Here is a 112,823-nt window from a genome sequence, read left to right as displayed (position 1 = left end):
GGACGTGCCGCAAGCCAGGCAGGCTTTATGATCGTGGCCGACGTCAGCGGTCGTTACCGGCAGACACGACGACCCCGGCCTGCTGCCGGGGTCGAGATACGTTCTTCGGCACGTTCAGGAAGTCATCAACGTCGGCCGAGCAGAATCCCCAGGAAAACGCCGACACCACCGGCGATCGCCAAGGCGCTGATCGGGTTCTTCACCGTGGCTTCACGCACGTCGTCAAGCTTCTCGCCGTAGTTGGCCTGCAATTTGCCGGCGGCCTGCCTGGCCTTGCCCTCGCGGCGGAGATTGTCATCTTCGGTCAAACCACCGATCGTTTCCTGAGCATGGCCCTTGAGTTCCTCGGTGCGTCCTTTCACTTGATCTTCGTACATCTCGATCTCCTTGATTGCCGTTGCCGCAGCGGAATCATTCCGCTGACACCTGAGCATAGTTGGCTTAAAGGATCTCGACAAAACCCATGAGTTCCGAAAACCGCCAGACTTCGGCGCAGGAGCGGTTTACGCTACGCACCGATCACTCCCGGAGCCTGTTCAGCATGCCACTACTCTCGCTTGGTCGTCTGCTTCTGCTATCGGCGCTATGGGGCGCCAGTTTCCTGTTCATGCGCATCGCTACCCCGGCCCTGGGGGCCTTCCCCACGGCGTTCTTCCGCGTGCTGCTCGGTGCGGCGGGACTGGTGGCGATCCTGGCGCTACTGCGCGTGCGTTGGCGCTTCGACGGCAAGCTCGGAGCAGTGCTAGCGATTGGCATGATCAACTCCGGTATCCCGTTCGGCATGTTCTGCATCGCCGCGCAGTACCTGCCTGCCGGCTATTCCGCGATGCTCAACGCCTCGACGCCGCTGATGGGGGTGATCCTCGGCGCCACATTGTTTCACGAGCCGTTGACGAGAGATCGGCTGGTCGGCGTCGCGGCGGGCATGCTGGGTGTCGGCGTCCTGGTGAGCGCGGGGCCCGTCCGGATCGATGGTGGCCTGCTCATTGGCGCCGCCGCCTGCCTGACTGCCGCGGTCTGCTACGGGCTGGGCGGGTTCATCGTCAAGCGCTGGGTGGCCGATCGCGGCGGCCTGGACTCTCGCCTGATCGCCATGGGCTCGCAGGTCGGCGCGACGCTGCTGCTGGCGCCCTTCATGATCGGGCAACTGGCGCTGACACACCAGGCCACTGCCTGGAACGACAGCGGCGTCTGGTGGGCAATGCTGGCGCTGGGTCTCGCCTGCACCTCATTGGCCTACCTTCTCTATTTCCGGCTCGTCGAAGATCTCGGACCGGTCAAGCCGCTCACGGTCACCATGCTGGTACCCGCGTTTGGCGTGCTCTGGGGCGCGCTCTTCCTGGGCGAGCAGGTGACCTGGGCGCATGCCATCGGCGGCTCGCTGATCGGCGTTGCGCTCTGGCTGATCCTGTTCCGACGTCGGCGCGATGCCGTGGTACCCCGCCAGACCGGCGATTGAGCCCGACACGCTCGCCACCGGATTTTCGAACTATACTGAAAATCGCATTCTGCTAAAAAAGGAATAAGCGATGCGTAATTCAGGATTGATAGGTGCGGGATTGTTGGGCTTGACGCTGGCCCTGGCGGGGTGCGCCAGCACGCCGCCCTCGCCTTACGAGAAGGCGGCCGGTGAGTATGAAGGCGTTCTACCTTGCGCCGACTGTTCGGGCATCCAGGTCGACCTGGAGATGATGAACATGGATGACACCGGTGGGGCCTATGTACTGAACAGCCTCTATCAGGGGCGCAGTGACGAGCCCATGACGACCCAGGGCAACTTCCTGGTCCTGAAGGACGCCGGACCGCAACAGATGCCGACGATCTACGAGCTCAAGGGTGCCGGCGGCAACACGATCTATTACCTGCGGCCGCTCGATAACGGCGATCTGGAAGTCCTCGATACGCACATGCAGTCGATCCAGTCGGGTGCCGACATGACGTTGAAACGCCAGTAACGGTGCACGGTCGATAATGGCGCGCCGGGCGATACCCGGCGCGCCCGGAAGTCGGCTCAGCGCTTCAGTGAGCGGTGCACGTAAAGGTCGTAGCGGCTCGTCTTCCCCTCCACCACATGCTTCGGTGCGGGGCCATCGATCGGCGGAGCCTTCCGCGGGCGCTTGACCACCACTCGATGTGTGGCGACCTCCAGCGCCGCCTCCAGCAGGCGCGGGGCGTCGTCATCGCTACCTGCCAGGTCCCGGAACAGTCGCATCTCCTTTTTGACCAACGCCGACTTCTCCCGGTGGGGGAACATCGGATCGAGATGCACCACCTGGGGCTCCTGCGGCCAGTCGCCGACAGCCGCCGCCAGTTCGGCCGCGCTATCGGCGTGGCGCAACGACAGTCGCCCGGCGATCTCCGCCACCTCATCGTCCGCCAGCGCTTGCGACAGGGCGGCCTCCAGCAGCGCATGGATCGCCGCCACCCGCTCGATCATCAATACCTCGGCTCCCAGCGACGCCAGCACGAAGGCGTCCCGGCCCAGGCCGGCCGTGGCATCGACCACCCGCGGCGTCACGCCCTGGCCGAATCCGCAGGCGCGCGCCACCAGTTGTCCCCGCCCGCCGCCGTAGCGTCGCCGATGCGCCGCCGCGCCGGAGACGAAATCGGCCCGGACCGGAAGACCGTAACGCTTGGTGTCACCGGCGATCTCGAGCCCTTGCCCGGCGCGCTGCAGAACCAGACCCTCGGCAGGTGCCGAGGCGGCCCAGGGCAGGCCGTAGCGCGCGGCCAGATCGATCAGCGCCTCCCCGACCACGATCAGCGGCGGGGCCGCCTTGCTCATGTCGCCCATACGAACAGGGCGATACCCAGCAGCAGTCGGTAGATCACGAAAGGCATCATGCCGATCTTGTCCAGCGCGACCAGGAACAGCCTGATACAGAGCCAGGCCGCCACGAAAGAGAACGCCACTCCCAGAAAGATCTCGTGCCACTGCGTCGTAGTGCCCGCCTGGACCAGCTCCACGCCTTTCAACGAGCCCGCCGCCAGAATCAGCGGGATCGACAACAGGAACGAGAAACGCGCCGCCGCCTGACGGGTGAAACCGAGCATCAGGGCCGCCGTCATGGTGATTCCCGAGCGAGAGGTGCCGGGAATCAAGGCAATGGCCTGGGCGAGACCGATCAACAGCGCCGTCTTGAGTGACATCGTTTCGATCGGGCGTATCCGGGAGCCCCGCTTGTCGGCGATACCCAGCAATACGCCGAAAACGATCGTCGTCGTCGCGATCACCAGCACGGAGCGCCCCGCGCTCTCGACCCAATCCTCGATCAACAGCCCGAAGATGACCGCCGGAATGGTACCGACGATGATCGCCCACCCGAGGCGGCTCTCCGGCGTCTGCCCCCGCTCGCCGAACTGAGTGAACCAGGCGTGGAGAATACGCCAGACTTCATGTCGAAACGCGAACAGCACGGCGCCCAGAGAGCCGATATGGACTGCCACGTCGAAGGCCAGCCCCTGATCGGACCAGCCGAAGAGCTGGGAGGGCAAAATCAGATGTGCGGAGGAGGAGATGGGCAGGAATTCCGTCAAACCCTGGATGATGGCGAGTGCGGCCAGTTGCAAAACATCCATTTTCTTTCGATATCCTTGTTCGAGGAGGTCGCCATCGTGGACCTCGATCTTTCACGCCTTACGCCACGCCACCTCATCACGCAGATAGACGGGAATTACCTCGTGAGGCGCGCTGCCGCGCGCGCCACGCTCCCATGATGTGGCGGCCAGACGCACGAGATCCTCCGCCGCCGGTAGTTCGTCGGGGAGGGTTTGCGGCAATGCAACCTGTACATCGACAGGTATATTAGACAAAAGTTGCCAACCGCTGCCTATCCCCAGCCACTCGATATCGCGATCCGTGTCGGGCAGACGCAGTCTCGAAGGCGGCATGACGCGTGGCTCGAGGGTCACGGTCAAGACGCCGTCGTGGCAGTGATAGGCCGCGACGTAGATCTCGTCCATGCGGGCGTCGAGGGCGGCGATGACGTGTCGTGCGTGCCATTTGCGGTGAGCCGCGAGCGCCAGGGCTTCTAGGGTGGAAACCCCGATTAGCGGCAGGTCGGCGCCGTAGGCAAGCCCCTGGGCGATGCCGGCAGCGATTCGCAGGCCGGTGAACGAACCCGGGCCATGGCCATAGACGACCGCGTCGAGCTGGGCCAGGGTCACGCCGGCTTCCGCCAGCACCTCGTCGATCATCGGCAGCAGCAGCCGGGTGTGTTCACGGGGGGCAATCTCGAAACGCTGAACGATCTGGTGATTCCATATCAGCGCGCAGGAGCAGGCAGTAGAGGAGGCGTCCAGCGCCAGCAACGTCGGCATCGGTTTCCCGGGGAATGGCAGCATCAAGAAGGTGGCGAGTATAGCGCCATCGCGATGTCAAAACGATGGCTCCGCCAGGAGGCGGAGCCATTCGGAATGATCAGTGGGTCGTCGGCGGGTCAGCCCTTCAGCGCGGCGAGGACCTGCTCTCGGATCTCGTCGACGCTGCCAACGCCGGCGATACGGTGATACTCCGGCGCGGCTTCGGCATCCTCGGCCGCCCACTCGCGGTAGTAACCGACCAGCGGCTCGGTCTGATCGTGGTAGACCGAGAGACGGTGGCGCACGGTCTTCTCGCTGTCGTCGTCACGCTGGATCAGCGGCTCGCCGGTGACGTCGTCCTTGCCTTCCTCCCGGGGCGGCTTGTAGTCGACATGATAGACACGTCCGGAGTCCGGGTGGACGCGACGCCCCGAGAGCCGGTTGACGATCTCTTCGTCGTCGACGGCGATCTCCACCACGTGGTCCAGCTTGATGCCGGCGTCCTTCATCGCATCCGCCTGCGGGAGCGTGCGCGGGAAGCCGTCGAACAGGAAGCCGTTGGCGCAGTCGGGCTGGGAGATGCGTTCCTTGACCAGTGCGATGATCAGATCATCCGATACCAGAGCACCGCTGTTCATGGTCTCCTTGACCTTGACCCCCAGCTCACTTCCCTCCTTGACCGCGGCACGCAGCATGTCGCCGGTGGAAATCTGCGGGATATGGAAATGCTCGCAGATGAACTGGGCTTGGGTACCCTTGCCAGCGCCGGGGGCGCCCAAGAGGATCAAACGCATTGATAACTGCTCCTTCGTGAATCGCATCGGTTGTCGGACCGGTCAACGGCGTTGAGAACTCAACGCAGACGACACCGTCAATGGCTCATGACGATACCTGCCGATCGGGTAGCGCACAAGACTCGCCTGGACCGACGCACCGCTACCGAGCACGCCAGCAAGACCTGATCACCAGTCGATAAACGCCAACGGCCCCCGAAGGAGCCGTTGGTGTGGATCGAGCGAACCGCCGCATCAGACCAGCATGCGCCGGATATCGGTCAGCACCTGTGCCAGGAAAGCGGTGAAACGCGCCGCGTCGGCACCGTTGACCGCGCGGTGGTCGTAAGAAAGCGACAGCGGCAGCATCAAGCGCGGCTCGAACTCGCTGCCGTTCCAGACCGGCTTCATCGACGACTTGGAGACGCCGAGAATGGCCACCTCCGGCGTGTTGACGATGGGCGTGAAGGCCGTGCCACCGATCGAGCCGAGGCTCGAGATGGTGAAGCTGGCACCGCTCATCTCCTCTCGGGACAGCTTCTTGTTCTGCGCCTTCTTGGCCAGCTCGACCGACTCCTTGGCCAGATCGATCAGCGACTTCTTGTCGGCATCGCGGATCACCGGCACCATCAGCCCGTCCGGGGTATCGACCGCCACCCCGATGTGCACGTAGTGCTTGACGATCAGCTTGTCGCCATCCGGGTGCAGGCTCGAGTTGAACTGCGGGAACTTGCGCAGCGCATAGGCACACGCCTTGATCATGAACGGCAGCGGCGTCAGCTTGGCGCCCTGGGACTCCGCCTCCGCCTTCATCGACTTGCGGAAGGCCTCGAGCTCGGTGATGTCCGCTTCGTCGAACTGGGTGACGTGAGGCACGTTGAGCCAGCTGCGGTGCAGGTTGTTGGCACCCGCCTTCATCAGACGGCTCATCGGCTTCTCTTCGATCTCGCCGAACTGACTGAAGTCGATCGCCGGTACCTGCGGAATGCCCGCGCCACCGGAAGCGGCCGCAGGTGCCGAAGCACCACCGCTCTTGCGCGCTTTCATCACTTGCTTGACGAAACCGTCGACGTCGTACTTCAGGATCCGCCCCTTGGGACCGGAGCCCTTGACTTCACCGAGGTCGACACCCAACTCGCGAGCCAGCTTGCGGACCGCCGGACCGGCATGCACATGGGCACCGGCGGTCTTGTCATCGCCATGCTTCTCGCGCGCCTCCGGGCTCGGCTCGCCGCTGGGCTGCCGCTGTGCCCGCGAGCCAGCCGACGCCTTGGCATCGTCCTTCTTGGCATCGCTCTTGGGCGTCTTCGCCCCGGACTTGCTCGCGTCACCATCGGACTTGGCCGTCTTCTTCTTGCCACCGGACTGGCCGGCGACTTCGACGTAGCCGATCAGGTCGCCCTCGGAGACGCTGTCGCCCTCCTTGACCGCCAGTTCGACCACCTTGCCCTTGACCGGGCTGGGCACGTCCATGGAGGCCTTGTCGGACTCCAGCGTGATCAAGGTGTCTTCCTTGTCGATCTCGTCGCCTTCGCTGATGGCGACTTCGATGATCTCGACGCCTTCGCTGCCGCCGATATCCGGCACGCGAATCTCCTGACGACCGCCCGTGCTGTCGTCGGCGTCTTCGTCGTCACCCTCTTCGTCGGCGCTGTCTTCTTCGGTATCGGCGCTGTCGTCGGCGCCCGGCGCTTCGGCATCGTCCGCTGCCGGGGCATCGTCTTCCTCGTCGTCACCCTCGCCAGCGATCTCCATGGTGCCGATCAGATCGCCTTCGGAGACGCTATCGCCCTCCTTGATCGAGAGCGACACGATCTTGCCACTGTAGGGACTGGGCACGTCCATGGAGGCCTTGTCGGACTCGAGCGTGATCAGGGTGTCTTCCTCGCTGATCTCGTCGCCCTCGCTGACGGCCACCTCGATGATCTCGACGCCATCGCCACCGCCAATGTCCGGCACCTTCACTTCGACGGTGCGCTTGCCCCCGCCGGAGGATTTCTTCTTAGGCGCTGCCTTCTCGGGCTCTTCCTTCTTCTGCGACTCGGCGTCATCCTGCGGGGCCGCGTCGTCGGAGGCGTCGTCATCGGATGAGGCTTCCGGCTCATCCTCGCCTTCGCCCTCGGCTTCCAGCTCCAGGATGTCGTCGCCCTCGGAGACGGTGTCGCCTTCCTTGACCAGAATCTTGACCACCTTGCCGCCTTTCGGCGCGGGGACATCCATGCTGGCCTTGTCCGACTCCAGCGTGATCATGGTGTCTTCGGCGGAGATGACATCGCCGACGCTCACCGCAATCTCGATGATTTCGACATCGTCGCTGCCGCCGATGTCGGGAACTTTGATGATTTCGCTACTCAAGGTCGCGCTCCTTTAATCATCTGCCGACCCGCCCCGCGGGCAAGGTCGGCTAATTCAGGCATTCTGGCCGTCGCTTTCAGCCGGCGACGGCACCCTGACGTGGTCCGTCGACTCAAGACACCAGCGGGCTGGGCTTGGCGGGGTCGATGCCGTACTTCTTCATGGCATCGTTGACGACCTTGGCCTCGATTTCGCCCCGTTTGACCAATGCACGCAGGGCCTGAATCGTCACGTAGTAGCGGTCTACCTCGAAGAAGCGGCGCAGCGCTTCGCGGGTGTCGGAACGCCCGAAGCCATCGGTACCGAGCACGTGGAAGTCGTTGGGCACCCAGGCGCGGATCTGATCGGCATACAGCTTCATGTAGTCCGTCGATGCAATGACCGGACCCTCGGCCCCCTCGAGCTGCTGGACGACCCAAGGCTTCTCGCGCTTCTCATCGTAGTCGAGGAACTGCTGACGATCGTATTCGAGCGCTTCGCGACGCAGCTCGTTGAAGCTGGTCACGCTCCAGACATCGGCGATCACACCATGCTCTTCCGCCAGCATTTCGGCAGCCGCCTCGACCTCGCGGAGGATGGTGCCACTGCCCATGAGCTGGACCCGCGGCTGTTTCTTCTTGCCGGCCGCCTTGCCTTCGTGCAGGCGGTACATGCCGCGAACGATGCCCTCCTCGCTGCCTTCCGGCATTTCCGGATGCGAGTAGTTCTCGTTCATCACCGTCAGATAGTAGAAGCAGTTTTCCTTGTCCTGGAACATCCGCTTCAAGCCATCCTGCACGATGACGGCCAGTTCATGCCCGTAGGTCGGGTCGTAGGCCCGGCAGGTCGGCACGGTCGACATCAGGATATGGCTGTGGCCATCTTGGTGCTGCAGGCCTTCGCCATTGATGGTGGTACGACCGGCGGTGCCGCCGACCATGAAGCCACGCGCCTGGAGATCGCCGGCCGCCCAGACCAGGTCGCCGATTCGCTGATAACCGAACATCGAATAGTAGATGTAGAACGGGATCAGCGGCAGATGGTGGTTGGCGTAGGAGGTCGCGGCCGCGATCCACGCCGACATCGAACCCGCCTCGGTGATGCCCTCCTCGAGGATCTGGCCTTTCTTGTCCTCGCGGTAGTACATGATCTGGCCGGCATCCATCGGCTCGTACTTCTGGCCTTCCGCGGCGTAGATACCGAGCTGCCGGAACATACCTTCCATCCCGAAGGTACGCGCTTCATCCGGGATGATCGGCACGATACGGGAGCCCAGCTGCTTGTGCTTGACCAGGCCGTTGAGGACGCGCACGAAGGACATGGTGGTGGAGACTTCGCGGTCGCCGGAGCCCTTCATCTGGGTCGCGAACATCTTGTCGTCGAGACCGGGGATCTCCATCGCCACGAAGTCGGCCTTGCGCGCCGGCAGGAAGCCACCCAGCCGCTCGCGCTGGAGATGCATGTACTTCATCTCCGGGCTGTCGTCCTCGGGCTTGTAGTACGGAATATCGCCGCTCTCGATCTGCTTGTCGGAGACCGGGATGCCGAAGCGGTCACGGAACGCCTTGAGGGCGTCGACGTCCATCGACTTGATCTGATGGGCTTCCATGTCGGCTTCGCCGTGGCCGCCACCCATGCCGTAGCCCTTGACGGTGTGCGCCAGGATCACGGTGGGACGCCCATTGGCGTTGTTGACCGCCTCGTGGTACGCCGCGTAGACCTTCTGCGGATCGTGGCCACCGCGGTTGAGACGGAAGACCTCCTCGTCGGAGTACTCCTTGACCATCTCGGCAGTCTCTTCGTACTTGCCGAAGAACTCCTTGCGCGTGTAGGCCCCGCCCTGCGCCTTGTAGTTCTGATACTCGCCGTCGACCGCCTCGTCCATGCGCTTCTGGAGCACGCCCTTGGTGTCTTTCTCGAACAGCGGGTCCCACAGGCCGCCCCAGACCACCTTGATGACGTTCCAGCCGGCGCCGCGGAACACGCCTTCGAGCTCGTCGATCACGCGCGAGTTACCGCGTACCGGGCCGTCGAGACGCTGCAGGTTGCAGTTGATGACGAAGATCAGGTTGTCGAGCTTCTCGCGGCTGGCCAGGTGCAGCGCGCCGAGGGATTCCGGCTCGTCGCACTCGCCGTCGCCGAGGAACGCCCAGACCTTGCGGTCCTTCATGTCCTCCAGTTCACGTGAGTGCAGGTACTTCATCACGTGGGCCTGGTAGATCGACTGGATCGGCCCCAGCCCCATCGAGACGGTCGGGAACTGCCAGTAGTCCGGCATCAGGTAAGGGTGCGGATAGGATGGTAGCGCGTCGCCGTCCACTTCCTGGCGGAAGTTGTCCATCTGCTCCTGGGTCAGGCGGCCCTCGAGAAACGAGCGCGCATAGATGCCCGGCGTCACGTGCCCCTGGATATAGAGCAGGTCGCCCTTGTGGTCACCGTTGTCGGCCCGGAAGAAATGGTTGAAACCCACTTCGTAGAGCGTGGCACTGGACTGATAGCTGGCGATATGACCACCCAGGCCCTTGTGCTTCTTGTTCGCCCGCAGAACCTGCACCATGGCATTCCAGCGAATCGCCGAGCGGATCTTGCGCTCGATGAACATGTCGCCGGGCATCTTGGCTTCACGATGGACGGGAATGGTGTTGCGGTGCGGCGTGGTCCCGGAAAACGGCGGTGAAGAGCCGTCACGACGCAGACGGTCCGCCAACCGGGTCAGGATGTACCGAGCGCGCTCTTCGCCCTCATGCTCGACAACCGAGGCCAGGGAATCCAACCACTCCGTGGTCTCGACCGGATCGAGATCTTCTCGTGTCTCCAGACTCATAGACAACTCTCCGAATGGGAAAAGGTTTGCCATTCGCCCGGCCATGGCGGGTAGCCGCAGCGGGGCTTGGGAATATGCGCTCTTCGGTGCGGGCGCGGCTCTTTTGGGGCCGCTTTCCGAGATTTTTTGGCTGTAACTGAATTACAGCGGGCGTGCGTGACGCGGGAAATCAGGCGAAGAAGATACCGCAAACGCCCTCATCTGCCAATTCGCAGACGCTTCGACCCTCCTGATGGCAATGCCCAAATGCCGTCACATCAGTCGCTTAACATCCATTTGTGACAACCTATCGGGAACCTCGGTCGGTATAGTCGAATGACAGGCTCGCCAGCGAGCACACGCCACCCTTGAGCGTAGCACTCAAACCGTCTCCGTCAGGCAGCGGCGCAAATAAGCCCAATCGAACGCCGGGCCCGGATCGGTCTTGCGCAGCGGCGCGATGTGCCCATGCCCGGTGATCCGTTCGATGGAGATTGACGGATAGTCTCTTGCCAGCGCCTGCACCACCTCGGCCAGCACGCGATACTGGGCCTCCCGGTAAGGCACCTCATCGGCGCCTTCGAGCTCGATACCGATGGTGAAATCGTTGAGCCCTTCGCGCAGACGCCCACCGTCGTGCCACCGGGACTTGCCGGCATGCCAGGCGCGGCGATCGAAGGGGACGAACTGCACACACTCGCCGTCGCGCCGGACCAGCAGATGCGCCGACACCCGCAACGCGGCGATCGCGCCGAAAGCGGGGTGAGCGTCGGGGTCCAGTGTATTGGTGAACAGCCGCTCGATGGCATCGCCGCCGAACATCCCCGGCGGGAGGCTGATGCCGTGCAGGACCACTGCGGACACCTCCCCCTGCGGCCGCGCGTTGGCGTTGGGTGACGCCACTCGCCTGGCCGTGTCGAGCCAGTGATCGTCGATCCTCATCCTGCAAGCTCCTTCGAGATCATGTCGCTTGTCCGGCCAGGCCCAGCCGCTCGTCTCTGGGGCTGATGCCGAAATGGTGGCGATAGGCGGTCGAGAAATGCGCCCCCGACGAAAAGCCGTGAGCCAGCGCGATCTCACCCACCGCCTGATCGCTCTCGCGCAGCAGCTTGCGCGCCCGCTGGAGACGCAGGTTGAGATAGTAGCGGCTGGGCACGGCCTGGAGATGCTTCTTGAACAGTCGCTCCAGCTGTCGCCGGGATATCCCCAGATGGGCCGAAAGCTCATGGGTGGTCAACGGCTCTTCGATGTTGGCCTCCATCAGTGCCACGGCGTCCACCAGGCTCTGCGGCGCATGGCCAAGCCGTGAGCGCAGCGACGTCTGCTGCGGCTCGTCGGCCATGCGAATCCGCTCGCAGACGAAGTGTTCGGAGATTCGCTGCGCCAGCGTCGCGCCCTGCTGCTGGCCGATCAGCGTCATCAGCATGTCCATTGCCGCCGTCCCCCCGCCACAGGAAAGGCGGTCGCGGTCGATCTCGAACAACTGGTGAGAAACGTGAATTTTCGGAAACGTTCGCGTGAACGCGTCGGCACTGGCGTAGGGAATCGAGGCCCGATAACCATCCATCACGCCCGCCCTGGCGAGCCAGTGGGTTCCGCCGGCGATGCCGCCCAGCATCACGCCACGGCTGGCCAGACGATGCAGCCAGTGAATCAGCGTCTCGCCACTCTCCTCCACGGCCCCCGCACCATCCGGCGCGGGGGCGCAGACGAACAGCATATCGAGGTGACGCGCATCACTCCCGGCGACGCTCTCCGGCGAGAACGAGAGCTGGGCCACGCTCTTTACCGCTCGGCCATCGATGCCGAAGGTCGTGGCGGCGTAGAGCCGTCGCCCCGAGAGCATGTTCGCGACGATCAACGGCTCGATCGCGCAAGCCTGGGCCAGTAGCGAGAAGCCGGGCAACATCACGAACCCCACTCGGCGCGGGGTGTCGCTGACGTTCATGATCGAAGGTTCATGCGGTAGCGCGTCGGAATCAGACTTGAACGACGTCGAATTCGACCTTCGGGTCGACATCGGCCTCGTAATCCACGTCGTCGCGTTCGAAGCCGAAAAGCTTGAGGAACTCGTGCTTGTAGCCGGCGTAGTCGGTCAGCGCAAACAGGTTGTCGCTGGTCACCTGCGGCCAGAGATCCTTGCACGCCTGCTGGATGTCGTCGCGCAGTTCCCAGTCATCCAGGCGCAGGCGCCCGGCCTCATCCAACTCGGGCTCGCCGTCGGCGTAAAGACGCTCGCCGAACAGCCGATTGAGCTGATCGATGGTGCCCTCGTGGACGCCCTGCTCCTTCATGACCTTGTAGACCATGGAGATATAGAGCGGCATCACCGGGATCGCGGCACTGGCCTGGGTGACCACGGACTTGAGCACGGCCACGTTGGCCCCGCCACCGCTGGCCTTGAGGCGCGAGTCGATCTCGCCGGCGGCGCGATCCAGGTCCTCTTTGGCCTTGCCGAGGGCACCGTGCCAGTAGATCGGCCAGGTGATGTCGGTACCGATGTAGCTGAACGCCACCGACTTGGCACCCGGCGCCAGCACGCCCGCCTTGTCCAGCGCATCCATCCACAACTCCCAATCCTGGCCGCCCATCACCTCGATGGTATCGGCCACTTCCTGCTCGGTGGCCGGCTCGACGGAAGCCTGGATGATCGCATCCTTGTTGGTATCGATGGCCGTCGCGGTGTAGGTCTCGCCGATCGGTTTGAGGCTGGAGCGCTTGAGCTCTCCGCTATCCGGCCGCTTGCGCACCGGCGAGGCCAGCGAATAGATCACCAGGTCGATCTGCCCCATGTCCTCGCGGATCAGTTCGATCGCCTTGTCGCGTACCTCGTGGGAGAACGCATCGCCGTTGATCGACTTGCTGTATAGCCCCTCGGCCTTGGCGAACTTGTCGAAGGCGGCCGAGTTGTACCATCCAGCCGTGCCTGGCTTGCTCTCGGTCGCCGGTTTCTCGAAGAACACGCCCAGCGTGTCGGCGCCGTAGCCGAAAGCCGCGGTGATGCGGGCCGCCAGCCCATAACCGCTGGAGGCACCGATGACGAGCACGTTGCGCGGCCCCGCCTGGTCGCCGCTCAGGTTGGCGCGGGTGGTCTCGATCTGTTCGAGTACGTTGCGCTCACAGCCGAGCGGATGCGTCGTGGTACAGATGAAACCGCGAACCTTGGGCTTGATGATCACGTCTAACCTCGTCTTCTACAGCGGAACGAAAGCCCCGGCGAAGCATGCCGGGAGGTGGCATTGAGCGAATGCTTGTCGGGCGCATTCTAGCAGGGTGGCGAAAGCAGGGGCGAACTCGCATGAGCCGTCCCCCTACGGTTCCTGCCGATCCCGGGCACCGCATCCGCTCCCGGCCTTCTTCGGCGCCGGGCTTGTCTCTCTCGCCAGTCTATTCGAAGATGACTCGCCCGCGAGTCGAACCCACCCAGAGCGTAGAGAAAGCCCCATGGCCCACGAACAAGAGATCGAGGAGCTGGTCATCCGGCGTGGCGCACTCTGGCTGGCGCTCTCTCCACTATGGCTCGAGCGGGAGCCCAGGGAATCGGACTTCGCTCGCATGATTCGCGAGATCGATGCCAGCCACCTGACGCTACAGCAGCTGGAGTGGGTCTATCGGCTGGAGATGTCGCCGGTCATGGCTCGCTACCAGCTCTCGATGGCCGGCGAATGGCGGGCCTTCGACGAGACCGAACTGCTGACGCGACTGGTCCGCCACAATCGCAAGCTGCGAGGATGGCGCAAGGCGACCTGGTCACTGTTCTCGGGCCTGACGACGATGATGAGCCGACCGCGCTTCAACGAACTGGGCGTGCGGGTCATGGTCGCGCGTGGCGAGAGACCGCCGGGCTAGAGAACGGGCTCACGCCGAGAACGGCGTTTCCAGCGCCTCCTCGATGGCGCCGCGCAGCGAGCGAGGCACGGCACGCGGCCCGAAGCGTCGTATCACTTGCCCGTCCCGCCCCACCAGGAACTTGGTGAAATTCCATTTGACCGGCGTACTGCCGAGCACCCCGGGCGCCTGACGGCGCAGATGGATGAACAGCGGGTGCGCTTCACGCCCATTGACCTTGACCTTCTCCATCAGCGGGAACGTCACCGCGTAGCGCCGTTCGCAGAAAGCGCCGAATCCAGCCGACGACTCCGGCGACTGGCGTCCGAACTGGTTACAGGGAAATGCGAGCACCGTGAACCCCTGATCCCGGTACTCCTGATAGAGCTTCTCCAACCCCTCCATTTGCGGCGTGAAGCCGCAGCGGCTGGCGACGTTGACGATCAACAATACCTGGCCACGCAGCGCACGCAGGTTGAAGGATTCGCCGGACGGGGTCCGGCAGTCTTGCGTATATAACGACATGGATGAATCGATCCGAGAACACCAAGTTCAAGTCGGCGGAACCGCGTCACGCCTCGAGGACGCATCGCTCCCGCTCCGCAGAGTGCCACGCCGGACGCCCGTTCACCAGTGATCGAGCTCGATGGCCCTCGCCAGCGCCATGCGCGTGTCCGGCGTCGCCTTGTCCAGCGACAACGCCTCCGAGATCGGCAGCCAGCGCACGGCGGCCACTTCCTCCGGCTGCAATCGCAGCGGTCCATCGTAATCGACCCAGTAGAGACTGCCGTACAACTTCAAGCTGGCTTCCTGGAACACGAACTCACCGCCGGCCATCAACTCGACACCGCGAATGCCAAGCTCCTCGAACAGCTCCCGCCGTGCAGCTGGCATGGGGGCCTCGCCCGCGCTCACGACACCACCGGCGGCCAGATCGAACCAGCCCGGGTGAGTCTCCTTGATCGGCGTACGTTCCTGCACGCAGATCTCGCCGCGGGTGTTGCGCACGACGATGTAAGTTGCCCTGTGCCAGCAGCCCAGGCGCCGCATCATGGCCCGCGAAGCACTGCCACACGGCCGATTGCGGGGATCGACGAGCTGAACCTGCTCGTCGGCGATGACGATGTCGCTCATGGGATATCTGCCAGTCGAGAAACGGAAAAGCAGCGTATCACGTGACCGACCGGGCACGGCTTACCGGTAGCGCGCATTGCCCTGCCCCATGCCGCAATGGTCGAATGCAAAACACAGCGACGAACGCCCGGTCTATGCTCGAATCAGCCACCTTGGAGGAAGCTGATGGCCGACTACGCACCTCGCCAAGACCTGACCACGCACTGCGTCGAGAATCAGCCTACCGCGGGCCCACGTCGCGATCCGTGGAAAGACGACCGCCCCCTGCGGGAGACGCTATCTCACTTCGCACCGGCCTGGGTCGGCGAGCGCCTGACTCCCCTGGGGCAAAAACTCGGGACCGCCGAGGTGGAGCGTTGGGGTGAACAGGCCAACCGCTATCCTCCTACGCTCCATGCCTTCGACCGTTATGGCCGCCGCCTGGACGAGGTCGAATATCATCCCGCCTACCACGCCCTGATGGCACTCGCTATCGATGACGGCTGGCACGCCGTCGCCTGGGAGCAGGAACATGACGGTGGGCATCAAGCCCACGTCGCCGCGCTCTATCTGCTGACGCAGGCCGAACCGGGCTTCTGCTGCCCGATCACCATGACCCACGCCGCCATGCCGGTATTGCGCCAGTTGCAAGGTGGCGAGGCATGGCGAGAAAGGCTCATGGGCCGAGCGTATGACGCCGCCGCCATCCCGGCCGAGCACAAGCGCACCAACACCTTCGGCATGGCGATGACCGAAAAGCAGGGAGGCAGCGATGTGCGCCGTAACAGCACTCGGGCGTCGCCGGTGGCCTCGCCCGGTACCGGCGAGTGGTATCGGCTCGACGGCCACAAGTGGTTCTGCAGCGCGCCGATGTCGGACGCTTTCCTCACCCTGGCTCAGACCGATGACGGCCTGTCCTGCTTTCTGGCACCGCGCTTCACACCGGATGCCCGAAGAAACGCCATCGAGATCCAGCGGCTCAAGGACAAGTGCGGCAATCGTGCCAATGCTTCGGCGGAGATCGAATATGCCGGTGCCTGGGCGCAACTCGTCGGCGAGCCTGGCCGGGGCATACCGGCGATCCTGGAAATGGTGCAGCAGACACGGCTCGATGCCGCTACCGCCCCGGCGGGCATGATGCGTCAGGCCGTGAGTGAAGCCTGGCGCCACGTGAAGGGGCGTCGCGCCTTCGACCGGCGCCTGGCCGATCAACCGCTGATGCAGCGCGTCGTCGCTGATCTCGAGATCGAGACCGAGGCCAGCCTGATGCTGGCGATGCGAGGCGCACGCGCCATAGACCGATCCCGGAGCGACGAGCATGAAGCCGCGCTGGCGAGACTGCTCCCGGCACTGGCCAAGTTCTGGCACAACAAGCGTGGCCCCGCGTTCATGGCCGAGGCGATGGAGTGTCTCGGCGGCATCGGTTATGTCGAGGAGACACCGCTGGCAAGGCTCTATCGTGAGGCCCCGGTCAACTCGATCTGGGAAGGCTCCGGCAATGTGATCTGTCTGGACGTGCTGCGTATCCTGGATCGCCACCCGACCAGCATCGAAGCGTTGCGGCAGGAGCTGAGCCTGGCCCGAGGCCACCATGCGGCTTTCGACGCCGCCATCGACTCGCTCGACGAGCGGCTGACGGCAGGCCCCGAACAACTGCAGGCCGAGGCGCGCTGGCTAGCCCAGGCCATGGCCCAGACGCTGCAGGCCGCGATGCTGATTCGACATGCGCCCCAGGCCATCGCCGACACGTTCTGTGCCACCAGGCTGGCGAATGCATCGCCGATCTTCGGCGTTCTCCCCGCCGAGGCCCCCGTGGCGACGATTCTCGAGCGCCTGGAGGCATGAACGGTCGCCGAAGGCGGCGATGCTCAACCCAGCGCCACGCGAGCTGCCAGACCGAGCAGGACGAGCCCCGTCAGCCGATGAATCCAAGCCGCGTGCCGCTGCAACCATGGCAGCACGCGGGAGTGGGAGAGCAGCAGTGCCACCAGCACGTACCAACCGCCATCCACCAGGGTCGCGGTCGCGACGATCAACCAACGCCCCGCCACGCTCAGGTCGGCGCTGACGAACTGACTCAACAACGCGACGAAGAACACGATCAACTTAGGATTGCCCAGCGCCACCAACAGGCCATCGCGCATGGCGCGTCGCCAATCGCTGCTTTGATGGCTCATGCCGAAGCCATCGCGGCCGCCGGCCCGCAGCGCCTGGACGCCCATCCACGCCAGATAGCAAGCCCCGCCCCAGGTCACTAGCCTATAGAGCCAGGGCTGGTGAACGATAACCGCCGCCAGCCCCAGTACCGTCACCCCCGCATAGAGACCGACACCCGCCGCATGGGTGATCCCGGCGATCACACCGCAGCTGCGCCCGCCGCCCAGCGTATTCTGCATCACCATGGCCAGGCTGGGACCGGGGGACATGGCGCCGAGGGCGCAGATCGCCAGCAGAGATAACCAGAGTTGCAACGACACGTCTTCTTCCCATTTCCACCAGTGAGATCCGCTCGCCGACTATACCGGACGTTCCGGACGAGGACCGCCCGCCATGTGGCTATTTCGGGACTCCGGATAATTCCACCGGCGCTGGCACTTCACAACGGCTACGCTGTCATACGCACTCAGGCCCATCCATCAGGGAGGTGAAACATGAGCCTATTCAAGCGTGAAGACCGGCAGGCCCGAACGGACCGCATCCGAGACGATCTGCACGATATTGGTGAGCAGGGTCAGGCGTTGGGGCACGACCTGCGAGATGACGCGCAGGACGCGATCGAGGAAGCGCGAATGAAAAGCGAGGAGCAGTACGCTCGCATGGCAGCCGAAGCACGCCGCAGCAACCGCCGCTTCAAGCGCTCCGCCAACCAATCGCTGGACGATTGCGACCGCTATGTACGCGAGCATCCATGGTCGAGCATCGGCGTTGCCACACTGGCGGGCGCTATGCTCGGATTGCTGATCAGCCGGCGTTAAATCACGGGGACGCCTCGCTCGGCGGGGCGTTTCCTGAGCGTTTCCAACCAAACCATAGTTTCAATCTTTAACCGTCATTGAACTTTATAATCGAAGCTGTGGAAAATTGAGAACGATAGTCGTTTAATCGCACGATACCTGAACTCAGGAGACCGAGATGAACGCTGACAAGTGGCAAACGATCGATGTCGAGAACATCGACAAATCCGCTAGGTCGCTACACGCCTGCTCACTGGATCCCTCCATCCGCTGCCTGGCCGAGTTGCGTGCTTCGCAGATCAACGGCTGCCTCAGCTGCACCCATTTCCGTCGCGAACAAGCCGAAGCCCTGGGCATCTCACCCAGCAAGCTCAAGGCATTGACGGCCTGGGCTGAATCCGATGAGTTCGACGAGCGTGAGAAAGCGGCGCTGGCTTGGTGTGAGTCCTTCACCCACTTCCGCCCTGCCAACCCGACGACTCGCAAGCTGGCACTGAACGCGTTTTCCCCTCGGGAGCTGGCGGACCTGACCATGGCGATCGAGATGACCAGCGCTTTGAGCCGCGCCTCGCGCCGCGCCGCGGTCTAGTTGATCTCGAGACACCTGGCTCCATCTCGGCTCGCTCTCTTCGTCGATGAGAGCGGCTTTTTTTCGCCTTGCGGTTAGCTGGCGGCGCTTGTCCACAGCTCCTCTCTCGGACCACCGGACCGCTTGGCAGCCTGCGAGCCAAGTCACCGGCGGACAGACGCCCTGCGTTCAAATCGTGGGCACGACGTGATCCTGCAGACAGCCAGCGACGCCACCCTCGCTGGCCAATGCCGGCATATCGAGCATATGTACCCAGCCACGAGCCAGCCTGAGCAACCCTTCCTGACGAAACGCCGTCAATGTGCGACTGACGTGCACCGGGGATAGCCCCAGCGCATCCGCGAGATGCTGCTGGGATAGCGGCAAACGAAAGTGCTCTCGTGCGCTTTCATCGTTGCGCCGCAGCCGGCAGCCTATCTCGAGCAACAGATACGCCACCCGCTGGCGAGCACTGCGGCGGGAAAGATGGACCAACCTCTGGCTCAGCACCGCCTGCTGATATGAGCAGACCGCAAAGCATGCCGAAGTGAGGCGAGTGGATTCACGAAACAGCTTGAGAAGCTGCCGGTTGGCTACCGATAGAATCTCGCCATCTTCGAGCATGGCCACGCTGGAGAGTCGTTGCTTGAACGGGAATTCATATAGCCCGATGACGTCGCCGGGCAGATATATCTCCAGAATATGACGGGTGCCACCCTTCAGATGGCGAAACGAGTAAGCCCATCCATCCTGCAAGGTACAGAAATCTCGCGCATTGTCGCCTTCGTGCCAGAGCACTTGTCCCTTGACGACGCGCGTAGAGGACCCTTCCAGAGCATCGAGCTGGCGCCGATCATTTTCCGAGAGTTTCCCATAGTGACTAAAATGTCGGGCAATACAGCCTTCCTGCTGACCCATGCCTTCGCCTTCTTGAATTTTTCAAGCATGACAGCATGTTAGACAGGCAAGTTACATAACATCGGTTAGATAGCCGAGGTAAAACGCGCGCAAGCAAGCCTCTCGACGAACCGCTCCCGCGAGCCCATGGCCAGCCGTACCGACAGATGACAACGATTACTCTCCCGTCGACAACGAAGCGCCTGCCACGAGTCACCCAAGGCTCGACATCGGCTGCCCCGTGAGTCGCTGCCCCCGAGATACCGAAATCCGGCTTGAACGCCAGGGAATAAATATTAGAATTTTATTAACTACAGTATGCGCGCGGAGGGGGCGAGATGTTCAGGCGCTATATCGTAAAGATCAAGCAGGCCGGTACGCTACATCAGCACTTCATAGTCACCGATACCCATCACGGCAACCAGACCGTCGGCGTGCACCACCATGAGGCCAAGGCAACAGAACACATGGAGTTCCTCAACAGCCTGGAAAGCAGCGGCCCCGGCATCTGGAACCTTCTCGAGCGAGAAGCGGAGTCGAGCTAGCGGCCGATCCGGCACCAGCCCCCGGGCACCGCGATCATCCAGCTCGGTTCAGGGCGCCGATCAGGTAGAGATCGTGCAGGTAGCTGTCGAGCCGGGAGATACCATGGGTTATGACGATCACGAGGTAGATAAGCAGCATCAGTATCCAATCACTGTTCGCCCAGGCCAACGAATCGAGGGATACGCGATAAACGACGGTATAGAGACTCAGCCCGCCCAGGAACATGACCACAAGGCAGTTGACCAGCACCAGGCTCAGCAATAAAGGACGACTATCCTTGCGCGGAAGATCGGTCTTCCACGCCAGGAGATGGCGCACGCGGGGCTGGCCGTTGAAAAGAATACGCCGGCGACGGCGTAGCAGCGCGCCCAGGTACCGAGACGCGTTGGGCAGCTTCGCCGCGGAGAGGATTAGATGCGGGTTGAGGTAAGCACCGAAAAAACGGCTCGCAGTGTCCAGCAATCGTTGGGATTCGCCAGTGGCCGCATATCGCTCGGCCTGAAGCGAAAGCTGGCCAAGCGGCGTTTCACGGCTCGCTTGACGTTCATCGTCTTCAAAGTTCTGAGCGTAATAAATGTCGTAGACCTGATAGACGGAAACGGCAACGCCCAGGAAAATCAAAAAGAACGTCAATACGCTCAGCATGCTCTTCACTCCGTGTTTCGCGATCTCGCATCATAGCAACCTCGTGATCAGCCAGGCTACGCAGATGGAGTGCGTCATTTAGCCACCGGCTAAAGTCGTAGCAAGCGAGGAGCCGTGGTCACTTGGAATCCAACGTCATTTTCAGCGCCGTCGAACGTTGCCCAGACAATCAGTGGCTTGCGGGTATTCACAGGGCCGGTATACATAGCACCTGTACTCTATACATGGGACCTGTACACATAGGACGGGAAAAGCCCACCCCGCCATAGCGCACGCATACAGGAGCAGAAGCCGCCCAGGGTCATGCAGGGCACCAAGTGGCCGACGCTCTGTCTTCGCCCCGGCCCGTCGACATGCCCCGGCGTTGGGATGACGCTCTATCTTCGACTAGCCTCGGCATCGCCCGATTGACACGCTCTCGGTTACCCCATACTTTCATCTGCGGGATGCCATAAAAAATAGCAAATCAGATAACTGGTACAGGCAGTCATCTGCCGGACAGTTACCCATCCAGCGACCATGAACCTTAGAGGGACTCCTACCGCATCCCGCTTCAGACCTTGAAGCAGCCCGACCCGCGATGCCAACGACGCTCACGCTTCCATCCGGCATTCGCGGGTTTTTTACGACCTCGCCCCCTTCGACGAAAGCAGCGATTGCGAGAGCCTTTGTAACCGAGGTGCCCTCAGAACGTCTTTTTGTGTCCCACGGACTCAAAAAATAACGTTTGATTGCATTTCTTGCTTACTCATGCTGACGCAAAACAGCGACAATGACTCCACGCACCGCGGCAGCGAGAATGCAGGATGCTCTCGCGACGGCAATAGAGTTCATGGTCGCTATCAGAGCGATCTCTCCTGGCCCATGGGCTCACATTTTCCGTGATGCCTTTTGGGTCATTTTTTGCCCAAGACTCTTGCCCGCCCCTCCTTATTACACGGCAAATCCAACCGTATCATCTACCGATGGCTGTAATATCCGCAGGTGCAATGAGTCGCATGGTCGACATCGCTCTCCTGACCATCGTATACCTCCAGTCGGAGAAATGTCATGGATCGGCGATCTCCCGCACGATTTTCAGAGAAAGCGTCTTCTTCGACTATTACCCAAATCGTGACTTTTACTATACACATAGCCCCCGACGCTGATACACGCACCAGGATTTCCGGTTCCAGCTGCTTCCTTGCAACCGCTTCAACCCGGTATGTCAAACGATCATCACCGATGGATTCTCATGGCCGGGTTTCTTTTGTTGCAACATCATGCCTTGCTCAAAAAATTCATTCATCTAAACCAATCTATTGATCAAAGGTTATTTCTCTTTTCTCAAAAGTAGAATTACTATCAACGGGCGCATCGCTACTCCAGTCAGTTGGCACGCTCTTCCGAGTTACGATCCGTCAAGGCCATCAATAGGCTTGTGCCGAAATATAGCGACCATGAACGACGCTATGTCGATAACGACGTTCTGACTCGATCAGTAGACGCATTACCGCCCGCACCGGCGCACGGCTCAGCCGAGCCCTATGTCCAGTGCGGGTTTTCTGTAATCCTGGCGCTACATATTTACAAGCTTTTTTCGCGATCTATCGCATGAAATCGATTTCACTTATTTGCGCGACCAAAGTATTGCCAAAAACTGCGTTAACCCTGATTCATAGCGTTTTTTTATTTGCCTGGGCGACGCAAAACGGCGACAATCTTGGAACTGGATCGAAGTTAACTTTATTAGTCGACTCTATCTTCATCGCGTTCATGGTCGCCTTCCACGGGAAGCGATCTTTTCCGGCCCGCAAGTCAGTCATCTCCCCTGGTGACGCTTATCGGGCCGTTTTTTTGTCCCCACTTCCGCCCAAATATGCTGCCCTTGGCCCGTAGCGCTTTCGCCTGCCCGTCATTCCCGCCCCTACAGACTATCCGGACGTCACGTGTCTTTTTCTCCCCCAGCGATCACGCATTCACTCCTGAATGCGCACCTCTCCGAGGCTATATAGGAAGCAGGAATTCAGTTACCAAGGGATAGCGAACTCACGTTCCACGCCACATCATCGCCAGCCACTTCATGATGAATGGCGGTGACGAGTTAACGCTGCAAAAGATCCAAGGAGACCAGACATTTACGATGACAATGCGCTACGCCCACCTGTCACCGATCATCTGACAGACGCCATCAAATACGCGCCAAAGGTCGGTGGACAAAGTGTGGGTACTGGCAAGAACACGTGAGAGGTGATGCTAGGAAAAATGACGTCAAGTCATTGAAAAGCATGGTGCCGGCGGTCGGACTCGAACCGACACACTGTTTCCAGCGGCGGATTTTGAATCCGCTGCGTCTACCAATTCCGCCACGCCGGCAGCGGAGACGCATTATACGGACGCCCGGCCTGGCGTCAATCATCACGCTGACTTAATCGGCCGCGTGCTTTATGATGGCGCCCTTTCAGATGCCACCCGTCCATCCAGACTCTACCGATACGCGACCTACGCCATGCAGCGCGCCGATTTCCATTTTGATCTGCCCGACGAGTTGATCGCTCGTTACCCTTCCGAACAGCGCACCGACTGTCGGCTGCTATGCGTCGACGGTGAGTCCGGCGCGCTGGAGCACGCAAGATTTCCCGACTTGTTGGCTCAGCTCGAGCCCGGCGACGTGGTGGTTTTCAACGACACCCGGGTGATCCCGGCACGGTTGTTCGGCCAGAAAGCCAGTGGCGGCAAGGTGGAGATGCTGCTGGAGCGACCGCTGGATACCCATCTCGGACTGGCGCATCTGCGCTCCAGCAAGTCGCCCAAACCGGGTACCGAGCTGATCTTCGAAGGTGACATCCATGCGGTGGTAGAGGGTCGCCAGGACGCCCTGTTCGAACTGCGTTTCCTGGGTGAGACACCCCTGATCGATCTACTCGAGCAGCACGGCCACATGCCGCTGCCACCCTACATCACCCGTGAAGACGAGCTGGCCGACCGAGAGCGCTATCAGACCGTCTACGCCCGCCGCGAGGGCGCTGTTGCCGCCCCCACTGCCGGCCTGCACTTCGACGAGGCGATGATGGAGGCGCTACGCGCCAAGGGCGTCGAGACGGCTTTCGTCACCCTTCACGTCGGCGCCGGCACCTTCCAGCCGGTGCGCGTCGACGATATCCGCCAGCACCATATGCATAGCGAATGGCTGGAGGTCGACGACTCTGTCTGCGAGCAAATCAATCGCGCCCATGCCATGGGCAACAAGGTCGTCGCCATCGGCACCACCAGCGTGCGCTGCCTGGAAACTGCCAGCCAGGGCGGCAATGGCAAGCTGACGCCTTACCGCGGTGAAACCGATATCTTCATCTATCCCGGCTATCGCTGGCGCTGCGTGGATGCCCTGGTCACCAACTTCCACCTGCCGGAGTCGACGCTGCTGATGCTGGTCTCCTCCTTCGCCGGCTACGACGCCGTCATGCACGCCTATCAGGAAGCCGTCGTCGAGCAGTACCGCTTCTTCAGCTATGGCGATGCGATGTACCTGACCCGTCGACCCGACTGATCAGGACACGCTTTGCACGCACCCCGGTCACGAACATTGCGCACGGCTTCGGGTGTGCCCCGGTAACAGCACCGGAGCGGCTTCGGGCGCGCTGGAACAGACAAATGCTCTGCACGCGGCTTCGGGCGCGTTGGAACAGACGAATGCTCTGCGCGCGGCTTCGGGCGCGTTGGAACAGACAAATGCTTTGCGCGCGGCTTCGGGCGCGTTGAAAAGAAGAGAGACACCATGCGAGACGAGTCCTTCATGAAATTCGAGCGACTGGCGCAGGAAGGTCGCGCCCGCCGGGGTCGTTTGACCTTCCCACGCGGCACGGTGGAGACCCCAGCCTTCATGCCGGTGGGCACCTACGGCACGGTCAAGGGGATGACGCCCAAGGATGTCGAGGCGATCGGCGCCGAGATCATTCTCGGCAATACCTTCCACCTCTGGCTGCGTCCCGGCACCGAAGTGATCGAAGGTCATGGTGACCTGCACGACTTTTCGCAATGGCACAAGCCGATCCTGACCGACTCCGGGGGCTTTCAGGTTTTCTCGCTCGGCGCGATGCGCAAGATCACCGAGCAGGGCGTGCACTTCCGCTCGCCGGTGGACGGCGCCAAGGTATTCATGGGCCCGGAGGAGTCGATGGCGGTCCAGCGTTCGCTGGGCTCCGACATCGTGATGATCTTCGACGAGTGCACCCCCTACCCCGCCACCGAGCAGGAGGCGCAGAAGTCGATGGAGCTCTCGCTACGCTGGGCCAAGCGCTCGCGCGAGGCCCATGGCGACTCACCGTCAGCGCTGTTCGGCATCGTCCAGGGCGGCATGTACCCCGACCTGCGCAAGCGCTCGCTCGAGGGTCTGCTGGAGATCGGCTTCGATGGGCTGGCGATCGGCGGCCTGTCGGTGGGCGAACCCAAGGAAGAGATGATCGGCGTGCTGGATTACCTGCCGACCTGGATGCCGGAGGACAAGCCCCGCTACCTGATGGGCGTGGGCAAGCCCGAGGATCTGGTCGAAGGCGTGCGCCGCGGGATCGACATGTTCGACTGCGTGATGCCGACCCGCAACGCCCGCAACGGGCATCTCTTTACTGCCGATGGAACCGTCAAGATTCGTAACGCCAGCCATCGCCACGACACCAATCCGCTGGAAGCGGACTGTGACTGCTATACCTGCCAGCACTTCTCGCGCGGCTATCTGCATCACCTCGATCGCTGCGGGGAAATGCTCGGATCGATGCTCAATACGATTCATAATCTGCGCTACTACCAGCGCCTGATGGCGGGTTTGCGCGGGGCTATCGAAGCGGGTACATTGGCCGACTTCGTAGCACAATTCTACCGGCGACGCGGACTGCCCGAGCCGCCCAGGGTCGATTGACGCGATCCGGACCGGCACATCGACGATCTGCCGTTCGTCAGTCTCACCCAAGTAACCGTTTCATTACACGACCTTTTCCTCACTCAACCTTCGGAGAAACATCCATGCTGGACTTTTTCATCCCTGCGGCTCACGCCCAGGATGCGGGCGGCCCTGCCGGCGGTGGTATTGCCCAGATCATCATGCTGGTCGGCTTCGTGTTGATCTTCTACTTCCTGCTGTGGCGTCCGCAGTCCAAGCGCGCGAAGGAGCACAAGAAGCTGGTCAACAACCTGTCCAAAGGTGACGAGATCGTGATCGGTGGCGGGCTGCTCGGCCGCATCACCAACGTGACCGACGATTTCATCAGCATGGAAATCGCCGAGGGCACGGTCGTCAGCGTTCAGAAGAGCGCGGTAGCCTCCGTTCTTCCCAAAGGCACGTTGAAGTCGCTGTAACTCTCCTGGCTGCCGGCTTTCCCGTCGGCAGCCGTCTCTTCCCGCGACACTCTTCGCACGACGGTCATCGCCTCGATCGTCATTGATTGAAAGGACAGGGCTTCCATGCTCAATCGTTACCCCCTGTGGAAGTATCTGCTGATACTCATCGTCTGTGTGGTTGGCGTCATCTACGCGTTACCCAATCTTTACCCACAGGATCCCGCCGTCCAGATCAGTACCACCAACGGTTCTCTGGGCAGTCAGCAGCTCGACCGTGTTACCCAGGCGCTGTCCGACGACGATATCCAGGTCAAGTCGGCAGCGATGACAGGCAATAACACCGCCCTGATTCGGCTAAATGATGCCGAACAGCAGCTTCCCGCCCGTGACGTGGTCGACAACCTACTCGACAACGATTACACCGTGGCACTCAACCTGGCAGACTCCACGCCATCCTGGCTGACCAGCCTTTCGGCGACACCGATGAAGCTCGGTCTCGACCTTCGCGGCGGGGTGCATTTCCTGCTCGAGGTCGACATGGAGGCGGCCGTCGAGCAGCGCCTGGAAGCGACGGCCAGCGCGATTCGCGCCGATCTCCGCGATCAGCGCATCCGTTACCGCTCCACCGACGTCGACGACAACGCCCTGCATCTGGAATTCGCCAATACCGAAGATCGTGACGCCGCGCGCGCCCAGATCAGCCAGACATTCAATGAATTCCAGTTCGAGAACCGTGACGAGGGGCGCCGCGCATTCCTCGACATGACGCTGACCGAGCAGGCGATCAAGGATATTCAGGATTACGCGGTCCAGCAGAACCTGACCACGATCCGCAATCGTGTCAACGAACTCGGCGTCTCCGAGCCGCTGGTGCAGCGCCAGGGTCCAAGCCGCATCGTGGTCGAACTGCCGGGCGTGCAGGACACCGCCGAGGCGAAACGCATCGTGGGTGCCACGGCGAATCTGGAGTTCCGGCTCGAGGCTCGGCCGGATGCTCCGGATTCCGAGACGGAGACCTTCCCGTTCCGCAACGATCCGCAGCGCACCGCCACCCTGTCGCGCGACGTGATCATCACCGGCGACCGAGTCTCCAGCGCCAGCCAGGGCTTCGACCAGAACGGCCGCCCGCAGGTCAACATCAACCTGGATGGCACCGGCGGCTCGCTGATGAACCAGGCCACCCGCACCAACATCGGCCGCAACATGGCGGTGCTGTACATCGACCACAGCACGGAGACTCGCACGGTCACCCGGGATGGAAAGCAGGTCGAGGAGCGTATCCCGACGACCAGCCGCAGCATCATCAGCCTGGCAACCGTGCAGAGCGCGCTGAGCAACCGCTTCCGCATCACCGGCCTCGACTCTCCCACCGAGGCCAGCGAGCTGGCATTGCTGCTACGCTCGGGCTCCCTCGCCGCGCCGATCTACTTCGTGCAGGAGCGCACCATCGGTCCCAGCCTGGGCGCGCAGAACATCCAGCGCGGCATCTTCTCGGTGATCGTCGGCGGGCTGCTCGTCGTCGCCTTCATGCTGATTCGCTACAAGGCGTTCGGCGTGATTGCCAATGCCGCGCTGGCGGTCAACCTGGTGCTGCTGATCGCGGCCATGTCGCTGCTCGGCGCGACCCTGACGCTGCCCGGCATCGCCGGTATCGTGCTGACGCTGGGCATGGCGGTGGATGCCAACGTCCTGATCTATGAACGCATACGCGAGGAGCTCAGGCGCAAGACGCCCGCACAGCAGGCGATTCATGCAGGCTACGGTCGCGCCTTCACCTCGATCGTCGACGCCAACCTCACCACCCTGCTGGTGGCGGTGGTGCTGTTCTCGATCGGCACCGGCCCGATCAAGGGCTTCGCAGTCACGCTGTCGCTAGGGATTCTCACGTCGATGTTCACCGGCATCCTGGTATCGCGTGCCCTCGTCAATCTCTCCATCGGCGGCAAGCCGGTGAAGAAACTCTGGATCTAGGAGACGCGAGCCATGCGCCAATTCGATTTCATGGGCAAACGCCGCATCGCTTTCATCGTTTCGATCGTGCTGACGATCGTATCGATAGCGGCACTCGCCATCCTGCATCTCAACCTCGGCCTCGATTTCACCGGCGGCACGGTGGTGGAACTCCACTATGCCGCGGTGCCGTCGCTGGACGATATCCGCACCCTGCTGGCCAACAGCGGGTTCGAGAACTTCCAGGTCCAGACCTTCGGTGCGACCGACGAGATTCTGGTTCGGTTGCAGCAGACGTTCGATAACGACGTCGGCAATCAGGTCGTCTCCGCACTGAGCAGTGGCGGCGCCCAGATCGACCTGGTCCGCGCCGAATTCGTCGGCGCCCAGGTCGGCGACCAGCTGCGCGACCAGAGTGGCCTGGGCATGCTGATCGCGCTGGCTGGCGTCGCGGTCTACGTCGCCTTCCGCTTCCAGTACAAGTTCGCCCTCTGTGCGATCATCTCGCTGGGGCATGACGTGCTGATCGTGCTGGGACTGTTCGCGCTGTTCCAGTGGGAGTTCGACCTCACCGTGCTGGCCGGGATCATGGCGGTCATCGGCTATTCGCTCAACGACACCATCATCGTCTACGACCGAATTCGCGAGAACATCCGGCTGTCGCGCAGCGACGATCTGGCCCAGATCTTCAACGAAGCGATCAACCAGACCCTGTCACGGACCTTGGCGACCTCGGGAACCACCTTGCTGGTGCTGTTCGCGCTGTTCTTCCTCGGCGGCGACATGATTCACAACTTCTCGATCTCGCTGATCCTGGGGATCGTCGCCGGCACCTTCTCCTCGGTCTATGTGGCGGCAGCGCTACTGATCGTGTTCAAGCTGGAGCGTCAGGATCTGATCCCGGTGAAGAAGGAGAACGTCGAGGGCGAAGAGGAGCTGCCCTGAGCCGCGCCTGGACGCATGCTGGATTCAAGGCCTCTCCCCGGAGAGGCCTTTTACATTGTCGTTCTACGTTGCCGCCTCCCCAGGCTCAGAATTCTCGTCACCCCATACCGTCTTCATCCTTGGCCGTAGCCGCGTTCGGGACTCGACGCCAGCGCGCCGAGCTGGGGTATGATGAGTCGCCTTCCACGCTTGCCATCAGGGAGATCCATGGCTCCTATCTTTGCCGATTCCAGCGTCGCCCGCTGGCTGCTGGTGCTGGTGATGATCGCCGGCGTCTACTTCTTCATCGATTTCCTGATTCCGGTTCTCGCCGCGTTGATCATCTGTGTCGCCAGCTGGCCGCTCTACCGCTGGCTGCTGGCGCGCTGCGGCCAGCGCCGCACCCTGGCCGCGAGCATCGCCCTGGTGCTGATCATCCTGTGCCTGGTGATCCCCATCGTGATGGCCTGCACCTACGCCTTCCAGGAGCTCAAGGGCTGGATCGGCTGGCTGCTGGCCGCCAACCAGCACGGCATTCCCGCGCCGGGCTGGGCCGCCGAGCTGCCGGGGATCGGCAGTTGGGTGCACGAACAGTGGCAGACCTATCTGGCCGAGCCACACGCGCTGGAGTCCTATCTCCAGCTGGTCGGTGGCGAGCACATCGGCAATATCTCGCGCTGGGTACTGGCGCTCGGCAGCAATGCAGTGCATCTCGCGCTCACCCTGCTGTTCATGCTGATCACGCTGTTCTTCCTCTACCGCGACGGCGTGGGCATGGCGCGCCAGCTGGATATCGTCGGTGAGCGCATCCTGCCGGCGCGCTGGCAGCGCTTCTCGCGGGTGGTGCCGGCGACCATCAGCTCGACCGTGGTCGGCATGGGCCTGATCGCCCTCGGCGAGGGGTTGGTGCTGGGCACCGCCTACTGGATCGCCGGGGTACAGTCGCCGGTGGTACTCGGGGTGATCACCGCCTTCATGGCGCTGGTCCCCGGCGGCGCTCCGCTCACCTTCACCCTGGTCTCGCTCTATCTGATCGCCACCGGCCACCTGCCCAACGGCATCGGGCTGTTCCTGTGGGGCGCAATCGAGCTGTTCGTGGTCGACAAGACGCTGCGCCCGCGGCTGGTCGGCGGGCCGATCAAGCTGCCCTTCCTGCCCACCTTCTTCGGTCTAGTGGGCGGGGTGAAGACCATGGGACTGGTGGGGCTGTTCGTGGGGCCGGTGCTGATGGCACTGCTGGTCGCCAGCTGGCGCGAGTGGCTGCACGACGACGAGGCCCCGGACGCCCCTAGCGAGGCGGAGCGCTGGGGCTACGGCAATCCGCGACTGATCGCCCGCTATACCGGCCAGCACCCTGACCGCTAGGCATCCTTATCGATGCGCCCTTGCCGATCGCAGCAAGGGCGCTCAACTTTCCGCCCGCTCACGCCCCAGAGTGATGGCGTAGCGTTTCAGCTTGCGCACCACGCTGGGTTGGCTGATGCCCAGGCGCGCGGCCAGCGCATAGGTGGAGCCGTGGGTCTGGGCGAGCTGGGCCAGGATGCGCTGCTCGTGGGCCGCCAGCGCGGCCTTCAGCCCTTCGCCCTCGGCCAGCAGCGTCCCGCTCGCCGGGTCCGCAGGAAGCAGCGACGGCGGCGCCCCGGCGCCGCCCGTTTCGGCGCCCGCCGGGCCGCCGATCACACTGCCCTCCGCCGCCAGCCAGGCACGTTCCAGCCAGTTCTCCAGCTCGCGCACGTTGCCGGGCCACTCGGCGCTCATCAGCTCGGCCCAGGCCCGCGGGTGGAGCATCTTGTCATCGCCGTAGCGGCGGTTGAGCCGTTCCAGCTGACGCTCCGCCAGCCCGCGGATCTCCTCGCGGCGCTCGCGCAGCGGTGGCAGAGTCACCGGGATCACGTTGAGCCGGTAGTAGAGATCGAGCCGGAAGGCACCCTCCTCCACCTGCCGCGCCAGATCGCGGTTAGTCGCCACCACCAAGCGGAAGTCGACCCGCCGCGAGCGGGTATCGCCGAGCCGAGTGAGCGAACCATCCTGAATCACCTTGAGCAGCTTGGACTGCATGGTCAGCGGCAGCTCACCGATCTCGTCGAGGAACAGGGTGCCATCGTGCGCCTGCTCCAGCAGCCCCGCCTTGCCCTGTCGCGCCGCGCCACTGAAGGCACCGGGCTGGTAGCCAAACATCTCCGACTCGAACAGCGACTCGGGGATCGCCGCACAGTTGACGTCGACGAAGGCGCCATCGCGGCGCCGACTCCAGCGGTGCAGCTGGCGCGCGAAGGCGGTCTTGCCCACCCCCGATTCCCCCAGCATCAGCACCGTGGCGTCGGTCGGCGCGCTGCGCTTGAGCAGTTGGGTGATCTCGCGCATCAGGCGGCTCTTGACCACCAGCTCGCCGGCCTCGGCGGGCGTCTCCGTCGGCGCCTCGTGATGACGCTTGAGATGCTCGGTGAAACGCTGCTGGAGCAGCGCGTACTCGTCCTGCAGCAGACGCAGATCGGTGAGATCCCGCGAGCGGCTGATCACCCGCACCAGGCGCCCGCCGACATAGACCGGATGCGCCTCGGCGATCACCTGACGGCCGGTGCCGGTGCGTTGCATCAGTTGCGCCGGCTGGCCGGTGCGAATCACCTCGAGCGACACCGAGGGCGAGAGCACGCCACTGGCCTGCAGCGCCTGCACGGTGGTCGCGCACAGCGCCTCCCGCGGCATGCCATAGACCGTCGCGGCCCCGGGGCTGACATCGAGGATTCGCCCCTCGGCATCGACCACGAACAGATGGTCCTGGGCGGTCTGGAGCATGGCCCCCAGGGTGGCACGGTCCGCTTGGGCCTCAATCATCATCGTCTCCGATTCGGTTTTGCATCATTGATACGTTAATGAATCGGAAGCGACAAGCCATCGATACAATAAAGCATCAACGTGCGTCAGCAAGTTCGCAGAATCAATAGGTTACGGTTGGCACGCTTTATGCGTGGTGATTATCGATCCTTCGACAATCACAACCCAGGAGATGGTATGCCCCACCAGCCTACGGATCGCGCCCCGCTCAACCAGCCACTGGGCGGTAACGAGATGCCCCGCTTCGGCGGCCCGGCGACCATGATGCGGCTGCCGACCCAGCAGAGCGCTGCCGGGCTCGATGCCTGCTTCGTCGGCATCCCGCTGGACATCGGCACCTCCAATCGCCCCGGCACCCGTTTCGGACCGCGCCAGATTCGCGACGAGTCGCGCATGCTGCGGCCATTCAACATGGCGACCCGCGCCGCGCCCTTCGAGAGCCTGCAGGTGGCGGACATCGGCGACGTGCCGATCAATACCTTCGATCTCAAGAAGAGCGTCGGCATCATCGAGCGCTTCTACCACGAGCTGCTCGGCCACGACGTCGTCCCGCTGACCCTGGGCGGCGATCACACCATCGCCCTGCCGATCCTGCGTGCCATGGCCAAGAAGCACGGTCCGGTGGGGCTGATCCATGTCGATGCCCACGCCGACGTCAACGATCAAATGTTCGGCGAGCAGATCGCCCACGGCACCCCCTTCCGGCGTGCAGTGGAAGAGGGGCTGCTGGATACCCAGCGCGTGGCCCAGATCGGCCTGCGCGGCACCGGCTATGCCGCCGACGAATTCGACTGGGGTCGAGAGCAGGGCTTCCAGGTGGTGCCCGCGGAAGCGTGCTGGCACCAGAGCCTGACACCGCTGATGGCAGAGATTCGCGAAAAGGTAGGCGGCGGCCCGGTCTATCTGAGCTTCGACATCGACAGCCTCGACCCCGCCTACGCCCCGGGCACCGGCACCGTCGAGATCGGCGGGCTGACCATCCCCCAGGCACTGGAGATCATCCGCGGCTGTCACGGCCTGGATATCGTCGGCTGCGACCTGGTCGAGGTCTCGCCGCCCTACGATGCCCACGGCCAGACCGCGGTGGTCGCCGCCAATCTGCTGTTCGAGATGCTCTGCGTGCTGCCCGGCGTGAAGCGCCGCTGACGCCGACCGGCGCCCGGTCGCCGGCGGCAGTTCACGACGACCGTTTGCAGCAAACTTTCACAACCACCTTCAACAACAACTATCGTCGCCGGCACGGCGGCAAGGTAAAACATCATGATGCTGGATCTTCTCGTCGTCGCGTTCTACGCGGCGGGCATGCTGCTTCTCGGCTGCTGGGGCATGAAACGCGCCCGCAGCAGCGACGACTATCTGGTGGCGGGCCGCCGCCTGGGCCCGGGGCTCTATCTGGGCACGCTCTCCGCGGTGGTGCTCGGCGGCGCCTCCACCGTGGGCACGGTCAAGCTGGGCTACGTCTACGGCCTCTCCGGGCTGTGGCTGTGCGGCGCCCTGGGCCTGGGGCTGATCGTCCTCAGCCTGGTCCTGGCCAAGCCGCTGGCCAAGCTCAAGCTCTACACCATCACCCAGTTGCTCGAGCGCCGCTACACGCCGGCGGCCAAGAGCGTCAGCTCGGCGGTGATGCTCGCCTATGACCTGATGATCGCGGTCACGTCGACCATCGCCATCGGCACCCTGGTGACGGTGCTGTTCGCGCTGCCCTCCTGGGTCGGCGTGGTGATCGGCGGCACCATCGTGGTGATCTACTCCACCCTCGGCGGCATGTGGTCGCTGACGCTCACCGACATCGTCCAGTTCGTGATCATGACCGTGGGGATGATCGGCCTGATGCTGCCGCTGACGGTGCACTACGCCGGCGGCTGGGACACGCTGGTCGCCAGCGCCGCACCGGGGCACTTCTCGCTCACCGGGATCGGCTGGTCCACCATCGTCACCTACTTCGTCATCTATTTCCTGGGCATCCTGATCGGCCAGGACATCTGGCAGCGGGTGTTCACCGCACGCTCGACCCGGGTGGCCCGCTTCGCCGGTACCGCCGCAGGGGTCTACTGCCTGATCTACGGTGCCATCGGCGCGTTGGTGGGCGTGGCCGCCAGCGTGCTCCTGCCCGATCTCGCCGATCCCAACAATGCCTTTGCCGCGGTCGCCCAGCTGGCGCTGCCGGATGGACTGCGCGGGCTGATCGTGGCCGCCGCGATGGCCGCGATGATGTCCACCGCCAGCGCCGGCATGCTGGCCGCTTCGACCCTGATGACCCGCGACCTGCTGCCGGCGCTGCGTGGTGGCCGGCAGAGCGAGCGGGTCTCGAGCTACCGCCTGTGGACGCTGCTCATGGGGCTGGTCACCATCGTCATCGCGCTGCTGGTGGATGACGTGATCGGCGCCCTGACCATCGCCTACAACCTGCTGGTCGGCGGCATGCTGGTGCCGATCCTGGGCGCGCTCTACTGGCGCCGGGCCTCCAACAGCGGCGCCATCGCGGCGATGGCGGCCGGCTCGCTGGGGGTGATCGTGTTCATGCTCAAGGATGGCCTGCTGGCCAACTCGCCGATCTACGCCGGACTGGTCGCGAGCCTGGCGAGCTTCATCGTGGTCAGCCTGCTGCGCCCGGATCGCAGCCGCCCCGTGGCCGCAGAGACCCAGCCGGAGCAGAGCGCATGAGCGTGGCCCACTGGCTGGTGCGGGCGCTGGAAGCGCTCGGCATCGATACCGTCTTCGGCATTCCGGGCGTCCACACCATCGAACTCTATCGTGGGCTCGAGGGCAGCCGGCTGCGCCACGTCACCCCGCGTCACGAGCAGGGCGCGGGCTTCATGGCCGATGGCTATGCCCGCGCCAGCGGACGCCCGGCGGCCTGCTTCATCATCACCGGCCCGGGGATGACCAACATCGCCACGGCGATGGGCCAGGCACTCGCCGACAGCGTGCCCATGCTGGTGATCTCCAGCGTCAACCGCCGCGCCGAGCTGGGCATGGGCGAAGGCCGGCTTCACGAGCTGCCATCGCGGCAGCAGACCCTGAGCGGGGTCAGCCTGTTCAGCCATACCCTGCTCGACCCGGCCAATCTGCCGCGGGTGCTGACGCGGGCCTGGACGCTGCTGCACACCGGGCGGCCGGGGCCGGTGCACATCGAGATCCCGCGCGACCTGCTCGATGCCCCGCTCGACGCAGAACTGCCAGTGCCGGGGCGCTGCCACCCGCCGCAGGCCGCGACGGCGGCACTCGACCAGGCGGCGGCGTGGCTCGGCGCCGCCCGGCGCCCGCTGCTGCTGCTGGGCGGCGGTGCGATCGCCGACCCGGCGGCGGCGCGGGCCCTGGCCGAGCGCCTGGATGCCCCCACCCTGACCACCATCAATGCCCGCGGCGTAATGGGGCGAGGGCACCCGCTCGATCTCGGCGCCAACGCCACTTGGCCCGAGGTGCGCGCGCTGGTGGCCGAGGCCGACGTGGTGCTGGCGATCGGCACCGAGCTGGGCGAAACCGACTACGACGTCACCTTCGATGGCGGCTTCACGCTCCCCGAACGGCTGATCCGCATCGACATCGATCCGCGCCAGCTGTGCGGCAACCACCTGCCGGCGCTGGGCATCGTGGCCGAGGCCGGGGCGGCGATGCGCGACCTGCTGCCACGGCTGGCGCCAGGGGCGCATGATGCGGCCGCCCGCGTGGCTGAGCTGAAGGCAGCGCTGGCGCTGGCCACCCGGCCGGATTTCGCCCCCTTCGTGCCGCTGTTCGATGCCCTGGACCAGCACCGCCGCGACGCCGTGCTGGTCGGTGACTCCACCGCGCCGGTCTACGCCGGCAACCATCTGGCCCAACGCGACGCGACGCGCGGTTGGTTCAATGCCTCCACCGGCTACGGCACGCTCGGCTACGGCCTGCCAGCGGCCATCGGCGCGGCGCTGGCCTGCCCCGAGCGCCCGGTGGTGGCGCTGGTCGGCGATGGCGGCGTGATGTTCACCCTGGCAGAGCTGGCCACGGCAGTGGAGCTGGCGCTGCCGCTCACCCTGGTGCTGTGGCACAACGCCGGCTATGCGGAGATCCGCCAGGCCATGACCCACGCCGGCATTGCCCCGCTCGGCGTCGACCCCGCGGCACCGGCGTTCCTGCCGCTGGCGCATGCCTTCGGCTGTGCCGCCGAGCGCATATCTAGCCCGGCGGCGCTGGCAGAGGCTCTGGCCACACCCTGCACGGCCCCACGGCTGCTCGAGATCGATGCCGCGGCGTGGCAGGCGGCCACGTCCCCAGCTTCCCGGGGCAGCGCTGCCACGCCCTGATCGACGCCTGAACCCGCTTCGGAGCCGCTTCCATGCAACGACTGACGCAACAATTCATCGCCAACCGCTGGCAGCAGAGCGCCGCCACGCGCCGGCTGACGGTGCGCGACCCCTACCAGCAGTGCCCGCTGGCCGAGATCACCGCCGGCGCAGCCACCGACGTCGATGCCGCGGTGAACGCGGCCCGCGACGCCCAGCCGGCCTGGCATGCCCTCGGCGGAGCGCGCCGCGCGGCCTATCTCGAGGCCCTGGCCACCGCCCTGGAGACCCGCCGAGAGACGCTGACCCGGCTCTCGGCACGCAACAACGGCAAGGCCCTGGCCGAGACCCATATCGACCTCGATGACGCCGTGGCCTGCTATCGCTACTACGCCGCCCAGGCGCACGCCCTGGAAGCGCGCCAGGGGCGCCCGGTGGAACCCGCCGCGGATATCGATGCCCGCATCTATGAAGAGCCAGCCGGCGTGGTGGGCCTGATCACGCCGTGGAACTTCCCGCTGGTGACCAGCGCCTGGAAGATCGCCCCCGCCCTCGCCGCCGGCTGCTGCGTGGTGTTCAAGCCCTCGGAGGTGGTGCCGCTGCCGGAGCTGGCCCTGGCCGAGATCGCCGAAGAGATCGATCTGCCACCCGGGGTATTCAATCTGCTGCTGGGCGACGGCGAAGGCATCGGCGCTCCGCTGAGCGCGCACCCCGGTATCGACAAGCTCTCGTTCACCGGCAGCAACGCGGTGGGCGAGACCGTGATGCGCGCCGCCGCCAGCGGCAGCCGCGGGGTCTCGCTGGAGCTCGGCGGCAAGTCACCGATCCTGGTGCTCGACGATGCCGATGTCGACAGCGCCGCCGACTGGGTGATGGCAGGGATCTTCTTCAACAGCGGGCAGATCTGCTCGGCCACCTCGCGGCTGCTGGTGCACCATAGCCTGGCCGAGGCGCTCTACGCAGCGCTCGCCCAGCGGATCGATGCCCTGTGCCTGGGCGACCCGCTTGCCGCCGGGACCGACATGGGGCCGATGACCAGCGCCCGGCAGCGCGAGCGGGTGGAAGTCTATCTCGCCCTCGCCGTCAGCGAGGGGTTGGTCGCGGTGCGCGATGCCAGCCACCGCCAGCTACCGCCCCATGGCGAGTTCGTCGCCCCCACCCTGTACCGCGACGTGCCGGTGACCAGCCGTCTGTGGCAGGAGGAGATCTTCGGCCCTGTGCTTTGCGCGCGCAGCGTGGCCAGCGACGCCGAGGCGATCGCGCTGGCCAACGCCAGTGACTTCGGTCTCGCCGCTACCGTGATCGGTGGCGACCTCGACCGTGTGCGTGGCGTGGCTCGGGCGCTGCGCGCCGGCAGCGTATGGCTCAACGGCGAGCAGCGGGTGCTGCCCCAGGCTGGCTGGGGCGGCTTCGGGCGCAGCGGCATCGGCCGCGAGCTGGGCCCCTGGGGGCTCGCCAGCTACGTGGAGATCAAGCACGTGATCGGCCCGGCGTGAGCGTCGGTCGAGACGCCATGCGACCTTTCTCTTACAGCCGCGGCGGCGGCGCTGTGTCATAACGTAAACGCTCGTTTGAGGATCGCTCGTCGCCCTTATTCTACCGCGCGGCCGGCACGCACCCCGACGAGCCATGACAACAGCTCACAAGGGATCGATACCATGCCAATGCCGCGCTCTCGGCAACTGGCGCTGGGGGTGATCGTCGGGGCCAGCGCCCTGCCGCTCCCGACGCTTGCCGCCTCCAGCTTCCATGACACCTTCGACGACACCGTCTTCTTCGGCGATAGCCTGAGCGACAGCGGCTACTATCGAGGCGCCATCGGCAGCGCGCTCTCGCTGACGCCGAGCCAGCAGGCCTTCATCGGCCGCTTCACCACCAACCCCGGGCCGGTATGGGCCGAGCGGGTCGCCGGCCACTACGCCAGCAACGCCCAGCCCAGCAATGTCGGCGGCAACGACTACGCCGCCGGTGGCGCCCGGGTGACCACCCCGGCGGCGACCCCGTTCGGCGCGGCACCCGCCCTCAGCGAGCAGGTCGCGACCTACCTCGCCAGCACCGGCGGTGTGGCCGATGGCGATGCCCTCTATGCCGTATGGGGTGGCGCCAACGATCTGTTCGCGGTAGCCGGGGGTGCTGACGCCCAGAGCACCATCACCACCGCGGTCACCGGCACCGCCGGGATTCTCGCCACCCTGGAAGGGGCCGGTGCGCGCCATGTGCTGCTGTTCAACATTCCCGACTTCGGCCTGACGCCGCGCTTCAATGGCGACCCCGCCACCAGCGCGGGCGCCACTGCACTGGCGCAGCAGTACAATAGCGCGCTCTATACGGCGGTCGCCGCCAGCGGCGCCAAGGTGATCCCGGTGGATACCTTCGGCTTGCTGCAGGAGGTGGTCGCCGAGCCCGCCGCCTACGGCTTCACCAATGTCACCGACCGCGCCTGTACCCAGACGCTGCCGCTGTGTACACCCGACACCCTGGTCGCCCCCGGCGCCGACGAAAGCTATGTGTTCGCCGACGACGTCCACCCCACCACCGCCACCCATCGGATCATCGGCGAGTACGTGATCTCGCTGCTCGAAGCGCCACAGCAGCAGCAGTTGCTGACCCATTCGGCGGTCCTCAGCGGGCGCTCCCGGGCCAACCGGGTCGCCGAGCATCTGAACGCGGTGCCGCTGGCCAATGGCCTGCGCTGGTGGGGCGATCTGCGCGCCGAGCACCAGCAGCTCGACTCCAGCGACCTGTATGACGCCAGCATGCCGGCGGGGCTGTTCGGGGTGGACTGGTATCGGGACGGGCTGGTACTGGGCGGGTTCGTCGGCTATGGCGACCAGGATGCCGACTTCGGCGACGGCCGCGGCGACTTCCAGCGTAAGGACACCACCGTCGGGCTCTTCTCCGGCTGGTACGCCGAGAACGCCTGGGTCAATGCCCAGCTCAGCTACAGCTGGCTAGACTACGACGTCGACCGCGAAGTGCAGCTCGGCAGCGCGACCCGCCACCACCGCGGCTCACCGAACGGCAGCAACCTGACCGCCGCGCTCAACGCCGGCTACGAGTTCCGCGCCTTCGCGATCCCCGAGGGCGACGTGCGCACCGGGCCGATCGCCGGTGTGACCTGGCAGCGGGTCAAGCTCGACGGCTACGATGAAGAGGGACAGGCGTCGACCTCACTGAGCTATCCCGACCAGGACATCGATTCGATGGTGGGCCGGGTCGGCTGGCAGATCCGCCGCCACGGGCCGACGCTCAACCCCTATCTGCAGCTCACCTACAACCACGAGTTCGAGGAGAGCGAGGGGGTCGCGGCGAGCCTGCAGAGCCTGCCGCAGTTGGGCGACTATCGCGTGCCCAAGCTCACCTTCGATCGTGACTATGTCGAGGTCAACGTCGGCGCGCGGGCCACACTCTGGGGCGTCGACACCCAGCTCGGCGCCAGCGTCGATCCCGACAATGCGCGCACCAGCACGCTGTTCGTGAATCTGGGCAAGCGCATCTGAGCGTGCCGGGGTGCCCTCGGCGCCCCGCTCCCGCGCAGCGTAGATACGCCATCCAGAAGCCGGGCACAAACAAATGCACTGAAGACACGAGCTGAAAACAGGGGCCGAAAACAGAGACACCCCGCCGGCAGAACCGGCGGGGTGTCTCTAGTTGACAAGGGCCTCACCTCAGGGATCCTGAGACTGGGGCCCAGGAGCCGGCCTCAGACGCCCGCTTTCAACTGCTGTGCCAACGCCTTGTAGAGGCGCGGGCCGGCGGCCATCAGGCTGCCGCCATCCTCGACGCTGGGCGAGCCGTCGATGGCGCCTGTCAAGGCACCGGCTTCCTTCAGCAGCAGCGAACCGACCAGGCGGTCCTGCTCTGCGAGACCGAGCACGAATACCGCATCGGCGCGGCCGGCGGCGAATTCGATCATGTCGAGCAAGGCACAGCCGGAGCCGGTCAGGGTATCGAGCTGCGGGCCGAGCCGTTCGACCACGTTGAGATATTGCGGCAACCAGTGCGAGCGGGCTTCCTGGGACGGCCAGGCCATCGCAACTCTGGCACCGGTGACGGAAACCGCCTTGGAAGCGCGCAGGCGCTTGCCGTTGCCCTGGGCGCCGCGACCGCGACTGATCAGGAACTCGTCATCGCTGAACGGCGATACGATCACCGCGTGTTCCGGACGCCCCTTGACCAGGCACACCATCGAAATCGCGAACTGCCGACTCGCCACACCGAGATTGGACTCGCCGTGGATCGGCTCGATGTGCCACACGGTCTCCTTGTCGGCGCCCTTCCCCTCGCGATACGGGGTATAGCGTCCAGAAATACCGTGCTGCGGATAACCGCGGGTGAGCTGATGCACGATCAGCGTCTCCGCATTGCGTGCCGTGTCCTCGAGCAGACTGACGGTCGCCTGCTCGTCATGGTTGACCTCGAGACGGTCACGGATACGAACGAATTGCTCAGCGGCGCTGCGAGCGGCACGCAGCGCATATTGAACCATCGGATGCATGGATCTGGCCTTGGGGTGTCGGAAGCTGTTAAAGAACGCCGCGCAGTCTAGCAGAAGCGTGCCTCTCCAGTCATGCTAGACTGCGCGTTTTCCCCGGTTGCCCACACTGCCTGATGTCCGCCTTCCCTATGCTCGACCGAATCCGTATCGTCCTCATTGGTACCAGCCACCCCGGCAATATCGGTGCCGCCGCACGCGCCATGCGCAACATGGGCCTCGAAGACCTTGCCCTGGTCACCCCACGTTGCGATCCCAAGGACCAGGAAGCGTACTCGCGAGCCTCCGGCGCCAATACCCTGGTCGATGCCGCGCGACAATTCGACGCGCTCGAAGCGGCGGTCGCCGACTGCACCCTGGTGGTCGGCGCCAGTGCGCGCTCGCGCCATCTACCCTGGCCGATGGTCAGCCCACGGGCCCTGGCGGAGAGTCTGCCGCAAGCGCTGGCCCCCGATGGCGCCCGCCTCGCGCTGGTGTTCGGTCGCGAGGATACCGGGCTGACCAACGCCGAGCTGCAGCGCTGCCATCAGCACGTGCACATCCCGACCAACCCCGATTTCAGCTCGTTGAACCTGGCCGCGGCCGTACAGGTGCTCGCCTACGAATGCCGCCAGGCCTATCTGGCCACCGAGGAGGCCGCCCCGCCGTCGGCCAGCGAGACGGATCAGCCCTTCGGCGTCGCGTGGGACAACCCGCCGGCGACCCACGCCGATCTCGAGCGCTTCTTCGTGCATCTCGAGCGCACGCTGACGGCGATCGAGTTTCACGACCCGGACAATCCCCGCCAGTTGATGGCACGCCTGCGCCGGCTGTTCCTGCGCGCCCATCTCGATTCGATGGAGATGAACATCCTGCGCGGCATCCTCGGTACGATCGACAAGCGCCTGCGCGACCGCTCCTGATCCCGCCGCACGAGATCGATCCGGTGGCCGCGCGGTGCTCGGCCACCCTCACCTGAATGGTTGACCGTCTTACTGGGTTTTTCCATAATGCCGGCACCGATGCAGCGACAGCCGATACCCGCCGATGCGTTTGACCACCAAAGGCCGCTATGCCGTGACCGCCATGCTCGATCTGGCCCTCAATGCCGATCAGGGGCCGGTATGTCTGGCGGACATTTCCAAGCGCCAGGACATCTCGCTCTCCTACCTGGAGCAGCTGTTCGCCCGTCTGCGACGCGCCAAGCTCGTCAGCAGCGTGCGCGGTCCGGGCGGTGGCTACCTGCTGGGTCGCGCCCCGGCGGAGATTTCCGTGGCGGGCGTGATCGATGCGGTCAACGAGTCGGTGGACGCCACTCGCTGCCAAGGCCAGGCGGATTGCCATCAGGGCAGCAAGTGCATCACGCATCACCTGTGGTGCGACCTGTCGGACGAGATCCAGCGTTTCCTGAGTGACATCAGCCTGCAGGAGCTGGTACGCCGGGAACAGGCTCGCAGCGCCACTCGCCCCGAACCCGAGGTGAGCGCTTTCGCCGACGACGTCGCCACGATTGCCGTGTCGTCGCGCTAGTCAGGTCATCCAGCGACTACACTTCGGCGTAGCGTGCCCAACTCCATTTCGACCGATAGCCAGAGATCTTCCGTGCCATGAGCGCTCCGATTTATCTCGATTACGCTGCCACCACCCCTACCGATCCAAGGGTGGCCGAGCAGATGATGCGTCATCTAACGCTGGACGGGGTCTTCGCCAACCCGGCGTCGCGTAGCCACATGCCCGGATGGCTGGCCGAACAGGCGGTGGAGAACGCCCGCCGCCAGGTCGCCGACCTGATCGCCGCGGACCCGCGAGAGATCGTCTGGACCTCCGGCGCCACCGAGGCGGACAATCTGGCGCTGACCGGTTTCATGCGGGCCAACCGCGGCCGCGGTCGCCACATGGTGACCTCGATCATCGAACACAAGGCGATCGTGGATACCGCGGTCGCGCTGGAAACGGAAGGCTTCGAGGTCACCTGGCTGACCCCGGGAGAGGATGGCCGGGTCACGCCTGCGCAGCTGCGCGAGGCGATGCGCGACGACACCGTGCTGGTCTCGCTGATGGCGGTCAACAACGAACTGGGCAGCGTCAACGACCTCACCGGCCTGGCGGCCGTTGCCCACGAGTTCGGTGCGCGCTTTCACGTCGATGCCGCCCAGGCCACCGGGCGACTGTCGCTGGATGTGGGCGCGATGGGGATCGACCTGATGTCACTATCGGCGCACAAGGTATACGGCCCCAAGGGCATCGGCGCCCTCTACGTGCGCCGCGACCCGGATCTGCGCATCGAGGCGCTGATCCACGGCGGCGGTCACGAGCGTGGCATGCGCTCCGGCACCCTGCCTACGCATCAGATCGTGGGCATGGGCGAGGCCTTCGCGCTGGCACGTGACGAGGGCGATGCCGACGGCGAGCACGCCCGTGCGCTGCGTCTGCGGTTCCTCGATGGGCTGGCCGACTGTGGCGGCATCCACAACCACTCGCCGCAGGATCGCTCCGTGCCCAACATCGTCAATCTCGCCTTCGACGGGGTCGACGGTGAATCGTTGCTGATGGCGCTGCGCGGACTCGCGGTCTCCACCGGGTCGGCCTGCAACTCGGCCAGCGTGGAGCCCTCCTACGTACTCAAGGGGATCGGCGTGCCCCACATCCAGGCGCTCGCCTCGATCCGCTTCAGCTTTGGCCGGTTCACCACCATCGACGAGATCGATGCGGCCGTGGCCGACATACGCCGTGCCCTGAGCGGATTGCGTCAACCGTCGCAACCCGCCGCCCTGAATCATCGCTAGGGGAGTGGCGTCTGCGCCACTCCCGTTTGGCAAGGAGAGATAGCATGCAGAACATCACCATCAGTGAATCCGCCGCCACCCAGATCCGTCACGTCCTTGAGGAGCGTGGCAGCGGCCTGGGGCTGCGGGTAGCGGTCAAGCCGAGCGGCTGCTCCGGCTACAGTTACGTGCTCGATATCGCCGACGACCTGCGCGACGGAGATGTCGCGTTCGAGGAGCGCGGAGTCAAGGTGCTGGTGGACAAGGACGCGCTGGCGATTCTCGACGGCACCGAAGTCGACTACGTCAGTGAAGGACTCAACCGCTTCTTCCGCTTCAACAATCCCAATGTGACCGACGAATGCGGCTGTGGCGAAAGCTTCAACGTCTGACCTCCCCCGCATCCCGGCCGCCGTGGCCCAGGCGCGGTGACGGCCGGGATGCGTAGCCCGCGGGCTTGCGCTACAATGGCGCGATTTTTCGGCTGGCGCGCGGTACCCGCAGGCATCCGCCACCCCGGCCAGCGACGATTTCGGACGGCGCGCCATCTAACGACACGATCGGTTGGAGGCGCGTCGTCTCGCATCTTCACCCCTTTTTTCGTTCGCGATGATCGCGATCGATTCACCACAGCCAGGAGACCGAAGTCATGGCCACCGAGCGTACGCTTTCCATCATCAAGCCCGATGCCGTTGCCAAGAACGTGATCGGCGACATCTACAGCCGCTTCGAGAAAGCCGGACTGCAGATCGTTGGCGCCAAGATGCTCCATCTCTCCAAGGAGCAGGCCGAAGGCTTCTACGCCGAGCACAAGGAGCGGGGCTTCTTCGCCGACCTGGTCAGCTTCATGACCTCCGGCCCGGTGATGGTCCAGGTCCTCGAAGGCGAGGGCGCGATCGCCAAGAACCGCGAGCTGATGGGCGCCACCAACCCGAAGGAAGCCGCACCGGGTACCATTCGCGCCGATTTCGCATCGTCCATCGACGCCAATGCCGCGCACGGTTCCGATGCACCGGAGTCCGCCGCGCGCGAGATCAGCTATTTTTTCCAGGATAACGAACTCTGCCCGCGCAGCTGATTCGTCGACCGACCGGCCTCTCCCGCCGGTCGGCCACCCCTGTCTCCGGACACCCCGCCACTCTCGAGCCGATGCCGTTGCTATGAGCGCTGCTACCGCCACCCCCCGCACCAATCTCCTGGGGCTCTCTCGCGAGCAGATGGAGGCGTTCTTCGTCTCTCTGGGCGAGAAGAAGTTTCGCGCCGCCCAGGTCATGAAATGGATCCATCAGGAAGGTTGCGACGACTTCGAGTCGATGACCAACCTCTCCAAGCCGTTGCGTGCCCGACTGGAGGAACACGCCGAGATCCGTGGCCCGAGCGTGGTCTACGAAGGGACCTCCAGCGACGGCACCCGCAAGTGGGTGCTCGAGGTCGAGGATGGCAGCTATGTCGAAACCGTGCTGATTCCGGCCGATAGCGGCACGCGCCGCACGCTCTGCGTGTCGTCGCAGGTCGGCTGCTCGCTGGACTGCAGCTTCTGCTCCACCGGCAAGCAGGGCTTCCAGCGCAACCTGACCAGCGCCGAGATCATCGGCCAGGTGTGGGTCGCCCAACAGCGGGCCGGCGGTCGCATGAGTGCACCGGATGGACGACGTGCCATCACCAACGTGGTGATGATGGGGATGGGCGAGCCGCTGCTCAATTACGACAACGTGGTGCCGTCGATGAAGCTAATGCTCGACGACAACGCCTACGGTCTGTCCAAGCGCCGGGTGACGCTCTCCACCTCCGGCGTGGTACCGATGATCGACAAGCTGGGCGACGACATCGACGTGAGCCTCGCCATTTCGTTGCACGCGGCCAACGACGAGTTGCGCAACGAACTGGTACCGCTCAATCGCAAGTACAACATCCGCAAGCTGCTCGATTCATGTCAGCGCTATCTCGCCAAGTGCGGCGACGCGCGTCACATCACGATCGAGTACACCCTGATCAAGGACGTCAACGATCAGCAGGTCCATGCGCAGGAGCTCGTCGCACTGCTCGACGAACTGCCGTGCAAGATCAACCTCATTCCTTTCAACCCGTTCCCCCACTCGGGGTACGAGAAGCCGTCGCGCAATCAGGTCATGCGCTTCCAGAGCTGGCTCTACGAGCTCGGCCACACCGCGATGGTACGCACGACCCGTGGCGACGACATCGATGCCGCGTGCGGCCAGCTGGTGGGCAAGGTCAAGGATCGCACCAAGCGCCACGAGCGCTACATCCAGTCGATCCAGCTGGACGCCGACTGAATTGTCGCGCTCAGCGGCAAGGCCAGCTCGCCCGAGACGATCGGGCGCCCTCCGATCGGCCTGGCGTCGAACGGGCGTCGCCTTGACTTCGCTCCGGTCCGGCGCTTTGATGGGAGCCCCAAAACCGCTTTGTTATCAGTTGCTCGGGATTCGACCTTCGGATTGTCGCCATCCCGTAAACGTGGGAGAGCCGTGAATGACTCGCCAATCTCGTCCCTTTTCGATACGGCCGCTATGTATCGCGCTGGGATTGGTGTGTCTGTTGGGCGGCTGCGCCACAGCGGTGTCGTCGAACGGCCCCAGACAGGATAGCCCGGAGGATGCGGCCGCGGCCTACACGAGACTTGGCAAGGCCTATCTCGCCGAGGGCAACATGCCGCGCGCGCAGCAGGCTCTCGAGCATGCGCTAAATCTGGATCCCCGGGACAGCGGCGCGCTGGAGGGGCTGGCACTACTCTACCAGCGCCAGAACGACCTCGATCTGGCGGATCGGTTCTTCCAGCAGGCCCTGGGGGCCGCCCCCAAGGCCACGCGTATCCGTAACAACTACGCCGCGCTACTGTATCAGCGCGGCGAGTACGCCAAGGCATGCGAGCAGCTGCGTGTCGCCAGCGACGATATTACCTATACCAACCGAGCCCAGCTCTTTGCGAATCTGGGCCAGTGCGAGATGGCCAGCGGCGATGCGACTGCAGCTCGCCAATATTACGAGCGCGCGCTAGATATCGATGCGCGCGACGCACGTAGCCTGCTGGCTCTGGCTCGCATCGATCATACGCAGGGTAACAACGAACTTGCCTGGGAACGCCTGCAGCGTTATTTCACCGTGGCTGGCACCAACGCCGACAGCCTGCGCCTGGCCAGCGAGATCGCCAGCGCTCAGGGGGATTCGGCACGTGCTGCCTTTTACCGCCAGCAGTTGAGCGGCGCCTGAGGCCAACAGACCCCGTACTCGAGCCCTGCTCGGGAAAAGATCAGAAGGATTTTCGCCAATGAGCGAAATGAACGAATCATCGACCAAGCAACACGACGCACCCGGCCACGCTTCCGAAACGGCGGGTGACATGCTCCAAGGCGAGCGTGAACGCCAGGGACTCAGTCTCGAGGACGTCGCGCTGCAGCTGAATCTGAGGCCGATCGTCGTCGCGGGTCTCGAGGAGGATCGCTTCGATCAGGTACCCATCGCCGCCTATCGCCGGGGCTACGTGCGTGCCTACGCACGCTTGCTGGGACTCGACGAGACCCGGGTCGTCGGGGCCTACGATGCCAAGCACGGCCGCGGCGACATGGAACGGAAGCTGGCCCCGGTGCATACCGCCCGCCCGCCTTCCCGAGTCGGCGCCTGGATCTTTCGCCTGTTCACACTGCTGGTCATCATCGGCCTGATTTCGCTGACACTGCTGTGGTGGCAGAGCCGCGAGGGCAACGATATCTTCGGTGGCGGCAGCGACGACAGCCCGATCGCCGTCGACCGTCTCAACGACGAGGGCGCTGGCGCTTCTGCGCCGGCGACGGACGGCTCGGCGATGACGCCCAACACCGACACCCAACTGCCGCTGCTGCCCACGCAGCAGGACACGCCGGCGGCCGGGACCGACGCTTCGACGGACGGGGCCGGCGCCACGGATAGTGCAACGGGCGATGGCACCGGCGTTTCCGCCTCGGCGGAGACGACGCCGCCGAGCGGTGACGAACGTCAGGCCCAGCAGGTCGGCTCGACGGCCAACGATCTGGTCGCGTCCACCACGACGCCGGCAGATGACGAGGCAACGCCAGCCGCGGCCAGCGCCAACACGCTCTCCCTGACTTTCAACCAAGAGTCATGGACCGAGATATATGATGCCAACGACGACCGAATTTTCAGCGGCCTGCAGTCCGCCGGCAGCCAGGCGAGCGCGGAGGGAGATCCCCCCTTCCGGCTGACTATCGGCAACGCCAGCGGCGTGACGCTTCGATATCGCGGTGAATCGGTCGATCTGAGCCAATACACGGGCGGCAACAACGTCGCTCGCTTTACCCTGGGAGACTGAGAAGCGCCATGAATATGCCATCTCCGATCACCCGCCGCGCCTCCCGACGGATCCACGTCGGTGACGTCCCCGTCGGAGGCGGCGCCCCGATCGCCGTCCAGAGCATGACCAACACCGACACCAACGACGTCGCCGCCACCGTCGCGCAGATCCAGCGCCTTCAACAGGCCGGCGCCGATATCGTGCGCGTCTCGGTACCGGACATGGATGCCGCCGAAGCCTTCGGCAAGATCAAGGGCCAGGTCAGCGTTCCGCTGGTGGCCGATATCCATTTCGATTACAAGATCGCCCTGCGGGTGGCCGAGCTCGGCGTCGACTGCCTGCGCATCAACCCCGGCAATATCGGGCGCGAGGATCGGGTGCGGGCGGTGGTCGACGCGGCACGCCATCACGGCATCCCGATCCGGATCGGCGTCAACGCCGGCTCGCTGGAGAAGGATCTGCAGAAGAAGTATGGCGAACCGACCCCGGAGGCGCTGGTCGAGTCGGCCATGCGCCACATCGATCATCTCGACCGGCTCGATTTCCCCGACTTCAAGGTCAGCGTCAAGGCCAGCGACGTGTTCATGGCCGTGGCCGCCTACCGGCTGCTGGCCAAGCAGATCGAGCAGCCGCTGCACCTGGGCATCACCGAGGCCGGCGGTCTGCGCTCCGGCACGGTGAAGTCCTCCATCGGCCTCGGCATGCTGCTGATGGATGGCATCGGCGATACCATCCGCGTCTCGCTGGCCGCCGATCCGGTGGAGGAGATCAAGGTCGGCTTCGACATGCTGAAGAGTCTCAAGCTGCGCGCCAAGGGCATCAACTTCATTGCCTGCCCCAGCTGTTCTCGCCAGAATTTCGACGTTATCGCCACCATGAATGCCCTGGAGGAGCGCCTCGAGGACATCATGACGCCGCTGAACGTCTCGGTCATCGGCTGCGTGGTCAATGGTCCCGGCGAAGCCAAGGAGACCGACATCGGCCTCACCGGCGGCAGCCCGGCCAACCTGGTCTACATCGATGGCAAGCCGGCAAGCAAGCTGCGTAACGATCATCTCGTCGACGATCTCGAAGCGCTGATCCGCGAGAAGGCAAAAGAGAAAGAGAGCCGCGCTGACGCCCTGATTGCCCGCGAGGCGTGAATCCAGCGTCCCCAAGCTCCCACGCATGAGCGCGAGGCTTGACGCCTCGCGGCCCATCATCAGAGAGTAACCGACGAACGCCCAGGCGGGTGCCTGTGGCGTTTTGCTATAGGCAGGAGTGTCAGTTGAGCAACAAAATCCAGGCCATTCGCGGCATGAACGATCTGCTGCCGGATCGGTCGCCCGCGTGGCAGTATCTCGAGCGCCAGCTGCGCTCGCTGGTGGACCGCTACGATTATCGCGAGATCCGCACCCCGATCGTCGAACAGACCGCCCTGTTCGCCCGCTCCATCGGCGAGGCGACGGACGTGGTCGAGAAGGAGATGTACACCTTCGACGACCGCAATGGCGAGAGCCTGACCCTGCGCCCGGAGAATACCGCCGCCGTGGTGCGGGCGGCGATGGAGCATGGCCTGTTGCACAACCAGACGCAGCGGCTCTGGTACATGGGTCCGATGTTCCGCTACGAGCGCCCGCAGAAGGGTCGCTACCGCCAGTTCCACCAGATCGGCATCGAGGCCTACGGCATGACCGGCCCCGATATCGACGCCGAGATCATCCTGCTCTCCGCTCGCCTCTGGCGCCAGCTCGGCATGACGGAACACGTCACGCTCGAGCTCAATTCGCTGGGCACGCCGGAAGCCCGCGCCGCCTATCGCGACTCCCTGGTCGCCTATTTCGAGGCCCATCGCGAGGTGCTCGATGAGGATTCCCAGCGTCGACTGACCACCAATCCGCTGCGGATTCTGGACTCCAAGAATCCCGCCATGGCCGAGATGCTGGCCGGGGCACCGCAGTTGCTCGACCACCTGGACGACGCCTCCCGCCAGCATTTCGAGCAGTTGAAATCGACGCTCGATGCCGCCGGCGTGGGCTATCGCATCAACCCCCGGCTGGTCCGCGGGCTCGACTACTATTCACGCACCGTGTTCGAGTGGACCACCACCGCCCTCGGCAGCCAGGGCACCGTCTGCGGCGGCGGGCGCTACGACGGCCTGGTCGAACAGCTCGGCGGCAAACCGACGCCGGGTGTCGGCTTCGCCATCGGCCTCGAGCGCCTCATGCTGCTGCTCGATACGCTCGATCTGATTCCCGCTGAGGCCCACGGTGGCGCCGATGCCTACCTGCTGGCGATGGGCGACTCGGCGGAGCGCAACGCGATAGGACTCGGCGAGCGCCTGCGCGATGCTCTGCCGGCGCTGCGACTTCAGGTACACTGCGGCGGCGGCAGCTTCAAGAGCCAGATTCGTCGCGCCGATCGCAGCGGCGCCAGCGTAGCGCTGATCCTCGGCGACGACGAGATCGAAAAGGGCTGCCTGACAATCAAGCCGCTGCGCGAGGATGGCGAGCAGCAGACACTCGAACTGGACGACGCCATTGCTTGGCTGGACCGCCAGTTCCCCTGAAGCCTGAACGGGTACCGGCAGCCGCATGACTGCCGACGAACGCAGAAGGAGACCGCCCGTGGCGGAGCTTAGGACCGAAGAAGAGCAGCTGGACGCGATCAAACAGTGGTGGAAGTCGAACGGCAGCGCGCTGCTGGTGGGGATTGCCGTCGCCGCCGCCGGTGTCTTTGGCTGGCATGCCTGGCAGCGCTATGAGGAAGGCCAGTCTGCCGAGGCGTCCAACGCCTATCAGCAGCTGATCGCCATCGCCAGCAGCGACACGCTCGACGACAACGCGCGGACACAGGCCTTCACTCTGGCGGATGGCCTGCAAAGCGATCATGGCAGCACGCTCTACGCCGACCTGGCCGGCCTGCTGGAAGCCAAGATCGCCATCGGTGCCGACGATACCGACCGCGCCCGCCAGGCGCTCGACGATGTCGTCGCCGACAGCGACCGTCCCTACATGACGGGCCTGGCGCGCATCGACCTGGCCCGTCTCCAGATCGCCAGCGACAACCCGGACGCGGCGCTGAAGACCCTGAAGGACGCCGTGCCCGGCGCACTCGAGGCGCAGCGCCAGAATGTCCTCGGCGACGCCTTCGTTGCGCTGGAACGCCCGGACGATGCGCGCAAGGCCTATCAACAGGCGCAAAGTCTGGCCCAGGATGCTGACCAGACGATCTACGGCCTTCAGCTCAAGCTAGACGATCTCGGTGTGGAGGACGCCACCTGATGAAACTAACTCACCTACTTCTGCCCCTGGGCCTGACCGCCACGCTGCTGGCCGGTTGTGCCGGTAGCGTCGAACCGCAATATCCGCCCAAGGAACTCAAGGACTTCACACCCAAGGTCAGCCTCGAGGAGCGCTGGGACCAGGGCATCGGCGAAGGGCTCGGCCGCGCCCGCTATCCGCTCACGCCGATCGTCGATGACGGAACCCTGTATGCCGTCGACGAAACCGGCGATCTGCGGGCGATCGATACCGATAGCGGCGATACCCAATGGGACGTCAAGCTGGGAACGCCCATCTCCAGCGGCATCGGCGCCGACGGCGGGCGTCTCTACCTCGGCACTCGCAATGGCGAGGTGCTGGCGGTGGATCGGCAAGACGGCAGCATTGACTGGAAATCGCGAGTCTCCAGCGAGGTGCTGGCCGCGCCCCAGGTCAATAGCGAGCTGGTAGTGGCCCAGAGCGTCGACGGTGCAGTCACCGCCCTCGACCGCCTGACCGGCAGCGAAAAATGGGTCTACTCCAGCTCCCAGCCGGCACTGACGCTGCGCGGTACCGGCGCCCCCCGGGTCATCGAGCCGGTCTCCTTCGCCGGCTTCGCCAACGGCCGCCTGGTGACACTGGACAACCGCAGCGGCCAGCCGCTGTGGGACATGCGCGTCGCCGTGCCCAAGGGGCGGACCGAGGTCGATCAGCTCGTCGACCTTGACGGCCAGCCGGTACTGACCCCGGATGGACGGCTGTTCGTGACCAGCTACAACGGCCGCCTGCTGGCGCTGGAAGCCACCTCCGGCAAGGTGCTGTGGGAACACGAGGAGTCCAGCTACCTGACGCCATTGGTGGTCGGCAACTACCTGTTCACGGTCAACGCGGCCAGCCACGTGATCGCGATCGACGCCGACACCGGCCGTGTGATGTGGGATTCCGATACCCTGGAAGGCCGCTCGCTGACCGCCCCATCGTTCGTCGACGGCAACATTGCGGTGGGCGACTACCAGGGCTACATCCATCTCATCGACGCCTCGACCGGCGAGATGAGCGGACGCATCCACGTCGGCGGCGACGGCCTGTCGCTGCCCCTGCTGACCGGCGACCGCCGTCTCTATGCCCTTGGCAACGATGGCACCCTGGTTGCCTACGACCTGAAGACGCTCTCCGATCAGAACTGACCGGCACCACGCTTTCCCAATCGGCCCCGCCTGAGCGGGGCCGATTGCGTTGGGAAGAATGGAACCGCCCGGCTCGGACTTCCCGCTGTTCGCGTGCTAGAATGACCGGCTATCAAGCGGTCGTACCGGGCTTCCTCGCAGCCCCTCCCGCCGGCCGTCCACCTTGTCACCGCCTTTTTGCGAATCGCCATGAACCCCGTTATCGCCCTGGTTGGCCGACCCAACGTCGGCAAGTCGACGCTTTTCAATCGCCTGACACGTACCCGCGACGCGCTGGTGGCCGATTTCCCCGGCCTGACCCGCGACCGTAAGTACGGCAGCGGCCAGCTCGGCGACAAGACCTACACCGTGATCGACACCGGCGGCATCAGCGGTGACGAGCAGGGTATCGACGCGGCCATGGCGGAGCAGTCGCTGACCGCTATCGACGAGGCCGATATCGTGCTGTTCATGGTCGACGGGCGTGCCGGGCTGATGCCGGCCGATCAGGCGATCGCCAACCACCTGCGCGTCAACCAGAAGAAGACCTGGCTGGTGGTGAACAAGACCGATGGCCTCGAAGAGCAGACCGCGATGGCCGATTTCTGGGCGCTCGGCCTGGGTGATCCTCGACCGATCGCCGCCTCCCACGGGCGCAACGTCACCACGCTGATCGACGAGGTGCTGGAGCCGTTCCCCGAGCGCGACCCCAACGCCGGCCCGGCCGGCTATCATCCCGGCGTTCACATCGGCGTCATCGGTCGCCCCAACGTCGGCAAGTCGACGCTGGTCAACCGCATGCTGGGCGAGGAACGCGTGGTCGTTTTCGACGAGGCCGGTACCACCCGCGACGCCATCGAAGTGCCTTTCGAGCGGCGCGGCAAGCCTTACGTGCTGGTCGATACCGCAGGTGTCCGACGGCGCAAGAACGTCAGCCTGATCGCCGAGAAGTTCTCGATCATCAAGACGCTCGAGGCGATCAAGGAGTGCCACGTCGCGATCATGGTGCTGGACGCCCGCACCGGGCTGGTGGAGCAGGACATGCACCTGCTCGACTACGTGCTCAGCAGTGGGCGCGCGCTGGTGCTGGCGGTCAACAAGTGGGATGGCCTGGAAGGGGAAGCCCGCGACAAGATGCGCTCGGACATCAAGCGCCGGCTGGGGTTTGCCGACTACGCCGAGCTGCACTTCATCTCGGCCCTGCACGGCACCGGTGTCGGCGACCTCTACAAGTCGGTCGACAAAGCCTTCGACAGCGCCAACAGCCACTGGTCGACCAACCGGCTGACCTCGATCCTGCAGGATGCCGTCAGCGAGCATCAGCCGCCGATGATCAATGGCCGCCGGATCAAGCTGCGCATGGCCCACCAGGGGGGCAGCAACCCGCCGATCATCGTCGTTCACGGCAACCAGACCTCGTCGTTGCCGGAAGCCTACCGACGCTACCTCACCAACACCTTCCGCAAGGTGCTGAAAGTCCGAGGTACGCCAATCCGATTCGAGTTCCGTTCGGGCAACAACCCCTACGACAACCAGGCTGGCGCCAGCGACCGGGAAAAGGCCCGCGAGCGCCAGTTGAGCCGCACCCGCGAGGCGAGGAAGAATCGCCGCTGACCCGTCTGGCGAGGCCAGCGGCGCCCGCGCCGTTCCTCGCCGCCGCGACGCCGTCGCTCGTCACGGGGCAACGGCGACCCGGGTCTGATTCCTTCCCCCCTGCTTGGCGTCGTACATCGCACGGTCGGCGGCCTCGAGCAGCGCCTCGGCGGGTTGCCAGTCGAGCGTACTCGCCACCCCCGCACTGAATGTGACGTTGAAGGTCTCCCTCGCTGCCACGCACTCGAGCTGAGAGAAACTGACCCGGATACGCTCGATCGCTTCGCGAGCGTGCTCCAGCGAGCACGAGGGCAACACCGCCACGAACTCCTCGCCGCCGTAGCGGCCGACATGATCGACCCGGCGTAGCCGCTGGCGCAGCAGGTTGGCGAGCAGGCGAATGACATAGTCGCCGGTGCCATGACCGTACGTATCGTTGATCGACTTGAAGCGATCGATGTCGATCATCACCACGCAGGCTTCCGATCCGGTACGCTCGGAGCGCGCTTGTTCGATCTCGATCAGTTCCTTGATCGCCGGGTGCTTGATCAAGCCGGTCAGGCCATCACGGGCCAATGCCAGACTGAGCTGCCGGGAGCGCTGTGCCCTCGCCGTGACCGCAGCTACCAGCGCCACATCCGCGATCGGCTTGACCAGAAAGTCGTCACCGGCCTGAGCCAGGGCCTGCGCCTGGCGGTGGACGTCGGATTCCGCCGATAGATAGACCAGTGGAATTCGCAGCCAGTCGTCGTCGAAGCGAATGAGGCGCGCCAGTTCCGGTCCGGAGCACCCCGGCATGTTGATGTCGATCAGTACCAGATCGGGCACGAAATCGCGCAAGCCCCGCAACACGTCGCGGGGCGCGGTGATGACCCGGGACTCGATCCCGGCGCCCTTCAAGGTCAGGCGAAAATGCTCGGCGAGCTCGAGGTCGTCGTCGACGATCAGCACCCGGTAGGGGTCCTGCTGCGGAAGGTTGACCAACTGGCGGAGATGGCGCTCCAGTGAAGGCACATCGACGGGATGGGCAAAGAAGCCGTGAGCACCGTCACGAACCGCCTGGAGACGAGCATCGAACCCGGTGTCATCGCTCAGCAGTATCAGCATCGCCTGCGGCATGTCGGCCATACGACCGCGCCAGGTGACGCTGTCGACCCGGGCCGTGTCGACGATCGCGACGTCCGGCTGCCACTCACGAAACGACCTTTCCGCAGAGAGCGCGCGGCAGTCGTAGCCGAATCCGGTCAATGAATGGATCAGGGCGTCGGTATCGCCATCCGCCATGACCGCGATCCGAATGGGCCGATCGCCGCTGGCGAGGTCATAGCCGGCTTGCGGCTCGGCGACGGCCGCTGCAGCGGTGGTGCCGAGCAGACGATAGCTGTCTCGAAGGCGGTCGTGCAGCGCCGAGAGCATCGGCGGCGTGGGCGCAGCCGCGCTCTCGATCACGGTCTGAAGCCACATCTCCATTTCACGGGCATCGCGGCTCAACTCGGGATAACCGAACGTCCCCGCGGAGCCCGCGATCCGATGCAGACCCTGTTTCAGTACCTCGAGCATCGCCGGATCGAGTCCGCTCTGGCGCGCGCTGAGCTCGCGTGCCTGAGCGGTGAGGGTCTGCAGGTCTTCGCCGAGACGCTGACTGTATTGTGCCTTGAGCGCCGCCAGCCGCGCCTGTATGTCACTATCCTGCATGGGATCGCTCCCAGATCTCCCGCAACTGCGTCGATAGCATCATGGGATCGAACGGTTTGATGACCACATCCAGGGCGCCAATGGCGCGGTAATGCTCGATCTCGCTGGGCTGGACCTTGGCCGTCATGAAGATGACCGGAATCGATTGTGTCGAAGCCTGTTCCCGCAACCGGGTCAGCGTGGTAGGGCCATCGATGCCCGGCATCATCACGTCGAGCAGGACCAGATCCGGCTGCCATTCATCGGCACATGAAATCGCCGACTGGCCGTCATCGCAGCTGCGGACCTCGAAGCCGCCGACGATCTCGAGCGCGACCTTGGCCACCTCCTGAATCGAGATATCGTCCTCGACATGGAGAATCCGTTGGAGAGGTTTCATCTCAGCGGGTTTCCTCGTTTTGATTGTCCGACGACGTCGCACCGCCCCGAAGCTGACGACCGAAGGCTTCCATGAGCGCCTCGGCAGACAGACCGGGCTTGGCGATCGCCGTATCCATTCGTCCCAGCAGCGTCGGAGCCAGCGCCTCCTCGGACAGGATGATGACAGCCGGCTGGCGGGCCAGTTGGCTCAGCATCGGAATGATCTCCCAGCCGGGCGATTGCGGCCCGGTGAGATCCAGCGATATCAAGCCGTAGTCATGGCTGTCGAGCAGATAGCGCGCTTCCTGCAGCGAACGCGCCACATCCAGCGTCATGCTGGGAGCGATCTGTTGCGCCACGCGGTGAGTCAGCTCGGCATCGCTTTCGACATGCAGGATACGCTCGCGCTGCGGCTTCAGACTCAGCGAACTGTGCAGTGCGCCAGCCAGCCGCTTCTCGTCGAGCGGTTTGGCCAGCCAATCGACGGCATCCAGGCGGCCGCCGATCTCCAGCTCCCCCTCTTCCGCCGCCGCCGAGACGATCAACACCGGCAACTCGCGGGTGCGCGGTTGCTCGCGCAGTTGACGCAGCAGCGTCAGTCCGTTGCCGTCCGGCAACAGCAGATCGAGGGTAATGGCATCGAAGCTCCGGCGCTCGAGCCACTTCAGGGCTTCGCCAATGGTGTGCGCGGTTTCGGCCTGATAGCCCCAGTGCCTGACCAGCGTGGCCAGCAGCACTGCCGTGTCCGGATCGTCCTCGACGATCAGCAGCCGGGATCCGCTGGTTTCGATTTCGTGGCCGTCGACAGGCGCTGGCGACGCTTCCACTGACACCCCGGACTCGGGCGCCTGAGCCATCTCGGTGCAGGGCAGCTCGAAGAAGAAACAGGCGCCCTGCCCGGCTTCCGAGAAGAAGTTGATCGACCCTCGCATCCGCTCGACGAGCTCACGCGTGATGGCAAGGCCCAGACCGGTTCCGCCCTGCTTGCGCGTGGTAGAGGCATCGGCCTGGGAGAACTTCTGGAAGATGCGATCGTGAAACTCGGCGGGAATGCCCGGGCCGTGGTCGATGATGCTGACTCTCACCCGGCCACCGATCGGCTCTACCCGAATTTCGACCTGGGTGTGCGGTGGGGAGAACTTGGCCGCGTTGGAGAGCAGGTTGCTCATCACCTGCTGAAGGCGCATCGGATCGACGTTGACACTCGCGCGATCCATGCGATCGGTCACCACATAGCGAGCCTGGAACTGGTCGGCGTAAGCCTGGTTGGCCTCGACCGCCTGGTCGACCAGCGGCATCAGCGGCTGCTCCTGCATCTGAAACGTCATCTTGCCGGCGACCAGTTTCTCCATGTCGAGCAGATCGTTGATCAGCAGAATCAGGCGCTGGGAATTGCTGTGGGCGGTCTTCAGCATCCCACGCATGGCATCCGGCGGCGTTCCGAGCGCGCCACCCTGAATCAAGCCCAGCGCACCGGAAATCGAGGTCAGCGGCGTGCGCAGCTCATGACTGACGGTGGAGATGAACTCGCCCTTGAGACGCTCGTCGCGCTTGCGCTCGGTCACGTCGTGGAGGAAGCCGTGCCATATCGTCCCGCCATCGTCCTCCCGCTCGGGGATCGACTGGCCGGCAAGCCAGATGACCCGGCCATCGGGATGCAGAATGCGATACTCACACTGCCATGGAGTCAGATTCTCCCTGGACTCGGTGATAGACCGCAGAACCATCTCCCGATCCTCGTCCAGGATCGCCTCGATGACCGCGGAGGAGTCCTGGGCCGCCTGCTCGGGGGTGATCCCGTAGAACGCCTTGATCGCGTCACTGGCGTAGGGAAACGAGGGCCGTCCTTCGGCATCGACCCGATACTGATAGATCATCCCGGGGGTCTGGGAGGCGATCTTGCGCAGCCGCTTGCTCAACTCCTCCCGCGCTTCGACTTCGTGCCAGCGCATCAGCGTGGCACCGACCCAACGCGCCAGCAGGCGCACGAACTCCTTGTCGACTTCGTCGAATTGACGGGGATGCGGCCGATCGCTGCTGAAGGCCAAGGCCCCGTAGCGCTGTCCATGTACCCAGATAGGGGCACCGATATAGCTCTTTAGCGAGTAACGCAAACGGCAGCGGTGCTCGCCGAAGCCATCGGTGTCGGCATCGGCGAAGGCGACGACGTCGGCACTGGCCATGGTCAATTCACAGAACGTGTCGCTGGTCTTCAGGTGCTGTCCCGGCTCGAACCGCTGATCGATGGAGTAGGCGGCCTGGATCAGATAATCCTCACCCTCGATACGGTTGGCGACGGCAAACGGCATCCCAAGATGCTCCGCACCTGCCTGCAGCGCCTTTTCCACCAGACGCTGGAAAGAGGTTTCCTGGAAGGCCGCGATATCGTTGAGGGTCTGCAGCGTCTCCTTCTGTGCCTCGAGGCGCCGGTTGAGGGACTCCAGGGTCGACTTCTGGCCCTCAAGTCGCTGCTGATGACGAAGCATGGTGTCCCGGGTCACGCGACGCGTACCCCACAGCAGCAACAGCAGGCAGGCCTCGGCGATCAACCATGCCACTCCCCAGCGCAGCCAGGTGCTGATGATCAGCGCATCGCGATGCTCGAGTTGCGTCGTGATATCTTTCCAGACCGCCACCGCCGCGATCGCTCGCGAGCTGGCGTCCCCGGATTGGCTCAGCGGAACCAGCGTCAACAGATAGCCGCGTCCGTCATCGCCCTCGACCACGGACCAGTTCGCGCGGTCTTGCACCACCGGCATCTGGGTGCCGGACAACCAGTCATCGATCAGCGCATTCGAGCGCTTGGTCACCCGCCATCGGGGTACGGCCTCATCGATATCGCCCTCTCGGGAAAGCACCGCGACACCGCTCTCCAGTTGATTGGAGAGTCTGGCGACGTCGGGCACCACGGCAAATTCCACCTCGAGAAGCCCGACGAGCGTATCGCTCTTCTCGTCCTCGGGTCCGAAGATCGGCGCAACACCAGCCGTGGTCGCTCGGGAACCGTCGAACTCGATGCCGTAGACCGCCTCTCGCGTTTCCAGGCTCCGTCGTAACAGATAGTCGCTGTCCCCGGAAACCGGAGACGCATCATGCGACTGCAGGCTCAGGAAAGGACTCGCGTCGTCGTCACCGGGCAGGAAGAGGTTGAGTTCCAGCGCATTGCCTGCTTCCAGCGCCCTCCAGTAGGGGGCAAGATTCTCGCGAAGTCGGGTCCGGATCGCTTGCAGCCGAGCTGGCGAGACGGGGTCCACGGCCTGGGCCATGAGTCCGCGAACGACCGGATTGGCGACCAGCGTGGTCGCCAGTACCTGGACCCGGCGTTCGAGCCCCGCACGAGAAGCATTGATGGTGATTCCCTGTTCCTGAGACTGGAAATCCAGGTCCCGGGAAAAGGCCTCACGATCATTGAACAACGCCTGCAGCAGCATCCAACCGAAGAACAGCGTCAGCAGGATGCTGCCCAGGACAATCAACCATGTCGGTAAGCGAGAGACCTTCACCCGTCTGTCTCCTCATGAACGGTTCCCAAGCAAAGCCTGAAATGACTCATGCTTTTTCATGAGGATAACGCATTCGCTTACGCCGTTGGTCGTTGAATGGATTGCGAACCGACCCACTGGCAGGCGAATTGCCACGCGGCACGACCGCTGCGCACGCCCCGCAGCGTGGCATAGCGCACCGCGTCGGCACGGGCCGCCTCGCTCCAGGCATCGTCTCCTCCCAGATGCGCGACCCAATGGCGGCAGGCCTCGAGGTAGGACTGCTGGTCGAACGGATGAAACGCCAGCCACAGGCCGAAACGATCCGACAGCGAGATTTTTTCCTCCACGGCATCGCCATGGTGCAACTCGCCATCGACCAGGTGCGTCTCCTGATTGTCGGCCATCGACTCCGGCAACAGGTGCCGACGATTCGACGTGGCATAGAGCAGCACATTCTCCGGCGGCCCGGTCAGCGTGCCATCGAGAACGCTCTTCAACGCCTTGTAGGCATCGTCGCTGCCCTCGAACGACAGATCGTCGCAGTAGACGACGAATCGTTCCGACCGATCCCGCAACCGCTGCACCAGGATCGGCAGCGCGACCAGATCGTGACGATCGACCTGGATCAGGCGGAGCCCCTCGCCGGACAGCGTATTGAGCAGCGCGCGCACCATCGACGACTTGCCGCTGCCGCGCGCGCCCCATAGCAAGGCATGGTTGGCGGGGTAGCCTTGGAGAAACGCTCGGGTGTTCTCCAGCAGGGCGCGCTTCTGGCGCTCGACCCCGATCAGATCGTCCAGCCGGACGCTATCACGCGGCGATACCGCGACCAGCTGCCCGCCGAGCGGGTGGGATTGCCACAGGGCCGCGACATCGCGCGCCCAGTCGACGGCAGGCGGCTGCTCGGGCAGCCACCCCTCGACACGATCCAGCAAACGGCTCAGACGTAGCGCCAAATCACCATCCATCCTCGACTCTCCTTGAAACGAACTGGGTCAGACGATTCCGGCAACGGGCTCTACGAGTGGTGGGAAGTATCGATGGAAATCGATCTTCCCGGAGGATTGCAGGCTGCCGGAAACGGAGTATCTTGTGCCGGCTGGCCCCTCGGGTCCAGTCGCGGCCCTTGGTCGATCCGCGTCATCGGCCAGGGAGTACCGATTTGGCACCGCCGCCCACCCAGACGTTTCCCATGGCTCATTTCAAGGAGTGACGATGGCGTTTCGCTTCCGCTGGCTCGCCGCATCGGTCCTGGTGACTTCGCTCTCCGGCTGCCTGGCGCTTCCTCAGGTCGGCTTCATGCTGGGACGAATCGCGCTGTCGTCGATGGGCGTGGAGAACGTCCGCATCGGCAACTATCACTTCTCGCCCGGTCTGGAAGGGATCGACGAGCTCTCGCTGCTGAGCTCGGGGCTGGCATTGGCCGGCCTGCCGGTGAATATCGACCTGCCGCTGGCGATGGTGCTGCCGACGGGGACGCCATCGGTCACTCTGCAGGGCTTCGACTGGCAGCTCCAGGTACCCGGCGCGGAACCCGCCACCGGCGAAGTCACCGAGCCGATTTCGCTGACGGGCGGCGAGCCCGCGACCGTCACCCTGCCGGTCTCGCTGGAGCCGGAAGGCCTCGACGAACTCTCGTCCAGGGCCGATCGCGTGTCGTCCCTGCTCTCGCTCGCCCGGCGCTTGAGTCGTGCCGGCGAGCTGCCGACAGGCAGCCAACTGACGCTGACGCCCACACTGCCGGCCGCGCTCGACGGCATCGTCACGGCGCCGACCCTGACCCTGGACATCGGTGAACCCGCCGACGGTGGCCAGCAAGACCCGTCGGCTTGACCGCCCTGCCAGGCCGGGTATCTTGGGCCAATCGGCACCCCCAACAACCTATGACCAGAGAGTTTCGGAGACCATCATGTCAGGAAGACCTTCCCCCCGGCTGATTGGCGCCCTCGGCCTCGCGGCCCTGCTGAGCGCCTGCAGCACCTCGCCGATGGGCCGCAACCAATTGGCCTTCTACTCCGACGACGAGCTGGCGCAGATGGGCCAGCAGAGCTTCGCCCAGTACCAGCAGGAGCTGCCCACGGTCAGTGGCGCCCAGGCCAACTACGTGCAGTGCGTGGCGAAAGCGATCACCGCCGAGGTCCCCGCCAGTGCCGGTATCTCCGAGTGGGAGGTCAAGCTGTTCAAGGACGACACCGCCAACGCCTTCGCCCTGCCGGGCGGCTATATCGGTGTCAACACCGGGCTGCTCGACGTCGCCACCAACCAGGACCAGTTGGCCGCGGTCATCGGCCACGAGGTCGGCCATGTGCTGGCGCATCACGCCAACGAGCGCGTTTCCACCCAGGCAGCGACGCAGAGCGGGCTCTCCGTACTGCAGACGGTGGCAGGCCTGCAAGGCGCGGGTGGCGAGCAGGTAATGGGGCTGCTGGGGGCGGGTGCGCAATACGGCGTGATCCTGCCATTCTCGCGCCAGCAGGAGTCGGAAGCCGACCTGGTGGGGCTGGACCTGATGGCCGATGCCGGGTTCGACCCCAGCGCCAGCATCAAGCTGTGGCAGAACATGTCGGCCAACAGCCAGGGCGAGCCGCCGGCCTGGATGTCCACCCACCCCAGCAACTCGCAGCGGATGGAAGGCCTGCACAATCGCCTCAGCGAGGCCCAGTCGCGCTACGAACAGGCCAGGGCCAACGGCAAGCGACCCAACTGCAAGGCTTGATCCTCTCGCATTCGGCTTCCCGGTAAGAACCAATACTCTCGGGTTCTCCAGCCAATGATGCCTTCCAGACGACGCTGGACGACAGTCACCCGCGCACGGGGAGTGGCGTTCAGGGTTTCGTCGTCTGGGGCGTCAAACAGGGGAGCGCGAGGGGCTTGCCCCTCGCATTCATGAGCCAAAGCATCGTTGAGACTCGGCCAGTGGCAAGCTGATCCTGCTCGAATTCGTTGCCTCGCCAAAGCCCTAGCTACAACTCCCGCCTCAGCAGCTCCCGCAACGGCGCGGTATCCGGGCGCACCTGACGCCACAGCCAGAAGGACTCGGCAGCCTGCTCGATCAGCATGCCAAGCCCATCCACCGACCGCGCGCCCCGCTCGGCGGCCCAGCGCAGGAAGACGGTCGGCTCGGCGGCGTACATCATGTCGTAGGCCAGGCCATCCGCCGCGAAAAGGTGATCCGGCAATGGTGGCAGGTCGCCGGCAAGACTGGCGCTGGTGGCATTGACCACCAGATCGAACGTACCTTCGATGCGATCGAAGCCGCAGCCGGTGACATCACCCTTGCCGACGAACAGCGCCGCCAGCGCCTCGGCCTTCGACACGGTGCGGTTGGCCACCGTCAACGTCGCGATCCCGGCCTCCAGCAGCGGTTCGATCACCCCGCGCGAGGCCCCTCCCGCGCCGAGCAACAAGACCCGCGCACCGGTGAGCGGCGCAGCGTGGGCGTCCAGGTCGCGGACCAGGCCGACACCGTCGGTGGTATCGCCGTGCAATCGCCCATCCTCGCCTATCAGCAGCGTATTCACCGCACCGGCAAGCTGGGCTCTCGGCGACAGCACCTCGGCCAACGCAAAGGCTTCTTGCTTGAACGGCACGGTCACGTTGCCCCCGCGGCCGCCGGCATCGACGAACGCCTGCCAGGCCCCCGCGAATCCGTTCACGGGAGCCTCGATGGCGTCGTAACACAGCTTCTGGCCGGTCTGTTCGGCGAAGGCGGCGTGAATGCGTGGCGATTTCGAGTGGCCAATGGGGTGGCCAAAAACGGCATAGCGGTCGGTCATTGGGGTAACGGTTCCTCGGTGGTATTCAGCCAGTCGCGGGGCTGTAGATAAGCGAGCAGACGCGCTTCCTCGGAGCCCGGCTGCGGCGCCCACTGGTATTGCCAGCGCGCCAGCGGCGGCATCGACATCAGGATCGACTCGGTCCGCCCGCCGCTCTGCAAACCGAACAGGGTGCCCCGGTCCCAGACCAGATTGAACTCGACGTACCGGCCCCGACGATAGGACTGGAACTCCCGTTCCCGCTCCCCGAACGGTGTCTCGCGACGGCGTTCGGCGATCGGCACGAACGCTTCCAGGAAGCTGTCTCCCACTGACCGCTGGAAGGCAAAGCAGGTTTCGAATGGCCATTCGTTGAGGTCATCGAAGAACAGTCCGCCGACCCCCCGGGTCTCGTCGCGATGCTTGAGCGTGAAGTACTCGTCGCACCACGCCTTGAAGCGGGGATACACCGACTCGCCGAAAGGCTCGCAGGCCTTGGCGGCGACCCGGTGCCAGTGCTTCGTGTCCTCGAGACTGGGGTAGTAAGGGGTCAGGTCGTAACCGCCGCCGAACCACCATACCGGTTCTTCGCCCGCCTTGTCGGCGATGAAGAACCGCACGTTGCCGTGCACGGTCGGCACGTGCGGATTGCGCGGGTGCAGTACCCACGAGACTCCCACCGCGTGGAAGCTGCGCCCCGCCAGCTCCGGACGCGCGACACTCGCCGAGGGCGGCAGTTTTTCGCCGTGCACATGCGAGAAGTTGACGCCGCCTTTCTCGAACAGCGCGCCCTCCTCGATCACCCGCGAACGCCCGCCGCCCCCTTCGGCGCGCTCCCAGCTCTCCTCGCGGAATCGCCCACCACCGTCGAGCGCGGCCAGCGAGTCGCAAAGTGAGTCCTGCAGCGTGAGCAGATAGTCCTTGACGCTTTCGAGGTGGGAATGTGCCACGGTCGTCTTTCCTTCGGTCCGGAGAATAGGGATTCGGGGTGTATCGGCACGGCGGCTGCGTGCGACTTGGCCCTTTCAGGCGCGCAGCAGCCGCCCAGTCGTCAGATCGCGGATGGTGCTGGGCCGGTCGCGTCCACCGAGTGGCCCATCGACGATCGCGCCCAACGCCTCGCCGAATGTTTCACGCACCTCGTCGGCGCTCATCGCCGGCGCTTCACCGGCACGATTGGCCGATGTCGACACCAAGGGTCCACCCCAGGCGGCGCACAACTCCTGCACCAACGGATGGTCGCTGACCCGGACCGCCAGCGTGGGATGATTCCCTCGCAGCAGCGGTCTGGCCCGCCCGTTATCGGGTATCAGCCAGGTGTGAGGCCCCGGCCAGGTCTCGAGAAGGCGTTGGCGGGCTCGCTCGTCGATGCCCTCGAGCCACTCGGAAAGCTGCCGGATATCGCCGGCGATCAGGATCAGGCCCTTTTCGCTGGCGCGCCCCTTGAGCGCGATCAGCGATGCCAGCGCCCGTTCATCGTCCGGGTCGCAGCCGAGCCCCCATACCCCTTCGGTCGGATAGGCGATGATTCCTCCCTGCCGAAGGGAGGAGACGGCAGCCGAGAAATCTTGACGCATCTGGGTCTCTCTTCCACGAAAACCTGGGTCTCTCTTCCACTAGCATCCGGGCCTGGCTTTCACCAGAGCCCGACTGCCGGTTCCACGACAGTCGAGCCGCTGCCCATGGTCCGAATTCTAACACGCCGACAAGCCGCCGGGCCGTGCGCCAACGTCGCACCCGGGCACGCTCGAGGTGGCGAATGCCTGGTTCGACGGCCATATTGAAAAATCGGGTATTCATCCACCGGACAGGACAATCAAGGAACCGCCAATGCCCCGCACATCGCTGCCCCCGATACTGCTCTCGCTGGCGCTGGCCGGCGGTCTCGCCGCCTGCGCCCAGCAGCCGGCCCAACCGCCCGCCCCGCAGGCCTCCCTCGCCGACGAGCTGGTGATGGCGACGGCCTGGATGCAGTCCTCCGGCGAGTACGTCGCGCTGAGCCACCAGGCCTTCAATCTCGCCCGCATGAACCTGGATCGCGCGCTGGCCGCTGCCGGCAGCCAGGCACAGCGCCCGCCAGCGATCATCGTCGACGTCGACGAGACGGTACTCGACAACAGTCCCTACGAGGCGTGGCTGATCGCCAACGACGAGAATTACGCCAGCGATAGCTGGCATCAATGGGTGGAGCGGGCCAGCGCGGCACCAATGCCGGGAGCGAAGCCCTTTCTCGATTACGCCGCCTCGCGGGGGGTGGAGATCTTCTACGTCACCAACCGCCGCGACGACGAGACGGAGGCGACGCTGCGCAACCTGCGTCAGGTCGGCTTCCCCGACGCCGACCACGAGCATTTCCTGCCGCGTACCGACTCGAGCGACAAGACGTCCAGGCGCCTGCGCGTCGCGCAATCGCACTGGGTCGTGCTGCTGATGGGTGACAATCTGGGCGACTTCTCCCAGGGGTTCGACCGCGAGAGCGCCGCGGCGCGACGTGCCGCCGCCAATGCCCAGGCCGACGCTTTCGGCAGCCGCTACATCGTGCTGCCCAACCCTGCCTACGGCGCATGGGAGGAAGCGATCTACGGCGGGGACTGGAACCTGAGCGACGAGCAGAAATCCCGTGCCCGCCGCAACCACCTTGAGGCGTGGGGCGGACCGACCCGCTGAAGCGTTGCCCGGGCGGCGAATGTGGCGGGCGTCAACGCCCTCTTCTGACCCAGCCGCCCGTGGTCTGGGCGACCCAGCCATCGAGTTCGAGCTCGAGCAGCCCCAACTGGACGTCGGCGACTGACAGCCCGGTCAGGTCGACCAGCAGATCCACCGGCGTCGGCGCATCGCTGAGCGCAGCCAGCAGCGGCGATGCCGGCATCTCGATCGCCGCCGCTTCCGTCGACGTCGCCGAGCGGGCGTCCGTCACCGGTATGGGCGCAGCCGAACGCTGGCGCGGCGGTCGGCCCGGCGAATCCAGCGTATGCGCGGTCGGGATGGCGGCATCGGGGGCAGACACCGGTACCTGCCAGGGCGAGAGATCGCCAACGATATCCTCTACGTGACGCACCAGCGCAGCCTCGCCCTGACGAATCAAGCGCAGGCAGCCCTCGGACTGGGGGTTGTGGATCGAGCCCGGTATCGCGAACACCTCCCGGTTCTGCTCCAGCGCCAGCCGCGCGCTCACCAGCGAGCCGCTCTTCTCCGCGGCCTCCACGACCAGCACGCCTTGTGACAGCCCCGTGATCAGCCGGTTGCGGCGAGGAAAAAAACGCGGATGGGCCTGCGTCTCCGGCGGGTGTTCGGAGATCAGCAGCCCGGCGCCTTCCCACAGTTCCCGGAAGAGCGCGGCATGGCGTGGCGGATAGACCACATCCACTCCGCAGCCGAGCACGCCGATGGTTGCGCCGCCGGCCTGCAGTGCCGCCCGCTGCGCGGCACCGTCGATACCCAGCGCCATGCCGCTGGCGATACAGAACCCCCTGGCGACCAGTTCCCGAGCGAACCGCACCGCATTGTCCTGTCCTTCCCGCGTGGGTCGCCGAGTGCCGACCATCGCGATGGCGGGCTGCGACAGTATCGAGAGCTCGCCCTTGGCCCACAGCACCGTCGGCGGATCCGGCAACTGGGTCAGCAGTTCGGGCCAGGCCGGATGCCCCGGATGGAGCAGATGCCGCCGCGAATCGGCGCGCTCCCACTCGAGCGCCGCGTCGACTGCCGGCGTCAGCGGGCTACGCGAGGGATACTCCAGCCACAGCCGCAGCGATTGGGCCAGATTGGCGGGCAGTGCCGCCAGCCACCCCTGGGGCCACGCCATGTCGCCTCCCTCGCGCCAGCGACGCAGCAGCGGTGCCAGACGAATCGGACCCAGCCCGGGCAGCGCGCTCAACGCCAACCAGTCGCGCAGCGTCGGGCTCACTGCCGGCACCTGCCGGTGTGGCGCCACGCCGTTGTCAGCGACACCGCGCTCAAGGCGCTCCTCCCATGGCCACCGCCTCGCGAAGATCGCGCGGCACGACGAGGCGATCACCCACCGCCAGCGGCTGGGAAGCCCGCATGACCAGGGCGTAGCTCAGGTGATCGAAGACGCGGAAGACCATCACCGCGCCCGCCTCGGTGTCCGGCAGCGTCACCCAGGTGTCACGGCTATCGTCGTGCACGCGTTCGCCCTGACGCATCGCCTGCAGCACATGACCGGCCTCGAGCCCATCCGCACTGCCACGGTCGATCGCCACCACATCGTAGCGACCGATGAAACGCACCCCGGCGGGGACGGACAGAATCGTCGCCACCACCGGTGTGTCCGGCGCCCGGGGCTCGAACCGAGTCGCGATGCCGCCCTCGGTCAGCGCCAGCAGATAGTCGCCACTGCGGATCTCCTGAACGGCGTCCAGCACCTCCAGTTCACCGACATCGTCCACGTTTCGAATCACTTTCACGTGTCCGAGCCGGCGCAGCTCCAGCCCGCGCAGCGTCCCGGCGAGGTCCTGCTGACCCGGCGTCGTCCCGGCATCCGGTTGCCTTGCTGCCTGCCGGGGGGCGCCGGTCGAGAGCGGAATCCGGTAGTCGGTGCCGGGGCGATAGACGCCCAGCGTCCCGCCCGCAGCCGGCAGGGCTCCATGGGCATACAACCTGTCGCCGGCACCACTCAGCAGCCGCTGCGACTGTCCGGCGACGACCGTCGGTGCATCCTCGAGGATGGCGGGATCGACGATCTGATAGGCATCGAGGAAGACCTTGATGCGATCCAGCGGCAGTCCCGGCACGGCATCCCGTGTCGGCGCCCGGCGGACACCGGGCGAGAGCCGAACCGTCTGGCCGCGCCCGCGCTCCAGCGACAGCCGGGGCGCACCGGCCGCGCCGGCATCGAGGCTGAGCAAATCGCCCGGATAGAGTTTCTGCGGCGAGGTGATCTGCGGGTTGTGCCGCCACAGCGCCTGCCACTGCCACGGCGAGTCGAGGAATCGCGAGGCGATACCCCACAACGTGTCGCCCTCGCGCACCGTATAGTGGGCGGGCGCGTCCGCCTTGAGCGACAACGCCCATGCCGGGTTCGAAAACGCCGCCATCACGCCAAGGCCGCCGACCAGCAGCCAGCGCCGCATCATGGCGCGGCAGCGATGCGGCCACGGCCCCTCCAGACTGATCATTATCGTCGTCCCACCGGTGATTACCTCGAGGTATTGCTGCATAGATCGGCGCCGAGGCGGCGGACTTGAGGGTTCGGCGCCCCGCGATCGCCATCCGCGGCCCCGAACCGGCACGGCGGTTTCCCCGCCAGCGCTGGCGATCTACAATAGAGAGATCACGTCACTCATGCCGATAGGCACGCAAAACGACTATGGCTATCAGAACCATTCTCCAATACCCCGATCCGCGCCTTCGCACCAAGGCCGCCCCGGTCGATCACGTCGACGATGAGACCCGCACCCTGGTCGACGACATGCTGGCAACGATGTACGACGCCTCCGGCATCGGCCTGGCGGCGACGCAGATCGACGTCCACCAGCGCGTGATCGTCATGGATGTCAGCGACGACCGCAACGATCCGCTGGTACTGATCAACCCGAGCTACGAGCCGCTGGACGACGAGCGCGAGCCGCTACAGGAAGGCTGCTTGTCGATCCCCGACTACTATGCCGAGGTGCCGCGGGCGCTGCGCGTTCATCTCAAGGCGACCGATCGCGACGGCAACGCCTACGAACTGGACGCCGACGGCCTGCTCGCCCACTGCATCCAGCATGAGTGCGATCACCTGGAAGGCGTCCTGTTCGTCGACTACCTGTCGCCGCTCAAGCGCGACCGCATTCTCAAGAAGATGCAGAAGCGCCAGAAGCAGGAAGCCTGATCGCCTGCCTTACCGCCACCCGGACTCGCAAAGGCCGGCCGTCCCCGCGACGCCGGCCTTCGTCATTCGCGGGCGTCGTTCATCTTCAAGCATCACTCATCGGGAACCTATCGAATGCGTCACCGTGTTGAAGGGCAGTCGCTGCGGATCGTCTTCGCCGGCACGCCCGACTTCGCCGCCGAGAGCCTGAAAGCGCTGCTCGCCTCCCGCCATCAGGTAGTCGGCGTCTATACCCAGCCGGATCGCCCCGCCGGGCGCGGCCGCAAGCTCACGCCCAGCCCGGTCAAGCGTCTCGCCGAGCAACACGATCTGCCGGTGGAGCAGCCGCTCAGTCTCAAGGACGAGGCGGCCCAGCGGCGGCTGGCCGAGTTCGAGGCGGATGTGATGATCGTCGTCGCCTACGGTCTGCTGCTGCCCCAGGCGGTACTCGACACGCCCCGGCTCGGCTGCCTCAACGTGCACGCCTCGTTGCTGCCGCGCTGGCGCGGCGCCGCGCCGATCCAGCGCGCCATCGAGGCCGGCGACAGCGAGAGCGGTATCACCCTGATGCAGATGGATGCCGGTCTCGATACCGGCGACATGCTGCTGATCGAACGCACGCCCATCGATGACGCCACCACCGGTGGCGATCTTCATGACCGCCTTGCCGAGCTCGGCGGCCGGACACTGGTCGAGGGCGTCGACGCGCTGGCCGAGGGCAGCCTGAGACCCACGCCGCAACCGGCGTCCGGCGTCACCTACGCCAGCAAGCTCTCGAAGCCGGAAGCGGAGCTCGATTTCCGCCAGCCGGCGGCGGCACTGTCCCGCCGGATTCGCGCCTTCAATCCGTGGCCAGTGGCCTGGACCCGGCTCGATGGCGAGCCGTTGCGGCTATGGTTCGCCGTGCCGGATACCGGACCCGGCGAGGGAGATGCCGAGTCTGGAACACTGCTGGCGCCGGACGGCGAGGCACTGCGAATCGCCTGCGGCGTCGACGGCCGCGACGTGCTGCGAGTGACCCGACTGCAGATGCCGGGTGGCAAGCCCCTCGCGGCCCGCGACCTGCTCAACGCCAACCACCCTCGTCTCAGCCCCGGCCAGCGCCTGGGCCAGCCCAAGGAAGCCGACCGATGAATCCTGGCGATACCCGCGCCTTTGCCGCGCGACTGCTGGTACCGGTACTCGACGGCAAGGGGTCGCTCTCCAGTCTCGATGCCGACCTCGCCGCCAGCGTGATCAAGGAGCGCGATCGAGGCTTCGTCAAGGCACTCTGCTACGGCGTCTGCCGCGCCCATCCCCGCCTCGATGCCCTGTCCGGCCAGCTGCTGCGTCAGCCCATGAAGCAGCGCGACACCGACATTCAGGCACTGCTGCTGATCGGGCTGTACCAGCTCCTCCACATGCGGGTACCGCCTCATGCCGCCGTCAGCGAGACGGCGGGCGCCGCGCGCGCGCTCGGCAAGGCGTGGGCAACGAAGGTGCTCAACGGCTGCCTGCGCCGGTTCCAGCGCGAGTCGGTGGCCCTGCAGGCGAAGGTGGACAAGGACGCGCCGGTCGCCCTGTGGCATCCCGCCTGGCTGCTGCTGGAGTTTCGCGACGCCTGGCCCGACGACTGGCGTGCGATCTGCGCGGCCAACAACGACGCGGGGCCGATGACGCTGCGCGTCAACCGGCGTCGCGTCACCCGCGAGGCTTACCTGAAGCGGCTCGAGACGGCCGGGCTCGACGCACTACCCTGCGAATTCGCCGCAGATGGCGTCCGACTGACCACCGCCTGCGACGTGTCCCAACTGCCCGGCTTCGCCGACGGCGACGTCAGCGTCCAGGACGAATCGGCCCAGCTGTGCGCCGACCTGCTGGCACCGGCGCTGGCAGGCGACACCACCAGGCGGGTTCTCGATGCCTGCAGCGCCCCGGGCGGCAAGAGCGCCCACCTGCTGGAACGTTTCGACACCGAGCTCACCGCGCTGGACATCGACCCGACCCGCCTGAAGCGGGTCTCGTCGACGCTGCAGCGACTGGGGCTGGAAGCCCGCCTTCATGCCGCCGATGCCGGCCGCGCAGAGGCGGATAGCGACTGGTGGGACGGCCAGCCGTTCGACGCGATCCTGCTCGACGCCCCCTGCTCCGGCACCGGCGTGATTCGGCGCCATCCGGATATCAAGCTGACCCGTCGCCACAGCGACATCGCCGAACTGGCGGCGCTGCAATCGCGCCTGCTGGATACGCTGTGGAGCAAGCTCGCGCCGGGCGGTGTATTGCTCTACGCCACCTGCTCGGTGCTGCCGGCGGAAAACGAAGCCCAGATCGATGCCTTCCTGGCACGCACGCCGGAGGCCAACGCCGACATGCCCCGGGAGCTCGACTGGGGCCGGCCGAGCGGCCATGGCCAGCAGCTGCTACCCACCCCGGCCGGCCACGACGGCTTCTTCTACGCCCGGCTGCGCAAGCGCGCCTGACCGCCCCTCCGCCGCCCACTCGCCTCGACCACCACGCCAGCGGGGCAGCACGATGCCCCGATCTGCACCACGCTGCGTCGGGGCATGGTGCACTTGCGACATCCCCGCCCGCCTTCGATACTGACAACGAATCCGCCACTCGGGAAGCGCCCGTCGTGCCTGACAACGAGGTCATCGATACTACGCAAACCAGCGAGACGCCGATCACCGAGACGCAGCCCGCCGGGTTGGCGCTCGGTGGCGTCTCCCCTCACAGCGCCCTGATCGTCGTCGACGTCCAGCCGGACTTCATGCCAGGCGGCGCGCTGGCCTGCGCCGAGGGCGACCAGATCCTGCTGGGACTGGAGTGGCTACTGTCCCAGCACGCCTTCGCCCACGTGGTGGCAACCCAGGACTGGCATCCGACCAGGCACGTCTCGTTCGCGTCCAGCCATCCCCCTCACCAGCCGTTCGAGGCGATCGACCTCTACGGCCACTCCCAGACGCTATGGCCGGATCACTGCATTCAGCGCACCGAAGGCGCGGCGCTGCACCCGGCCATCGACTGGTCGTGCTGCGATGCGATCATCCGCAAGGGAACCGACCCCGGCATCGACTCCTACAGCGCGTTTCGCAATAACGTCGGCCCCGACGGTCACCGTCCCGCCACCGGGCTGGCCGGCTGGCTTCGTGACCGCCGCGTCACCGATGTCTATCTCTGCGGCCTGGCCCGAGACGTCTGCGTGCTATGGACTGCCGAGGATGCGGTAGCGGCGGGCTTCAACACCCATTTTCTCTGGCCGCTGACGCGTCCCGTCACCTTCGAAACCGACGACGACACCCGGCAACGGCTCTCGGCCCTGGGCATCACGGTCGTCGACGCCTGAGCCGTTGCCGGAATCCGAGGAGTTTCCCGATGCCCCATGGATTCCAGGGGCTTCCGGCCACCGGCGGCGATCGCCGGGGCTTTCTCAACCAAGGAGCTGTCTCATGAGCGACCACGTCTACAAGCAGATCGAACTGACCGGTTCTTCTCCCACCAGCATCGAGGACGCCGTCCAGAACGCGCTGCAGAAAGCCAGCAAGACGCTGCACGGCATGCGCTGGTTCGAGGTCACCGAGACGCGCGGCCATCTCGAGGACGACAAGCTGGCCCACTGGCAGGTGACCATCAAGGTCGGCGTCTCGCTGGATTGATCGGCGCGGCCTATGATCGCGGGCGGGATCTCGTCCGCGGTCCTGTCAATCGGTGGCCCGGCTCGTTATGCTACGCGCTGATTTCGGTGCCGGGCGGGTTGCACTCCGATCCTCCGGGGCCGGGTAAACTGGTAGGCGGTACGCTGTATTTCCGTGATGGTTTGGCATGAAAATTATTATTCTGGGTGCCGGTCAGGTCGGCGGTACGTTGGCAGAACACCTGGCCAATGAAGAGAACGACATCACGGTGGTGGATATCAACGAGGAGCGGCTGCGAGAGCTGCAGAATCGTCTCGACATCCGCACGGTGATCGGTACCGCGTCCTACCCCAACATTCTGCGTCAGGCCGGTGGCGAAGACGCCGACATGCTGATCGCGGTGACCAGTTCCGACGAGATCAACATGGTCGCCTGTCAGGTGGCGCACACGCTGTTTCGCACGCCGACCAAGATCGGTCGCGTACGCTCCACCGCCTACCTGACGCGCAAGAGCCTGTTCTCCAACGACGCCATCCCGGTGGACGTGCTGATCAGTCCCGAGCAGGTGGTCACCGACCACATCCGCCGGCTGATCGAGTACCCCGGGGCGCTGCAGGTGCTCGATTTCGCCGGCGGCCTGGCCCAGCTGGTAGCGGTCAAGGCCTACTACGGCGGCCCGCTGGTGGGCCAGGAACTCGGCTTCCTGCGTCGCCATATGCCCAATATCGATACCCGCGTGGCGGCGATCTACCGTCGCGACCGGCCGATCATCCCTACTGGCGACACCGTCATCGAGGCCGACGACGAAGTGTTCTTCATCGCCGCGCGGCGCGATATCCGCACCGTGATGGGAGAGTTGCGCAAGGTCGACCGCGACTTCCGGCGCGTGCTGATCGCCGGCGGCGGCAACATCGGCGAGCGCCTGGCGGAGACGCTGGAGCACAAGCATCAGGTCAAGATCATCGAACATGACCTCAACCGCTGCGGCGCGCTCTCCGAGAAGCTCGACCGTACCGTGGTGCTCCACGGCAGCGCCACCAGCAAGCGGCTGATGCTCGAGGAGAACATCGAAGACTGCGATATCTACTGCGCGCTCACCAACGACGACGAAGTCAACATCATGTCGTCGATGCTGGCCAAGCGTCTGGGTGCCAAGAAGGTACTCACCCTGATCAACAATGCCGCTTACGTGGACCTGGTCCAGGGCGGCGAGATCGACATCGCGATCTCGCCCCAGCAGACCACCATCGGCAGCCTGCTCACCCACGTTCGCCGTGGCGATATCGTCAACGTCCACTCGCTGCGCCGCGGCGCCGCCGAAGCGATCGAGGCGATCGCCCACGGCGACAAGCGCTCCTCCCGGGTGGTCGGGCGCACCATCGGCGAGGTCGATCTGCCCAGCGGTACCAGCATCGGCGCCATCGTGCGCGGCAAGGAAGTGTTGATCGCCCACGACGATGTCATGATCGAGAGCGGCGATCACCTGATCCTGTTCGTGATCGACAAGCGACGCATCCGTGACGTCGAGCGGCTGTTCCAGGTCGGCCTGACCTTCTTCTGATGGTCCATTCATCAGACACCGCCTGCCCGTCCCGACCGGTGGGGGACGCCGCGTGAGCCTACTGGTCATTCTCCGCATCGTCGGCCTGCTGCTGATGCTGTTCAGCCTGACCATGGTGCCGCCGATGGTCATCGCGCGAATCTTCCACGACGGCAACTGGCACGCCTTCGGCGCCGGCATGGCGATCTCGGTCATCACCGGCGCGCTGCTCTACTGGCCCAATCGGCGTGCCAAGCGCGAACTGCGTACCCGTGACGGCTTCATCATCACCGTGCTGTTCTGGAGCGTGCTCGGGCTGTTCGGCACGATCCCGTTCATGGTTTCCGATGCGCCGTCGATGTCGTTCACCGATGCCGTGTTCGAATCCTTCTCCGGGCTCACGACCACCGGCGCCACCGTGCTCAGCGGCATCGATCACCTGCCCGCCTCGATCCGCTTCTACCGCCAGCAGCTGCAGTGGCTGGGCGGCATGGGGATCGTGGTACTCGCGGTGGCGATTCTGCCGACACTGGGCATCGGCGGCATGCAGCTCTATCGGACCGAGATCCCCGGCCCGCTGAAAGACTCCAAGCTGACCCCGCGGATCACCGAGACGGCCAAGGCGCTGTGGTACATCTACGTGATTCTGACCGTCGTCTGCGCGCTGGCCTACTGGCTAGCGGGCATGAACTGGTTCGACGCCATCGGCCACAGCTTCGCCACCGTGGCCGTCGGCGGGTTCTCCACCTACGACGCCAGCATCTCGCACTTCGATAGTGCCACCATCGAGATGATCTGCGTCTTCTTCATGATCGTCTCCTCGGTCAGTTTCGGTCTGCACTTCGCGGTATGGCGGGAGCGGCGCCTGCTGCAGTACATCCGCGACCCGGAGTTCCGGTTCTTCGTCACATTTCTCGGCATCCTGATCGCGATCACCATCATCACCCTGTTCGCCACCGGCACCTATCACGACGCCACCGGCATTCGACACGGGCTGTTCGAAGCCGTTTCGGTCGCGACGACATCCGGTTTCAGCGTGGCCGATTTCACCCTGTGGCCGGGGGTACTGCCGATCATGCTGTTCATGGCAGCCTTCGTCGGCGCCTGCTCCGGGTCGGCGGGCGGCGGCATGAAAGTGATCCGCATTCTGCTGGTTCTGAAGCAGGGAATCCGCGAGATTCACCGGCTGATCCATCCCAACGCCGTGTTTGCCGTCAAGGTCGGCAAGATGCGCATCTCCGAAGGCGTCGCCGAAGCCGTCTGGGGCTTCTTCTCCGTCTACATGATGCTGTTCGTGTTGATGCTGCTGGCCCTGCTGGCCACTGGCCTCGATCAGGTGACGGCATGGTCGGCTATCGGCTCGGCGCTCAACAACTTGGGTCCCGGGCTAGGTGATGTCTCGACCGACTACGGCGGCATTCCCAGCGCCGCCAAGTGGATCCTGGTGCTGGCGATGATGCTGGGAAGACTGGAGATCTTCACCATTCTGGTGCTGTTCACACCGGCGTTCTGGCGGCGTTGATCGGCCATTCGCGAACAACGTCTCCCGCTTTTCTGAAGCGAATCGCTTTTTCACCAGCCGTTCGGCCGGTCATCGGTGAATGACACTAAAGATTGAGCCGGAGACAGGGTTTTCGACGAGTTCGATCGGGAGAGCGGTGGTAGAATGCCGCCCTTCGCGGCCACGCCGCCACCTCGGCAACCCAAGAGAGAGTCATGTCCGCCAGTTCCGACACCCGCACCGCGTCCTCGCTTCTGCCCCGCATCGGGCTCATCCCCCAGATCCTGATCGGGATCGCGGCCGGCCTGCTCCTCGCCACCCTGGCGCCCTCGATCGCGCCATCGGTGGCCATCCTCGGCGACCTGTTCATCGGCGCGCTCAAGGCCGTCGCCCCGGTGCTGGTCTTCGTGCTGGTGATGGCGGCCATCGCCAGCCACCAGCGTGGCCAACCGACCCAGGTGCGCGGCGTCCTGATGCTCTACCTGACCGGCACGCTGGCTGCCGCGCTGATCGCGGTGGCGGCGAGCTTCCTGTTCCCGACCTCGTTGATCATCGACGCCCCACGGGCCGATGGCACGCCACCGACCGGCGTCGCCGAGATCCTGCGTAACCTGGCCATGAGCGCGGTGGACAATCCCATCCACGCCCTGACCGATGCCAACTTCATCGGCATCCTGGCCTGGGCCGTCGGGCTCGGTCTGCTGCTGCGTCGCGCCAGCGATACCACGCGGCGGTCGCTGGCCGATCTCTCGGATGCGGTTTCCGGTCTGGTTCGCTGGGTGATCCGGCTGGCCCCGCTGGGCATCTTCGGACTGGTCGCCAACACCTTCGCCTCCACCGGCATGAGCGCGCTGGCCGACTACGCCCAACTGCTCGCGGTACTGCTGGGCTGCATGGCCTTCGTGGCACTGGTGAGCAATCCGCTGATCGTGTTCCTCTACACCCGCCGCAACCCGTACCCGCTGGTCTTCACCTGCCTGCGCGGCAGCGCCATCACCGCCTTCTTCACCCGCAGCAGCGCGGCCAACATTCCGGTCAACATGGAGTTGTGCAAGCGCCTCGACCTGCACGCCGACACCTACTCCGTCTCGATCCCGCTGGGCGCCACGATCAACATGTCAGGCGCCGCGGTCACCATCACGGTGATGACACTGGCGGCCGCCAACACCCTGGGAATCGACGTGGATTTCGCTACTGCGCTGCTGCTCTGTGTCGTTTCGGCGCTGGCGGCCTGCGGCGTCTCCGGCGTCGCCGGCGGCTCGCTGCTGCTGATACCGATGGCGGCCAGCCTGTTCGGGATCTCGGCGGACGTCGCCATGCAGGTGGTAGCGATCGGCTTCGTCATCAGCGTGATCCAGGACTCCACCGAAACCGCACTCAACTCCTCCACCGACGTGCTGTTCACCGCCGCCGCGTGCCGTTCACCGCGTGCCCAGGAGCGCCTCGCCGGCGAGTGATCGACCGTCGAGCAGGGCCGCCGTTGGCCGCGACTGACGTTTTTCGCTGTCAACGGCTTGGAATCGGCGACGTGACGTGCAATATGGGGCAACTCTCTTCCTAAAGCCTTGGATTGCCCCCTTGATGCCCGACAACGCCGCCGGACCTCGCGAGACCGTGGATCTCGCCGCCCACCATCTGACCCTGCTGGGCACTGCCCACGTTTCCCAGGCCAGCGCCGACGAGGTGCGCGAGCTGATCCGCTCCGGCGAGTTCGATGCCGTCGCGATCGAGCTCTGCACCTCGCGCCATCAGAGCCTGGTCCAGCCCAACGCCATGGCCAAGCTCGACCTGTTCCAGGTTCTCAAGCAGGGCAAGGCCGGCATGGTTGCCGCCAGCCTCGCGCTCGGCGCCTTCCAGCAACGGGTGGCGGAGCAGTCGGGGATCGAACCCGGTGCGGAGATGCGCACGGCGGTCAAGGAGACCCAACGGGCCGGCCTGCCGCTCTACCTGATCGATCGCGAGATCGGCGTCACCCTCAAGCGCATCTACCAGAACGTACCGTGGTACAAGCGCTTCAGCCTGATATCCGGTCTGCTCGGCAGCGTGCTGTCGCGTCAGAAGGTCTCCAGCGAGGAGATCGAGAAGCTCAAGCAGGGTGACGTGCTCGAGTCCACCTTCGCCGAATTCGCCGAGCAGTCCCAGTCGTTGTACGAACCCCTGATCACCGAGCGTGACCGCTACATGGCGCTCAGGCTGGTGGAGGAACTGCCGGAGGGTGGAACCCAGCGCGTGCTGGTGGTGATCGGTGCCGGCCACCTCAAGGGCATGAAGGCCCACCTCGAAACCCTGAACCAGCGTCCGCCCGAGCTGGACAGCGTGATCCAGGAGCGCGCCAATCTGGAGTCGACCGCGCCCCGCGCGCGCTGGTGGAAAGCGATACCGTGGGTGATCGTCGCCCTGGTGCTGACCGGCTTCGCCATCGGCTTCAGCCGCGATACCGCCTTCGGCTGGTCGCTGGTGGGCGAATGGGTGCTGATCAACGGCAGCTTCTCGGCGCTGGGGGCGCTGATCGCCCTGGGTCATCCGCTGACGATCGCCGCCGCCTTCGTCGGCGCCCCGCTCACCTCGCTCAACCCGACCATCGGCGTCGGCTTCGTCACCGCCGGCGTGGAACTCTACCTGCGCCGCCCCACCGTCGGCGACTTCTCGCGGCTGCGCAGCGATGTCAGCCACTGGCGCGGCTGGTGGCGCAATCGGGTCGCCCGCACCCTACTGGTCTTCCTGCTCTCGAGCCTGGGTTCCGCCATCGCCACCTGGGTCGCCGGCCTGCGCATCGCCGGGCAACTGCTGGGCTAAGCCTGCGTGCTCGGCTCGCCCTTCGCGAGCCGAGCACGCGCCAGCGGGGGGCATTCAGCCGCGGTCGCTGGGCTGGCTCAGGCATGCGCCCATAACCGCTTTCGCGCACTCACTTCCTTTCTCGTCCCCCCTCTTGAAAGCCGTCCGATCGCCACCATTTTCTGCTCCGGGTACCGCCGAGGCCGCTGATGCCGGGGCTCAGGGCCGGAAATGAAAAAATCTCGCCACGTGATGCACTCCCCTCTTGAAAGCCGCTTGGGCGACCCTATTTAACATAATGTCGAGAGGGAGCCGATTGGCAGACGGCATCTTGCATGCGTCATCCCCTCGGCAGCGGACGCCGCCAAGCGGGTCCGCGAGCGGTGACCCGGGATGGGCCCGGGCCCCAAGACTTCGCTGTCATTCAGGAGGTTGCACCATGAATACGATGTCTCTCTCTCCGCTGTTCCGCCGTTCCATCGGCTTCGACCGGCTCAACGATCTGTTCGAGACCGCGATGCAGAACGACGTGCCCAGCTATCCGCCCTACAACGTCGAGAAGTATGGCGAGAACGACTACCGCATCGCCGTGGCCACGGCCGGATTTGCCGAGCAGGAACTCGACGTCAACGTCGAGAAGCGTGTGCTCACGATCACCGCCGGCAAGGGCGATCGCCAGCAGGACGACAAGGTGCAGTACCTGCACCAGGGTATTGCTCAGCGCGCCTTCAAGCTGTCGTTCCGCCTCGACGAGAATATCGAGGTCCAGGGCGCCCGGCTCGAGAACGGGCTGCTGATCGTCGACCTGCTGCGGGTGGTGCCGGAAGAGCAGCGCCCGCGCCAGATCCCGATCAACGGCAGCCAGGGCCGTCTGGAGACTCGCTCGGCGGATCAAACCGTCGCCGTCTGAGCCAATGGCGATAGGACCGCGCCGCCGCCATGACAGCCATGGCAAAGTGCCGCGGTAAAATGGCAACGCCCCCGACGGAGCAATCCGTCGGGGGCGTCGTCGTTGGGGGATCGGCCCGGCTTCAGGGCATCGGGCGAGTCGTTGGCGAGTCGTCCAGCACGCCTTGCGCCCTGGCCATCGCATAGGCCGCCTTGGGCCCGTGCCACAATGTCGGCACCAGCAGCATCGCCACAGGCACGGCGGGGATCACCAGGAACTGCTGGAGCACACTGACCTGCCCCTCGCCCATGCCCAGCAGAATCGCCGCCATCAGCGCGAAGACGATCCCCCAGAACGCCCGTAACGCCGAGCCGGGATTATCGTTGCCGGCACAGACGACGGATACGGCATAGCTCATCGAGTCCCCGGTCGTCGCCACGAACACCGTGGTCAGCACCAGCACGGCCAGCGCCATCCAGACACCTCCCGGCAGCGCCTGGGCCACGGTCAACGTCGCTACGTCGAACTGGAAGTTCTGCAGTGGCTGGCTGAGATCGATCGCGCCCTGAAGCTCGTAGAAGATGCCGGAACCGCCCAGCAAGGTGAACCAGACGGTGGTGACCACCGGCGCCATGACCGCCGTAGCGATGATCATCTCGCGCACCGTGCGCCCGCGGGAGATCCGGGTGACGAAGATCGCCATGGGCGGTGCGAAGCCGACGAACCAGGCGAAGAAGAAGACCGTCCACCACTTCATCCAGCTCGGCGAGGCCGTCACCGTGGTCATGGTCGACATCTCGAAGAAGTGGCCGAGATAGGTGCCGAAGCCCTGGAACCAGCTATCGACCAGAAACTGGGTCGGCCCGAACAGCAGAATGATGGCACCGATCACCATGGCCAGAATGACGTTCAGGCGACTCAGCACCTGAATGCCACGGTCGATACCGGTCACCGCCGACGTCACGTAGATCGCCCCCAACGCCGCCAGGATCCCCAACTGCACGTCATAGCCGCGCGGAAAGCCGAACAGGTCGTGGAGACCGAAGCTGACCTGGGTCGCCAGGAAACCCAGCGGCCCGACCGTGCCTGCGGTGACGGCGATCGCGCAGATGGCGTCGACCACGCCACCGAGGAAGCCGCGCACCAGGCGGTCACCGAGTACCGGTGCCAGCAGCGTTCGTGGCTGAAGCGGCATGCCGCGCTGGTAATGCTGGTGCGAGAGGATCGCGACCGGCAAGGTGCCGAGAATCGCCCAGCCGGTGAATCCCCAATGGAAGAAGGCCTGGGCCAAGGCATTGGGTACGGCGTCGGCGGTGCCGGGCTGGGAGTCGAAAGCCGGCGGCGTGACCACGAAGTGATAGATCGGCTCACCGGCGGCAAAGAAGACGCCGCCCCCCGCCAACAGCGTGCATAGAATGATCGACACCCACCGGAAGGTACTCATGTCGGGCCGCTCCTGGGACCCGATTCGCGCCCGCCCGGCCGGGGAGAGCGCCACGCCGATGGCGATGAAGAAGGTCAGCAGCATCAGCCACTGGAACAGGCTGCCGAAGGTTCTGGCCGACCAGGTGAAGCCGATACCGATCACTCGGGCGACGGTATCCGGCGCCATCGCCGATGCCGCCAGAAAGATCAGGATGAAGCCAATGGTCAGAACAAGCACGACGGGATCGCCAAAACGGCCACCCTGCGTCGATGGCACGTTGGTGTCGGAGGTCATATCAGAGGGAGGATTCTTTGGGCATGAAGCGCGCCACACTACCGACCTTGGTCTAATACCGCAAATTCGACGTCGCTAATGGGCGCATCAGGCACCTGCGAAAGTACTCGCCTTTCCTCGCGTCGTCCGTAACGCCTCAACGATCGGTGGCGATATCCCAGTAGCGGGCCATCCGCTTGCGAACCGGCTTTCCCGGCTCGGCGAACAACCGCCGTCCCAGTGGCAGCGCTTGAGAACGGAGATTCGACCGGCGATGTTCGATCCAGCCAACGAGCTGCGCTCGCCGGGTCGCATCGACGCTGAACATCTCCTCTCCATTCAAACGCTCGGCCAGCATGGCCAGATCATGGTCGTCACCCAGCATGTCCGACAGTCGATGGCCCTCCTCGGCGCGCGTCTCCAACGCGCGAGGCCATGACTCACGCAGCAGGCTGCAGTGGTGCCGGTGATACTTCACGTGCTTGCGCCATTCGTGAAGCACCGCCGTCGTCGGCTCCTCGCGCGCCCGAGTCAGCGCCTCGCGCCCCTGCTCATAGCTCTGCCGCCAGCCACCGGCGATAGCGGCGAAGCCGGAACGGTCGAGACGCCACAGGGCGATCGCCTCGCGCGCCTCAAGCAAGCGGGCATCGAGGGCGCCCAGATCGGGCGATCTCTCCTGCTCGAAGGAGTGCTGGCGACGCAGATCGAGCTTGCGTCGGATCGCCGCGTAGTGACGACGATCGATGCGCTCGTCGACCTGCGCGAGCAGCGCATCGAAAGTCTTCACCAGCACCTGGTCATCGCGATCAGCGGCCACTTCTCGAGCCAGGTCACGAAAGCGACGATTCTCGCGTGCGTAGCGCTTTCCCAGCGCCGGCCTGACCATCCTCAGCAGGGCACGAACCTTTTTGCAGCGCTGGCGCAACTCGTGTATCGCGCTGGCCGGATGCTCGTCGGCCAGTGCCCTCTTGGCACGATCGACCTGTTCCGTGGCAATACGCCGAACACCGGACTCGATCTCTTCACGCGCTTTCAACCGGTATGGCATGAGGCTTCCCCCTTGCCCGGGAATGGATGGGCAATGGAACCAGTCTAGCGAAGTCCGGCGGGAGCGCGCATGAGGGCGCTCTACACCAAAATGCCAATGGTGACGGCCTTCGAAACGGTTCTAATCTCAAGGGGAAATTAGCCGCCGATGGGGTAAGGTCCATGAAAAGCACACCGTTCATCACCGAGAGTCTGCTGCAGCGCTGTCGCAGGGAACAGGCCAACCAGTTCCAGCGTGCGCGCCAGAACTACGACCCCGCCTCGCTTGATGATCGCAAGGAGCTTTCGCTACTGGTCGAAGAGGCGATTCGGGAGGGGGAAAACTACACCTCGATCGCTCGCGGTCATCAGCATATCGGCCTGACCGAATCGGACCTGTTGGATCTCATCGGCCCCGAGAACGCCATCCGGGAGCGCATCGAACGATTTCAGCAGATTTGAACCTGCCGTTCAGTTGCCGCAGTGGCGCCGATACCGCTCGGATTCGGCGCCCAGCGTCACGCGCTCGTTGACCTTGCTGTAGTAGAACGGCGAGAAAGATTGGTCCGGGCCGGCCACACGATACTCGCCGCAAACGCCGTACCCCTTCTGGATCTCTCTCGTTGCCTGCAGCTCGATCTCGTCATCGCCACCCCGTTGGCTCGCGATCAGGGACTTGATGTCGTCATCGACCTGGCTGTCCGACAGGGCCTGCCCGCCGAAGATGATGGCGAATGCCAGCAGGATGGCAACGACGGGGATGTAGAGATTGTGCATGGAGAGAGCGTCTGGCCGGCGAGGGAAAGGCGATGATAGCGGATCCCGCCATGTTTCGCACAGGCGCAGCGGGCGATGCGTCCCCGTGACGCAGCCAATTGCCTCACTCTCGAGAAATGTAATAACATTACAAAATCAACCGAACGGAGAAGTCCATGAAAGCCGGCATCCACCCCGAATATCGTCAGGTGATCTTCCACGACACCAGCGTCAACCAATACTTCAAGATTGGCTCGACCATGACCTCCGACGAGACCATCGAGTGGGAAGATGGCAACACCTACCCCCTCGTCCACCTCGATATCTCCTCCGCGTCCCACCCGTTCTACACCGGCAAGCAGCGCGAGGTCGGCACCGAAGGCCGTGCCGCACAGTTCAAGCGTCGCTTTGGCAGCGTGACATCGCGTCGCCAGAGCTGAATCGAAAGCCGGACCTACCTAACGAAATACACCCCGGTCGCTGACGCGGCCGAGGTGTGTCGCCGAAGCCCTATCTCAATGCGCTCCACGAATCCCGCCTGACCAAGCGAGGCCATCCTCGAACCCACTGGGTCGCGAGAATCAATTCGGACACGCAAAAACACCAAGGCCCGCGTTAGCGGGCCTTGGTGCTGGAATCTCTATCGCGCTAGGGCGATGGATCTACCGAAAGTCTTAGAGCGGCTTGATGTTAGCAGCCTGAAGACCTTTTTTGCCCTGAGTGACGTCGAAAGAAACTTCCTGACCGTCCTGCAGAGACTTGAAGCCGTCGGCTTGGATCTCGGAGAAGTGTGCGAACAGGTCGTCGCCACCGTCTGCCGGAGAAATGAAGCCAAAGCCTTTAGTGTCGTTGAACCACTTAACTGTGCCAGTTGCCATGTTCCGAATTCCTTATGCGCTTAGCGCGTAATTACGATTGCCGGGTGCTACCCGATGTAGTGGGTAAAACAAGGGGATATAACCAGGCTACCGAATGATTCGAGTGCAACTGACAATATGCGACTTGCTAACCAACTGATCGCCAGTCTGCGCCGTCATGGACGGATAGTCAACAGGTGTGTTGGTCGTAAGACGAAAATCTTGCCATCTCGGCCTAACGTCCTCATTTTCCAGCACATCGCTACCCGGCTTTCCCCCGCCGCCCGGCTCGCCAGTCGTAACCACCTCACCCCGGAACCGCGGGCGTCTCCACCTCTTCGGTTATCGCGCTGACCAGGCCGCGAACCGCACTCGAGTGACGCTGTCGCCCGGTGCGGAGGAGATAGACGATCGGCGGCGGCTCGGGAAACGGCGCCTGCACCACCTCCATCTCCGGTGTCACATGGCGGCGGTTCAACAGCGTCACGCCCAACCCCGAGAGCACCGCCGACTTCACGCCGGCAATGCTCGCGCAGGTCATGACGGTCGTCAGTCCCGGGGAGTTCGCCTGCCCCGCCTCCATCGCCCACTGACGATAGAAACAGTCGTCATCGAAGGCGACGAACGGAATCGCACGGGTCATGTCCAGGCTCCAGTCCCGGGACTTCACCCAGTGCAGTGGCTCCCTGGCGACGACCGTATCGGACGCTCGCTGGCGATGTTCGAACACCTGCATGAAGCCGACGTCGATCTCGCCACGGTCGAGCTGCCCCTCCAGGGCGAGACTCTGGCCGACGTGGGTCCGTACCGCGACGTCCGGATGCCGTCGGGCAAATCGCCCCAGGATACGGGCCACGCCGCTGCTGGTCGTATCCTCGGTCACGCCGAGCCGAACCGTTCCGCGCAACGGCTCCGTTCCCAGGGAGGAGACCGCCTCGTCGTGAAGATCCAGAATGCGCCGGGCATAGCCCAGCAGCTTCTCGCCTTCCGGGGTCAACAGACTCGCCCCGCTGCGCCTAGTCAGCAGCTCGCAGCCGATCGCCATCTCCAGCCGGCGGATCTTGTGGGAGATCGCCGACTGAGACAGCGCCAACGACTGCGCCGCCCGCGTGATCCCGCCCGTCTCCACGATCGCTGCCAGCGCCTGCAGCGCTCCTAGCTCCAGCCTCGCGCTCACGTTTTCCGCTCCTCGACCTGCGGGTCCAGGCTACGATAGCGGCGACCCACATCATGACAAAAACAGATTGTTTTCATCATATAACGCATTTGTGTCATGCGAGAAGTTTTCGCAAGCTTATCGACACCCACCCAATGCGGAGCCGAACCATGAACCCGATCGCGACCGACAATGTATTGATTGATGGCCAGCGTATCGCCCACGGGGTCTACGGACAGGGCGAGCCCATCGTGCTGCTGCACGGCACGCCCTCCTCCTCCCTGATCTGGCGTAACGTCCTGCCCCGGCTGGTCGAGGCCGGCTATCGCGTCCATCTCTTCGACCTGCTGGGTTACGGCCACTCCGAGCGCCCCCGGGACCCATCGATCGATACCTCGATCTCGGCCCAGGTCCCAGTGCTGGAGGCCCTGATGGGCCACTGGGGGCTGGAGGCGGCACATATCGTGGCCCACGACTTCGGCGGCGGCATCGCCCAGCGCCTCGGCGTGTTTCACCCGCAACGCTTGCGGTCGCTGACACTGATCGATGTCGTCAGCTACGACAGCTATCCCTCGCCCAGGACCCGCCAGCAGATGGCCGCGGGGCTGGAGCGACTGATCAAGGTACCCGAGGACGAACACCGCGCGCACTTCCAGGAATGGCTGTTGACCGCGGTCCACGACACGCAGCGCCTCGAGGCATCCGCGCTCGCGACCTACCTCGACTTCATCAGCGGGCCCATCGGCCAGGCCAGCCTGTTCCAGCATCAGATACGCCACTACGACCCGAAGCACACCATGGAGGTCGCCGCCCGGCTGCCGGAGCTCGGGAGAATGCCGGTCAAGCTGATCTGGGGCGCGGAGGACGCCTGGCAGAGCGTCGATTACGCCCATCGGCTGCACGCCGACATACCGGGGTCGGATCTCAGCGTCCTCGAGGGGTGCGGTCACTTTTCACCCGAGGACCGGCCGGAAGAGATCGCCCGCCTGGTCATCGAGTTCCTGAAGCGCTGACGACGAGTCGGCTCAGCGCCCGGCGCCATCCCCGGGCTGTGCCGACGCTAAAATCCGCGTGGTGACATCCTCCTGGCCGAAGTTGTCGGTCAGGAAGTCGATCAACTGGCGCACGGCCGGCAGCAGGCCACGGCGCGACGGGAAGATCGCCTGGACCACGCCATCGCGGGGCACCCAGCTCGGTAGCACATCCACGAGCCTGCCCTCGGCGATATCCGGCCCCGCCACCAGCATCGGCAGTTGCACGACCCCCAGGCCCGCCAGGGCCGCGCGGCGCAGGGTGACCATGTCGTCGGTCACCAGTCGCGGGCGATGATCGATCAGCGTGCTCACCCCATCCGGCCCTTCGAGGCACCAGGTATGGCCTGTGCCCGGCCGCTCCCAGTCGAGCGACGGCAAGCCGTGGAGGTCCCCCGGCACCGCCGGGCGGGCGAAACGCTCGAACAGCGCGGGCGACGCCATCAGGCGCTGCGGGCTGCGGGAGAGCACGCGCTGGCTGAGATCGCTGTCCTCGATGGGCGGGAATCTCACCCGGATCGCCAGATCGAACCCCTCGCGGACCACGTCCACGCGCCGGCCACTCGCCTCCAGCTCGACCCGAACCAGCGGATGCCTCGCCATGAACGCGGTGAGCAAGTCCCCCACGATGAAGCAGAGCAGCCCCGGCGGGCAGCTCATCCGCACCAGCCCCTGAGGTTCGGAGATCGAGCGGTCGATGGTCTCTTGGGCCGCCTCGGCCTCCACCACCATGGCGGCGCAGTGGTCGTAGTACGCCCGTCCCAGGTCGGTGACGGTGAGGCTGCGCGTGGTGCGGTGGATCAGGCGCACGCCGATGCGAGCCTCGAGTTCGGCCACGCGCCGGCTCAGCTTGGACTTCGGCACCCCGATCGCCCGGCTCGCCGGTGCGAAGCCGCCATGCTCCACCACCTGGACGAAGTAATAGAGGTCGTTGAGATCCTGCATATGATCGTTCCATGAGTGAGACGCTGCGTTGGATTTTACCCCGCTAATCACTCGAATGTCCTACCTGTAAATTCGACCTATCGATTCAGCCCATCGCCTCCTGCCTTCGACACGGCCGGATGATGGGTGACGCATCGCCCGAGGAATCATCGAAAAACGGGAGGTCAGGATGAAAAACATCACCGGTATCTACTCCGCGCCTCGAGCCCACTGGGTCGGCAACGGCTTTCCCGTGCGCTCGCTATTCACCTACGAACGCCTGGGCGCGCATCACGTCACGCCGTTTCTGATGCTCGATTACGCCGGGCCGAAAGAGTTCAAGCCGGCAGTCAAGCCACGCGGAGTCGGGGCCCATCCCCATCGCGGCTTCGAGACGGTGACCATCGTCTACGAGGGCGAAGTCGAGCATCGTGACTCCACCGGCAGCGGCGGCGTCATCGGCCCGGGCGATGTCCAGTGGATGACGGCCGGCAGCGGCATCGTCCACGAGGAGTTCCACTCCCCGGCGTTCACCGCGCGTGGCGGGCGCTTCGAAGTGGTCCAGCTGTGGGTGAACCTGGCGGCCGCGGACAAGTCGGCGCCCCCGGCGTATCAGTCGCTGAAGGCCGCCGAGATCCCCCGCCTCGAACTGGCAGAAGGCGCGGGACAGTTGGCGGTGATTGCCGGTGAAGCCGCCGGGAAGCGCGGCCCGGCGCGAACGTTCAGCCCGGTCAACGTCTGGGACCTGCGTCTGAACCAGGGCGGCGCCACCACGCTCGACGTGCCGGAGGGCCACACCACGATGATCGTCGTGCTCAGCGGCACCGTGCAGCTCAACGGCACCAAGATCGTCCGCGATGCCGAGCTCGCCCTGTTCGCACGCGAAGGCCGCGAGATCGTGGTCGAGGCCAACAACGACGCCAAGCTGCTGGTGCTGACCGGTGAGCCGATCGCGGAACCCGTCGTCGGTTACGGACCGTTCGTCATGAATTCGAACGAGGAGATCGAAGAGTCGATCCGCCAGTTCCAGGCCGGAAAGTTCGGCGCCACGGCGTAAAGGATTCGGGCGCTCTCGGGAGCGCCCGATAACTCGCGGGATATCGACGCCGATATCCCGCCGCTTCCCAAAAGAAGGAGATGCGTGATGGCCTATTCCTACCAGAGACTCGACAAGAACGATGTCGCCGTACTGATGATCGATCACCAGGCCGGCCTGCTGTCGCTGGTTCGCGACTTCGGTCCCGACGAGTTCAAGAACAACGTGATGGCGCTTGCCGATATCGCCGAGTTCTTCGACCTGCCAACGATCCTGACCACCAGCTTCGAGGATGGCCCCAACGGCCCGCTGGTGCCGGAACTGAAGGCGAAGTTCCCCGGTGCGGCCTATATCGCCCGCCCCGGCCAGATCAACGCCTGGGACAACGAGGAGTTCGTCCAGGCCGTCAAGGATACCGGCAAGAAGCAGCTGTTGATCGCCGGCGTGGTCACCGATGTCTGCGTCGCCTTCCCGGCCCTGGCCGCGCGCGAAGCAGGCTACGAGGTCTTCGTCGTCACCGATGCTTCCGGCACCTTCAACACGACCGTGCGCGACGCCGCTTGGAGCCGCATGTCCCAGGCCGGCGTGCAGTTGATGAACTGGTTCTCGGTCGCCGGCGAACTGCACCGCGACTGGCGTAACGACATCGAGGGCTTCGGCGGCATTCTTGCCAATCACCTGCCCCACTACTCGAACCTGATCCAGAGCCGAGACGCAACGCTGAAAAACTAGCCGAGCACTGCAACCGCGCTGCCGCCGCCGGTCCATCCGGCGCGGCAGCCCCTCGCACTGCGCGAATTACCCCAGCGCGGTCTTGCCGACCAGCACCACGCCGAAGACGATCAGCATCATGAGGACCACCTTGCGGAAGGATTCGGCGCCCATGCGCTGGCGCACGGCCCCGCCAAGCCGGGTGCCGACGTAGACCGGCACCAGCCCGGCCAGCGAAATCCAGATCGAATCCGCCGTCATCAAACCGAGCTTCGCCAGCCCCAGCGCCATGATCAGGCTCGACAGCGTGAAGGAGATATTGATCGCCTGGATGAACCGCTTGGGATCGAGCCGCAGCGCCAGCAGGAACGGCAGAATCGGCATCACCTGCGATCCGGTCGTGCCATTCACCAGCCCGGTCAGGAATCCCGAGAACGGTGCCAGCTTGCGCCCCAACCGATCCGATAACGGCCGCCCGGGGCGAAACAGCGTGAACGCCCCGTAGACGATCAGCACGACGCCGAGTATCGCGCCGGCCACGAGACTATCGATGAGATCCAGCACGGCGAGACCGAGCAGCAGGCCGGGAATGGTCACGAGGAACATCGGCCAGAAGCGCCGCAGCGTCTCGCCGAAGTGCCCCGCCTGCCGCATCACGATGAGATTGCTGACCAGCGAGGGGATGATCACCAGCGGCATCCCCGACTTCAGCCCCAGGCCCAGCGCCAGGATGGGCAGCGCGGAGGTCGAGAAGCCGAGGCCAGTGGCGCCCTTGACGAAGGCCGCCACCAGATAGGCAAAGGCGATGATAAAAATCGTTTCGAGATTCAAGAGCGTTTCGACATTGAAGACGCATCCCTGCAGGCGGAGGACCGAATGGCCGATTGGACAGAGAGTGTGCGCCGCGCCTCGCGGGCTGGCAATTTGACCAATGCCGAATTGCCCGCCTCAGGGGAAGACTTTTTCGAAGCGCTCCAAGACCACGGCGCTATCGAAGTTAAATGTATCGCCGAGCCGTTCGGCTTCTCTTTCGAAGAACTGGATATGAGCCCGCCTCCATTCTTCATAGGTTCTGTCGCCTTCCCCTTCGAGATAGGCAAACTCCTCCGGAACTCGATCGAAGGGCGCGATCTGGACGTCCGTCGTCCTGACGATACACACTGGCCACTGGCGCCAATCAAGGACAACGGTCAACTTGCCAGCCACAGGCAAGTCCTCCCCCTCGACCTGATAAGACTTCAGCAACCCGCAGCTCGCTCGCTTGATGCCTGTGGCGACAAGATGCGCGCAGGCATTGGCATCGACTTCGTTATCACAAAAATGCTCGGCGCCTATCGCGGGTATCGAAAGACGCTCAGCCTCGCTCAATGTCGCGAGATAGCGTAATAACATTCGATGCGGCTCATGAGTCATAACATTCCACGCCTTGCATTCGGGTTTCGCCGTACCGGGCTTTGACCACCACGACACGTCACGATTGCGGCAGCGAGATCCCTAGCGCATCAGTATCGGAAACCGTCATCGAGAAATTCTCCAGGGCCAGCATGCTGCCGTTCGAGAGCTTCCAGTCGTAGAAATCCGAGAAATCGCCCTTGGACAGTGCCCGGATCACCTTGGCAACGACACCGTGTGCCACGAGCAAGATATTGTTCGTGGGATATCTCGATGCCAGCTCGGACAAGCCGCCGCGAACTCGCGCCACAATCTCATGAATTGACTCACCGCCATCCGGCGCGGCATCCCATTGGCGAGTGATGTTCCTGGCCCAGAGCCCCTGGTATCTCTCCCTCGCCTCGGCTTGAGTCAGCCCTTCGAAAACGCCAACGCTTCGCTCTCGGAAGCAGTCCATTATCTCGACGGGAAGCCCTCGCTCCTCATTGAGGATCATGGCCGTTTCCCTGGCCCTCAGCTTCGGTGAAACAATGATGACGTCGAGTGCTTCCGGCAATCGCCCACCAAGCGCCTCGGCCTGCTGCCGACCCAGAACGGTCAGTTCTGGATCAAGGGCTCCAAGGTAACGTTGTTCGACATTGGCCCAGGTTTCCCCGTGCCGCACGACGTATAAGTGCATGGAATCCCTCTCGGCAGATCGATCCTCGCAGTGTAATCATTTCGAGCCGTCCCCGTCGGGGGATCACGGCATGACGAATTCGCACCCAGGCAGCGAAGTCGGAGCGGGACTGGTGATGCCTCCAGCGCCATCGAGAAACGATCCTTATCAACGGACTGCAGACTGCCACAAGGCGAGAAACGTCCGCTGCAGGATCGTTCAAGATTCGCCGCCTTCAACGCTCTAGCCTATCGACCCAACCGGAACTGATCATCGATGAGGCAGAGAGATGGAGATCGTTTTGTACGCGTTCACCGTGATGTACACGCCCGGCCCGGTGAACCTGCTGAGTTTGAACGAGGGGCTGAGCGCTTCGCTCAGGAAGACGTGGGGGTTCTTCGCCGGCGTGGCACTGGCGATCTTCTGCTGGTTCGCCGTGATCGGTTTCGCGGGCCAAATCCTGATTGTCCGGGACCTGGTCCCCTACATCGCGCTGGCCGGCAGCGCCTATATTCTCTACCTGGCGTTCAAGTTATTCACCTCGACCCCGTCGGCGGCCGGGGATCGGGAAAGTCTACGTTCAGGGCGGTTGAGCTTCGCCAATGGATTCTTCATGCAACTGCTCAACCCGAAGAACTCACTCGTCGTCATCCCGATCACTACGGTGATGTTCCCGGGCCGAGGAATCACCGGCACAGCGTTGATCGGCTGTTCGGCGCTCATCGCGCTGGGCGGCGGTGGCGCTCCCGCGCTCTACTTCTGGGTTGGCAAGATCGTTGGCAAGCAGATCCATCAACCGAGATACTTTCGTCTCTGCAACCGGATCATGGCGATGCTGCTCGTCGTGGTCGCAGTGATGATGTTCTTCGATTACGTTGTCGTACCGCTGCTATGACAGGAATCGCCATGGCCGATAACAGTGCCGACTGGTGCATCATGGCTTCGCCTTCTCGTATCGAGCGTCTGGAGGCGCGCTTTCAGGGTCATGCCTACGACACCCACCGCCACGACACCTTCGCCATCGGCATCACGCTGGATGGGGTGCAGAGCTTCCACTACCGGCGCGACTATCGGCACAGCCTGCCCGGCACCGTCATGGTGCTCCACCCGGACGAGGCTCACGATGGCCACGCCGGCGACGAGCGCGGGTTTCACTACCGCATGCTCTACATCGCCCCGGCGCTGATCCAGACCGCGCTGGGCGGCAGGACCCTGCCCCACATTGCCGGCGGCCTGTCGACGGACCCGCGATTGAGGGACGCCGTCCGCTTTCTCCTGACCTCGGTCGGGGCGCCTCTGGATGCGCTTGAGGAGGAGAACGGCATTGCCGACCTGGCCGCCGTGCTGGAAGCCAACAGCGATACCCGGATCGCCCGTTTGCGAACGACACCCGACTACCGCGCGGCGAGCCGGGTTCGGGACTATCTCGATACCCGCACTCAAGAGGTCGTGACGCTGGACGATCTCGAGTCGATCTCCGGCCAAGAGCGCTGGACGCTCTCCCGCGACTTTCGCGCGCTGTTCGGCACCAGCCCCTATCGCTACCTCACGCTACGTCGGCTGGATCTCGCCAGGCAGTGCATCGCCACCGGCATCAGCCTGAGCGAAGCGGCGCTCTCGGCGGGATTCGCCGACCAGAGCCACATGACCCGCGCCTTCGGTCGCGCCTTTGGCATGCCTCCCTCGCGGTGGCGATCGTTACTAAGGCGGGGTTGAGATTTTCGGCGGCGGTTCGACTGCCAGGCTGACCAGACCGTCGAACTCCCAGAACATGTGCATGCCTAGCCCAGCAGGTGTCGCAACAAACCCGTCGAGATCACACTGATCATGACCGTGGAAAGCAGCGAAAAGCGGATGGCTACCAGCACGGTAATCGCCAGTGCCAGCAACTCACCCATGTCCCCGATGACGAATCGAGGTGCTATTACCGTGATGAGCACGCAGCCGGGAGCAACTTCCATGACGCGAGTCGCTCTGGCATTCAACACCAGACGACTGACCGCCAGGAAGCCGATCAGGCGAGTGGAATAAGTGGCTAGCCCCATGAGAGCTATCGTCAACGCCGCATCGACCGAGACCATCAGCGTTCGCCCCCCGACAGATATGCCACCAATAATCCGCCAGTCGCCCCAGCCGGGACGTACCATCCCTGGGGTAGCCATAACCACGCCACTAAAGCGACCAATAGACTGGTCACCCAAGGCAATGCGGAGCTACGCCCTCTCCACATGCCTCTCATCAATACGAGGAATACGGCAGGAAACACCATGTCGAAACCCCAGGCCCGGATATCGCTCAAGGCTGGGTCGATCAGCGCACCAACGGAGGTAAAAGCCACCCAGTTGACCCAGAGTAGCAGCGCAACCCCCAGATAATAGTGGAAGCTGAAAGATAGGGGTCGCGACGAACTTCTTGCATCGGTAAGCCCCATCGCCCAGCTCTCATCACACATGAAGAAAAGAGCAGGCACCGTCTTGCGATAAGGCAGATGTTTCAGCAGAGGAGCCAGCGTGGCCCCCATCACGATGTGACGACTATTGACCAAGAATGTCATTGCCACGATCAGAGCGATATCCGGTGACGAGGACCACAGCTCGACCGCCGCGAACTCGGATCCGCCGGCGTAGTTGAGCGCGGTCATCAACGACACCTCGGCGATGCTCATCCCCTTCTGACTCGCTTGCGCGCCCAGTACCAGCGCCAATGGAACCAGGCCGATAATGACGGGAAGCGCATGCTTGCCCCCCCGCTTTAGCTCTCCCCAACGGCGTGTCTCTACTGCAGATCCCGATTGCATAAGCGTTCTCGTCGATAGTGAATGCATATCCATCCTATCGACCCGAGCACGAAATTTGATTTTTTATGCGCTATAAAACCGTATATCCTGGCATAGGATTTCAAATAGAGAGGGATAAATTGAATTCAAAACCATACCTACTCGACAAGACGGACAGGCGGATCCTCAATGCACTGCAGCGAGACGGCCGCGTGCAAAACCTGGAGCTCGCCAAGCGTATCGGGCTCTCCCCCTCAACCTGTTTGCGCAGAGTGCGCCTACTGGAGGAAGCCGGTGTCATTCGGGGTTACGCCGCACTGCTGAATAGCGCGAAAGTCGGCATCGGTGTGAGTGTCTTCACGCGTGTGTGGCTGACCGGCCAAGACAAAGAAACGGTCAACCAGTTCATCGAACTGGTGAAGGAGATGCCACAGGTTCTGGAGTGCCACCTGATGGCGGGTGACTGTGACTTTCTACTAAGAGTGGCCGTCGAAGACTTGACCGCCTACCGAGAGTTTCAGATGCAGCATCTTACTAACCTGAATATCGTTCAGAGCGTCAAAACCGAGATTCCGATGGAAGAAATAAAATGCACCTCGAAAATTGAACTTTAAAGTCTGGCTACCCACTTCCCAAACGCCTAGCACCTAACGAAACTGTCCATTTCATTCTGAATTTATCTACCAATATTGGATAATGTCGAATAGCAGTGGACTAAGTTTGAGCGGCTGGTGGGCAGTCGGATGGGGCCGAAGCAGGACTATTAAATGGACATAAGTTCATGAAAATACAAAAGATTTACTCATGAAAAGGCGCAAGATATGCCTTTATGTATGCCACTAACCTACATAGTGTCCAATTCACCTCCCTCCCAAACAGGTACCACACTGAACGGTAGCCATAAAACCCAGTGCTATCTAATCGGCGAAGAAAGCTCCTACTGAAGCTTTGCCCTTCACCCGTCCCTCAAGTACCGTGGTCATGGATTGTTCAAAAGCAGCAATAACTTTAGTCGGCGTATCCCCTGCCGTGTGCTCGAACAGCAGTGCATCATGCATAGGCAGGATGATGGTAACGTCTTCCAGCTCCCCAACCGCAAGCAATGCCTTTTTGAAGATGAGCGACGCCGTTCCTTGGACCACTTGGCTTACCGCAGATCGTTTTTCTTTGACTGACAGTGCGCCCAGCCGATTGCGCACGAAGTGGTTTCCAAACAAAGTACTAATACGTCCGTGAGCTTGAAAATCATCCCAGATGGACTTTTTCCAGTTCTCGTACTGCTTGAAGACTCCAAAAGCAGCTTTTGCGCGAGATCGGTCAACCCCAAATGAGACCGCGGCATCAATAAGAGCTTTTTTGCTCATTCCATAAGCATAAGACAGGAATAATTGTTTAGCTGCCTTCCTATTACCTGGTAAATTGAGTTGGTGAATGGCGAAATGATCATACATATCACCTTCGGCATAGAGTCTCATAAGCTCTTGGTCCTGAGACAGCGCCGCCATGATTCCGACCTCATACTGATCGAAGTCAACGTAGCAAATTTTTCCATTATTACGTGCCCCGATGATACCGCGATACTTTTTAGGAATATTTTGAAGATTAGGGCTTCGCAAATGAATACGAGAAGTTCGAGACCCAAACACATCAAGTACTGGTCGAATAATTCTAGTCGACAAAGTTAGGGAGCCAAGTACTCGCCTAGCGTCGTCTGATTCTTGAAGCTTGATGGTATCACTGCCAAAGTCAAGCTCGTGCGGAACGTACTCAAGAAGATAGTCAACTGACACATCATCCAGTTCATAATTCATCGCTATCAACTTCTTCTCCAAAGCTTTTTTGCTAGGAGTTTCTAGCGGCATATCATGCTTGTCAGAGTATTCCTTGAGACGATTAAAAAAATTATATTCTGCTTCCTTACGCATTTCTGACAATCGGTCATTCTCAATACGGATACCGCCAGCCATCGCATTTTGAAGCAGCCTATAAACAGGGGCTTCGATATCAAAGAATCGCTCAGCTTCACCCAACGCTTTCGCATTTTCCAACAAATGTACAAACATTTCTTCAAATGCTATTGCTATTTTTTTTGCAACCTCAGGATCAAACTCTAATGCTTTGTTAAACATTTTTCTGTAAGCAGAGCATATTTCCTGCTCCGCACCACTTTGTTCTAACCAGGCGGTAATATCTTGTTTTTCTCGCACCAAACGATCATCGGGTATCCCGCTAGTGGCGATTCTAAACTCATCGAGATCAATAATCAGATTTGGTAACCTGCCGCTTTTCTCAAATAGAGAATCACGTATCAGCCAAAAATCATGGCATACTATACTACCAGAATACCTAGTAACCTCATCTGCCTCAGTCTCGACTAGCTGATGATCAACATACCAGTAGAATCGGTCCAAACCTCGACTAGTATAATCCTTTGTGAAAAGGAGTACTCTCCAGGGCGATTCAATCATACTCGCTGACCTCATCAACAAGATTCAACAGATCTGGTGTTTCACGTTTAGCAAAAGGTAGCCCTTCATCACTTACATGACGCTCAGCCTTTTGCGAAGTGCGTTTCAATAGGGTTGGCAATCGATCATAGAGCGGTTTCAAATCATTTTGATCAAGTATTGACGAAGCGATTAAGAAATATCGAGCATTTTGATATGGCATTTCTTCGAATTTTTCGATCCCCTTTTTTACTAAATCTGGTTCATTAACACACCGAAGCCAGATCAAAATGGCTGCGGATTCCCCAGAGGCTACGTCTTCCTGCAATTTAGACTCAGCCAACCTAACCAATTTGTCAGAACGGTATTGCCTAATGCCGAGCAACATCCATATATTATAGTTTTGCCAATCATGAATCGACCGCTCTTCTGATAACAAAAATTCTTCTAAAGCAGGCAAGCACCTGCCATCTCGATCAAGAGTTGATATTAAACGGCAATATTGGTCTGTAGACACCGCATGTTCAAACAGAGATTGAGAAAGTGTATCGAGCAATGCTACCGACAGCGTATCGCCGATATCAAAAAGGCCCAACTCAACAATCTGAGAAACTCGATTCACGGCAAATCTAAACTGCCTAGTTTGCGTATCCCCATTAGCTATACACTCGTTCAAAATATTAAATATATACTCCACTGAACGAGTCACTATTCTACGACTTCGAGACTGCCACATTTGGTTGATAGCAATGGTTGAACTATCCTGAGAAGGAAAGTGCACAAAAATCCTATCTGGTGTAGCGTCTGGTGGTAAAATCTCAGTTTTGCTAGCATTTATATTTAAACCTACTTTTCGCATCGCGCGAATAAGATCCTGGATTGCACGATTGGCTTGAAGATCAGTATCAGCTAACACGCGAATATCATCAACATATCTAAAATAATCATACCCTTTCTCAGTCATTTCGCAGTCGACGGCACGAAGTAAAATGTTAGAAAGAAACGAAGATGCATCGCGATTTTGCGGTAACCCATGATCACCACTGAACGTCCATTGCACAAGCAATCTATCTAAGGTATTGATCGCGTTGCGGATATGAAGTTTCTCGGGCCCGGAGGCATCAATCTCAGGAATCACATTTTGTAGAGAAGCGACAATCTGTTCACGAGAAATATTCTCAAAAAAATTACTCAGATCCGTAACGACTAGATATTTTCCAGAGCGAGAGAATGTCAGTGTCACGCCTTCGAATGTGAACCACCGGTCAATTTTATTCTTGAAAAGATACTTAGGGTTTTTAGAAAATGGTTCATACCTATAACTAAGAACCCTATTGCTAAGCAAGCCATCATAATAAGGAATAAGAAACGTGCAAATTGCCTGATATACAAACCGGTCAAAAAAATCTGTCTCTAGCCCGTAGCGCTCTCCATATCCTTTTTTAGGAATGTTGCGAACAACGCTGCGAGTCCCACAATATATTCCGTTCCACTCTTCCAAGAGTGAAAGAACTACACGCTTAGTTTCGCTTGGATGTTTAAAAAGATCATCGTATTGCAAACAGTCAAAATACCAGTCATCTCTCATGTCCTGCCTTAAGTGCTTGAGCACAAGATCAAAGTCAACAGGAAAACCGAGTGCCTGTCCCTTATTCCAAAAAGCAGGGCTCAAATCGTACTGTGAATCTTCTATTTGGTGATCGCCATCGCTCACTTGGACACCTGCACTTGACTTAGTTGCTTTTATCACTGAAGAAGGCGTACTTTCACCGCCTAAAAACTTCAATGAGCTCTTTAACCTAACTGTGCACTACGCTGCTGATAAGTAATGCCTCATTCTCTAGAGAACTGAGAACAACTTGGCTCCATCAAGCATAGTCAGGAAGAACATTTCGCTTCAATTTGCCACATTTCGTTTCACTTCTCTATCCAACGTCCCACGCCTTTCGTCGAGGCCGTTGCAAAATGCATCATTCCGCATCATTTATCAGTACTAGAATCGTCCCGCCGCCCCAGCAACGGCGCGGCTTCGCGGCCTCTGCAACGCTGCATCAAAACCGACCCATTTAGCGCGCAGGCGGGGCGGGGAGTCGACAGCGCGCCGGCAGGTTGCGGCGAGGTAGGGGCAGGACGGTGGCCACAGGGGCGTGGCCACCCACTCGCCGCTGTTACTGTGACAGCGACTCGATGATCTTGCAGTCGGCCACGGTGTCCGCCTGGCAGCATCGCTCGAGCCGGTCGAGTTCCTGCTCCAGTTGCTGTAGATCCTTCAGCCTGGACCTGACCCGCTCCAGTTGCTCGTGGATGATCGAATCGACCCGCCCGCACGGTGCATTCTCGTCATCGGCGAGCCCGAGCAACGATTTAACGTCTTCCAGGCTCAACCCCAGGTGACGGGCGCGCTTGATGAAGATCAGGCGTTCTCGCTCTCGATCCGTGTAGAGGCGATAACCGCCCTCGGTTCTGGTCACCGGCGCGACAAGCCCCGCGCTCTCGTAGTAGCGGATGGTCACCGCCTTGGTGTCGGTCGCCTTGGCAAGCTGACCGATGGTGATCTGCGCCTCCATAATGCTTGACCCTATAGCCGCTAGAACCTTCATGCTAGCAGCCAATCATTCGAGGAGGCACTGGCATGGACTCTTGCTGCGAGAACAAGGCTGGCGAGCTGGCGCAATTGCGGGGCGCGCAGGCCAAGGTGCTGTATTGGGTACTCGGTATCAACGGCTCGATGTTCGTGATCGAGTTCGTGGCGGGCTGGCTGATTGGGTCGACGGCACTGCTGGCTGACTCGCTCGATATGTTCGGCGATGCCACCGTCTACGTGCTGACGCTATACGCCCTGCACCGAAGTGACCGAACACGAGCCGGTGCGGCGCTGGTCAAGAGCCTGTTCATGTTCGTTTTCGGTCTGGCGGTCATTGCCGAGGCGGTCCACAAGAGCATGGTAGGCAGCGTCCCCGAAGCCGGGGCGATGGGCATCATGGGTTTGCTGGCGCTGGCGGCCAACACCATCTGTTTCATCATGCTGCTGCGCTACCGCTCGGCGGATCTCAATATGCGTTCGACCTGGCTCTGTTCGCGCAACGATCTCATCGCGAATATCAGCGTGGTGCTGGCCGCCATCGCCGTCGGCGTGACCGGCTCGCTCTGGCCGGACGTGATCGTCGGCCTGGCCATTGCGGCACTGTTCCTGCATTCGGCCTGGCAGGTCTCCGGCGAGGCATGGGGGGCGTGGCGAGGGGCGAAGCCGGTCATGGCAACTGACGCCGCGCGCCCATCGAGCGAGCCGGCGAATGAGACCTGCTGCAAGGCCCGCTCGTCATGTTGTCAATGAGGCGGAGTCGGCGTTGCCACGGAAGAAGTCGAGGAGCGCGCTGGCCAGCGCCTCCGGTGCTTCCTCAGCCATATGATGGCCGCAGTCGAGCCCATGCCCCACTAGCGATGTCGTCCAGGGACGCCACACCTCCAGCACATCGCCATAGAGTCGCTCCAGGTCGTCACGTAATGACCACAGCACCATGGCCGGGCACTGGATCCGTCTGCCCTGCTCGCGGTCTTCGCGGTCGTGCAGGTGATCCACGCTCAGCCCGGCGCGGTAATCCTCGATCATGCCGTGGACGGTGGCCGGATCGTGAATGGCTCTATGGAAGTCGGCGAATGATGCTTTCCCCATCGCTTCGGGATCGCCGCCGTACCAAGCATCCGGATCGGCCAGGACGGCTCGTTCTGGCTTTTCAAACTGCGCGAAAAAGAACCAGTGCCACCACTCGGTGGCGAACCGTGCATCGCACCGTTCCAGCGCCTCGAGAATCGGCACGCCATCGAGAATGACGGCTTTTTCGATAGCCTCGGGGTGATCCATCGCCGTGCGGAAGGCCGTGTAACTGCCTCGGTCGTGGCCGACGATGGAGAAGCGGTCGAAGCCTAGGTGCCGCATCAACTCGATGCAGTCCTGCGCCTTGGCGCGTTTGGACGATCCGGAGTGGTCGGGTGTGTCGGCGGGCTTGGAAGACTCTCCGAAACCTCTCAGGTCGGGGCAGACGACGGTGTGGTGAGCGGTCAGTAGCGGCGCTACGCGGTGCCAGGTCGTGTGCGTCCGCGGATGGCCATGCAACAACAGGATCGGCGGCCCGGATCCGCCATACCGCACTCTCAAGGTCGCTTCTGACAGCGCTACCCTCTCCAACTGAAACCCTTCAAACATCACGCCCCATCCTTGTCCGTGATTTGCACGGATTCAGGGTAGTCGCAACGCCCCCCGTTCGCTCACCGGGAGAGAGAGGGTTTCCGGGGTTAGGGCACTACGCCGGGTTTCTCCGTGACGGACGAGGTCATGTCCTAAGAGGTCGCAGCAGTCTGGCCGCTATCTGCTTGGCTCGCTCGACAGGCTCGAGATTGCCCTCTCGTAGCACGCCCATGACGGCACCATCGATAAGCAGTTGAAAGTCGCAGGCGAGTTCGTGACTCGGTGAGTGGCCGGCTTGCTCGAGCACTCGAGCCATGATCCGTATCTGCGCCAGCTTGTGCTCTCTGGCGATGCGATGGGTCTCGCTGCCACGGTCGGCAGCTTCCACCATGGCGTTGGTGAAGGCACAACCTCGGAAATCGGCTTGTCCGTAGCGCTCGGCGATGACATCGAACACACCGAGGGGCGAGCTGTCATTGGCGGCGAGACCTGCCTCGAGTGATGCCAGGGCGATCTCATTGCGGTGGCGTAGCACGGCATGAACCAGCGCATCCTTGCTGTCGAAGTGACGATAGAACGACGCACGCCCCACGCCGGAGGTTTCTATCAACTCGCTGATGCCGACCGTATTGATGCCTCGTTGATAGAACAGCGCTTCCGCCGTCGCTATCAGTCGCTCTCGAGCCTGTATCGGCATGGCTGTTCCTCTCTACGATCTTGACACTGGATGGTAATGATCAGTACCGTTTCATGCAAACGGTACTGATCGGTTCCGTATCGGGACCAGCATTTCACGGTCGCTATTGCTCTGAGAAGAGCGTATTCGGAGATGAAGAGGCTCATGTCGCAAGTCGCCACACTCGCTATCACGGCACTGCTCTTGTTCGGCTCCCCGGGGCCGGGGCCAATGACGATCGTGGCGACATCCGCCACCTTTGGCGTCCGCAAGACGCTCTCGCTCTATGCGGGCATTCTGACCGGGCTGGCGATTTCGATGGTGGCGGCGGCCCTGGGCCTGGCAGCGCTACTGGCGGCCTGGCCCAGTGCAAAGCTGACGCTGCAAATCGTGGGCGGGCTCTACGTGCTCTACCTCGCCTACCGCATTGCGTCCACGCCACTCGACACGAACGCAGCCGAAGGCACCCGCCTGACGATGCGCGATGGCATTCTCCTCAACGTGCTAAACCCGAAGTCCTACGCGGTGTTACTGGTGATCTACTCCCAGTTTCTGCTGACGCTGTCGCCGGCGGCCATGGCTTACGTCGCCACCATGGGGGTTTGCCTGGCAGTTGCCGTTTTCACCAATATCTTCTGGATGTGCGTCGGTGGCGCAATCCGACCGCTCGTGCAGCGCCCTCTCTTCTCCCGATTGCTCCGTCTTGCCTTCGCACTGCTGATGATCGGGGCGGTCTCCTGGGCTTTCATTCAGAGTTGAGTTCCCATTCATCGCCCGACTGGGCCTTGGCCGATAACGTCAGGTCGTGAACGGTCACCCGACGCCAGGATTTGGCGACACACAGAGCGCGGTCAGGCCGCATCCCAATTCAGGTGTCTCTGGACCGATCGGCGGCAATTGCCTTGACGGCCCACTCTTCCGACGTGATCGCATAGCGCTCATGATCCCTCCACTCCCCATCGATTTTCAGGTACCGCGGCGAATACCCCTCCAACCGAAAACCCAGGGATTTGATCAAGCCAGCCGAGCGCTCGTTGCCTGGCTGAATATTGGCCTCCAGTCGATGCAGCTCGTGCTCGCCGAAGGCGCGGGAAACCACGGCGCTCAACGCTTCCTTCATCAGCCCTTTGCCCTGGTTCGGGCTGAACGCATGGTAGCCGAGATACGCCGACTGGAGTGCGCCACGAACGATCTCGTTCAGGTTGATACAGCCGACCAAAGTGCCGTCTCTCGTCCTGGCCAGGTAGCTATAGCGACTATCCGCCGAGTATCGACGCAGGTAATCGGCGTACTTCTCCGGTGTATCCGGTGGCGAAACCCATCTGCCCAGGAGGGATTCACTGCGCTGAACGGCGGCCAGGAACGCCGCCCTGTGTTCCGCACCGGGCTGGAAGATTTCCACATTCATCATCGTGAAGACCAACGTTTGTCGTGACTCCTCTCGCGAGCTTGGCTCCGGCGCGAGGAAGAGGTGGTTGGGAAAAGTCGTTCATGTCTGCCGCGCCCAAATTTCCCCAGCGCCACCGGCCGCGTGTAGGCTGGCGAGCACGGTCGACCAGAGGGTGCGCTATTGGAACTGAAAGACATCGCCAAAGAGCAATTTTGCGAAGCGGCAGATGTGCTGGCTCGCTTCAGTCAGGATGAAACCCAACTGGAGGCCGTCACGCAAGCGGCGGAGCTGTTGGCGGCACGCTTCAAAGCCGGTGGAAAAGTGCTCGCCTGCGGCAATGGCGGTTCACACTGCGACGCCATGCATTTCGCCGAAGAACTCACCGGGCGCTTTCGGGAGAATCGCCGGGGCTTGCCGGCCATCGCCATTTCCGACCCGAGCCATCTCTCCTGCGTCGCCAACGACTTCGGCTATGAGCACGTCTTCTCGCGCTATGTCGAAGCGGTCGGCATGGAAGGCGATGTACTCTTCGGGCTTTCGACCTCCGGCAACTCCGCCACCATCATCAGAGCCGTCGAAGCGGCCCGAGCGAAGAAGATGCTCGTCATTCTACTGACCGGAAAGGATGGCGGCAGATTGGCGGGTCTGGCGGACGTGGAGATTCGTGTGCCCCACTTTGGCTACGCCGACCGGATTCAAGAGATCCATATCAAGGTGATCCACACCATCATTTTGATGGTCGAGAAACTGTTGGAGTGAGAGGCGAGACCGCTTCCCATTCGCTCGCCACGACCAGGCCGACAACGGCATCAAGCGTCAGCCGCGTGAGACAGTGACGATCCCGGCCAACAGCATGGCCCCGCCGACCAGAAAACTGACGGTCAACGGTTCATCAAGCAGTAGCGCGCCAAACATCACCCCGAAGATGGGCGACAGAAACGAGAACACCCCCAGCTGCGATGCCCAGTACCGGCGCAGTAGCGCGAACCACAGCAACAGTGCCGCGCAGGAGATCACCAGCGTCTGGAAGGCCAGGCTGGTAACGGCGATCCAGCTGAATCGTATCGCCGCGAGATCGCCGCTGAACAGCGCCACCGGCAATAACAGCACGCCCGCGGTCAGCAGTTGATAACCTTGGGTCTGCAGCGGCGGCGCCTCCGACAGCGAGGTACGCCGCAGCACCAACGTCGTGGCCGCCCAACTCATGCCCGCCAGCAGTCCGAAGATATCCCCCACCAACATGGCACCCGCATTCGCGCCCTCGCCGCTGGGCGCCATGGCGAGCACCAGGCCCGCAAAGGCCAGCGCCATGCCCCACCACTGGCGCTTGGCCAGCTGTTCTCCAGGTACCAGGAAATGCAGTCCAAGGCCCGCGAATACCGGCGCGGTATACAGGAAGACCGACATGTGAGATGCGGTGGTGTAGTGGAGCCCCAACGCCACGAACACGAACTCGAAGGTAAAGCCCAGACCAACCAGTATCCCCGGCCCGAGGCCCGCCACGAAATCACGCCACTGGATGCCTCGCAGGGCCGCCAGCCCCCATATGAGAATGGCCGCCAGCATCGAACGCAGCGCGATCTGAGTCAGCGGCGCAATGTCCGCCGCTGCCGATTTGATCGCCACCTGCTGCAGGCCCAGCGCCACACAGAACAGCACCATGGCCGCACCGGCCGGCACATCGATGGCACGACGCGTCGGTAACGCCGTTGCGGCTGTGGATGATGCGGAAAAACAAGACATGGGGCCTCTCCCTCGGTACGGCTCACACAGGCATCGGCAATATCTGCACCGTGTCTGGAAAGCCGATGAATCAGGTCGGGAAGTGGACCATTTGCCGCCTGGGCCGCCAAGCGATTATCTTGCAGGGCCAGACTCAGGAAAACTCAACTCATGAAGATCGAACGCCTGCCTCTCAATGGCCTGCGTGCCTTTGCAGCAGCCTCTCGCGAGGGCAGCTTCAAGGTGGCGGCAGACCGACTTGGAGTCACGCCTGGGGCGGTCAGCCGTCAGATCAAGCAGCTCGAGGAGCGTCTGGCGGTGACGCTGTTCGAGCGCCATGCCAACGGTGTCAGAACCACGGCCGCCGGAAGACGCCTCGCCGAGGATGTCGATGCCGGTCTGGCCCGTATCGCGGCCGGCATGGAAGCGATCGCCAATATCACGCCTGACATCACTCGCCTGCTGCTCAGCGCACCGCCCTCTTTCACCCAGCTGTGGCTGCTGCCACGGTTGGCCGATTTCGAACTCCGTCACCGCCAACTGGAGATTTCGATCGACGCCAGCCAGGCGCTCAGCGAACCCAGCTGGCACGATACGGACGCCCGTCTGGCGCTGCGCTACGGCCGGCCTCCCTGGCCCGGCGTCAGTACGCTGCCACTGTTCGGGGATGTACTGGTCCCGGTCTGCTCGCCGACATTGCTTGACCACCGGCCCATCGAACAGCCACACGACCTGCTGGCACACACCCTGTTCGATGTCTGCTGGTCGACGTCGGGGAGTGGCGGCTTTCCGAACTGGAGAGACTGGTTTGCCGCGGCGGGCCTGGCTGGGCAGCCGCTTCCAACCTTGCGTCACTACTCGCTGTATGGCCTCGCTCTGGATCAGGTCATCGCCGGTCGCGGCCTGATCCTCGCCAGCCTGCCAGTGGTCGCGGATCGCCTGGTCAGCGGCATCCTGACCTGCCCGTTCGGCGATCGATGGATGCTGCCGTCTCCGTTCCGGTATGAGCTGGTCACTCCCGACAACGGCAAGCCACCGGAAGGTATTCGCGAGTTCATCGATTGGCTGCTCGACGAGGCCCGTCAGTTCAGCCTGACCACCCCCGGCATGCCGGAGCCGTAAGTCACCTGTATGCGCTTGGTGGCTTGCACCGGCCACGCCTGCCTCGCCCAAGGTTTCAGCTTCGGGGTACAGGCCGGGTTTCTCGATCCGGCGGGCGGCCAGGGGCGTCCTGGTATCGCACTCGAGTGCGAACAGGCGGTAGAGCACACGCGATACCACGAGGTTACCGCATGAACCGGAAATGACGAGGAACGGCGGGAAAGAGAGCGTCTCGAATATCGCTGCATGTCGGCAGCTCGCGAGAGAAGTCGTCGACGAGGAAGATGAGGAACTGGCGCCCGAAGCAGGACTCGAACCTGCAACCCACGGCTTCGAAGGCCGGTACTCTATCCAATTGAGCTATTCGGGCGCACGGCGCAGAAGATAACATTGCTCGGGCCTCCGATGCGAGTGCGACGGAGGCCCGAATCGGCGATTAGGCTTTGTCTGAAAAGTCGGCGAGCGAAGAACAGATAAGGCAAAAATCGGCGAAAAGTCGGAATTTACACAGTGTAAATGAGTACTTTGAACCGATTTTTAACGCAATGGGGGTTGAGCGCAGCCAGTCTTCGGACAGCGCTTAGTGCGCCATCATCTCTTCGGCGATCTCCTTGCCGCTCAGCTCGGAGGGGTAGTAGGTCGGCCAGTTGGTGACCTCCTCGAGCAGTGCTTCTCGGTCGTCACCCATGTAGAGGTGGTAGTGGTCCGCATCGTTGGGCGCGATGGTGTGGTCGCTGAACTGGAAGTATTTCGGCGCTTCCTCGTCGCCGGCTTCTCGCTCGAAGATGTAGCGCACGCCTCGATTGCCGGCTTCATAGGTCAGGATCTCATAGCCGTCGTAGACGTATTCGCCAGTATGCGCTTCGTCCCCTTCGTAGAAAGTGACATCGTCGCCGTCGATGACGATCCGATTTACGTCGGTCTGGTAGCCCTTCTCGTAGTAGGTCTTGTATTCGGCCGCCGTCTTGTCGCCATGCTCTGCCTTGTGGGCGAACACCGGGTCGAGCGTGCCGTCCTCCAGGTAGGGATAGACGGACTGCCAGTCCCCTTCCCAGTCGGAGAGCTGGCGATCCTCGACCTGGTCGTCGTCGAAGTAGCCGGCGTCAATGTCCTTGTCCTGGCCGTGGTCATGAGCATGGTCGTGGTCATGGCCATGATCGTGGTCGTGATCCGCCGCCATGGCGGCCGAGTAGCTCCCCATCGCCAATACACCGACGACCACTACACCCGCGCTGTGCGCTGACAACAGTTTCATGAAGTGACTCTCTCTTGTGAACAGACGAAGATCGAAACGCCATTGAACAATACGTTATATCATAACATTACATCAAATATGACGAACGTTTGCAGACGGCGCCGCCAGAGAGGATGCGTGACGCATGGGGTTCGCCGCTGGCCTCGCGTGGGTCGATATCCCGGGCGCGAGGCGCGCTGGCGAGCAGCTGGCGGGGTCAGACGTAGCTGACGCCGAAGGCTCGTCGGTCGAGCAGCCGCTGCATTGCGGCGTTGGGCTTTTCGATCTTGTGGTAGAAACGGCTCGCGGCGTAGCTTTCGTTGAAGGCGTCGAAGTAGTCGTCGAGCACATTGGCGGCGTTGACGTCGCCGGTCTTGCGCAGCAGCTCGGCAGCGACTTCTGCGGTGCAGAGATGCGCGGCCGAGGCCGGCTTGCGAAGCCGATAGCGGGTCAGGCGATCCGTATGGAGCGGCAATACCGGCAGGTTTTCCAGATACGGGCTCTTGCGGAAGATGCGCCGCGCCTGACGCCAGGTTCCGTCGATCAAGATGAACACGGGGATGAAGCCGTCCTGCTTGGCGCCGATCACTGCCCGCTCGTCGACCACGCGATGCTGATAGTCGGGCTGGTCGTCGGGGAAGACCACGAACGGCACGTAGCGCCGATCCGCCAGCAACTCGAGCAGGCGCGCCTCCGGGGCGGTGCGATACCAGGTGAAGGTCTCGGTCTGCGGCAATACGTCGGCGATCAGTCGGCCGGTATTGGTGGGCTTGTTGTGCTCGTACGGATGAGTCAGCAGCCATACCTGGGCGTCGCTGGTCGCCGTCACCCGGTAGGGGCAGAGGCAATTGAGCGCAGGCAGACGACAGCCCTCGCAGCGCTCGACGAAGCTGCCGCGGGCCTTGAACTCGCGACGCGGCGGGAACGCTTCTCCGGCCGCCGGTTCACGGCGGGGGGCGGCGTTCGGCGCATCAGTCTCGCTCGGCGACCGATTATCGGTCGCCAGGTCGGCATCGTTACGCATGGCTCAGCGGTCTCTGCACAAAAAAGCGGGGCGCGCATTCTAGCACTTCGCCCCGCTGTCTCGGACCCGCAATCGAGAAAAGATCTGTATCAATCCCTCAAAGGGTGTCTACAAAATCCCTGCGCTCGGCGGATTTGTAAACACCCTCTCAGCGGCCGAGGCTCTCGCTCGTTTTGCCCGACTCACCGTGGGTGGGGATGCCGCGCTGCTTCCAGTATCCCGCCAGCACCGAGCCGGAAACGTTGTGCCAGACCGAGAACAGCGCTCCCGGCAGCGCCGCGCCGGCGGTGAAGAACTGGTTGGCGAGGGTGACCGCCAGCCCGGAATTCTGCAGTCCCACCTCGAAGGCGATGGTGCGCGCGGTACGGATATCGAAGCCCAGCGCGCGGCTCAGCCAGTAGCCACCGGCGAGGCCGATGCTGTTGTGGGCGATGACGGCGATCGCCACGATCGGCCCCAGCGTTGCCAGGTTGCCGGCGTTGAGTGCGACCACGATGGCGATGATCAGCACGATGGCGGCCATGGCCAGCGTCGCCAGGGCCGATTCGATCTTGCGGATCCGTGCCCCCAGCAGATGGTGGACGACGACCCCCAGCGCAATCGGCGCGATCACCAGTTGCGCGATGCTCATCAGCATGCCCAGAACCGGCACGTCGATGGTCTGGCCGACCAGCAGCCAGGTGATGAACGGCGTGGCGACGACCGAGATCACGGTGGAAACCATGGTCATCGAGACCGACAGCGCCACGTGGCCGCCGGCGAGCCAGGTCATCACGTTGGAGGAGGTGCCCCCGGCGGTGGCGCCGACCAGGATCATCCCGGTGGTCAGCTCCGGGCTCAGGCCCAGCACGCGAGACACCAGCAGCGCGGCCACCGGCATGATCAGGAACTGCAGCACCACGCCGACGGCGATCGGCTTGGGCGCCTTGATCACGCGGGCGAAGTCCTCGCGGGTCAGGGTCAGGCCCATGGCGAACATGATCACCACGAGCAGCGTCTTGATATCCGCTTTCAACCCGACGAATAGCTGTGGCTCGAAAGCGGCGATGACGGCCAGCAAGACGGCCCAGACCGGGAACAACCGGTTGATGCGTTCAAACATGATGATGTGTCCTAGCGATGGTGTGACTCACCGATGGGGCAAGCCGGGGCCGCTCGAGCGGCTCTGTCGGGATCGATACGAAAAGAAGCCACGGTTTCGATATCGACCGGGCGCGCTATTCTGCCGTACCGCGAGCCGTGACTAAATAGGCAAAAGGCGGCAGATGCCGGGGTTTCCCGCCCCGGCCGGCAAGTCGACGGGATTCAGTCGCCGAAACCGCCCTGCTCTCGCCACCGTGCCGCCAGTGCCGGCACGCCCTGGCTGGCCGGTTCCGGGACGGGGCTGACGCCGGGCGGCGCCAGGTCGCGGGCGTGGGGATCGACCAGCCAGCACCGCGCCTCCAGCGGGGCCTGTTCCAGCAGCAGCGCCGCCGGCATCACCGCCAGCGAGGTGCCGACCACCAGCAGCGCATCGGCCTCGGCGACGATATCGCAGGCTTCCGCGTAGCGCGGCACCGCCTCGCCGAACCAGACCACATCCGGGCGCAACTGGCTGCCCTTGTCGCACAGATCGCCGATCGCGATGGTGCCTCGAGGCGAGATCTCCTCCACCGGATAGCGCAGATTGGCATCGACGGACGAGCGCGCCAGCCGAATCTCGCCGTGCAGGTGCAGCACATGGCGGGAACCGGCGCGCTCGTGCAGGTCGTCGATATTCTGGGTGACCACGCTGACCCGAAACCCCGCCGCCTCGAGCTCGGCCAGCGCCAGGTGGGCGGCGTTGGGGCGCGCCCGGCGGGCCTGCTCGCGGCGCCCGTCGTAGAAGCGCAGCACGGTTTCCGGGTCACGCGCCCAGGCTTCGGGCGTTGCCACATCCTCGACACGATGGTTTTCCCACAGGCCGTCGCCGTCGCGGAAGGTCCTGAGGCCGCTCTCGGCGCTGATGCCGGCACCGGTCAGTACCACCAGATGGGGTTTGGTGTGATCACTCATGACGCCATACGCCTCCCTTCGGGCTGGACCTTCAGCGAGGCTAGCATGGGCTGGCGCCGCGGACATCCGCCGCCGGCAAAAGCCACGCGGCCCTCGCTCCTGGGCAGCGGTGACGAGCCCCTTGAGATACCCCGTCCCAGCCCCGACAATAGCGACCCGTTCCGCTTTGCGAGCCCGTTTCATGACCGCGACACTTGCCACGACCGCGCGCGCGGCGCCGCTGGCGGTGATCTACCGCGATGCGCGGCTGATCGCCGTGGCCAAACCGCCGGGGATGCTGGTGCATCGCACGGCGCTGGCCCGCGGCGAGACCCGGTTCGTGATGCAGACGCTGCGCGACCAGCTCGGCCAGCACGTCTATCCGGTCCACCGGCTGGACCGACCCACCAGTGGCGTACTGCTGTTCGCGCTGGACAGCGAGGCAGCCGCGGCGCTGACGCGCTCCTTCATCGAGCAGCAGGTGACCAAGCGCTATCTGGCCGTGGTTCGCGGCTGGGGGCCGGAAGCGATCAGCGTCGACGCCCCGCTGCGTGAGGAGGATGGCATCCGACCCAAGGCGGAGATGCCGGCGCAGGCGGCGCTGACCCATTTCCGGCGCCTGGCGACGGCAGAACTTCCGGTGGCGATCGACCGCTATCCGCACTCGCGCTATTCGCTGATGGAAGCGTGGCCGGAAACGGGGCGTCGCCACCAGATCCGTCGCCATCTGGCCCGCTGCGGTCATCCGATCATCAACGACGCCAAGCACGGCAAGGGCATCCACAACCGCTACTTCCGCGATCACCTGGATTGTCCGCATCTGCTGTTGTCCAGCGTACAATTGACGCTGACACACCCGTTCGAGGGTCGCCGACTGACGCTGGAAGCGGCTCCCGACGACCACTTCTCCGCCCTGCTTATCCGGTTCGGCTGGCAGGCGCACCTGACACGAAACGACGCCCGGTGGCAGACGTCCGGCGAAAGCATGACGCCAGCCGAACCGAGCGATGCCCTTTCATGATCGAGATCCCATGAGCGACGACGCCAAGACTCTTCAGGACGCCCCCGAATCCGGCGACGACGGCCTGCGTGACGACTACGATTTCCGCTTCGGCGGTATTCGGCGCCTCTACGGCACCCGTGCGGCCAGCGCCTTTCGTCGCGCCCACGTGGTGGTGATCGGCGTGGGCGGTGTCGGCAGCTGGAGTGCCGAGGCGCTGGCGCGCTCCGGTATCGGCAAGCTCACCCTGATCGACCTGGACGATGTCTGCGTCTCCAACGTCAATCGCCAGCTCCACGCCCTGGACGGCCAGATCGGCAAACCCAAGGTGGCGGTACTGGCCGAGCGCTGCCGCGCGATCTGGCCGGGCATCGAGGTGGTCGCCGACGAAGCCTTCATCACCCCGACCAACCTCGCCGACAGGATTCCGGCCGACGCCGACCACGTGATCGACGCCATCGATCACGTCGGCGCCAAGGCGGCGCTGATCCACTACTGCAACCGCCGCAAGCTGCCGATCACCGTGACCGGCGGCGCCGGCGGCCAGAGCGATCCAACCCGCGTGCGGGTCGCCGATCTCACCCGTACCGAACACGACCCGCTGCTGGCCAAGGTGCGCTCGAAGCTGCGCCGGGATTTCGGCTTCTCGCGCAATCCCAAGCGTCGCTTCGGCGTCGAGTGCGTCTATTCGGACGAGCAGCTCGTCTATCCCGGCGAGGATGGCGAGGTCTGCCTGCAGAAGCCTGCGCCGGGCGAGTCGACACGGCTCGACTGCGCCGCCGGCTTCGGCGCGGTCAGCGTGGTCACCGGCACCTTCGGCTTCGTGGCGGCCGGGCGCGTGCTGACCCGGCTCGCCGCCAGGACTGCACGCTCTGCCGCCCCGGCGAAGGCGCCAGCGTCGACGGAGACGACCCGCACATCGGCAGAACCGTCAATCGATACCCAGGAGGTCCCCCATGAGTGAACATCACAAGCCGGTCCCGGGCATCTACCGTCACTACAAGGGCCAGCTCTACGAGGTACTCGATGTCGCCCAGCACAGCGAGACCGAGGAGTGGCTGGTGGTCTACCGCGCGCTCTACGGCGACTACGGGCTGTGGGTGCGCCCGCTCGCCATGTTCTGCGAACAGGTCAGCGTCAGCGACGAACCGGTGGCACGCTTCGCGCTGGAGAAAGCATTCCGCTAAACGCTGCCTGAAAGATGATGGTTTCCCCGCAGGAACGATTTTACGGCTGATCGATTTTCCGTATTCCCGTACAATTCGCTGCTTTCCAAGCGACGGCCCGACGATTCCACACGGTGGTAGCCACAACGGGGGCCGGCGAATCATTTCCCACGGGAGGAAGCATGAGCGTACGCGTCGGCGTGATCATGGGTTCGAAGTCGGACTGGTCGACTCTCTGCCATACCGTCGAGACCCTCGAAAAGCTGGGTATCGAGCATGAAACCAAGGTGGTCTCCGCCCACCGCACGCCGGACCTGCTGTTCGAATACGCCGAGACCGCTGCCGACCGGGGCCTGGAAGTGATCATCGCCGGCGCCGGCGGCGCGGCCCATCTGCCGGGCATGTGCGCCGCCAAGACGCGCCTGCCGGTGCTGGGCGTACCGGTGAAGTCGAGCACGCTCTCCGGGGTCGACTCGCTGCTCTCCATCGTCCAGATGCCGGCCGGCATTCCCACCGCGACGCTGGCGATCGGCCGCGCCGGGGCGATCAACGCCGCCCTGCTCGCCGCCGCCATGCTGGCCAACCACGACGAGCTCATCCGCGAGGCGCTGGAGGCCTTCCGTGCCGAACAGACGCAGCAGGTGCTCGACAACCCCGATCCTCGACCCGCAGATCAGGAGCCCTCATGAGAATCGGTATCGTCGGCGGCGGTCAGCTCGGCCGCATGCTCGCCCAGGCGGGCGCGCCAATGGATCTTCGCTTCACCTTCCTCGACCCCGGCAGCGAGCCGTGTGCCGCCGTCCACGGCCAGCACCTGCAGGCCGACTGGCAGGACCCGGAGGCGTTGAACACGCTGACCGCCAGCTGTGACGCCATCACCTTCGAATTCGAGAACGTGCCGGCCGAGGCGGTCGAACGGCTGGCCGAGCGCCGTCCCGCCTATCCGCCCGCCTCGGCGCTGGCCACGGCACGGGACCGCTGGCTCGAGAAATCGCTGTTCCGTTCGCTGGATATCGACGTGCCGCCCATCGCCCGGATCGACAGCCAGACCGACCTCGACACTGCGGTGAACGAGATCGGCCTGCCGGTGGTGATCAAGACCCGAACCCTGGGCTACGACGGCAAGGGCCAGAAGGTGCTGCGCGCGCCGGAAGAGGTCGCCGGCACTTTCGATGAACTCGGCGGCGTGCCGTTGATCCTCGAGGGTTTCATCGACTTCGACCACGAGATCTCGGTGATTGCCGTGCGCGGCCGCGACGGCGAGATCCGCCACTGGCCGGTGGTGCGCAACGAGCATCGCCAGGGCATCCTGCACTGCTCGGTGCCGCAGATCGCGCATCCGCTGCAGGCCCAGGCCGAGGATTACGCCAGCCGGGTCATGAACGAACTCGACTATGTCGGGGTGATGGCGTTCGAGTTCTTCGTCACCGCCGCCGGGCTGCTCGCCAACGAGATCGCGCCCCGGGTCCACAACTCCGGCCACTGGAGTATCGAGGGCGCGGTGACCAGCCAGTTCGAGAACCACGTCCGCGCCGTCGCCGGCCTGCCGCTGGGCGAGACCGCCCGCCTGGCACCGTGCGCGATGCTCAACGTGATCGGCGCCTTCCCCGACCGCGACGCCGTGCTCGCCGTGCCCGGCACCCGCTGGCACGACTACGGCAAGGCGCCCCGGCCGGGCCGCAAGATCGGTCATGTGACGGTGCTGGCCGCGGACGACGAGACGCTGAAGACGCGTCTCGAGGCGGTCGAGGCGCTGCTGGTCAACGACCTGGGTTGAGTCTCGGCGTCGATCACGCCCGGCCCCGCAACGAAGAAGGCCCCGATGT

General features: G+C 63.7%; 110 protein-coding genes and 2 tRNA genes. 62 read left to right on the top strand and 50 right to left on the bottom strand.

Annotated elements, in window-relative coordinates:
- Positions 1-125: 125 nt before the first annotated feature.
- Positions 126-377, bottom strand: coding sequence for a CsbD family protein (locus DOM56_RS08570; RefSeq protein ID WP_157958188.1), 252 nt, complete (start codon positions 375-377; stop codon positions 126-128).
- 86 nt (positions 378-463) lie between these two features.
- Here DOM56_RS08570 and DOM56_RS08565 point away from each other — a divergent pair, with 86 nt between their 5' ends.
- Together DOM56_RS08565 and DOM56_RS08560 are read left to right on the top strand one after the other, a co-directional pair.
- Complete coding sequence (locus tag DOM56_RS08565) at positions 464-1,459, top strand: DMT family transporter (RefSeq protein WP_232822231.1); 996 nt, start codon at positions 464-466, stop codon at positions 1,457-1,459.
- A 70-nt stretch (positions 1,460-1,529) separates the two neighbouring features.
- On the top strand, positions 1,530-1,955 hold the full coding sequence (locus DOM56_RS08560; RefSeq protein ID WP_110708371.1) for a copper resistance protein NlpE: 426 nt from the start codon (positions 1,530-1,532) through the stop codon (positions 1,953-1,955).
- Positions 1,956-2,011: 56 nt separating this feature from the next.
- Here DOM56_RS08560 and DOM56_RS08555 read toward each other — a convergent pair whose 3' ends face one another.
- The 9 genes from DOM56_RS08555 to fabV form a co-directional block, all read right to left on the bottom strand.
- Entirely contained in the window at positions 2,012-2,785 is a 774-nt protein-coding gene (locus DOM56_RS08555) for a class I SAM-dependent methyltransferase (RefSeq protein WP_110708650.1), read from the bottom strand.
- The gene (locus tag DOM56_RS08550; protein ID WP_110598439.1) at positions 2,782-3,579 is read right to left on the bottom strand and encodes an undecaprenyl-diphosphate phosphatase; all 798 of its coding nucleotides are present in this window, start codon (positions 3,577-3,579) and stop codon (positions 2,782-2,784) included. The genes DOM56_RS08555 and DOM56_RS08550 overlap by 4 nt, the downstream gene beginning before the upstream one ends.
- Positions 3,580-3,630: 51 nt before the next feature.
- Positions 3,631-4,320: a tRNA (adenosine(37)-N6)-threonylcarbamoyltransferase complex dimerization subunit type 1 TsaB gene (tsaB, locus tag DOM56_RS08545; RefSeq protein WP_110708370.1), complete on the bottom strand. Its 690-nt coding sequence runs from the start codon at positions 4,318-4,320 to the stop codon at positions 3,631-3,633.
- Between the two features lie 119 nt (positions 4,321-4,439).
- Complete coding sequence (gene adk, locus DOM56_RS08540; RefSeq protein ID WP_110598441.1) at positions 4,440-5,096, bottom strand: adenylate kinase; 657 nt, start codon at positions 5,094-5,096, stop codon at positions 4,440-4,442.
- Between the two features lie 234 nt (positions 5,097-5,330).
- Positions 5,331-7,430 (bottom strand): pyruvate dehydrogenase complex dihydrolipoyllysine-residue acetyltransferase, encoded by a 2,100-nt coding sequence (gene aceF / locus DOM56_RS08535; RefSeq protein ID WP_110708369.1) that lies wholly within the window; start codon positions 7,428-7,430, stop codon positions 5,331-5,333.
- A gap of 112 nt (positions 7,431-7,542) precedes the next feature.
- A complete protein-coding gene (aceE, locus tag DOM56_RS08530; protein ID WP_110708368.1) occupies positions 7,543-10,233 on the bottom strand; it encodes a pyruvate dehydrogenase (acetyl-transferring), homodimeric type in 2,691 nt (896 codons plus the stop codon).
- 360 nt (positions 10,234-10,593) lie between these two features.
- Positions 10,594-11,154, bottom strand: a complete 561-nt coding sequence (gene ampD, locus DOM56_RS08525) for a 1,6-anhydro-N-acetylmuramyl-L-alanine amidase AmpD (protein WP_110708367.1) — start codon at positions 11,152-11,154, stop codon at positions 10,594-10,596.
- 19 nt (positions 11,155-11,173) lie between these two features.
- Positions 11,174-12,160, bottom strand: coding sequence for a GlxA family transcriptional regulator (locus DOM56_RS08520; RefSeq protein ID WP_198655729.1), 987 nt, complete (start codon positions 12,158-12,160; stop codon positions 11,174-11,176).
- Positions 12,161-12,191: 31 nt separating this feature from the next.
- Positions 12,192-13,391 carry an enoyl-ACP reductase FabV gene (gene fabV, locus DOM56_RS08515; protein WP_110708366.1) on the bottom strand — a complete coding sequence of 400 codons (1,200 nt, stop codon included), beginning with the start codon at positions 13,389-13,391 and terminating at the stop codon, positions 12,192-12,194.
- Between the two features lie 265 nt (positions 13,392-13,656).
- Here fabV and DOM56_RS08510 point away from each other — a divergent pair, with 265 nt between their 5' ends.
- Positions 13,657-14,061 (top strand): hypothetical protein, encoded by a 405-nt coding sequence (locus tag DOM56_RS08510; RefSeq protein WP_110708365.1) that lies wholly within the window; start codon positions 13,657-13,659, stop codon positions 14,059-14,061.
- 9 nt (positions 14,062-14,070) lie between these two features.
- Here the strand turns inward: DOM56_RS08510 and DOM56_RS08505 are convergent, their stop codons facing one another.
- Positions 14,071-14,565 (bottom strand): glutathione peroxidase, encoded by a 495-nt coding sequence (locus tag DOM56_RS08505; RefSeq protein WP_110708364.1) that lies wholly within the window; start codon positions 14,563-14,565, stop codon positions 14,071-14,073.
- Between the two features lie 102 nt (positions 14,566-14,667).
- Complete coding sequence (locus DOM56_RS08500) at positions 14,668-15,174, bottom strand: NUDIX domain-containing protein (RefSeq protein WP_110708363.1); 507 nt, start codon at positions 15,172-15,174, stop codon at positions 14,668-14,670.
- A 165-nt stretch (positions 15,175-15,339) separates the two neighbouring features.
- Between DOM56_RS08500 and DOM56_RS08495 the strand changes: the two genes are divergently transcribed.
- Positions 15,340-16,998: an acyl-CoA dehydrogenase family protein gene (locus DOM56_RS08495; RefSeq protein ID WP_110708362.1), complete on the top strand. Its 1,659-nt coding sequence runs from the start codon at positions 15,340-15,342 to the stop codon at positions 16,996-16,998.
- Between the two features lie 23 nt (positions 16,999-17,021).
- On the opposite strand, the gene DOM56_RS08490 is transcribed toward DOM56_RS08495, so the two are convergent.
- Positions 17,022-17,630, bottom strand: a complete 609-nt coding sequence (locus tag DOM56_RS08490; protein WP_110708361.1) for a LysE family translocator — start codon at positions 17,628-17,630, stop codon at positions 17,022-17,024.
- A 174-nt stretch (positions 17,631-17,804) separates the two neighbouring features.
- On the opposite strand from DOM56_RS08490, the gene DOM56_RS08485 reads away from it, so the two are divergent.
- Positions 17,805-18,128 carry a DUF883 family protein gene (locus DOM56_RS08485; RefSeq protein ID WP_110708360.1) on the top strand — a complete coding sequence of 108 codons (324 nt, stop codon included), beginning with the start codon at positions 17,805-17,807 and terminating at the stop codon, positions 18,126-18,128.
- 157 nt (positions 18,129-18,285) lie between these two features.
- Positions 18,286-18,696 (top strand): carboxymuconolactone decarboxylase family protein, encoded by a 411-nt coding sequence (locus DOM56_RS08480; RefSeq protein ID WP_110598453.1) that lies wholly within the window; start codon positions 18,286-18,288, stop codon positions 18,694-18,696.
- Between the two features lie 168 nt (positions 18,697-18,864).
- On the opposite strand, the gene DOM56_RS08475 is transcribed toward DOM56_RS08480, so the two are convergent.
- A complete protein-coding gene (locus DOM56_RS08475) occupies positions 18,865-19,593 on the bottom strand; it encodes a Crp/Fnr family transcriptional regulator (protein WP_110708359.1) in 729 nt (242 codons plus the stop codon).
- 317 nt (positions 19,594-19,910) lie between these two features.
- Here DOM56_RS08475 and DOM56_RS08470 point away from each other — a divergent pair, with 317 nt between their 5' ends.
- The gene (locus DOM56_RS08470) at positions 19,911-20,117 is read left to right on the top strand and encodes a hypothetical protein (protein WP_110708358.1); all 207 of its coding nucleotides are present in this window, start codon (positions 19,911-19,913) and stop codon (positions 20,115-20,117) included.
- A gap of 34 nt (positions 20,118-20,151) precedes the next feature.
- On the opposite strand, the gene DOM56_RS08465 is transcribed toward DOM56_RS08470, so the two are convergent.
- Positions 20,152-20,763: a hypothetical protein gene (locus tag DOM56_RS08465; protein WP_110708357.1), complete on the bottom strand. Its 612-nt coding sequence runs from the start codon at positions 20,761-20,763 to the stop codon at positions 20,152-20,154.
- 1,593 nt (positions 20,764-22,356) lie between these two features.
- Between DOM56_RS08465 and DOM56_RS19660 the strand changes: the two genes are divergently transcribed.
- A complete protein-coding gene (locus tag DOM56_RS19660; RefSeq protein WP_157958187.1) occupies positions 22,357-22,641 on the top strand; it encodes a hypothetical protein in 285 nt (94 codons plus the stop codon).
- Between the two features lie 390 nt (positions 22,642-23,031).
- On the opposite strand, the gene DOM56_RS08455 is transcribed toward DOM56_RS19660, so the two are convergent.
- A tRNA-Leu gene (locus DOM56_RS08455) sits at positions 23,032-23,118 on the bottom strand.
- A 133-nt stretch (positions 23,119-23,251) separates the two neighbouring features.
- On the opposite strand from DOM56_RS08455, the gene queA reads away from it, so the two are divergent.
- The 6 genes from queA (at position 23,252) to DOM56_RS08425 (ending at position 30,312) form a co-directional block, all read left to right on the top strand.
- Positions 23,252-24,289, top strand: coding sequence for a tRNA preQ1(34) S-adenosylmethionine ribosyltransferase-isomerase QueA (gene queA, locus DOM56_RS08450; protein ID WP_110708356.1), 1,038 nt, complete (start codon positions 23,252-23,254; stop codon positions 24,287-24,289).
- A 246-nt stretch (positions 24,290-24,535) separates the two neighbouring features.
- Complete coding sequence (tgt, locus tag DOM56_RS08445; RefSeq protein WP_110598972.1) at positions 24,536-25,654, top strand: tRNA guanosine(34) transglycosylase Tgt; 1,119 nt, start codon at positions 24,536-24,538, stop codon at positions 25,652-25,654.
- A gap of 104 nt (positions 25,655-25,758) precedes the next feature.
- The gene (yajC, locus tag DOM56_RS08440; RefSeq protein ID WP_110598458.1) at positions 25,759-26,091 is read left to right on the top strand and encodes a preprotein translocase subunit YajC; all 333 of its coding nucleotides are present in this window, start codon (positions 25,759-25,761) and stop codon (positions 26,089-26,091) included.
- 105 nt (positions 26,092-26,196) lie between these two features.
- Positions 26,197-28,044 carry a protein translocase subunit SecD gene (gene secD / locus DOM56_RS08435; protein WP_110708355.1) on the top strand — a complete coding sequence of 616 codons (1,848 nt, stop codon included), beginning with the start codon at positions 26,197-26,199 and terminating at the stop codon, positions 28,042-28,044.
- Between the two features lie 12 nt (positions 28,045-28,056).
- Positions 28,057-28,968: a protein translocase subunit SecF gene (gene secF / locus DOM56_RS08430; protein ID WP_110708354.1), complete on the top strand. Its 912-nt coding sequence runs from the start codon at positions 28,057-28,059 to the stop codon at positions 28,966-28,968.
- 207 nt (positions 28,969-29,175) lie between these two features.
- Positions 29,176-30,312, top strand: coding sequence for an AI-2E family transporter (locus DOM56_RS08425; RefSeq protein WP_110598461.1), 1,137 nt, complete (start codon positions 29,176-29,178; stop codon positions 30,310-30,312).
- Positions 30,313-30,354: 42 nt separating this feature from the next.
- Here DOM56_RS08425 and DOM56_RS08420 read toward each other — a convergent pair whose 3' ends face one another.
- Entirely contained in the window at positions 30,355-31,782 is a 1,428-nt protein-coding gene (locus DOM56_RS08420; RefSeq protein ID WP_110708648.1) for a sigma 54-interacting transcriptional regulator, read from the bottom strand.
- Positions 31,783-31,959: 177 nt separating this feature from the next.
- Here DOM56_RS08420 and speB point away from each other — a divergent pair, with 177 nt between their 5' ends.
- The 5 genes from speB to DOM56_RS08395 all read left to right on the top strand — a co-directional run bounded on the left by speB (position 31,960) and on the right by DOM56_RS08395 (position 39,541).
- Positions 31,960-32,928, top strand: coding sequence for an agmatinase (gene speB, locus DOM56_RS08415; RefSeq protein ID WP_110708353.1), 969 nt, complete (start codon positions 31,960-31,962; stop codon positions 32,926-32,928).
- 114 nt (positions 32,929-33,042) lie between these two features.
- Positions 33,043-34,446 (top strand): sodium:solute symporter, encoded by a 1,404-nt coding sequence (locus tag DOM56_RS08410; RefSeq protein WP_110708352.1) that lies wholly within the window; start codon positions 33,043-33,045, stop codon positions 34,444-34,446.
- Positions 34,443-36,062: a 5-guanidino-2-oxopentanoate decarboxylase gene (locus tag DOM56_RS08405; protein WP_110708351.1), complete on the top strand. Its 1,620-nt coding sequence runs from the start codon at positions 34,443-34,445 to the stop codon at positions 36,060-36,062. The genes DOM56_RS08410 and DOM56_RS08405 overlap by 4 nt, the downstream gene beginning before the upstream one ends.
- Before the next feature lie 32 nt (positions 36,063-36,094).
- Positions 36,095-37,537: an aldehyde dehydrogenase family protein gene (locus DOM56_RS08400; RefSeq protein WP_110708350.1), complete on the top strand. Its 1,443-nt coding sequence runs from the start codon at positions 36,095-36,097 to the stop codon at positions 37,535-37,537.
- 162 nt (positions 37,538-37,699) lie between these two features.
- Entirely contained in the window at positions 37,700-39,541 is a 1,842-nt protein-coding gene (locus DOM56_RS08395) for an autotransporter domain-containing protein (RefSeq protein WP_198655728.1), read from the top strand.
- A gap of 203 nt (positions 39,542-39,744) precedes the next feature.
- Here DOM56_RS08395 and DOM56_RS08390 read toward each other — a convergent pair whose 3' ends face one another.
- Positions 39,745-40,539 (bottom strand): inositol monophosphatase family protein, encoded by a 795-nt coding sequence (locus DOM56_RS08390; RefSeq protein WP_110708348.1) that lies wholly within the window; start codon positions 40,537-40,539, stop codon positions 39,745-39,747.
- 128 nt (positions 40,540-40,667) lie between these two features.
- On the opposite strand from DOM56_RS08390, the gene DOM56_RS08385 reads away from it, so the two are divergent.
- The 13 genes from DOM56_RS08385 to der all read left to right on the top strand — a co-directional run bounded on the left by DOM56_RS08385 (position 40,668) and on the right by der (position 53,608).
- Positions 40,668-41,438: an RNA methyltransferase gene (locus DOM56_RS08385; protein ID WP_110708347.1), complete on the top strand. Its 771-nt coding sequence runs from the start codon at positions 40,668-40,670 to the stop codon at positions 41,436-41,438.
- Positions 41,439-41,562: 124 nt separating this feature from the next.
- Entirely contained in the window at positions 41,563-42,045 is a 483-nt protein-coding gene (iscR, locus tag DOM56_RS08380; protein ID WP_110708346.1) for a Fe-S cluster assembly transcriptional regulator IscR, read from the top strand.
- Between the two features lie 77 nt (positions 42,046-42,122).
- The gene (locus DOM56_RS08375) at positions 42,123-43,301 is read left to right on the top strand and encodes an aminotransferase class V-fold PLP-dependent enzyme (protein WP_110708345.1); all 1,179 of its coding nucleotides are present in this window, start codon (positions 42,123-42,125) and stop codon (positions 43,299-43,301) included.
- Between the two features lie 44 nt (positions 43,302-43,345).
- Positions 43,346-43,672 (top strand): iron-sulfur cluster assembly accessory protein, encoded by a 327-nt coding sequence (locus DOM56_RS08370; protein WP_110598471.1) that lies wholly within the window; start codon positions 43,346-43,348, stop codon positions 43,670-43,672.
- 257 nt (positions 43,673-43,929) lie between these two features.
- Positions 43,930-44,358 carry a nucleoside-diphosphate kinase gene (ndk, locus tag DOM56_RS08365; RefSeq protein WP_110598472.1) on the top strand — a complete coding sequence of 143 codons (429 nt, stop codon included), beginning with the start codon at positions 43,930-43,932 and terminating at the stop codon, positions 44,356-44,358.
- A gap of 82 nt (positions 44,359-44,440) precedes the next feature.
- Entirely contained in the window at positions 44,441-45,574 is a 1,134-nt protein-coding gene (gene rlmN / locus DOM56_RS08360; RefSeq protein WP_110598473.1) for a 23S rRNA (adenine(2503)-C(2))-methyltransferase RlmN, read from the top strand.
- 196 nt (positions 45,575-45,770) lie between these two features.
- Positions 45,771-46,508 carry a type IV pilus biogenesis/stability protein PilW gene (gene pilW / locus DOM56_RS08355; RefSeq protein ID WP_110708344.1) on the top strand — a complete coding sequence of 246 codons (738 nt, stop codon included), beginning with the start codon at positions 45,771-45,773 and terminating at the stop codon, positions 46,506-46,508.
- A gap of 58 nt (positions 46,509-46,566) precedes the next feature.
- A complete protein-coding gene (locus DOM56_RS08350) occupies positions 46,567-47,604 on the top strand; it encodes a RodZ domain-containing protein (RefSeq protein ID WP_110708343.1) in 1,038 nt (345 codons plus the stop codon).
- 8 nt (positions 47,605-47,612) lie between these two features.
- The gene (ispG, locus tag DOM56_RS08345) at positions 47,613-48,728 is read left to right on the top strand and encodes a flavodoxin-dependent (E)-4-hydroxy-3-methylbut-2-enyl-diphosphate synthase (RefSeq protein ID WP_110708342.1); all 1,116 of its coding nucleotides are present in this window, start codon (positions 47,613-47,615) and stop codon (positions 48,726-48,728) included.
- A gap of 125 nt (positions 48,729-48,853) precedes the next feature.
- A complete protein-coding gene (gene hisS / locus DOM56_RS08340; protein WP_110708341.1) occupies positions 48,854-50,134 on the top strand; it encodes a histidine--tRNA ligase in 1,281 nt (426 codons plus the stop codon).
- A 58-nt stretch (positions 50,135-50,192) separates the two neighbouring features.
- Positions 50,193-50,849 (top strand): tetratricopeptide repeat protein, encoded by a 657-nt coding sequence (locus tag DOM56_RS08335; RefSeq protein ID WP_110708340.1) that lies wholly within the window; start codon positions 50,193-50,195, stop codon positions 50,847-50,849.
- Positions 50,849-52,015 carry an outer membrane protein assembly factor BamB gene (bamB, locus tag DOM56_RS08330; protein WP_110708339.1) on the top strand — a complete coding sequence of 389 codons (1,167 nt, stop codon included), beginning with the start codon at positions 50,849-50,851 and terminating at the stop codon, positions 52,013-52,015. The genes DOM56_RS08335 and bamB overlap by 1 nt, the downstream gene beginning before the upstream one ends.
- 189 nt (positions 52,016-52,204) lie before the next feature.
- The gene (der, locus tag DOM56_RS08325) at positions 52,205-53,608 is read left to right on the top strand and encodes a ribosome biogenesis GTPase Der (RefSeq protein ID WP_110708338.1); all 1,404 of its coding nucleotides are present in this window, start codon (positions 52,205-52,207) and stop codon (positions 53,606-53,608) included.
- A 60-nt stretch (positions 53,609-53,668) separates the two neighbouring features.
- Here der and DOM56_RS08320 read toward each other — a convergent pair whose 3' ends face one another.
- From DOM56_RS08320 to DOM56_RS08305, 4 genes are all read right to left on the bottom strand, one after another.
- Positions 53,669-55,282 carry a diguanylate cyclase gene (locus DOM56_RS08320; protein WP_110708337.1) on the bottom strand — a complete coding sequence of 538 codons (1,614 nt, stop codon included), beginning with the start codon at positions 55,280-55,282 and terminating at the stop codon, positions 53,669-53,671.
- Complete coding sequence (locus tag DOM56_RS08315; RefSeq protein ID WP_110708336.1) at positions 55,272-55,661, bottom strand: response regulator; 390 nt, start codon at positions 55,659-55,661, stop codon at positions 55,272-55,274. Before DOM56_RS08315 ends, DOM56_RS08320 begins: the two co-directional genes overlap by 11 nt.
- 1 nt (position 55,662) lies before the next feature.
- Positions 55,663-59,145 carry an ATP-binding protein gene (locus DOM56_RS08310; protein ID WP_110708335.1) on the bottom strand — a complete coding sequence of 1,161 codons (3,483 nt, stop codon included), beginning with the start codon at positions 59,143-59,145 and terminating at the stop codon, positions 55,663-55,665.
- A gap of 77 nt (positions 59,146-59,222) precedes the next feature.
- Entirely contained in the window at positions 59,223-60,095 is an 873-nt protein-coding gene (locus DOM56_RS08305) for an ATP-binding protein (protein ID WP_110708334.1), read from the bottom strand.
- Positions 60,096-60,342: 247 nt separating this feature from the next.
- Between DOM56_RS08305 and DOM56_RS08300 the strand changes: the two genes are divergently transcribed.
- Positions 60,343-60,960, top strand: coding sequence for a hypothetical protein (locus DOM56_RS08300; protein WP_110708333.1), 618 nt, complete (start codon positions 60,343-60,345; stop codon positions 60,958-60,960).
- Positions 60,961-61,036: 76 nt separating this feature from the next.
- Positions 61,037-61,843 (top strand): M48 family metallopeptidase, encoded by an 807-nt coding sequence (locus DOM56_RS08295; protein WP_110708332.1) that lies wholly within the window; start codon positions 61,037-61,039, stop codon positions 61,841-61,843.
- 247 nt (positions 61,844-62,090) lie between these two features.
- On the opposite strand, the gene aroE is transcribed toward DOM56_RS08295, so the two are convergent.
- From aroE to DOM56_RS08280, 3 genes are all read right to left on the bottom strand, one after another.
- Entirely contained in the window at positions 62,091-62,903 is an 813-nt protein-coding gene (aroE, locus tag DOM56_RS08290) for a shikimate dehydrogenase (protein ID WP_110708331.1), read from the bottom strand.
- Complete coding sequence (gene hemF, locus DOM56_RS08285) at positions 62,900-63,832, bottom strand: oxygen-dependent coproporphyrinogen oxidase (RefSeq protein ID WP_110708330.1); 933 nt, start codon at positions 63,830-63,832, stop codon at positions 62,900-62,902. Before hemF ends, aroE begins: the two co-directional genes overlap by 4 nt.
- Positions 63,833-63,907: 75 nt before the next feature.
- The gene (locus DOM56_RS08280) at positions 63,908-64,459 is read right to left on the bottom strand and encodes an L-threonylcarbamoyladenylate synthase (protein ID WP_110708329.1); all 552 of its coding nucleotides are present in this window, start codon (positions 64,457-64,459) and stop codon (positions 63,908-63,910) included.
- 253 nt (positions 64,460-64,712) lie between these two features.
- Between DOM56_RS08280 and DOM56_RS08275 the strand changes: the two genes are divergently transcribed.
- Positions 64,713-65,549 (top strand): 5'-nucleotidase, lipoprotein e(P4) family, encoded by an 837-nt coding sequence (locus tag DOM56_RS08275; protein WP_110708328.1) that lies wholly within the window; start codon positions 64,713-64,715, stop codon positions 65,547-65,549.
- A gap of 31 nt (positions 65,550-65,580) precedes the next feature.
- On the opposite strand, the gene dprA is transcribed toward DOM56_RS08275, so the two are convergent.
- Entirely contained in the window at positions 65,581-66,789 is a 1,209-nt protein-coding gene (dprA, locus tag DOM56_RS08270) for a DNA-processing protein DprA (protein ID WP_232822230.1), read from the bottom strand.
- A gap of 49 nt (positions 66,790-66,838) precedes the next feature.
- Positions 66,839-68,020 (bottom strand): LysM domain-containing protein, encoded by a 1,182-nt coding sequence (locus DOM56_RS08265; RefSeq protein WP_157958186.1) that lies wholly within the window; start codon positions 68,018-68,020, stop codon positions 66,839-66,841.
- 191 nt (positions 68,021-68,211) lie between these two features.
- Between DOM56_RS08265 and def the strand changes: the two genes are divergently transcribed.
- From def to DOM56_RS08215, 10 genes are all read left to right on the top strand, one after another.
- A complete protein-coding gene (def, locus tag DOM56_RS08260; protein WP_110708326.1) occupies positions 68,212-68,718 on the top strand; it encodes a peptide deformylase in 507 nt (168 codons plus the stop codon).
- Between the two features lie 114 nt (positions 68,719-68,832).
- Positions 68,833-69,831: a methionyl-tRNA formyltransferase gene (gene fmt, locus DOM56_RS08255; protein WP_110708325.1), complete on the top strand. Its 999-nt coding sequence runs from the start codon at positions 68,833-68,835 to the stop codon at positions 69,829-69,831.
- On the top strand, positions 69,828-71,156 hold the full coding sequence (gene rsmB, locus DOM56_RS08250) for a 16S rRNA (cytosine(967)-C(5))-methyltransferase RsmB (RefSeq protein WP_110708324.1): 1,329 nt from the start codon (positions 69,828-69,830) through the stop codon (positions 71,154-71,156). The genes fmt and rsmB overlap by 4 nt, the downstream gene beginning before the upstream one ends.
- 155 nt (positions 71,157-71,311) lie before the next feature.
- Positions 71,312-72,022, top strand: a complete 711-nt coding sequence (gene pncA / locus DOM56_RS08245; protein WP_232822229.1) for a bifunctional nicotinamidase/pyrazinamidase — start codon at positions 71,312-71,314, stop codon at positions 72,020-72,022.
- Between the two features lie 103 nt (positions 72,023-72,125).
- Entirely contained in the window at positions 72,126-72,332 is a 207-nt protein-coding gene (locus tag DOM56_RS08240; RefSeq protein WP_110598495.1) for a dodecin, read from the top strand.
- A gap of 166 nt (positions 72,333-72,498) precedes the next feature.
- Positions 72,499-73,872: a Trk system potassium transporter TrkA gene (gene trkA / locus DOM56_RS08235; protein WP_110598496.1), complete on the top strand. Its 1,374-nt coding sequence runs from the start codon at positions 72,499-72,501 to the stop codon at positions 73,870-73,872.
- Between the two features lie 52 nt (positions 73,873-73,924).
- Positions 73,925-75,373 carry a TrkH family potassium uptake protein gene (locus DOM56_RS08230; protein ID WP_110708323.1) on the top strand — a complete coding sequence of 483 codons (1,449 nt, stop codon included), beginning with the start codon at positions 73,925-73,927 and terminating at the stop codon, positions 75,371-75,373.
- 194 nt (positions 75,374-75,567) lie between these two features.
- Positions 75,568-76,809: a serine/threonine transporter SstT gene (gene sstT / locus DOM56_RS08225; RefSeq protein ID WP_110708322.1), complete on the top strand. Its 1,242-nt coding sequence runs from the start codon at positions 75,568-75,570 to the stop codon at positions 76,807-76,809.
- A 124-nt stretch (positions 76,810-76,933) separates the two neighbouring features.
- Positions 76,934-78,148, top strand: coding sequence for a TraB/GumN family protein (locus DOM56_RS08220; protein ID WP_110708321.1), 1,215 nt, complete (start codon positions 76,934-76,936; stop codon positions 78,146-78,148).
- Between the two features lie 418 nt (positions 78,149-78,566).
- Positions 78,567-79,037, top strand: a complete 471-nt coding sequence (locus DOM56_RS08215) for an Hsp20 family protein (protein WP_110708320.1) — start codon at positions 78,567-78,569, stop codon at positions 79,035-79,037.
- Positions 79,038-79,158: 121 nt separating this feature from the next.
- Here DOM56_RS08215 and DOM56_RS08210 read toward each other — a convergent pair whose 3' ends face one another.
- Positions 79,159-80,736 carry a BCCT family transporter gene (locus DOM56_RS08210; protein ID WP_110708319.1) on the bottom strand — a complete coding sequence of 526 codons (1,578 nt, stop codon included), beginning with the start codon at positions 80,734-80,736 and terminating at the stop codon, positions 79,159-79,161.
- Between the two features lie 136 nt (positions 80,737-80,872).
- A complete protein-coding gene (locus DOM56_RS08205) occupies positions 80,873-81,763 on the bottom strand; it encodes a CHAD domain-containing protein (protein ID WP_110708318.1) in 891 nt (296 codons plus the stop codon).
- Between the two features lie 161 nt (positions 81,764-81,924).
- Between DOM56_RS08205 and DOM56_RS08200 the strand changes: the two genes are divergently transcribed.
- On the top strand, positions 81,925-82,203 hold the full coding sequence (locus tag DOM56_RS08200) for a hypothetical protein (protein ID WP_110708317.1): 279 nt from the start codon (positions 81,925-81,927) through the stop codon (positions 82,201-82,203).
- A 9-nt stretch (positions 82,204-82,212) separates the two neighbouring features.
- Here DOM56_RS08200 and DOM56_RS08195 read toward each other — a convergent pair whose 3' ends face one another.
- On the bottom strand, positions 82,213-82,518 hold the full coding sequence (locus DOM56_RS08195; RefSeq protein WP_110708316.1) for a hypothetical protein: 306 nt from the start codon (positions 82,516-82,518) through the stop codon (positions 82,213-82,215).
- 155 nt (positions 82,519-82,673) lie between these two features.
- Here DOM56_RS08195 and DOM56_RS08190 point away from each other — a divergent pair, with 155 nt between their 5' ends.
- Positions 82,674-82,937, top strand: a complete 264-nt coding sequence (locus tag DOM56_RS08190; RefSeq protein WP_110598504.1) for a type B 50S ribosomal protein L31 — start codon at positions 82,674-82,676, stop codon at positions 82,935-82,937.
- Between the two features lie 234 nt (positions 82,938-83,171).
- Here DOM56_RS08190 and DOM56_RS08185 read toward each other — a convergent pair whose 3' ends face one another.
- Both DOM56_RS08185 and DOM56_RS08180 read right to left on the bottom strand, forming a co-directional pair.
- Positions 83,172-83,375: a cold-shock protein gene (locus DOM56_RS08185; protein ID WP_071229947.1), complete on the bottom strand. Its 204-nt coding sequence runs from the start codon at positions 83,373-83,375 to the stop codon at positions 83,172-83,174.
- A gap of 286 nt (positions 83,376-83,661) precedes the next feature.
- A complete protein-coding gene (locus DOM56_RS08180; protein ID WP_110708315.1) occupies positions 83,662-84,531 on the bottom strand; it encodes a LysR family transcriptional regulator in 870 nt (289 codons plus the stop codon).
- Positions 84,532-84,680: 149 nt separating this feature from the next.
- Between DOM56_RS08180 and DOM56_RS08175 the strand changes: the two genes are divergently transcribed.
- A complete protein-coding gene (locus DOM56_RS08175; protein ID WP_110708314.1) occupies positions 84,681-85,523 on the top strand; it encodes an alpha/beta hydrolase in 843 nt (280 codons plus the stop codon).
- 12 nt (positions 85,524-85,535) lie between these two features.
- Here DOM56_RS08175 and DOM56_RS08170 read toward each other — a convergent pair whose 3' ends face one another.
- Positions 85,536-86,486, bottom strand: a complete 951-nt coding sequence (locus DOM56_RS08170) for a LysR substrate-binding domain-containing protein (RefSeq protein ID WP_110708313.1) — start codon at positions 86,484-86,486, stop codon at positions 85,536-85,538.
- Between the two features lie 169 nt (positions 86,487-86,655).
- On the opposite strand from DOM56_RS08170, the gene DOM56_RS08165 reads away from it, so the two are divergent.
- Both DOM56_RS08165 and ycaC read left to right on the top strand, forming a co-directional pair.
- Positions 86,656-87,522: a pirin family protein gene (locus tag DOM56_RS08165; RefSeq protein ID WP_110708312.1), complete on the top strand. Its 867-nt coding sequence runs from the start codon at positions 86,656-86,658 to the stop codon at positions 87,520-87,522.
- An 87-nt stretch (positions 87,523-87,609) separates the two neighbouring features.
- Positions 87,610-88,233: an isochorismate family cysteine hydrolase YcaC gene (ycaC, locus tag DOM56_RS08160; protein ID WP_110708311.1), complete on the top strand. Its 624-nt coding sequence runs from the start codon at positions 87,610-87,612 to the stop codon at positions 88,231-88,233.
- A 66-nt stretch (positions 88,234-88,299) separates the two neighbouring features.
- On the opposite strand, the gene DOM56_RS08155 is transcribed toward ycaC, so the two are convergent.
- The 3 genes from DOM56_RS08155 to DOM56_RS08145 all read right to left on the bottom strand — a co-directional run bounded on the left by DOM56_RS08155 (position 88,300) and on the right by DOM56_RS08145 (position 90,283).
- Positions 88,300-89,043 carry a sulfite exporter TauE/SafE family protein gene (locus tag DOM56_RS08155; protein WP_110708310.1) on the bottom strand — a complete coding sequence of 248 codons (744 nt, stop codon included), beginning with the start codon at positions 89,041-89,043 and terminating at the stop codon, positions 88,300-88,302.
- Between the two features lie 117 nt (positions 89,044-89,160).
- Positions 89,161-89,604 (bottom strand): ASCH domain-containing protein, encoded by a 444-nt coding sequence (locus DOM56_RS08150; RefSeq protein WP_198655727.1) that lies wholly within the window; start codon positions 89,602-89,604, stop codon positions 89,161-89,163.
- Between the two features lie 79 nt (positions 89,605-89,683).
- On the bottom strand, positions 89,684-90,283 hold the full coding sequence (locus DOM56_RS08145) for a histidine phosphatase family protein (RefSeq protein WP_110708308.1): 600 nt from the start codon (positions 90,281-90,283) through the stop codon (positions 89,684-89,686).
- Positions 90,284-90,551: 268 nt separating this feature from the next.
- Between DOM56_RS08145 and DOM56_RS08140 the strand changes: the two genes are divergently transcribed.
- Together DOM56_RS08140 and DOM56_RS08135 are read left to right on the top strand one after the other, a co-directional pair.
- Positions 90,552-91,157, top strand: coding sequence for a LysE family transporter (locus DOM56_RS08140; RefSeq protein ID WP_110708307.1), 606 nt, complete (start codon positions 90,552-90,554; stop codon positions 91,155-91,157).
- 11 nt (positions 91,158-91,168) lie between these two features.
- Positions 91,169-91,978, top strand: a complete 810-nt coding sequence (locus DOM56_RS08135; protein ID WP_110708306.1) for an AraC family transcriptional regulator — start codon at positions 91,169-91,171, stop codon at positions 91,976-91,978.
- Between the two features lie 65 nt (positions 91,979-92,043).
- Here the strand turns inward: DOM56_RS08135 and DOM56_RS08130 are convergent, their stop codons facing one another.
- Both DOM56_RS08130 and DOM56_RS08125 read right to left on the bottom strand, forming a co-directional pair.
- Complete coding sequence (locus DOM56_RS08130; RefSeq protein ID WP_110708305.1) at positions 92,044-92,343, bottom strand: AzlD family protein; 300 nt, start codon at positions 92,341-92,343, stop codon at positions 92,044-92,046.
- Positions 92,343-93,059, bottom strand: a complete 717-nt coding sequence (locus DOM56_RS08125; protein WP_198655725.1) for an AzlC family ABC transporter permease — start codon at positions 93,057-93,059, stop codon at positions 92,343-92,345. The genes DOM56_RS08130 and DOM56_RS08125 overlap by 1 nt, the downstream gene beginning before the upstream one ends.
- 65 nt (positions 93,060-93,124) lie before the next feature.
- Between DOM56_RS08125 and DOM56_RS08120 the strand changes: the two genes are divergently transcribed.
- Positions 93,125-93,652 carry an Lrp/AsnC family transcriptional regulator gene (locus DOM56_RS08120; protein WP_110708303.1) on the top strand — a complete coding sequence of 176 codons (528 nt, stop codon included), beginning with the start codon at positions 93,125-93,127 and terminating at the stop codon, positions 93,650-93,652.
- A 303-nt stretch (positions 93,653-93,955) separates the two neighbouring features.
- On the opposite strand, the gene DOM56_RS08115 is transcribed toward DOM56_RS08120, so the two are convergent.
- From DOM56_RS08115 to DOM56_RS08105, 3 genes are all read right to left on the bottom strand, one after another.
- Complete coding sequence (locus DOM56_RS08115; RefSeq protein WP_110708302.1) at positions 93,956-95,506, bottom strand: DNA polymerase; 1,551 nt, start codon at positions 95,504-95,506, stop codon at positions 93,956-93,958.
- Positions 95,499-97,271, bottom strand: coding sequence for an RNA-directed DNA polymerase (locus DOM56_RS08110; RefSeq protein WP_198655724.1), 1,773 nt, complete (start codon positions 97,269-97,271; stop codon positions 95,499-95,501). The genes DOM56_RS08115 and DOM56_RS08110 overlap by 8 nt, the downstream gene beginning before the upstream one ends.
- Before the next feature lie 382 nt (positions 97,272-97,653).
- Entirely contained in the window at positions 97,654-98,052 is a 399-nt protein-coding gene (locus DOM56_RS08105; RefSeq protein WP_232822228.1) for a helix-turn-helix domain-containing protein, read from the bottom strand.
- Positions 98,053-98,117: 65 nt separating this feature from the next.
- Between DOM56_RS08105 and DOM56_RS08100 the strand changes: the two genes are divergently transcribed.
- Entirely contained in the window at positions 98,118-98,819 is a 702-nt protein-coding gene (locus DOM56_RS08100) for a cation diffusion facilitator family transporter (RefSeq protein WP_110708299.1), read from the top strand.
- Here DOM56_RS08100 and DOM56_RS08095 read toward each other — a convergent pair.
- Both DOM56_RS08095 and DOM56_RS08090 read right to left on the bottom strand, forming a co-directional pair.
- Complete coding sequence (locus tag DOM56_RS08095) at positions 98,805-99,689, bottom strand: alpha/beta hydrolase (protein ID WP_110708298.1); 885 nt, start codon at positions 99,687-99,689, stop codon at positions 98,805-98,807. The genes DOM56_RS08100 and DOM56_RS08095 overlap by 15 nt on opposite strands.
- Positions 99,690-99,816: 127 nt before the next feature.
- On the bottom strand, positions 99,817-100,368 hold the full coding sequence (locus DOM56_RS08090) for a TetR/AcrR family transcriptional regulator (protein WP_110708297.1): 552 nt from the start codon (positions 100,366-100,368) through the stop codon (positions 99,817-99,819).
- A gap of 144 nt (positions 100,369-100,512) precedes the next feature.
- Here DOM56_RS08090 and DOM56_RS08085 point away from each other — a divergent pair, with 144 nt between their 5' ends.
- Entirely contained in the window at positions 100,513-101,106 is a 594-nt protein-coding gene (locus DOM56_RS08085) for a LysE family transporter (protein WP_157958185.1), read from the top strand.
- Positions 101,107-101,215: 109 nt separating this feature from the next.
- Here DOM56_RS08085 and DOM56_RS08080 read toward each other — a convergent pair whose 3' ends face one another.
- Complete coding sequence (locus DOM56_RS08080) at positions 101,216-101,770, bottom strand: GNAT family protein (protein WP_232822227.1); 555 nt, start codon at positions 101,768-101,770, stop codon at positions 101,216-101,218.
- A gap of 147 nt (positions 101,771-101,917) precedes the next feature.
- Between DOM56_RS08080 and lpcA the strand changes: the two genes are divergently transcribed.
- Complete coding sequence (lpcA, locus tag DOM56_RS08075; protein WP_110598524.1) at positions 101,918-102,496, top strand: D-sedoheptulose 7-phosphate isomerase; 579 nt, start codon at positions 101,918-101,920, stop codon at positions 102,494-102,496.
- A gap of 57 nt (positions 102,497-102,553) precedes the next feature.
- Here the strand turns inward: lpcA and DOM56_RS08070 are convergent, their stop codons facing one another.
- On the bottom strand, positions 102,554-103,480 hold the full coding sequence (locus DOM56_RS08070) for a DMT family transporter (RefSeq protein ID WP_110708295.1): 927 nt from the start codon (positions 103,478-103,480) through the stop codon (positions 102,554-102,556).
- A 150-nt stretch (positions 103,481-103,630) separates the two neighbouring features.
- Here DOM56_RS08070 and DOM56_RS08065 point away from each other — a divergent pair, with 150 nt between their 5' ends.
- Complete coding sequence (locus DOM56_RS08065; RefSeq protein WP_110708294.1) at positions 103,631-104,581, top strand: LysR substrate-binding domain-containing protein; 951 nt, start codon at positions 103,631-103,633, stop codon at positions 104,579-104,581.
- A 272-nt stretch (positions 104,582-104,853) separates the two neighbouring features.
- Here DOM56_RS08065 and DOM56_RS08060 read toward each other — a convergent pair.
- The 5 genes from DOM56_RS08060 to DOM56_RS08040 all read right to left on the bottom strand — a co-directional run bounded on the left by DOM56_RS08060 (position 104,854) and on the right by DOM56_RS08040 (position 108,852).
- Positions 104,854-104,930 (bottom strand) — tRNA-Arg (locus DOM56_RS08060).
- A 210-nt stretch (positions 104,931-105,140) separates the two neighbouring features.
- Positions 105,141-105,815: a metal-binding protein ZinT gene (locus tag DOM56_RS08055; RefSeq protein ID WP_110708293.1), complete on the bottom strand. Its 675-nt coding sequence runs from the start codon at positions 105,813-105,815 to the stop codon at positions 105,141-105,143.
- A 196-nt stretch (positions 105,816-106,011) separates the two neighbouring features.
- Positions 106,012-106,818, bottom strand: a complete 807-nt coding sequence (locus tag DOM56_RS08050) for a DTW domain-containing protein (protein WP_110708292.1) — start codon at positions 106,816-106,818, stop codon at positions 106,012-106,014.
- A gap of 148 nt (positions 106,819-106,966) precedes the next feature.
- Positions 106,967-107,926 carry a bile acid:sodium symporter family protein gene (locus tag DOM56_RS08045; RefSeq protein ID WP_280951288.1) on the bottom strand — a complete coding sequence of 320 codons (960 nt, stop codon included), beginning with the start codon at positions 107,924-107,926 and terminating at the stop codon, positions 106,967-106,969.
- 197 nt (positions 107,927-108,123) lie between these two features.
- Entirely contained in the window at positions 108,124-108,852 is a 729-nt protein-coding gene (locus DOM56_RS08040) for a Sir2 family NAD-dependent protein deacetylase (protein WP_110708290.1), read from the bottom strand.
- 181 nt (positions 108,853-109,033) lie between these two features.
- Between DOM56_RS08040 and DOM56_RS08035 the strand changes: the two genes are divergently transcribed.
- The 5 genes from DOM56_RS08035 to DOM56_RS08015 all read left to right on the top strand — a co-directional run bounded on the left by DOM56_RS08035 (position 109,034) and on the right by DOM56_RS08015 (position 112,774).
- Positions 109,034-109,852, top strand: a complete 819-nt coding sequence (locus DOM56_RS08035) for a pseudouridine synthase (RefSeq protein ID WP_110708289.1) — start codon at positions 109,034-109,036, stop codon at positions 109,850-109,852.
- Between the two features lie 10 nt (positions 109,853-109,862).
- On the top strand, positions 109,863-110,795 hold the full coding sequence (tcdA, locus tag DOM56_RS08030) for a tRNA cyclic N6-threonylcarbamoyladenosine(37) synthase TcdA (protein ID WP_110708288.1): 933 nt from the start codon (positions 109,863-109,865) through the stop codon (positions 110,793-110,795).
- Positions 110,788-111,018, top strand: coding sequence for a DUF1653 domain-containing protein (locus tag DOM56_RS08025; protein WP_110708287.1), 231 nt, complete (start codon positions 110,788-110,790; stop codon positions 111,016-111,018). The genes tcdA and DOM56_RS08025 overlap by 8 nt, the downstream gene beginning before the upstream one ends.
- A gap of 161 nt (positions 111,019-111,179) precedes the next feature.
- Positions 111,180-111,686 carry a 5-(carboxyamino)imidazole ribonucleotide mutase gene (gene purE / locus DOM56_RS08020; protein ID WP_110708286.1) on the top strand — a complete coding sequence of 169 codons (507 nt, stop codon included), beginning with the start codon at positions 111,180-111,182 and terminating at the stop codon, positions 111,684-111,686.
- Complete coding sequence (locus DOM56_RS08015) at positions 111,683-112,774, top strand: 5-(carboxyamino)imidazole ribonucleotide synthase (RefSeq protein WP_110708285.1); 1,092 nt, start codon at positions 111,683-111,685, stop codon at positions 112,772-112,774. The genes purE and DOM56_RS08015 overlap by 4 nt, the downstream gene beginning before the upstream one ends.
- Positions 112,775-112,823 lie beyond the last annotated feature (49 nt).

The sequence above is a fragment of the Salinicola sp. CR57 genome, from assembly GCF_003206585.1.
Classification (GTDB): Bacteria; Pseudomonadota; Gammaproteobacteria; order Pseudomonadales; family Halomonadaceae; genus Salinicola; species Salinicola lusitanus.
Note: the sequence above shows the minus strand (reverse complement) of the source record. Positions and strands in the feature narration are given on the sequence as shown.

Bases quoted from the DNA above. Each gene is read 5' to 3' on its own strand.
- DOM56_RS08100 (WP_110708299.1), top strand. From the start codon at position 98,118: ATGGACTCTTGCTGCGAGAACAAGGCTGGCGAGCTGGCGCAATTGCGG.
- DOM56_RS08400 (WP_110708350.1), top strand. From the start codon at position 36,095: ATGCAACGACTGACGCAACAATTCATCGCCAACCGCTGGCAGCAGAGC.
- DOM56_RS08470 (WP_110708358.1), top strand. From the start codon at position 19,911: ATGTTCAGGCGCTATATCGTAAAGATCAAGCAGGCCGGTACGCTACAT.
- DOM56_RS08125 (WP_198655725.1), bottom strand. From the start codon at position 93,059: ATGCAATCGGGATCTGCAGTAGAGACACGCCGTTGGGGAGAGCTAAAG.
- DOM56_RS08150 (WP_198655727.1), bottom strand. From the start codon at position 89,604: ATGTTATTACGCTATCTCGCGACATTGAGCGAGGCTGAGCGTCTTTCG.
- DOM56_RS08025 (WP_110708287.1), top strand. From the start codon at position 110,788: ATGAGTGAACATCACAAGCCGGTCCCGGGCATCTACCGTCACTACAAG.
- DOM56_RS08505 (WP_110708364.1), bottom strand. From the start codon at position 14,565: ATGTCGTTATATACGCAAGACTGCCGGACCCCGTCCGGCGAATCCTTC.
- DOM56_RS08205 (WP_110708318.1), bottom strand. From the start codon at position 81,763: ATGCCATACCGGTTGAAAGCGCGTGAAGAGATCGAGTCCGGTGTTCGG.
- DOM56_RS08315 (WP_110708336.1), bottom strand. From the start codon at position 55,661: ATGAAACCTCTCCAACGGATTCTCCATGTCGAGGACGATATCTCGATT.
- DOM56_RS08570 (WP_157958188.1), bottom strand. From the start codon at position 377: ATGTACGAAGATCAAGTGAAAGGACGCACCGAGGAACTCAAGGGCCAT.
- DOM56_RS08555 (WP_110708650.1), bottom strand. From the start codon at position 2,785: ATGAGCAAGGCGGCCCCGCCGCTGATCGTGGTCGGGGAGGCGCTGATC.
- DOM56_RS08085 (WP_157958185.1), top strand. From the start codon at position 100,513: ATGTCGCAAGTCGCCACACTCGCTATCACGGCACTGCTCTTGTTCGGC.
- DOM56_RS08295 (WP_110708332.1), top strand. From the start codon at position 61,037: ATGTCAGGAAGACCTTCCCCCCGGCTGATTGGCGCCCTCGGCCTCGCG.
- secD (WP_110708355.1), top strand. From the start codon at position 26,197: ATGCTCAATCGTTACCCCCTGTGGAAGTATCTGCTGATACTCATCGTC.
- speB (WP_110708353.1), top strand. From the start codon at position 31,960: ATGCCCCACCAGCCTACGGATCGCGCCCCGCTCAACCAGCCACTGGGC.
- ndk (WP_110598472.1), top strand. From the start codon at position 43,930: ATGGCCACCGAGCGTACGCTTTCCATCATCAAGCCCGATGCCGTTGCC.
- DOM56_RS08280 (WP_110708329.1), bottom strand. From the start codon at position 64,459: ATGCGTCAAGATTTCTCGGCTGCCGTCTCCTCCCTTCGGCAGGGAGGA.
- DOM56_RS08035 (WP_110708289.1), top strand. From the start codon at position 109,034: ATGACCGCGACACTTGCCACGACCGCGCGCGCGGCGCCGCTGGCGGTG.
- DOM56_RS08510 (WP_110708365.1), top strand. From the start codon at position 13,657: ATGGCCCACGAACAAGAGATCGAGGAGCTGGTCATCCGGCGTGGCGCA.
- DOM56_RS08050 (WP_110708292.1), bottom strand. From the start codon at position 106,818: ATGCGTAACGATGCCGACCTGGCGACCGATAATCGGTCGCCGAGCGAG.
- DOM56_RS08395 (WP_198655728.1), top strand. From the start codon at position 37,700: ATGCCAATGCCGCGCTCTCGGCAACTGGCGCTGGGGGTGATCGTCGGG.
- DOM56_RS08120 (WP_110708303.1), top strand. From the start codon at position 93,125: ATGCGCTATAAAACCGTATATCCTGGCATAGGATTTCAAATAGAGAGG.
- DOM56_RS08135 (WP_110708306.1), top strand. From the start codon at position 91,169: ATGGCCGATAACAGTGCCGACTGGTGCATCATGGCTTCGCCTTCTCGT.
- yajC (WP_110598458.1), top strand. From the start codon at position 25,759: ATGCTGGACTTTTTCATCCCTGCGGCTCACGCCCAGGATGCGGGCGGC.
- DOM56_RS08560 (WP_110708371.1), top strand. From the start codon at position 1,530: ATGCGTAATTCAGGATTGATAGGTGCGGGATTGTTGGGCTTGACGCTG.
- iscR (WP_110708346.1), top strand. From the start codon at position 41,563: ATGCGTTTGACCACCAAAGGCCGCTATGCCGTGACCGCCATGCTCGAT.
- DOM56_RS08145 (WP_110708308.1), bottom strand. From the start codon at position 90,283: ATGCACTTATACGTCGTGCGGCACGGGGAAACCTGGGCCAATGTCGAA.
- DOM56_RS08390 (WP_110708348.1), bottom strand. From the start codon at position 40,539: ATGCATCCGATGGTTCAATATGCGCTGCGTGCCGCTCGCAGCGCCGCT.
- DOM56_RS08495 (WP_110708362.1), top strand. From the start codon at position 15,340: ATGGCCGACTACGCACCTCGCCAAGACCTGACCACGCACTGCGTCGAG.
- DOM56_RS08195 (WP_110708316.1), bottom strand. From the start codon at position 82,518: ATGCACAATCTCTACATCCCCGTCGTTGCCATCCTGCTGGCATTCGCC.
- DOM56_RS08215 (WP_110708320.1), top strand. From the start codon at position 78,567: ATGAATACGATGTCTCTCTCTCCGCTGTTCCGCCGTTCCATCGGCTTC.
- DOM56_RS08210 (WP_110708319.1), bottom strand. From the start codon at position 80,736: ATGACCTCCGACACCAACGTGCCATCGACGCAGGGTGGCCGTTTTGGC.
- DOM56_RS08300 (WP_110708333.1), top strand. From the start codon at position 60,343: ATGGCGTTTCGCTTCCGCTGGCTCGCCGCATCGGTCCTGGTGACTTCG.
- DOM56_RS08165 (WP_110708312.1), top strand. From the start codon at position 86,656: ATGAAAAACATCACCGGTATCTACTCCGCGCCTCGAGCCCACTGGGTC.
- adk (WP_110598441.1), bottom strand. From the start codon at position 5,096: ATGCGTTTGATCCTCTTGGGCGCCCCCGGCGCTGGCAAGGGTACCCAA.
- DOM56_RS08475 (WP_110708359.1), bottom strand. From the start codon at position 19,593: ATGGGTCAGCAGGAAGGCTGTATTGCCCGACATTTTAGTCACTATGGG.
- sstT (WP_110708322.1), top strand. From the start codon at position 75,568: ATGTCCGCCAGTTCCGACACCCGCACCGCGTCCTCGCTTCTGCCCCGC.
- DOM56_RS08410 (WP_110708352.1), top strand. From the start codon at position 33,043: ATGATGCTGGATCTTCTCGTCGTCGCGTTCTACGCGGCGGGCATGCTG.
- ispG (WP_110708342.1), top strand. From the start codon at position 47,613: ATGAATATGCCATCTCCGATCACCCGCCGCGCCTCCCGACGGATCCAC.
- DOM56_RS08240 (WP_110598495.1), top strand. From the start codon at position 72,126: ATGAGCGACCACGTCTACAAGCAGATCGAACTGACCGGTTCTTCTCCC.
- DOM56_RS08375 (WP_110708345.1), top strand. From the start codon at position 42,123: ATGAGCGCTCCGATTTATCTCGATTACGCTGCCACCACCCCTACCGAT.
- DOM56_RS08370 (WP_110598471.1), top strand. From the start codon at position 43,346: ATGCAGAACATCACCATCAGTGAATCCGCCGCCACCCAGATCCGTCAC.
- queA (WP_110708356.1), top strand. From the start codon at position 23,252: ATGCAGCGCGCCGATTTCCATTTTGATCTGCCCGACGAGTTGATCGCT.
- trkA (WP_110598496.1), top strand. From the start codon at position 72,499: ATGAAAATTATTATTCTGGGTGCCGGTCAGGTCGGCGGTACGTTGGCA.
- DOM56_RS08350 (WP_110708343.1), top strand. From the start codon at position 46,567: ATGAGCGAAATGAACGAATCATCGACCAAGCAACACGACGCACCCGGC.
- secF (WP_110708354.1), top strand. From the start codon at position 28,057: ATGCGCCAATTCGATTTCATGGGCAAACGCCGCATCGCTTTCATCGTT.
- tcdA (WP_110708288.1), top strand. From the start codon at position 109,863: ATGAGCGACGACGCCAAGACTCTTCAGGACGCCCCCGAATCCGGCGAC.
- DOM56_RS08095 (WP_110708298.1), bottom strand. From the start codon at position 99,689: ATGTTTGAAGGGTTTCAGTTGGAGAGGGTAGCGCTGTCAGAAGCGACC.
- DOM56_RS19660 (WP_157958187.1), top strand. From the start codon at position 22,357: ATGAAATCGATTTCACTTATTTGCGCGACCAAAGTATTGCCAAAAACT.
- DOM56_RS08320 (WP_110708337.1), bottom strand. From the start codon at position 55,282: ATGCAGGATAGTGACATACAGGCGCGGCTGGCGGCGCTCAAGGCACAA.
- DOM56_RS08090 (WP_110708297.1), bottom strand. From the start codon at position 100,368: ATGCCGATACAGGCTCGAGAGCGACTGATAGCGACGGCGGAAGCGCTG.
- def (WP_110708326.1), top strand. From the start codon at position 68,212: ATGGCTATCAGAACCATTCTCCAATACCCCGATCCGCGCCTTCGCACC.
- DOM56_RS08140 (WP_110708307.1), top strand. From the start codon at position 90,552: ATGGAGATCGTTTTGTACGCGTTCACCGTGATGTACACGCCCGGCCCG.
- rsmB (WP_110708324.1), top strand. From the start codon at position 69,828: ATGAATCCTGGCGATACCCGCGCCTTTGCCGCGCGACTGCTGGTACCG.
- DOM56_RS08220 (WP_110708321.1), top strand. From the start codon at position 76,934: ATGCCCGACAACGCCGCCGGACCTCGCGAGACCGTGGATCTCGCCGCC.
- purE (WP_110708286.1), top strand. From the start codon at position 111,180: ATGAGCGTACGCGTCGGCGTGATCATGGGTTCGAAGTCGGACTGGTCG.
- DOM56_RS08520 (WP_198655729.1), bottom strand. From the start codon at position 12,160: ATGAACGTCAGCGACACCCCGCGCCGAGTGGGGTTCGTGATGTTGCCC.
- DOM56_RS08200 (WP_110708317.1), top strand. From the start codon at position 81,925: ATGAAAAGCACACCGTTCATCACCGAGAGTCTGCTGCAGCGCTGTCGC.
- DOM56_RS08500 (WP_110708363.1), bottom strand. From the start codon at position 15,174: ATGAGCGACATCGTCATCGCCGACGAGCAGGTTCAGCTCGTCGATCCC.
- DOM56_RS08170 (WP_110708313.1), bottom strand. From the start codon at position 86,486: ATGCAGGATCTCAACGACCTCTATTACTTCGTCCAGGTGGTGGAGCAT.
- ampD (WP_110708367.1), bottom strand. From the start codon at position 11,154: ATGAGGATCGACGATCACTGGCTCGACACGGCCAGGCGAGTGGCGTCA.
- aceE (WP_110708368.1), bottom strand. From the start codon at position 10,233: ATGAGTCTGGAGACACGAGAAGATCTCGATCCGGTCGAGACCACGGAG.
- aroE (WP_110708331.1), bottom strand. From the start codon at position 62,903: ATGACCGACCGCTATGCCGTTTTTGGCCACCCCATTGGCCACTCGAAA.
- DOM56_RS08190 (WP_110598504.1), top strand. From the start codon at position 82,674: ATGAAAGCCGGCATCCACCCCGAATATCGTCAGGTGATCTTCCACGAC.
- DOM56_RS08065 (WP_110708294.1), top strand. From the start codon at position 103,631: ATGAAGATCGAACGCCTGCCTCTCAATGGCCTGCGTGCCTTTGCAGCA.
- DOM56_RS08425 (WP_110598461.1), top strand. From the start codon at position 29,176: ATGGCTCCTATCTTTGCCGATTCCAGCGTCGCCCGCTGGCTGCTGGTG.
- fmt (WP_110708325.1), top strand. From the start codon at position 68,833: ATGCGTCACCGTGTTGAAGGGCAGTCGCTGCGGATCGTCTTCGCCGGC.
- DOM56_RS08465 (WP_110708357.1), bottom strand. From the start codon at position 20,763: ATGCTGAGCGTATTGACGTTCTTTTTGATTTTCCTGGGCGTTGCCGTT.
- DOM56_RS08115 (WP_110708302.1), bottom strand. From the start codon at position 95,506: ATGATTGAATCGCCCTGGAGAGTACTCCTTTTCACAAAGGATTATACT.
- DOM56_RS08265 (WP_157958186.1), bottom strand. From the start codon at position 68,020: ATGATCAGTCTGGAGGGGCCGTGGCCGCATCGCTGCCGCGCCATGATG.
- bamB (WP_110708339.1), top strand. From the start codon at position 50,849: ATGAAACTAACTCACCTACTTCTGCCCCTGGGCCTGACCGCCACGCTG.
- DOM56_RS08040 (WP_110708290.1), bottom strand. From the start codon at position 108,852: ATGAGTGATCACACCAAACCCCATCTGGTGGTACTGACCGGTGCCGGC.
- rlmN (WP_110598473.1), top strand. From the start codon at position 44,441: ATGAGCGCTGCTACCGCCACCCCCCGCACCAATCTCCTGGGGCTCTCT.
- tsaB (WP_110708370.1), bottom strand. From the start codon at position 4,320: ATGCCGACGTTGCTGGCGCTGGACGCCTCCTCTACTGCCTGCTCCTGC.
- DOM56_RS08055 (WP_110708293.1), bottom strand. From the start codon at position 105,815: ATGAAACTGTTGTCAGCGCACAGCGCGGGTGTAGTGGTCGTCGGTGTA.
- pilW (WP_110708344.1), top strand. From the start codon at position 45,771: ATGACTCGCCAATCTCGTCCCTTTTCGATACGGCCGCTATGTATCGCG.
- DOM56_RS08105 (WP_232822228.1), bottom strand. From the start codon at position 98,052: ATGGAGGCGCAGATCACCATCGGTCAGCTTGCCAAGGCGACCGACACC.
- DOM56_RS08385 (WP_110708347.1), top strand. From the start codon at position 40,668: ATGCTCGACCGAATCCGTATCGTCCTCATTGGTACCAGCCACCCCGGC.
- ycaC (WP_110708311.1), top strand. From the start codon at position 87,610: ATGGCCTATTCCTACCAGAGACTCGACAAGAACGATGTCGCCGTACTG.
- DOM56_RS08485 (WP_110708360.1), top strand. From the start codon at position 17,805: ATGAGCCTATTCAAGCGTGAAGACCGGCAGGCCCGAACGGACCGCATC.
- DOM56_RS08015 (WP_110708285.1), top strand. From the start codon at position 111,683: ATGAGAATCGGTATCGTCGGCGGCGGTCAGCTCGGCCGCATGCTCGCC.
- DOM56_RS08130 (WP_110708305.1), bottom strand. From the start codon at position 92,343: ATGGTCTCGGTCGATGCGGCGTTGACGATAGCTCTCATGGGGCTAGCC.
- DOM56_RS08275 (WP_110708328.1), top strand. From the start codon at position 64,713: ATGCCCCGCACATCGCTGCCCCCGATACTGCTCTCGCTGGCGCTGGCC.
- tgt (WP_110598972.1), top strand. From the start codon at position 24,536: ATGAAATTCGAGCGACTGGCGCAGGAAGGTCGCGCCCGCCGGGGTCGT.
- DOM56_RS08480 (WP_110598453.1), top strand. From the start codon at position 18,286: ATGAACGCTGACAAGTGGCAAACGATCGATGTCGAGAACATCGACAAA.
- DOM56_RS08550 (WP_110598439.1), bottom strand. From the start codon at position 3,579: ATGGATGTTTTGCAACTGGCCGCACTCGCCATCATCCAGGGTTTGACG.
- der (WP_110708338.1), top strand. From the start codon at position 52,205: ATGAACCCCGTTATCGCCCTGGTTGGCCGACCCAACGTCGGCAAGTCG.
- DOM56_RS08305 (WP_110708334.1), bottom strand. From the start codon at position 60,095: ATGGATGGTGATTTGGCGCTACGTCTGAGCCGTTTGCTGGATCGTGTC.
- DOM56_RS08420 (WP_110708648.1), bottom strand. From the start codon at position 31,782: ATGATTGAGGCCCAAGCGGACCGTGCCACCCTGGGGGCCATGCTCCAG.
- DOM56_RS08175 (WP_110708314.1), top strand. From the start codon at position 84,681: ATGAACCCGATCGCGACCGACAATGTATTGATTGATGGCCAGCGTATC.
- DOM56_RS08070 (WP_110708295.1), bottom strand. From the start codon at position 103,480: ATGTCTTGTTTTTCCGCATCATCCACAGCCGCAACGGCGTTACCGACG.
- DOM56_RS08185 (WP_071229947.1), bottom strand. From the start codon at position 83,375: ATGGCAACTGGCACAGTTAAGTGGTTCAACGACACTAAAGGCTTTGGC.
- DOM56_RS08565 (WP_232822231.1), top strand. From the start codon at position 464: ATGAGTTCCGAAAACCGCCAGACTTCGGCGCAGGAGCGGTTTACGCTA.
- DOM56_RS08405 (WP_110708351.1), top strand. From the start codon at position 34,443: ATGAGCGTGGCCCACTGGCTGGTGCGGGCGCTGGAAGCGCTCGGCATC.